The sequence below is a fragment of the Mumia flava genome (genome assembly GCF_002797495.1).
GTDB classification, from domain to species: Bacteria; Actinomycetota; Actinomycetes; order Propionibacteriales; family Nocardioidaceae; genus Mumia; species Mumia flava.
In genome coordinates, this window is the sequence record NZ_PGEZ01000002.1 from 453,339 (window position 1) to 565,790 (window position 112,452).

110 protein-coding genes, 5 tRNA genes and 1 other RNA gene (1 of these 116 cut by a window edge) are annotated in these 112,452 nt (G+C 72.0%); 47 read left to right on the forward strand and 69 right to left on the reverse strand.

Annotation, left to right across the window (positions count from 1 at the left end; genetic code table 11):
- Positions 1 to 193: 193 nt before the first annotated feature.
- The 3 genes from CLV56_RS16210 to CLV56_RS16220 form a co-directional block, all read right to left on the reverse strand.
- Entirely contained in the window at positions 194 to 3,160 is a 2,967-nt protein-coding gene (locus tag CLV56_RS16210; RefSeq protein ID WP_039342273.1) for a vitamin B12-dependent ribonucleotide reductase, read from the reverse strand.
- A 93-nt stretch (positions 3,161 to 3,253) separates the two neighbouring features.
- The gene (nrdR, locus tag CLV56_RS16215; protein ID WP_039342276.1) at positions 3,254 to 3,745 is read right to left on the reverse strand and encodes a transcriptional regulator NrdR; all 492 of its coding nucleotides are present in this window, start codon (positions 3,743 to 3,745) and stop codon (positions 3,254 to 3,256) included.
- A 375-nt stretch (positions 3,746 to 4,120) separates the two neighbouring features.
- On the reverse strand, positions 4,121 to 4,399 hold the full coding sequence (locus tag CLV56_RS16220) for a DUF6343 family protein (RefSeq protein ID WP_039342278.1): 279 nt from the start codon (positions 4,397 to 4,399) through the stop codon (positions 4,121 to 4,123).
- A gap of 117 nt (positions 4,400 to 4,516) precedes the next feature.
- On the opposite strand from CLV56_RS16220, the gene CLV56_RS16225 reads away from it, so the two are divergent.
- Positions 4,517 to 5,068 (forward strand): DUF6318 family protein, encoded by a 552-nt coding sequence (locus CLV56_RS16225; protein WP_039342281.1) that lies wholly within the window; start codon positions 4,517 to 4,519, stop codon positions 5,066 to 5,068.
- An 8-nt stretch (positions 5,069 to 5,076) separates the two neighbouring features.
- Entirely contained in the window at positions 5,077 to 5,886 is an 810-nt protein-coding gene (locus tag CLV56_RS16230) for a hypothetical protein (protein ID WP_100415288.1), read from the forward strand.
- A 50-nt stretch (positions 5,887 to 5,936) separates the two neighbouring features.
- Here CLV56_RS16230 and zwf read toward each other — a convergent pair whose 3' ends face one another.
- The 4 genes from zwf to CLV56_RS16250 all read right to left on the reverse strand — a co-directional run bounded on the left by zwf (position 5,937) and on the right by CLV56_RS16250 (position 9,251).
- Positions 5,937 to 7,367, reverse strand: a complete 1,431-nt coding sequence (zwf, locus tag CLV56_RS16235) for a glucose-6-phosphate dehydrogenase (protein ID WP_100415289.1) — start codon at positions 7,365 to 7,367, stop codon at positions 5,937 to 5,939.
- Positions 7,368 to 7,583: 216 nt separating this feature from the next.
- Positions 7,584 to 7,961: a VOC family protein gene (locus tag CLV56_RS16240; RefSeq protein WP_039342284.1), complete on the reverse strand. Its 378-nt coding sequence runs from the start codon at positions 7,959 to 7,961 to the stop codon at positions 7,584 to 7,586.
- 247 nt (positions 7,962 to 8,208) lie between these two features.
- The gene (locus tag CLV56_RS16245) at positions 8,209 to 9,045 is read right to left on the reverse strand and encodes an oligopeptide/dipeptide ABC transporter ATP-binding protein (protein WP_100415290.1); all 837 of its coding nucleotides are present in this window, start codon (positions 9,043 to 9,045) and stop codon (positions 8,209 to 8,211) included.
- The gene (locus CLV56_RS16250) at positions 8,973 to 9,251 is read right to left on the reverse strand and encodes a hypothetical protein (RefSeq protein WP_157805199.1); all 279 of its coding nucleotides are present in this window, start codon (positions 9,249 to 9,251) and stop codon (positions 8,973 to 8,975) included. Before CLV56_RS16250 ends, CLV56_RS16245 begins: the two co-directional genes overlap by 73 nt.
- Positions 9,252 to 9,368: 117 nt before the next feature.
- Between CLV56_RS16250 and CLV56_RS16255 the strand changes: the two genes are divergently transcribed.
- The 4 genes from CLV56_RS16255 to CLV56_RS16270 all read left to right on the forward strand — a co-directional run bounded on the left by CLV56_RS16255 (position 9,369) and on the right by CLV56_RS16270 (position 13,389).
- A complete protein-coding gene (locus tag CLV56_RS16255; RefSeq protein WP_039342292.1) occupies positions 9,369 to 10,043 on the forward strand; it encodes a DUF2470 domain-containing protein in 675 nt (224 codons plus the stop codon).
- 69 nt (positions 10,044 to 10,112) lie between these two features.
- Entirely contained in the window at positions 10,113 to 11,315 is a 1,203-nt protein-coding gene (locus CLV56_RS16260; RefSeq protein WP_039342294.1) for an acyl-CoA dehydrogenase family protein, read from the forward strand.
- A gap of 54 nt (positions 11,316 to 11,369) precedes the next feature.
- The gene (locus tag CLV56_RS16265) at positions 11,370 to 12,269 is read left to right on the forward strand and encodes a YhjD/YihY/BrkB family envelope integrity protein (protein ID WP_039342297.1); all 900 of its coding nucleotides are present in this window, start codon (positions 11,370 to 11,372) and stop codon (positions 12,267 to 12,269) included.
- Positions 12,270 to 12,279: 10 nt separating this feature from the next.
- Positions 12,280 to 13,389: an AI-2E family transporter gene (locus CLV56_RS16270; protein ID WP_039342355.1), complete on the forward strand. Its 1,110-nt coding sequence runs from the start codon at positions 12,280 to 12,282 to the stop codon at positions 13,387 to 13,389.
- A gap of 196 nt (positions 13,390 to 13,585) precedes the next feature.
- Here the strand turns inward: CLV56_RS16270 and CLV56_RS16275 are convergent, their stop codons facing one another.
- A complete protein-coding gene (locus CLV56_RS16275) occupies positions 13,586 to 14,260 on the reverse strand; it encodes a potassium channel family protein (protein WP_157805200.1) in 675 nt (224 codons plus the stop codon).
- 183 nt (positions 14,261 to 14,443) lie between these two features.
- Positions 14,444 to 16,234 carry a chloride channel protein gene (locus tag CLV56_RS16280; protein WP_100415292.1) on the reverse strand — a complete coding sequence of 597 codons (1,791 nt, stop codon included), beginning with the start codon at positions 16,232 to 16,234 and terminating at the stop codon, positions 14,444 to 14,446.
- A 151-nt stretch (positions 16,235 to 16,385) separates the two neighbouring features.
- On the opposite strand from CLV56_RS16280, the gene CLV56_RS16285 reads away from it, so the two are divergent.
- The 5 genes from CLV56_RS16285 to CLV56_RS16305 all read left to right on the forward strand — a co-directional run bounded on the left by CLV56_RS16285 (position 16,386) and on the right by CLV56_RS16305 (position 19,623).
- Positions 16,386 to 16,712 (forward strand): ArsR/SmtB family transcription factor, encoded by a 327-nt coding sequence (locus CLV56_RS16285; RefSeq protein WP_039359332.1) that lies wholly within the window; start codon positions 16,386 to 16,388, stop codon positions 16,710 to 16,712.
- Positions 16,713 to 16,752: 40 nt separating this feature from the next.
- On the forward strand, positions 16,753 to 17,229 hold the full coding sequence (locus tag CLV56_RS16290; RefSeq protein WP_039359335.1) for an SRPBCC domain-containing protein: 477 nt from the start codon (positions 16,753 to 16,755) through the stop codon (positions 17,227 to 17,229).
- Positions 17,230 to 17,336: 107 nt separating this feature from the next.
- Positions 17,337 to 18,461, forward strand: coding sequence for a threonine aldolase family protein (locus CLV56_RS16295; protein ID WP_211288173.1), 1,125 nt, complete (start codon positions 17,337 to 17,339; stop codon positions 18,459 to 18,461).
- On the forward strand, positions 18,458 to 18,793 hold the full coding sequence (locus CLV56_RS16300) for an Rdx family protein (protein WP_039359340.1): 336 nt from the start codon (positions 18,458 to 18,460) through the stop codon (positions 18,791 to 18,793). Before CLV56_RS16295 ends, CLV56_RS16300 begins: the two co-directional genes overlap by 4 nt.
- Positions 18,790 to 19,623 carry a serine hydrolase gene (locus CLV56_RS16305; RefSeq protein WP_100415294.1) on the forward strand — a complete coding sequence of 278 codons (834 nt, stop codon included), beginning with the start codon at positions 18,790 to 18,792 and terminating at the stop codon, positions 19,621 to 19,623. Before CLV56_RS16300 ends, CLV56_RS16305 begins: the two co-directional genes overlap by 4 nt.
- A gap of 14 nt (positions 19,624 to 19,637) precedes the next feature.
- Here CLV56_RS16305 and CLV56_RS16310 read toward each other — a convergent pair whose 3' ends face one another.
- The 6 genes from CLV56_RS16310 to CLV56_RS16335 form a co-directional block, all read right to left on the reverse strand.
- Positions 19,638 to 20,312 (reverse strand): LysM peptidoglycan-binding domain-containing protein, encoded by a 675-nt coding sequence (locus CLV56_RS16310; protein WP_100415295.1) that lies wholly within the window; start codon positions 20,310 to 20,312, stop codon positions 19,638 to 19,640.
- Between the two features lie 146 nt (positions 20,313 to 20,458).
- Entirely contained in the window at positions 20,459 to 21,220 is a 762-nt protein-coding gene (locus CLV56_RS16315; protein WP_100415296.1) for a nucleoside/nucleotide kinase family protein, read from the reverse strand.
- A complete protein-coding gene (locus tag CLV56_RS16320; RefSeq protein WP_039359343.1) occupies positions 21,217 to 22,080 on the reverse strand; it encodes a sugar phosphate isomerase/epimerase family protein in 864 nt (287 codons plus the stop codon). Before CLV56_RS16320 ends, CLV56_RS16315 begins: the two co-directional genes overlap by 4 nt.
- A 50-nt stretch (positions 22,081 to 22,130) precedes the next feature.
- Entirely contained in the window at positions 22,131 to 22,892 is a 762-nt protein-coding gene (locus CLV56_RS16325) for an ATP-binding cassette domain-containing protein (RefSeq protein ID WP_039359346.1), read from the reverse strand.
- Positions 22,889 to 23,908 carry an ABC transporter permease gene (locus tag CLV56_RS16330; protein ID WP_039359348.1) on the reverse strand — a complete coding sequence of 340 codons (1,020 nt, stop codon included), beginning with the start codon at positions 23,906 to 23,908 and terminating at the stop codon, positions 22,889 to 22,891. Before CLV56_RS16330 ends, CLV56_RS16325 begins: the two co-directional genes overlap by 4 nt.
- Positions 23,909 to 23,937: 29 nt before the next feature.
- A complete protein-coding gene (locus CLV56_RS16335; RefSeq protein ID WP_039359351.1) occupies positions 23,938 to 24,969 on the reverse strand; it encodes a sugar ABC transporter substrate-binding protein in 1,032 nt (343 codons plus the stop codon).
- 143 nt (positions 24,970 to 25,112) lie between these two features.
- On the opposite strand from CLV56_RS16335, the gene CLV56_RS16340 reads away from it, so the two are divergent.
- On the forward strand, positions 25,113 to 26,288 hold the full coding sequence (locus CLV56_RS16340; RefSeq protein ID WP_039359354.1) for an ROK family transcriptional regulator: 1,176 nt from the start codon (positions 25,113 to 25,115) through the stop codon (positions 26,286 to 26,288).
- A gap of 115 nt (positions 26,289 to 26,403) precedes the next feature.
- Positions 26,404 to 27,117 carry a transcriptional repressor LexA gene (lexA, locus tag CLV56_RS16345; protein WP_039359357.1) on the forward strand — a complete coding sequence of 238 codons (714 nt, stop codon included), beginning with the start codon at positions 26,404 to 26,406 and terminating at the stop codon, positions 27,115 to 27,117.
- A 156-nt stretch (positions 27,118 to 27,273) separates the two neighbouring features.
- On the opposite strand, the gene CLV56_RS16350 is transcribed toward lexA, so the two are convergent.
- From CLV56_RS16350 to CLV56_RS16360, 3 genes are all read right to left on the reverse strand, one after another.
- Entirely contained in the window at positions 27,274 to 27,819 is a 546-nt protein-coding gene (locus CLV56_RS16350) for an SRPBCC domain-containing protein (protein WP_100415298.1), read from the reverse strand.
- Positions 27,816 to 28,199: an ArsR/SmtB family transcription factor gene (locus tag CLV56_RS16355; RefSeq protein WP_100415299.1), complete on the reverse strand. Its 384-nt coding sequence runs from the start codon at positions 28,197 to 28,199 to the stop codon at positions 27,816 to 27,818. Before CLV56_RS16355 ends, CLV56_RS16350 begins: the two co-directional genes overlap by 4 nt.
- Positions 28,200 to 28,450: 251 nt before the next feature.
- Positions 28,451 to 30,511, reverse strand: a complete 2,061-nt coding sequence (locus CLV56_RS16360; RefSeq protein WP_100415300.1) for an ATP-dependent DNA helicase — start codon at positions 30,509 to 30,511, stop codon at positions 28,451 to 28,453.
- A gap of 318 nt (positions 30,512 to 30,829) precedes the next feature.
- Between CLV56_RS16360 and CLV56_RS16365 the strand changes: the two genes are divergently transcribed.
- The 5 genes from CLV56_RS16365 to CLV56_RS16385 all read left to right on the forward strand — a co-directional run bounded on the left by CLV56_RS16365 (position 30,830) and on the right by CLV56_RS16385 (position 35,876).
- The gene (locus CLV56_RS16365; RefSeq protein WP_100415301.1) at positions 30,830 to 31,690 is read left to right on the forward strand and encodes an ABC transporter ATP-binding protein; all 861 of its coding nucleotides are present in this window, start codon (positions 30,830 to 30,832) and stop codon (positions 31,688 to 31,690) included.
- A gap of 1 nt (position 31,691) precedes the next feature.
- On the forward strand, positions 31,692 to 32,414 hold the full coding sequence (locus CLV56_RS16370) for an ABC transporter ATP-binding protein (RefSeq protein ID WP_039359359.1): 723 nt from the start codon (positions 31,692 to 31,694) through the stop codon (positions 32,412 to 32,414).
- Positions 32,415 to 32,429: 15 nt separating this feature from the next.
- Positions 32,430 to 33,308, forward strand: coding sequence for a branched-chain amino acid ABC transporter permease (locus CLV56_RS16375; RefSeq protein WP_039359362.1), 879 nt, complete (start codon positions 32,430 to 32,432; stop codon positions 33,306 to 33,308).
- Positions 33,308 to 34,420 (forward strand): branched-chain amino acid ABC transporter permease, encoded by a 1,113-nt coding sequence (locus CLV56_RS16380; protein ID WP_100415302.1) that lies wholly within the window; start codon positions 33,308 to 33,310, stop codon positions 34,418 to 34,420. The genes CLV56_RS16375 and CLV56_RS16380 overlap by 1 nt, the downstream gene beginning before the upstream one ends.
- A 130-nt stretch (positions 34,421 to 34,550) precedes the next feature.
- Positions 34,551 to 35,876, forward strand: a complete 1,326-nt coding sequence (locus CLV56_RS16385) for an ABC transporter substrate-binding protein (RefSeq protein ID WP_039359691.1) — start codon at positions 34,551 to 34,553, stop codon at positions 35,874 to 35,876.
- 305 nt (positions 35,877 to 36,181) lie between these two features.
- Here CLV56_RS16385 and hflX read toward each other — a convergent pair whose 3' ends face one another.
- Positions 36,182 to 37,690: a GTPase HflX gene (gene hflX / locus CLV56_RS16390; protein WP_100415303.1), complete on the reverse strand. Its 1,509-nt coding sequence runs from the start codon at positions 37,688 to 37,690 to the stop codon at positions 36,182 to 36,184.
- Between the two features lie 31 nt (positions 37,691 to 37,721).
- Positions 37,722 to 38,591: a diaminopimelate epimerase gene (dapF, locus tag CLV56_RS16395; RefSeq protein WP_039359365.1), complete on the reverse strand. Its 870-nt coding sequence runs from the start codon at positions 38,589 to 38,591 to the stop codon at positions 37,722 to 37,724.
- 394 nt (positions 38,592 to 38,985) lie between these two features.
- On the opposite strand from dapF, the gene CLV56_RS16400 reads away from it, so the two are divergent.
- Positions 38,986 to 39,603 carry a TetR/AcrR family transcriptional regulator gene (locus tag CLV56_RS16400; RefSeq protein WP_100415509.1) on the forward strand — a complete coding sequence of 206 codons (618 nt, stop codon included), beginning with the start codon at positions 38,986 to 38,988 and terminating at the stop codon, positions 39,601 to 39,603.
- 47 nt (positions 39,604 to 39,650) lie between these two features.
- Here the strand turns inward: CLV56_RS16400 and CLV56_RS16405 are convergent, their stop codons facing one another.
- Both CLV56_RS16405 and CLV56_RS16410 read right to left on the reverse strand, forming a co-directional pair.
- The gene (locus CLV56_RS16405; RefSeq protein ID WP_039359370.1) at positions 39,651 to 40,568 is read right to left on the reverse strand and encodes a thioesterase family protein; all 918 of its coding nucleotides are present in this window, start codon (positions 40,566 to 40,568) and stop codon (positions 39,651 to 39,653) included.
- 78 nt (positions 40,569 to 40,646) lie between these two features.
- Entirely contained in the window at positions 40,647 to 40,865 is a 219-nt protein-coding gene (locus CLV56_RS16410; protein WP_211288232.1) for a hypothetical protein, read from the reverse strand.
- Positions 40,866 to 40,888: 23 nt separating this feature from the next.
- Between CLV56_RS16410 and map the strand changes: the two genes are divergently transcribed.
- The gene (map, locus tag CLV56_RS16415; protein ID WP_039359376.1) at positions 40,889 to 41,755 is read left to right on the forward strand and encodes a type I methionyl aminopeptidase; all 867 of its coding nucleotides are present in this window, start codon (positions 40,889 to 40,891) and stop codon (positions 41,753 to 41,755) included.
- Positions 41,756 to 41,817: 62 nt separating this feature from the next.
- The gene (locus CLV56_RS16420) at positions 41,818 to 42,213 is read left to right on the forward strand and encodes a DUF3817 domain-containing protein (RefSeq protein ID WP_100415510.1); all 396 of its coding nucleotides are present in this window, start codon (positions 41,818 to 41,820) and stop codon (positions 42,211 to 42,213) included.
- Here CLV56_RS16420 and CLV56_RS16425 read toward each other — a convergent pair.
- Positions 42,174 to 43,100: an NAD-dependent epimerase/dehydratase family protein gene (locus CLV56_RS16425; RefSeq protein WP_039359379.1), complete on the reverse strand. Its 927-nt coding sequence runs from the start codon at positions 43,098 to 43,100 to the stop codon at positions 42,174 to 42,176. The two genes, CLV56_RS16420 and CLV56_RS16425, sit on opposite strands and share 40 nt — an antisense overlap.
- A 198-nt stretch (positions 43,101 to 43,298) precedes the next feature.
- On the opposite strand from CLV56_RS16425, the gene CLV56_RS16430 reads away from it, so the two are divergent.
- Both CLV56_RS16430 and CLV56_RS16435 read left to right on the forward strand, forming a co-directional pair.
- Positions 43,299 to 44,357 (forward strand): helix-turn-helix domain-containing protein, encoded by a 1,059-nt coding sequence (locus CLV56_RS16430; protein WP_100415304.1) that lies wholly within the window; start codon positions 43,299 to 43,301, stop codon positions 44,355 to 44,357.
- A 55-nt stretch (positions 44,358 to 44,412) separates the two neighbouring features.
- A complete protein-coding gene (locus CLV56_RS16435) occupies positions 44,413 to 45,108 on the forward strand; it encodes an SDR family oxidoreductase (RefSeq protein WP_100415305.1) in 696 nt (231 codons plus the stop codon).
- Here CLV56_RS16435 and rnpB read toward each other — a convergent pair.
- Positions 45,102 to 45,495, reverse strand: an RNA gene (gene rnpB, locus CLV56_RS16440) — RNase P RNA component class A. The genes CLV56_RS16435 and rnpB overlap by 7 nt on opposite strands.
- 244 nt (positions 45,496 to 45,739) lie before the next feature.
- Between rnpB and CLV56_RS16445 the strand changes: the two genes are divergently transcribed.
- Together CLV56_RS16445 and yaaA are read left to right on the forward strand one after the other, a co-directional pair.
- Positions 45,740 to 46,321: a TMEM165/GDT1 family protein gene (locus CLV56_RS16445; RefSeq protein ID WP_039359381.1), complete on the forward strand. Its 582-nt coding sequence runs from the start codon at positions 45,740 to 45,742 to the stop codon at positions 46,319 to 46,321.
- A gap of 82 nt (positions 46,322 to 46,403) precedes the next feature.
- Entirely contained in the window at positions 46,404 to 47,168 is a 765-nt protein-coding gene (gene yaaA / locus CLV56_RS16450) for a peroxide stress protein YaaA (protein ID WP_039359382.1), read from the forward strand.
- A 27-nt stretch (positions 47,169 to 47,195) separates the two neighbouring features.
- On the opposite strand, the gene CLV56_RS16455 is transcribed toward yaaA, so the two are convergent.
- The 8 genes from CLV56_RS16455 to CLV56_RS16490 form a co-directional block, all read right to left on the reverse strand.
- The gene (locus CLV56_RS16455) at positions 47,196 to 47,876 is read right to left on the reverse strand and encodes a histidine phosphatase family protein (RefSeq protein WP_211288175.1); all 681 of its coding nucleotides are present in this window, start codon (positions 47,874 to 47,876) and stop codon (positions 47,196 to 47,198) included.
- Positions 47,873 to 48,577, reverse strand: a complete 705-nt coding sequence (locus CLV56_RS16460; RefSeq protein ID WP_100415306.1) for a zinc ribbon domain-containing protein — start codon at positions 48,575 to 48,577, stop codon at positions 47,873 to 47,875. The genes CLV56_RS16455 and CLV56_RS16460 overlap by 4 nt, the downstream gene beginning before the upstream one ends.
- Before the next feature lie 172 nt (positions 48,578 to 48,749).
- Positions 48,750 to 49,898, reverse strand: coding sequence for a Nif3-like dinuclear metal center hexameric protein (locus CLV56_RS16465; RefSeq protein ID WP_039359386.1), 1,149 nt, complete (start codon positions 49,896 to 49,898; stop codon positions 48,750 to 48,752).
- 31 nt (positions 49,899 to 49,929) lie between these two features.
- Positions 49,930 to 50,940: an alcohol dehydrogenase AdhP gene (adhP, locus tag CLV56_RS16470; RefSeq protein WP_039359705.1), complete on the reverse strand. Its 1,011-nt coding sequence runs from the start codon at positions 50,938 to 50,940 to the stop codon at positions 49,930 to 49,932.
- A 97-nt stretch (positions 50,941 to 51,037) separates the two neighbouring features.
- Positions 51,038 to 51,109, reverse strand: a tRNA-Val gene (locus CLV56_RS16475).
- A gap of 175 nt (positions 51,110 to 51,284) precedes the next feature.
- The gene (locus CLV56_RS16480) at positions 51,285 to 51,749 is read right to left on the reverse strand and encodes a peroxiredoxin (RefSeq protein WP_039359390.1); all 465 of its coding nucleotides are present in this window, start codon (positions 51,747 to 51,749) and stop codon (positions 51,285 to 51,287) included.
- Entirely contained in the window at positions 51,746 to 53,386 is a 1,641-nt protein-coding gene (locus CLV56_RS16485) for an AMP-binding protein (RefSeq protein ID WP_039359392.1), read from the reverse strand. The genes CLV56_RS16480 and CLV56_RS16485 overlap by 4 nt, the downstream gene beginning before the upstream one ends.
- Positions 53,387 to 53,483: 97 nt before the next feature.
- Entirely contained in the window at positions 53,484 to 53,903 is a 420-nt protein-coding gene (locus tag CLV56_RS16490; protein WP_039359394.1) for a DUF3052 domain-containing protein, read from the reverse strand.
- A gap of 269 nt (positions 53,904 to 54,172) precedes the next feature.
- Between CLV56_RS16490 and aceE the strand changes: the two genes are divergently transcribed.
- Positions 54,173 to 56,935 (forward strand): pyruvate dehydrogenase (acetyl-transferring), homodimeric type, encoded by a 2,763-nt coding sequence (aceE, locus tag CLV56_RS16495; RefSeq protein ID WP_039359397.1) that lies wholly within the window; start codon positions 54,173 to 54,175, stop codon positions 56,933 to 56,935.
- A 72-nt stretch (positions 56,936 to 57,007) separates the two neighbouring features.
- Positions 57,008 to 58,192, forward strand: a complete 1,185-nt coding sequence (locus CLV56_RS16500; RefSeq protein ID WP_100415307.1) for a phosphatase PAP2 family protein — start codon at positions 57,008 to 57,010, stop codon at positions 58,190 to 58,192.
- 45 nt (positions 58,193 to 58,237) lie between these two features.
- Here the strand turns inward: CLV56_RS16500 and CLV56_RS16505 are convergent, their stop codons facing one another.
- Entirely contained in the window at positions 58,238 to 59,203 is a 966-nt protein-coding gene (locus CLV56_RS16505; RefSeq protein WP_100415308.1) for an alpha/beta fold hydrolase, read from the reverse strand.
- A gap of 82 nt (positions 59,204 to 59,285) precedes the next feature.
- On the opposite strand from CLV56_RS16505, the gene CLV56_RS16510 reads away from it, so the two are divergent.
- From CLV56_RS16510 to CLV56_RS16520, 3 genes are all read left to right on the forward strand, one after another.
- Entirely contained in the window at positions 59,286 to 60,509 is a 1,224-nt protein-coding gene (locus CLV56_RS16510) for a PucR family transcriptional regulator (RefSeq protein ID WP_245857967.1), read from the forward strand.
- Positions 60,510 to 60,821: 312 nt separating this feature from the next.
- Complete coding sequence (locus CLV56_RS16515) at positions 60,822 to 61,097, forward strand: acyl carrier protein (protein WP_039359400.1); 276 nt, start codon at positions 60,822 to 60,824, stop codon at positions 61,095 to 61,097.
- Between the two features lie 75 nt (positions 61,098 to 61,172).
- Positions 61,173 to 61,733, forward strand: a complete 561-nt coding sequence (locus CLV56_RS16520; RefSeq protein ID WP_100415309.1) for a hypothetical protein — start codon at positions 61,173 to 61,175, stop codon at positions 61,731 to 61,733.
- A gap of 35 nt (positions 61,734 to 61,768) precedes the next feature.
- Here the strand turns inward: CLV56_RS16520 and CLV56_RS16525 are convergent, their stop codons facing one another.
- Positions 61,769 to 62,269, reverse strand: coding sequence for a DUF3145 domain-containing protein (locus tag CLV56_RS16525; RefSeq protein ID WP_039359403.1), 501 nt, complete (start codon positions 62,267 to 62,269; stop codon positions 61,769 to 61,771).
- Between the two features lie 120 nt (positions 62,270 to 62,389).
- Here CLV56_RS16525 and CLV56_RS16530 point away from each other — a divergent pair, with 120 nt between their 5' ends.
- Together CLV56_RS16530 and CLV56_RS16535 are read left to right on the forward strand one after the other, a co-directional pair.
- Positions 62,390 to 62,668: a GNAT family N-acetyltransferase gene (locus tag CLV56_RS16530; RefSeq protein ID WP_100415310.1), complete on the forward strand. Its 279-nt coding sequence runs from the start codon at positions 62,390 to 62,392 to the stop codon at positions 62,666 to 62,668.
- Positions 62,665 to 63,312, forward strand: coding sequence for an SDR family oxidoreductase (locus CLV56_RS16535; protein ID WP_039359406.1), 648 nt, complete (start codon positions 62,665 to 62,667; stop codon positions 63,310 to 63,312). Before CLV56_RS16530 ends, CLV56_RS16535 begins: the two co-directional genes overlap by 4 nt.
- A gap of 34 nt (positions 63,313 to 63,346) precedes the next feature.
- Here CLV56_RS16535 and CLV56_RS16540 read toward each other — a convergent pair whose 3' ends face one another.
- Positions 63,347 to 63,652 (reverse strand): hypothetical protein, encoded by a 306-nt coding sequence (locus CLV56_RS16540; protein ID WP_039359409.1) that lies wholly within the window; start codon positions 63,650 to 63,652, stop codon positions 63,347 to 63,349.
- Between the two features lie 144 nt (positions 63,653 to 63,796).
- Between CLV56_RS16540 and CLV56_RS16545 the strand changes: the two genes are divergently transcribed.
- The 4 genes from CLV56_RS16545 to CLV56_RS16560 are packed head-to-tail and all read left to right on the forward strand — an operon-like array spanning position 63,797 to position 67,783.
- Positions 63,797 to 64,849, forward strand: coding sequence for an iron-siderophore ABC transporter substrate-binding protein (locus CLV56_RS16545; protein WP_039359412.1), 1,053 nt, complete (start codon positions 63,797 to 63,799; stop codon positions 64,847 to 64,849).
- The gene (locus CLV56_RS16550; protein ID WP_245857968.1) at positions 64,846 to 65,901 is read left to right on the forward strand and encodes a FecCD family ABC transporter permease; all 1,056 of its coding nucleotides are present in this window, start codon (positions 64,846 to 64,848) and stop codon (positions 65,899 to 65,901) included. Before CLV56_RS16545 ends, CLV56_RS16550 begins: the two co-directional genes overlap by 4 nt.
- Positions 65,898 to 66,953: a FecCD family ABC transporter permease gene (locus CLV56_RS16555; protein ID WP_039359417.1), complete on the forward strand. Its 1,056-nt coding sequence runs from the start codon at positions 65,898 to 65,900 to the stop codon at positions 66,951 to 66,953. Before CLV56_RS16550 ends, CLV56_RS16555 begins: the two co-directional genes overlap by 4 nt.
- The gene (locus CLV56_RS16560; RefSeq protein WP_039359420.1) at positions 66,950 to 67,783 is read left to right on the forward strand and encodes an ABC transporter ATP-binding protein; all 834 of its coding nucleotides are present in this window, start codon (positions 66,950 to 66,952) and stop codon (positions 67,781 to 67,783) included. Before CLV56_RS16555 ends, CLV56_RS16560 begins: the two co-directional genes overlap by 4 nt.
- Before the next feature lie 85 nt (positions 67,784 to 67,868).
- Here the strand turns inward: CLV56_RS16560 and CLV56_RS16565 are convergent.
- Positions 67,869 to 67,946, reverse strand: a tRNA-Ile gene (locus CLV56_RS16565).
- Between the two features lie 75 nt (positions 67,947 to 68,021).
- Between CLV56_RS16565 and CLV56_RS16570 the strand changes: the two genes are divergently transcribed.
- Entirely contained in the window at positions 68,022 to 68,768 is a 747-nt protein-coding gene (locus tag CLV56_RS16570; RefSeq protein ID WP_039359422.1) for a PIG-L deacetylase family protein, read from the forward strand.
- A gap of 82 nt (positions 68,769 to 68,850) precedes the next feature.
- On the opposite strand, the gene CLV56_RS16575 is transcribed toward CLV56_RS16570, so the two are convergent.
- From CLV56_RS16575 to CLV56_RS16595, 5 genes are all read right to left on the reverse strand, one after another.
- Positions 68,851 to 68,926, reverse strand: a tRNA-Asn gene (locus CLV56_RS16575).
- Between the two features lie 71 nt (positions 68,927 to 68,997).
- Positions 68,998 to 69,507 carry a hypothetical protein gene (locus tag CLV56_RS16580; protein WP_039359425.1) on the reverse strand — a complete coding sequence of 170 codons (510 nt, stop codon included), beginning with the start codon at positions 69,505 to 69,507 and terminating at the stop codon, positions 68,998 to 69,000.
- A 7-nt stretch (positions 69,508 to 69,514) separates the two neighbouring features.
- Positions 69,515 to 70,375: a sigma-70 family RNA polymerase sigma factor gene (locus CLV56_RS16585; protein ID WP_039359428.1), complete on the reverse strand. Its 861-nt coding sequence runs from the start codon at positions 70,373 to 70,375 to the stop codon at positions 69,515 to 69,517.
- A 186-nt stretch (positions 70,376 to 70,561) separates the two neighbouring features.
- Positions 70,562 to 72,505 (reverse strand): DNA primase, encoded by a 1,944-nt coding sequence (gene dnaG / locus CLV56_RS16590; RefSeq protein ID WP_039359431.1) that lies wholly within the window; start codon positions 72,503 to 72,505, stop codon positions 70,562 to 70,564.
- Positions 72,506 to 72,533: 28 nt separating this feature from the next.
- On the reverse strand, positions 72,534 to 73,814 hold the full coding sequence (locus CLV56_RS16595; protein WP_039359434.1) for a deoxyguanosinetriphosphate triphosphohydrolase: 1,281 nt from the start codon (positions 73,812 to 73,814) through the stop codon (positions 72,534 to 72,536).
- A 118-nt stretch (positions 73,815 to 73,932) separates the two neighbouring features.
- On the opposite strand from CLV56_RS16595, the gene CLV56_RS16600 reads away from it, so the two are divergent.
- Both CLV56_RS16600 and CLV56_RS16605 read left to right on the forward strand, forming a co-directional pair.
- On the forward strand, positions 73,933 to 74,913 hold the full coding sequence (locus tag CLV56_RS16600; RefSeq protein WP_157805201.1) for an alpha/beta hydrolase family protein: 981 nt from the start codon (positions 73,933 to 73,935) through the stop codon (positions 74,911 to 74,913).
- Positions 74,914 to 75,047: 134 nt separating this feature from the next.
- On the forward strand, positions 75,048 to 76,571 hold the full coding sequence (locus CLV56_RS16605; RefSeq protein ID WP_100415312.1) for an HNH endonuclease signature motif containing protein: 1,524 nt from the start codon (positions 75,048 to 75,050) through the stop codon (positions 76,569 to 76,571).
- Between the two features lie 133 nt (positions 76,572 to 76,704).
- On the opposite strand, the gene mutM is transcribed toward CLV56_RS16605, so the two are convergent.
- The 8 genes from mutM to CLV56_RS16645 form a co-directional block, all read right to left on the reverse strand.
- Positions 76,705 to 77,556: a bifunctional DNA-formamidopyrimidine glycosylase/DNA-(apurinic or apyrimidinic site) lyase gene (gene mutM, locus CLV56_RS16610; protein WP_039359438.1), complete on the reverse strand. Its 852-nt coding sequence runs from the start codon at positions 77,554 to 77,556 to the stop codon at positions 76,705 to 76,707.
- Positions 77,557 to 77,598: 42 nt separating this feature from the next.
- Entirely contained in the window at positions 77,599 to 78,405 is an 807-nt protein-coding gene (gene rnc, locus CLV56_RS16615) for a ribonuclease III (protein WP_245857969.1), read from the reverse strand.
- Between the two features lie 11 nt (positions 78,406 to 78,416).
- Positions 78,417 to 78,602: a 50S ribosomal protein L32 gene (rpmF, locus tag CLV56_RS16620; RefSeq protein ID WP_039359441.1), complete on the reverse strand. Its 186-nt coding sequence runs from the start codon at positions 78,600 to 78,602 to the stop codon at positions 78,417 to 78,419.
- Positions 78,603 to 78,605: 3 nt separating this feature from the next.
- Complete coding sequence (locus CLV56_RS16625) at positions 78,606 to 79,202, reverse strand: YceD family protein (protein WP_100415314.1); 597 nt, start codon at positions 79,200 to 79,202, stop codon at positions 78,606 to 78,608.
- Positions 79,203 to 79,368: 166 nt separating this feature from the next.
- Positions 79,369 to 79,851: a pantetheine-phosphate adenylyltransferase gene (gene coaD, locus CLV56_RS16630; RefSeq protein WP_039359444.1), complete on the reverse strand. Its 483-nt coding sequence runs from the start codon at positions 79,849 to 79,851 to the stop codon at positions 79,369 to 79,371.
- Positions 79,844 to 80,404: a 16S rRNA (guanine(966)-N(2))-methyltransferase RsmD gene (gene rsmD, locus CLV56_RS16635; protein WP_039359447.1), complete on the reverse strand. Its 561-nt coding sequence runs from the start codon at positions 80,402 to 80,404 to the stop codon at positions 79,844 to 79,846. Before rsmD ends, coaD begins: the two co-directional genes overlap by 8 nt.
- A 33-nt stretch (positions 80,405 to 80,437) precedes the next feature.
- Positions 80,438 to 82,681 (reverse strand): ATP-dependent DNA helicase RecG, encoded by a 2,244-nt coding sequence (recG, locus tag CLV56_RS16640; RefSeq protein ID WP_245857970.1) that lies wholly within the window; start codon positions 82,679 to 82,681, stop codon positions 80,438 to 80,440.
- 54 nt (positions 82,682 to 82,735) lie between these two features.
- On the reverse strand, positions 82,736 to 84,334 hold the full coding sequence (locus CLV56_RS16645; protein ID WP_039359449.1) for a DAK2 domain-containing protein: 1,599 nt from the start codon (positions 84,332 to 84,334) through the stop codon (positions 82,736 to 82,738).
- 128 nt (positions 84,335 to 84,462) lie between these two features.
- On the opposite strand from CLV56_RS16645, the gene rpmB reads away from it, so the two are divergent.
- The gene (rpmB, locus tag CLV56_RS16650) at positions 84,463 to 84,648 is read left to right on the forward strand and encodes a 50S ribosomal protein L28 (RefSeq protein WP_039359451.1); all 186 of its coding nucleotides are present in this window, start codon (positions 84,463 to 84,465) and stop codon (positions 84,646 to 84,648) included.
- A 190-nt stretch (positions 84,649 to 84,838) separates the two neighbouring features.
- Here the strand turns inward: rpmB and CLV56_RS16655 are convergent, their stop codons facing one another.
- A complete protein-coding gene (locus CLV56_RS16655; RefSeq protein ID WP_425437717.1) occupies positions 84,839 to 85,792 on the reverse strand; it encodes a thiamine-phosphate kinase in 954 nt (317 codons plus the stop codon).
- Positions 85,793 to 85,870: 78 nt separating this feature from the next.
- Here CLV56_RS16655 and CLV56_RS16660 point away from each other — a divergent pair, with 78 nt between their 5' ends.
- Entirely contained in the window at positions 85,871 to 86,107 is a 237-nt protein-coding gene (locus CLV56_RS16660; protein WP_039359456.1) for an Lrp/AsnC family transcriptional regulator, read from the forward strand.
- Positions 86,104 to 86,610, forward strand: a complete 507-nt coding sequence (locus tag CLV56_RS16665; protein ID WP_157805202.1) for a DUF3515 domain-containing protein — start codon at positions 86,104 to 86,106, stop codon at positions 86,608 to 86,610. Before CLV56_RS16660 ends, CLV56_RS16665 begins: the two co-directional genes overlap by 4 nt.
- A gap of 58 nt (positions 86,611 to 86,668) precedes the next feature.
- On the opposite strand, the gene CLV56_RS16670 is transcribed toward CLV56_RS16665, so the two are convergent.
- Positions 86,669 to 87,826, reverse strand: coding sequence for a D-alanine--D-alanine ligase family protein (locus CLV56_RS16670; RefSeq protein ID WP_100415316.1), 1,158 nt, complete (start codon positions 87,824 to 87,826; stop codon positions 86,669 to 86,671).
- A 37-nt stretch (positions 87,827 to 87,863) separates the two neighbouring features.
- On the opposite strand from CLV56_RS16670, the gene CLV56_RS16675 reads away from it, so the two are divergent.
- Complete coding sequence (locus tag CLV56_RS16675) at positions 87,864 to 88,976, forward strand: trans-sulfuration enzyme family protein (protein ID WP_039359732.1); 1,113 nt, start codon at positions 87,864 to 87,866, stop codon at positions 88,974 to 88,976.
- Positions 88,977 to 89,001: 25 nt separating this feature from the next.
- Here CLV56_RS16675 and CLV56_RS16680 read toward each other — a convergent pair whose 3' ends face one another.
- The gene (locus CLV56_RS16680; RefSeq protein WP_039359460.1) at positions 89,002 to 90,003 is read right to left on the reverse strand and encodes an NAD(P)H-dependent glycerol-3-phosphate dehydrogenase; all 1,002 of its coding nucleotides are present in this window, start codon (positions 90,001 to 90,003) and stop codon (positions 89,002 to 89,004) included.
- A 4-nt stretch (positions 90,004 to 90,007) separates the two neighbouring features.
- Positions 90,008 to 90,775 (reverse strand): lysophospholipid acyltransferase family protein, encoded by a 768-nt coding sequence (locus CLV56_RS16685; protein ID WP_039359464.1) that lies wholly within the window; start codon positions 90,773 to 90,775, stop codon positions 90,008 to 90,010.
- Between the two features lie 72 nt (positions 90,776 to 90,847).
- Between CLV56_RS16685 and cofC the strand changes: the two genes are divergently transcribed.
- Both cofC and CLV56_RS16695 read left to right on the forward strand, forming a co-directional pair.
- Positions 90,848 to 91,456, forward strand: coding sequence for a 2-phospho-L-lactate guanylyltransferase (gene cofC, locus CLV56_RS16690; protein WP_039359467.1), 609 nt, complete (start codon positions 90,848 to 90,850; stop codon positions 91,454 to 91,456).
- A 4-nt stretch (positions 91,457 to 91,460) separates the two neighbouring features.
- Positions 91,461 to 91,652, forward strand: a complete 192-nt coding sequence (locus CLV56_RS16695) for a hypothetical protein (RefSeq protein WP_039359469.1) — start codon at positions 91,461 to 91,463, stop codon at positions 91,650 to 91,652.
- A 4-nt stretch (positions 91,653 to 91,656) separates the two neighbouring features.
- Here CLV56_RS16695 and CLV56_RS16700 read toward each other — a convergent pair whose 3' ends face one another.
- The 3 genes from CLV56_RS16700 to leuC form a co-directional block, all read right to left on the reverse strand.
- Positions 91,657 to 92,502 carry an HU family DNA-binding protein gene (locus tag CLV56_RS16700; RefSeq protein WP_100415317.1) on the reverse strand — a complete coding sequence of 282 codons (846 nt, stop codon included), beginning with the start codon at positions 92,500 to 92,502 and terminating at the stop codon, positions 91,657 to 91,659.
- A 266-nt stretch (positions 92,503 to 92,768) separates the two neighbouring features.
- Positions 92,769 to 93,368 (reverse strand): 3-isopropylmalate dehydratase small subunit, encoded by a 600-nt coding sequence (gene leuD / locus CLV56_RS16705; protein WP_039359472.1) that lies wholly within the window; start codon positions 93,366 to 93,368, stop codon positions 92,769 to 92,771.
- Positions 93,369 to 93,394: 26 nt separating this feature from the next.
- Positions 93,395 to 94,801 (reverse strand): 3-isopropylmalate dehydratase large subunit, encoded by a 1,407-nt coding sequence (gene leuC / locus CLV56_RS16710; RefSeq protein WP_039359475.1) that lies wholly within the window; start codon positions 94,799 to 94,801, stop codon positions 93,395 to 93,397.
- 131 nt (positions 94,802 to 94,932) lie between these two features.
- On the opposite strand from leuC, the gene CLV56_RS16715 reads away from it, so the two are divergent.
- The gene (locus CLV56_RS16715) at positions 94,933 to 95,652 is read left to right on the forward strand and encodes an IclR family transcriptional regulator (RefSeq protein WP_039359480.1); all 720 of its coding nucleotides are present in this window, start codon (positions 94,933 to 94,935) and stop codon (positions 95,650 to 95,652) included.
- Between the two features lie 40 nt (positions 95,653 to 95,692).
- Here CLV56_RS16715 and CLV56_RS16720 read toward each other — a convergent pair whose 3' ends face one another.
- The 10 genes from CLV56_RS16720 to CLV56_RS16765 form a co-directional block, all read right to left on the reverse strand.
- A complete protein-coding gene (locus CLV56_RS16720; RefSeq protein ID WP_245857971.1) occupies positions 95,693 to 96,217 on the reverse strand; it encodes a methylated-DNA--[protein]-cysteine S-methyltransferase in 525 nt (174 codons plus the stop codon).
- Positions 96,214 to 97,689 (reverse strand): DNA-3-methyladenine glycosylase 2 family protein, encoded by a 1,476-nt coding sequence (locus CLV56_RS16725; protein WP_039359481.1) that lies wholly within the window; start codon positions 97,687 to 97,689, stop codon positions 96,214 to 96,216. Before CLV56_RS16725 ends, CLV56_RS16720 begins: the two co-directional genes overlap by 4 nt.
- A gap of 61 nt (positions 97,690 to 97,750) precedes the next feature.
- The gene (locus CLV56_RS16730) at positions 97,751 to 98,686 is read right to left on the reverse strand and encodes an SDR family NAD(P)-dependent oxidoreductase (RefSeq protein WP_211288176.1); all 936 of its coding nucleotides are present in this window, start codon (positions 98,684 to 98,686) and stop codon (positions 97,751 to 97,753) included.
- A gap of 136 nt (positions 98,687 to 98,822) precedes the next feature.
- Positions 98,823 to 98,895: transfer RNA gene (locus tag CLV56_RS16735), tRNA-Glu, on the reverse strand.
- Between the two features lie 45 nt (positions 98,896 to 98,940).
- Positions 98,941 to 99,012, reverse strand: a tRNA-Gln gene (locus CLV56_RS16740).
- A 106-nt stretch (positions 99,013 to 99,118) separates the two neighbouring features.
- Positions 99,119 to 100,612 carry a glutamate--tRNA ligase gene (gene gltX, locus CLV56_RS16745; RefSeq protein WP_039359487.1) on the reverse strand — a complete coding sequence of 498 codons (1,494 nt, stop codon included), beginning with the start codon at positions 100,610 to 100,612 and terminating at the stop codon, positions 99,119 to 99,121.
- Positions 100,605 to 101,384, reverse strand: a complete 780-nt coding sequence (locus CLV56_RS16750; protein WP_039359490.1) for a fumarylacetoacetate hydrolase family protein — start codon at positions 101,382 to 101,384, stop codon at positions 100,605 to 100,607. Before CLV56_RS16750 ends, gltX begins: the two co-directional genes overlap by 8 nt.
- 18 nt (positions 101,385 to 101,402) lie before the next feature.
- Entirely contained in the window at positions 101,403 to 101,813 is a 411-nt protein-coding gene (locus CLV56_RS16755) for a YchJ family protein (RefSeq protein ID WP_039359493.1), read from the reverse strand.
- Positions 101,810 to 102,580: an isoprenyl transferase gene (locus CLV56_RS16760; RefSeq protein WP_039359496.1), complete on the reverse strand. Its 771-nt coding sequence runs from the start codon at positions 102,578 to 102,580 to the stop codon at positions 101,810 to 101,812. Before CLV56_RS16760 ends, CLV56_RS16755 begins: the two co-directional genes overlap by 4 nt.
- Before the next feature lie 25 nt (positions 102,581 to 102,605).
- A complete protein-coding gene (locus CLV56_RS16765) occupies positions 102,606 to 103,511 on the reverse strand; it encodes a LysR substrate-binding domain-containing protein (RefSeq protein ID WP_039359498.1) in 906 nt (301 codons plus the stop codon).
- Positions 103,512 to 103,648: 137 nt separating this feature from the next.
- On the opposite strand from CLV56_RS16765, the gene CLV56_RS16770 reads away from it, so the two are divergent.
- Positions 103,649 to 107,122 (forward strand): bifunctional proline dehydrogenase/L-glutamate gamma-semialdehyde dehydrogenase, encoded by a 3,474-nt coding sequence (locus CLV56_RS16770; RefSeq protein WP_100415514.1) that lies wholly within the window; start codon positions 103,649 to 103,651, stop codon positions 107,120 to 107,122.
- Positions 107,123 to 107,134: 12 nt separating this feature from the next.
- On the opposite strand, the gene recO is transcribed toward CLV56_RS16770, so the two are convergent.
- From recO to CLV56_RS16785, 3 genes are all read right to left on the reverse strand, one after another.
- A complete protein-coding gene (recO, locus tag CLV56_RS16775; protein ID WP_039359504.1) occupies positions 107,135 to 107,863 on the reverse strand; it encodes a DNA repair protein RecO in 729 nt (242 codons plus the stop codon).
- A gap of 109 nt (positions 107,864 to 107,972) precedes the next feature.
- A complete protein-coding gene (locus CLV56_RS16780; protein ID WP_100415318.1) occupies positions 107,973 to 111,149 on the reverse strand; it encodes an Ig-like domain repeat protein in 3,177 nt (1,058 codons plus the stop codon).
- Between the two features lie 133 nt (positions 111,150 to 111,282).
- Positions 111,283 to 112,452, reverse strand: the 3' end of a protein-coding gene (locus tag CLV56_RS16785; protein WP_157805203.1) for an Ig-like domain repeat protein. It continues 1,923 nt past the right edge of the window; only the last 1,170 of its 3,093 coding nucleotides appear in the window; its start codon lies beyond the right edge, outside the window — the gene reads right to left on this strand; its stop codon occupies positions 111,283 to 111,285.

Here is a 112,452-nt window from a genome sequence, read left to right on the forward strand (position 1 = left end):
CCTCCAGTTCGACGAGAATCAGGCTCGCCAACTGCTGTCCGTTATCCACCGAACGTTTCCGGGGCTAGAGAGTGATCCCCACGCTCTCTAGCGTTGCGCGTTTACTCGTCACATCCTGACGAAGGTTCTATGCCTGCCAAAGCGACAGCGAGTGGGGCGCCCCCTCGGGAGCGCCCCACTCGTTGTCAGTCCATCAGCTGCAGCCGCTCGTCGCGCCGCAGCCCTCGCACACGTGGCAGCTACCCGCCGGCCGCATCTTCGTCCCGCAGGTGAAGCAGAGCGGGGCGTCGACCTCAGTGCCGGAGATCACCTGCAGCAGCTCGGCTGAGGTGTGCGCCGAGCGCGGTGCGGGCTTGGCGGACTCCGCCATGATCTCCGCGTCGTCGGCGTCGATCTGGGCTTCGCGCTCGAGTTCGGCGACGGAAGCGTCTCGATCACTCGCTTCGCTCGCGCCTCGACGGTCGGTGTCCGGTGCCGGTGAGGACTTGAGCGACTCCGACTCCGGGATCTCCTCGTCCTCCGCGGGGAGGTACGAGCCGGTGTCGAGCTGCCGCTGGCGCTCCTCGGCCGAGTAGATGCCGATCTGCGACCGCACGTCGAACGGCAGGTAGTCCAGCGCGAGCCTGCGGAAGATGTAGTCCATGATCGACTGGCTCATCCGCACGTCCGGGTCGTCGGTCAGACCGGCCGGCTCGAACTTGAGGTTCGTGAACTTCTGCACGTACGTCTCGAGCGGCACCCCGTACTGGAGGCCGATCGACACCGCGATCGAGAACGCGTCCATCACGCCGGCCAGGGTCGAACCCTGCTTACCGAGCTTGAGGAACACCTCGCCGAGACCGTCGTCCGGGTACGAGCCGGAGGTCATGTAGCCCTCGGCACCGCCCACGGTGAACGACTGCGTGATCGACGGCCGCTTCTTCGGGAGCCGCTTGCGGGTCGGCTTCTCGATGACGACGGTCTTGACCTCGGGCTCGGCCGGGTCTCGATCACTCGCTTCGCTCGCGCCTCGACCATCGGCATCAGCGGACTTCTTCTTCTCGACCGACAGCGGCTGGCCGACCTTGCAGTTGTCGCGGTACACCGCGAGTGCCTTCAGGCCGAGCTTCCAGCCCTGGAAGTAGATGTCCTGGATCTCCTCGACGGTCGCCGTCTCCGGCATGTTGACCGTCTTCGAGATCGCGCCCGACAGGAACGGCTGCGTCGCCGCCATCATCCGGACGTGGCCCATCGGCTTGATGGCCCGCTCCCCCATTGCGCAGTCGAACACCTCGTAGTGCTCCGGCTTGAGCCCCGGCGCGTCGATGACGTGTCCGTGCTCGGCGATGTACTCGACGATCGCCTCGATCGTCTCGGTCGTGTAGCCGAGCTTCTTCAGCGCGGCCGGGACCGTCTGGTTGACGATCTGCATCGACCCACCGCCGACGAGCTTCTTGAACTTGACCAGCGAGAAGTCCGGCTCGATGCCGGTCGTGTCGCAGTCCATCATGAAGCCGATCGTGCCGGTGGGCGCGAGCACCGACGCCTGGGCGTTGCGCCACCCATTCTTGGTGCCGATCTCGATGCCCTTGGCCCACTGCTTCGTGGCCTCGCGGTGCACGGCGATGTCCATCGCGTGCATCGTGCGGACCGCGTCGTTGGCCGCCTGGTGCTTGCGCATCACCCGAGCGTGCGGCTCCGCGTTCTGCTTGAAGCCGTCGTACGGGCCGACGACGCCGGCGAGCTCCGCCGAGCGGCGGTACGACGTGCCGGTCATCAGCGACGTGATCGACGCGGCGAGCGCGCGGCCGCCGTCGGAGTCGTACGCGAGGCCGGACGCCATCAGCAGCGCGCCGAGGTTCGCGTACCCGATGCCGAGCTGGCGGAACTTCCGCGTGGTCTCGCCGATCGCCTCGGTCGGGAAGTCCGCGAAGCAGATCGAGATGTCCATCGCGGTGATGATCAGCTCGACGGCCTTCACGAACGTCGCACTGTCGAACGACCCGTCGTCCTGCAGGAACTTCAGCAGGTTGAGGCTCGCGAGGTTGCACGACGAGTTGTCGAGGTGCATGTACTCAGAGCACGGGTTGGACGCGGTGATCCGACCGGTCTCCGGCGTGGTGTGCCAGTCGTTGATCGTCGTGTCGTACTGCAGACCCGGGTCGGCGCACTCCCACGCCGCCTGCGCGATGTCGGCGAACAGCTTCTTCGCGTCGACGGTGTCGATGACCTCGCCGGTCGTCCGGGCGCGCAGCCCGAAGTCGGTGCCGTCCTCGACCGCGCGCATGAACTCGTCGGTGACGCGGACGGAGTTGTTGGCGTTCTGGTACTGGACCGAGGTGATGTCGTCCCCGCCGAGGTCCATGTCGAACCCGGCGTCACGCAGCACGCGGATCTTGTCCTCCTCGCGCGCCTTCGTCTGGACGAACTCCTCGACGTCGGGGTGGTCGACGTCGAGCACGACCATCTTCGCCGCACGTCGCGTCGCGCCGCCGGACTTGATCGTCCCCGCCGACGCATCCGCGCCGCGCATGAAGGAGACGGGACCGGACGCCGTACCGCCCGAGGAGCGCAGCAGCTCCTTGCTCGAGCGGATCCGCGAGAGGTTCAGGCCGGCGCCGGAGCCGCCCTTGAAGATCAGGCCCTCCTCCTTGTACCAGTTCAGGATCGAGTCCATCGAGTCGTCGACGGCGAGGATGAAGCACGCGGACACCTGCTGCGGGCTGGAGGTGCCGACGTTGAACCACACCGGGCTGTTGAAGCTGAAGACCTGGTGGAGAAGCATGTACGTGAGCTCGTGCTCGAAGACCTCGGCGTCGGACTCCGTGGCGAAGTAGCCGTGGTCCTTGCCGGCCTTCACGTAGGTGAGCACGACGCGGTCGAGCAGCTGCTTGAGCGACTGCTCGCGGTCCTCGGAGCCGACGGCCCCGCGGAAGTACTTCGTCGTCACGATCGTCGACGCGTTCGCGCTCCAGAAGTCGGGGAACTCAACACCCCGCTGCTCGAAGACGGTCTCGCCGGTCTTCCAGTTCTGCTGCACGACGTCGCGACGCTCCCACGTCACGTCGTCGTACGGGTGCACACCCTCGGTGGTGTAGACCCGGTCGATCGTCAGGCCCTTGCTCCGCCCCCGTGCCCGGCCGCCCTTGCGACCGGTCGGACCGCTGACCGTCTCCGTCATCCTGTGCCTCTTCCCCTCTACGTGCTTCCCCGTGATGTGCTGCTGAGGTCCCGCCGGCTCGACCCGCCCCTTGCCGGTCGAGCCGGCGAACCCCTAGCTGTGCTTCGTCGACTCGGACTCCTTGACCAGGTCGCAGTCGGCGTCGGCCGCCATGAGCTCTGCGATCTCGTCAGCGAAGTCCGCCACGTCGGCGAAGTTCTTGTAGACGCTGGCGAACCGCAGGTATGCGACCTTGTCCAGCGCCTTGAGCGGCTCGAGCACAGCGAGCCCCACCTCGTGGGAGCTCACCTCTGCTCCCCCGCTTGCCCGCAGCGCGTGCTCGACGGCTTGGCCGAGCCGCGCCAGATCGTCCTCGGAGACCGGCCGGCCCTTGCACGCCTTGCGTACGCCGGCGACCGCCTTGTCCCGCGAGAACGGCTCGCTCGCTCCCGAGCGCTTGCACACCGTCAGCTGGATCTGCTCGACGGTGGTGAACCGCTTGTTGCACTCCGTGCACGTGCGGCGACGCTTGATCGCGCCCCCGTCGTCCGCGACACGGCTGTCGAGGACCCGGGTGTCGGTGTGTCGGCAGTACGGACAGTGCATCCCGAGCCCCTCTCGTGCGTCGAGTCCTGTGGATGGAGTGTGGAGAACCCGGTCGATCCTGTGGGTTCGTCCACGGCCCCGTGTGGACTAGATGTGGATAACTACATCCGTGTAAGTACTAGATGTAGTGGCAACCGTACGCCCGGTCCCCAGGGCTTGCAAACCCACTCTCGCGTGTTGGTCCGACATTTTTCTGAGGTGTCCGTCTGCGCAGGTCAGAGGCGGTTCGGGCCGCCCTGGCTCGGCGTGTCGCGGCGCGCAACCTGGTCCTTTCCGCTGGTCGAGGCGGAGCGAAGCGGCTCCTTCCGCTGGTCGAGGCGGAGCGAGGCGGCTCCTTCCGCTGATCGAGGCGGAGCGAAGCGACGATCGAGACCCTCACCCCCGGTGCCGTGGCCGCCCTTCCCGGTGCATGCGGCGCGCGACCACGACGGCGTCGATGATCGCGAGCACCGCCAGGAGTGCGGCGACGACACCGAGCTCCCGCACACCGGTCGCAGGGTCCGACATGAGGAATGCGCCGGCAGCCGCGACAGCGAACAGGATCGCGCCACCGATCGCGAGGACGAGACGGAGCCGGTACGGGCTGCGCGCCTTGGTGGGTTCGGTCCCCGTGTGCTGCAGATGAGGTCCGAAATGACTGGAAGAAGCACTCATGGCACACCCCTTTCGTGCCTACTTCGGTAGAACGCTCGAGCGCATCCGAACCTTCCCTCCACAACCCTGTGACAGAGGGTTACGTCTGACCCCCGGAACTCGCTACGGTCCTTCGTCATGACCCGCGCCGCCGTGCTGCTCGCAGCCCTCGGTCTTCTGGTCGTCGCGTGCAGCGGACCCGACCCCGCCGACGGCGAACCCACCCCCGACCCGACGCCCTCCCCGACTACGACGACGCCACCCGAGCCGGTCATGCCCGCGGCCGCGCAAGAGCAGACTGCCGAGGGAGCCGCGGCGTTCGTGAAGTACTGGTATCGGCTCCAGGCTCACGCGGCGACGACCGGCGACACGAGCGGACTAACTCGAGCCAGCCTGAAGAACTGCGACCCGTGCTCGTTGCTCGTCGACAGGCTGAACGAGATTTACGCGGCCGGCGGGTACTACGAGTCGTTCCCATGGCGACCGCAGATCGTAGGTGCCAAGCCCGAGCGGAAGTACTTCGTTGTCCTTACCGAGGTCAGTACCGACTCCTACAAGTTCCGCGAGTCCTCATCGGAGCCAGTCATAACCGTGAAGCCAAAGACAAGGCACCATCTGTTTCGGCTCAGATTCGGGACCAACGGGTGGCGGATGCTATTGATCGCAAACCAGACTCGACCGAGCGCATGAGCCTTGCAATGGCGTTGATCGCCGTAGTCTCGTCGGCCCTCATGGCGGACCCGATCGTTGGAGGTGACGACGCTCTCGACGAGGTCTACGCGTCTGGTGACGAGACGGTGAATGAGGATTCGTCGCCAGGCGGCATTGACGCACCGACAGCGCCAGGCGCGACCGGGCCGCAGCCGAAGTATCGGTACGAGCTCACATGCACCGAAAGCTCCGCCCAGTGCGCAACGACGTATCTGTGTCCTGAAGAGGGCCAGGTCCGGTACGACATCTACGTTCAGTACCCTGGCGAGCCGTGGCAGTACTCGGGTTCCGAATGCCGTGGTGGTGACGATCCGCCGCCGGCGGAGGCAGAGCTCCCGGAAGTCACCCCGGGCGATGTCCTCCGCGAGGTCCGACGCCTCCCGCTCCCCCGCGCCGACATCAACGTCCAGCCGTCCGGCACCACGCTCGTCAACCTCGACACGGTGTTCTCTACAAAGGCCCCGTCGTTCGAACGCACGGTCACGATCTTCTCCCAGCAGGTCGCCGTCACTGCGACACCGACCGCGTACACCTGGCACTTCGGCGACGGCACCACCCGTACGACCGACCACCCCGGCCGGCCGTACCCCGCACTCGACATCACGCACGCCTACGCCCGGGCCGACCGGACGTTCAGACCGCGGGTCGCGGTGACGTTCACGATCAGCTACTCGGTCGACGGCGGACCGACCCTGACCCTCGACCAGACCATCACGACCGACGGACCCGCGGTCGCGCTGGAGACCCGAGAGGCGGTGCCGGTCCTCGTCGACGACCCTGCAGGGGCGGGAGGCTGAGGGGTCTCGATCGCTCGCTTCGCTCGCGCCTCGACCAACGGAGCCCGGTCTCACTCCCCCAGCCACGGCTCCCGCCAGCCACCGTGGTCCGCGATCAGCGCATCGGCAGCGGCCGGCCCCCACGAGCCGGGCGCGTAGGGATGCACCGGCGGTGGCGAATCGAGCAGCGGCTGCATGATCCGCCACGTCTCCTCGACGCCGTCCTGCCGTGCGAACCGTGTGCTCTGCCCCACCATCGCCGCGTGTAGCAGCACCTCGTACGGGGTCGGGCCTTCGCCACCCTCCTCGGCGAACTCCATCTCCAGATCGACCGGCCCGATCCCCTGCAGATCCGCACGCCGCGCCTCGACCTGGAGCCACATCCCGGCGGACGGGTCGAGCCGGACGACGAGCTCGTTCGGGTTGGCGACGTAGCCCTCGGGCCCGAACCCCAACCGCGGCGGCCGCTTGAACACGAGCCGCACCTCCGTCGCCGTCACCGCCAGCTTCTTGCCGGTCCGGATGAAGAAGGGCACGCCGGACCAGCGCCAGTTCTCGATCTCGAGCCGCAGCGCGGCGTACGTCTCCGTGGTCGAATCGGACGCCACACCGTCGACGTCGCGATAGCCGTCGAACTGGCCCCGCACGTACTGCCCGGGGTCGGCCGCCTTCACCGCGCGGAACAGTGCGACCTTCGCGTCCATCAGGGTCGACGGGTCGCCACGCGACGGCGGTTCCATCGCGCACGCGGCCACGACTTGCATCAGGTGGTTCACGACGACGTCCCGCAGCGCGCCGACCGGGTCGTAGAAGTGACCGCGGTCGTCGATCCCGAACTCTTCGGCCATCGTGATCTGCACCGAGTCGACGTAGGTGCGGTTCCAGAGCGGTTCCATGATCGCGTTCGCGAACCGCAGGTGCAGGATCTCCTCCAGCCCCATCTTCCCGAGGTAGTGGTCGATCCGGTACAGCCGCGACTCGTCCACGTACCGGTGCAGCTCGTCCGCCAGCGCCCTCGCCGACGCCAGATCGTGCCCGAACGGCTTCTCGACCACGATCCGCGCCGCCTTCGTCAACCCCGCATCGGACAGCCGGTGCACCACCTCCGCGAACAGCGACGGCGGGATCTCCAGGTAGAACACCGGACTCCGCTTGCCCTCGATCGCCTTCCCCACCCGCTCGTACGTCGCGGCGTCCGTGAAGTCACCACTGACGTACGAGAACCTGCGCGCGAGCCGGTCGAACACCTGCGGATCGAGGTCCTCCCCGGTCGCGACGATGGACGTACGGGCGCGTTCGACCAGCTGGTCCATCGACCAGTCGTCGACCGCGACGCCGACGATCGGACAGTCGAGCATCCCGCGCCGTTCGAGCCGGTACAACGACCGGAACGTCATCACCCGCGCCAGATCCCCGGTGATGCCGAAGATCACGAGCACGTCGGCGGGTTGGGGATCGGCGCTCGTCGTAGCAGCGTCGTTGGTCGTAGCAGCGTCGTTCATGGACATGCCTTCCTCGACGGGATTCCATCGTGGCGCATCAGAGGCGTCGGGTCTCGATCACTCGCTTCGCTCGCGCCTCGACCAGCGGGGGCGGGGTGCTGGTCTCGATCACTCGCTGCGCTCGCGCCTCGACCAGCGAAGGGGGGTGCCCGTGTTTCGACCAGCGGGGGCGGGGTTGCCCACGCCTCGACCAGCGGGGCGGGGGCCGGCGCTCGACTAGCAGGACGAAGCGTCGATCGGTGGGGCCCAGCCCGGACGCGGGATCAGGCAGAACGAATGCCCGGCCGGATCGGCGTACGTGTGGTCGCGCAGCCGCCGCGCCCCGAGCGAGAGCACGGCTTCCGCAGCCGAGTCGAGGTCGTCGACCATGACGTCGAGGTGCATCTGCTGCGGCACGGCGGGATCCGGCCAGGTGGACGCGTGCAGATCCGGCGCCCGCTGGAACGCCATCCCCGACGTCGTCGCATCCCGCGACACCACCACGAAGTCACCATCGTCGTACGTGATCGGCTCACCCAGCACAGCCGACCAGAACGCCCCCACAGCCTGTGGGTCCGGCGCGTCGACGATGAGGTGATGGCGTCGCCCGATCACGTCGGCAGCGTACGCCTGGGGGGGTCTCGATCACTCGCTGCGCTCGCGCCTCGACCCACGGGGGCGGGCTGCGGTCTCGATCACTCGCTTCGCTCGCGCCTCGACCAGCGGGGGCGGGGTGCGGTCTCGATCACTCGCTGCGCTCGCGCCTCGACCAGCGAAGGGGGGTGCCCGTGTTTCGACCAGCGGGGAACGACGGGGTGATGGGGAGTGCTGGTACGCCGTGCTAGCACAGTGTGCGACGAATTTAACGTGACCCCTCTTCCTCCGGTGCGACGCGAAAACACCGGGCCTCGCCGCCGCCGTACCGCACCGGCTCCGGCATCTCGTCCACGCAGCGCTCGATCGCGATCGGGCAGCGCGCGACGTACGGGCATCCCAGCCCGGCTGCCTCCGCCGCGCTCGGCGCTGGTTCGCCGACGACGGCCTCCGGTTCGATCCGCCGGTCGTGCGGAGGCGGGACGCCGAGGAGAGCACGGGTGTACGGGTGGCGGGCCGCGCGGCGCAGCGTCTCCGCGTTCCCGGCCTCGACCGACCGACCTCCACACATCACGACGACGCGATCGCACACGGCGAGTGCGGGCTCGAGATCGGCGAACACGCGCAACACCCCGACCCCACCGCCGGACTGCGCCCCACCGGACCGCGCCCGCGCCCCACAGGACTGCGCCCCACCGGGCCGTGCGCTGTCGAGCCGCACCTGATCCAGCAGCGCCGCCACCGCCGCACGCGGGCCGGACTCCACCTCCGCCGACGGCACGTCGACGAGCAGCAGGTCGGGTTCGCGGAGCAGCGCCTCGACCACCGTCGCGACCCACAGCTCGGACTCGAACACCTGGAACGGGTGCTGCCGCATCAGCCTCTTCGGGTCCGCCACTCCCCCTTCACCGAGCCACTGGACCGCTCGAGCCCGCGCCGTACGGACATCACCGCCGGCGGCGCGGACACCTTCCAACAGGTACTCCGCGACGCGCTGCACCGGGTTCATCGCGCGCCGCGGCTCGGACGGGATCAGACCGACCTGGTCGCGGCGGTACGCCCGCAGGTCGTCGTCCGCCAGCGCCCGCACGTCCGTGCCGTCCACGCGCACCGACCACGCACCCGGACGTCGTCCGCCTCGGCCCGGGCGACGCAGGTGAGGACGTCGGACGCGCCGCCGCCGGGTTCGGCGACGAGCCCGACCAGCTCGCCGGCGTGCACCTCGACGTCGACGCCGCGGAGCACGTCGACGGGACCGCCCGCACCCTCACCCGGGACGCGCAGCGACAGCCCCGCCACCTCCAGCAGCATGCGCACCACCCCACCACCAGAGGCGAGCCCCTGCACGCCATGCGCCGCGTGCTGACCCTCCCGATCGCGAGCAAGATAGGTTAGGCTCCCCTAAATCGAGTGCGAAGGGGCGCGGCCATGTGCGACACACGGACGGACGAGACCAGGCTCGCCGAGCGCGCGCGTACCGCCCTCGCCGACGCCACCGTCGCCACCCTGTACGGCGGGGGCTGCCGCGTCGGTCGCGTGACCGACATCGTCGACATCGAGGACCGCGCCGAGGGCCCGGTCATCACGGTGTCCGCGGCGTCGCCGGCCGTCCAGGCGATGGTTCCCTGCCCGATCATCACGCTCGTGCTCCCCGGGCCAGGCAGCTTTCGGACCCTGCGTCTCGTCGGGACCACCAGCCCGCTGCCGGCCGAGAGCGACGGCGCCCACCGCTCGTACCAGCTCGGTCTGCTCTCCGTCCGCCTGGTCGGCACGACCTGCACCTCCGTGCCGGTCGCCGCCTTCCTCACGGCTGCGCCCGACCCGCTCCGCCAGTGGGCAACCAGCGCCGTACGGCACCTCGAGACCGCCCACAGCGCGGAGCTGCTGGCCTGCGTCCGCGCCCACGGACACGCGGCGGACGCCGTGCTCCCTCGGTCGATCGACCGGTACGGCCTCGAGCTCGCGGTCCTCAGCGCCGATGCTGTGTGCAGCGTGCGGCTCGAGTTCCCCGGCGGTCCGGTCAGCGGGATCGACGAGGTCGACGCCGGCCTGCGGATGCCCCTCACGTGTCGCTGCAGCGCCGGCGACCACTGCCAACCCTGACCGCGCAGACCTGACCGCGCAGACCTGACCGCGCCGTGCGCGATCCGCACACCAGTACGCTGAGCGGTCATGGACTTCACCCTCGACGAAACCCAGCAGAGCATCCGCGACCTGGCCCGCGACTTCGTCGACGCCGAGATCGTCCCGTACATCCGCGAGTGGGACCGTGCCGAGTCCGTCGACACGCGGATCGTCGCGAAGCTCGGCGAGATGGGATTCCTGGGCCTGACGATCGACGAGGAGTACGGCGGCACGCCGGTCGACATGCTCGGCTACACGCTGGTCTGCGAGGAGCTCGGGCGCGGGGACTCCTCCGTACGCGGGATCGTGTCCGTGTCGCTCGGACTGGTCGCGAAGACCATCGCGTCCTACGGGACCGAGGAGCAGAAGGCGCAGTGGTTGCCGGAGCTGACCTCCGGACGCGCGCTCGGGTGCTTCGGGCTGACCGAGCCCGGCTCGGGGTCGGACGCGGGGTCGCTGCGGACGCGGGCACGGCGGGTCTCGACAAGCTCGACCGGCGAGGGGGGCGGCTCGACCGGCGAAGGTGACTGGGTGCTCGACGGGGAGAAGACCTTCATCACCAACGGAACGTGGGCCCGCGTCGCGCTCGTGTTCGCGCGGACCGGCACCGTGGAGGACGGGGCTCGCGGGATCACGGCGTTCCTGGTCCCGACGGACTCCCCCGGTTTCACCGCCACCACGATCCACGGGAAGCTCGGGCTGCGCGGACAGGCCACCGCGTCCCTGTCCTTCGATGGCGTACGCCTCCCCGACTCCGCGCGGCTCGGCGAGGTCGGGAAGGGGTTCGGGATCGCGATGTCCGCGCTCGGCAAGGGCCGGATCTCCGTCGCGGCCGGCTCGGTCGGCGTCGCCCAGGCTGCGCTCGACGCCGCGACGAGGTACGCCACGGAACGCACGCAGTTCGGTGGGCCGATCGCGCAGAAGCAGCTCGTCCAGGAGCTGCTCGCCGACTCCGCCGTCGACATCGAGTCCGCACGCCTTCTGACGTGGCGCGCCGCGAGCCTGGTCGATCAGGGCGTCTCCGGCAAGGCGCTGACGTACCCGAGCTCGGTCGCGAAGCTCGCCGCCTCCGAGGCCGCCGTCCGGGTGACGAACCAGTGCCTCCAGGTCTTCGGCGGGTACGGGTTCGTCGACGAGTACCCGATGGGCAAGTACGTCCGCGACGCCCGCGTCCTCACGCTGTACGAGGGCACGAGCCAGGTGCAGAAGCTGATCATCGGACGGCACCTCACCGGCGTCGACGCGATGTAGCCGGGACACCCTGATGCGTCCCCGACACGCTCGAGCCCGGGGTAGATTGCGGCCGTGACCTCACGCCTGCGCGCCGCCTACGAGCGGGGCCGCACCACGTACGAGCAGGGCCGCGAGTTCGGGATGCGCGTGCGCGAGGGTGTGGAGGCCACGTTCATCGGCGCGTGCATGCGCAGGATGTACGGCATCGACGGGCGCAACCGCGCCGTGACGCTCGCGGGTCAGGCGTTCGTCGGGTTCATCCCACTGATGATCGTGGTCGCGTCGTTCTGGCCGCTGCGCGGCGACGACGAGGACGTCGGCGACAACATCATCGACGGCCTCGACCTCACCGGCTCCACCGCCGACGCGGTCGAGATGCTGTTCGGCAGCCCACCGTCGGCCAGCGGCGGGATCACCCTCATCGGCTACATCATCCTGATCATGTCGCTCAGCTCGTTCAGCCGGTCGATGCAGCGGCTGTTCGAGGCGATCTGGGAGCTCGGCCCGCGCGGGCTGCGCGGCACCTTCGAGTCCCTCGGCGCGACGCTCCTGCTGCTCGCGTGCTTCGTGCTCGTCGGGTACGCCGGCGTGCTCGTCGGCAAGCTCCCGCTGTCGCGCCTGCTCACCCTGCCGGTGACGGTTCTCGTGCTGACACCCGTCTGGGTGCTCCTGATCAGGATGATGACGTCCCGCCGGATCGAGGCGCGCCACCTGCTGCTGTCCGGTGTGCTGTTCGCGGTCGCGCAGGTGCTCGTCGGGTGGGCGACGCAGATCTACTTCCCGCACCTGATCGCCGTCGACGCACAGCGGTACGGCGTGATCGGCGTCGCGTTCGCCTTCGTGTCGTGGCTTGTCGTGATCGCCTACCTGTTCGTCGGGTGCGCCGTGCTCGGGCGCGAGGCGACGGACTGGGTGACGCGCCGGTGGCCCGATCTGCCGTGGGAGCGGACTCGCACCCATGTGATCCGGTAGCGTGCCGCGCGTGAGCACGCCTCCGCCCGAACCCCTGGACCCTTCCGCCTCCGGCATCACGTCCGGCATCCCCCGTGGTCTCCTGATCCTCGTCGGCACCGCCGCCGGGTTCATCACGCTCCTCGGGATCCGCGCGATGAACGACGTCATCGCCTCCACGTTCCTCGCACTGATCCTGGTGATCGCGGTCCAGCCCGTACGGGACTGGGCGATCGCGCGGGGGCTCCCCGGCTGGATCGGCAGCGTCGGTGCCGCGATCGCCGTGTACGCGATCCTGCTCGGCCTGGCGTTCGCGCTGCTGCTGTCCGGGGCGAAGTTCGCGACGCTGCTCGCGGACTACCAGCCGCAGTTCAACGACGTCATCCACGAGGTGAACTCCTGGCTCCTGAGCCTCGGCGTCGGCGAGGACCAGATCAAGGCGATCACGTCGTCGTTCGATCCGGGCCAGCTCGTAGACATCGTGGTCAGTCTCCTCGGCGGCCTCGCCGGGGTGCTCAGCAGCATGTTCTTCCTGATCGTGCTGATCTTCTTCATGATCATCGACGCCGCGAACTTCCCGGCCAAGCTCGCCCAGATCCCCGGCCAGCGCTCGACGGTCATGCAGGCCGCGCACTCCTTCGCGCAGGGCACCCGCAGCTACCTCGTCGTCTCGACCGTGTTCGGCGCGATCGTCGCCGTCTTCGACATCGGCCTGCTCTACGTGCTCGGCATCCCCGACCCGCTGCTGTGGGGTCTGCTCGCGTTCATCACGAACTACATTCCGAACGTCGGCTTCATCATCGGCCTCGTGCCGCCGGCCGTGATCGGGCTGCTCGACGGCGGCGTCGGGACCGCGCTCGCCGTGATCATCGGCTACTCGGTCCTGAACGCCATCATCCAGTCGGTGATCCAGCCACGCGTCGTCGGCCAGAGCGTCGGCCTGTCGGGCACGGTCACGTTCCTGTCGCTGATCGTGTGGGCCGGCGTGCTCGGCGGACTCGGCGCCCTGCTCGCCGTGCCGCTCACCCTGCTCGTGAAGGCGCTGCTGATCGACGTGGACGAGCAGTCCCGCTGGCTCGCGCCGCTGCTGTCCGGCGAGCCGGCACAGCCGAAGCAGGACCCACCCCCGACGGCGGTGTAGGCGAGTCGGGGCCCCCGTCGGTCGAGCGCACACCGCGACGACGGATGCCTCGCCTCTTTCCTCGCACACCGTGCTAGCACAGCGTGCGGGGAAACGTGATCGACGCCTTCGGTCTCACGCTGCTCCCCGCGGTCCAGCTCCGCCCGGCCGAGACGATCACGGCCGAGACGATCACGGCCGGGCGGGCGAGGCGCTGTCAGCGTCCGCGGCCGCGGCGGGGGTGACGCGGGCGCGGAGCTCGGACCCGGCCCAGGTTGCCGACGAGCAGCGCGACGATCGTGACCAGGTACAGCTGCCCGATCACCGCCTCGCTGACCGCGAGCATCCGCCCGGAGTCGTCGGCCGCGGTCAGGTCGCCGTACCCGGTGGTCGAGATCGTGGTGAGACTGAAGTAGAGGTACGTGATCAGGTTCTCGCCCTCGAGCCCCGTCGTCTCGGCGAAGAACCCGTCGTTGAGCGCGGCGAGGAACACGTAGCCGAACGTGTACGCCAGCGCGACGAGCAGGTAGATGCACAGACCGCCGGCGACGGTCTGCGCGCTCACCCGCGGCTGCTCGAGGATCCGCAGCACGATCATCACGATCGTCGCGATGCACAGCAGGACGTTCACCCCGGCGTAGGCCATCGCCGCCGGCTGGGCGTCGGCGAGCTGCGCGGACGAGCCGATCACCACCGCGAACACCACGAACGAAGCCGAGACCAGCAGCTCGCGACGCCGCGCGCCCGAGATCCACTGCGCGAACACGAGCAGCACGCCCAGCGATGCGCTCACCAGCGGCCGCAGCGCCGCCACGTCGATCGGGGACAGGATCATCACCCCGAGCAGCAGCAGGAGCAACAGTCCGAAGCGGTCCCTCTTCTCGTCGTTCACGGGCGACATGGTCTCGCGGAGAGCGCCGCGCATCCCGCAGGCGCGCCCGCTACCCCCGGTCGAGCCCGCCAAGACCCGAGTCTCGATCGCCCAACGGTGCTGGGCGTCCCGCCACCCGGTGGTCGAGGCGTGGGCGAGGAACGAGTCCTCGATCGAGACCTCGGGACCCGTCCGACGGCACGGTCAGGTGTGCGCGTGGAGGGCGGCGAGCACGCGCTGGTGCGTGAGCCAGCCGACCAGGTCCGTACGGTGTGCGTCGAGCACGGGTACGCCGCCGGGTGAGTCCGCGAGGGCCCCGAGCGCGTCGCCGATCGAGTCGTCCACACCGACGGCGCCTGGCGTCTCGACCACCGAGCCGAGCCTGCGTTCGTCGTGCTCGCCGTCCGCCAGCGCGTCGGCGAGCGCGGACGCGGTCGCCACGCCGACGTACCCGCCGTCGGCGTCGACGACCGGCATCAGCGCGTGCGGCGCCGCGGCGACCGCGTCGGCGGCGTCGCTCAGGGTGGCGCCGAGGGCCAGGGTCGGCCCGACCGGCTCCAGCACGTCACCGACCCGTACGGCACTCATCGCCGGCGAGCGCGGCGGCGCGTCCAGGTCGACGCCGCGCCGCCGGAGCTTCAGCGTGTAGATCGTGTCGTGCGACAACAGGTGGCTGACACCGGTGGCGAGGGCGATGGCGAGCATCATCGGGAGGATGATCGAGTACTCGCCGGTGAGCTCGAACAGGATGATCACCGCGGTGATCGGAGCGCGCGCGGACCCGGCGAACACCGCCCCCATCCCCACCAGCCCGTACACCCCGGCGGCTCCGGCGATCGCCGGAGCGACGTCGTTCAGGCCCTGCCCGAACGCGGAGCCGAGCATCGCGCCGATGAACAGGCTCGGCGCGAACACGCCGCCCGAGCCGCCGATCCCGATCGTCAGGCTCGTCGCGACCATCTTGCCGACCAGCAGCACGACCAGGAACCCGATCGCGTACGCCCCGTCGATGCTGCCCGCGAGCACCGGGTAGCCCACTCCGTACATCTCGGGGAGGAGCAGCAGGAGCCCTCCGAGCAGCAGCCCGCCGACGGCCGGGCGCAGCCACTCCGGCCCTCGCCACGCCCAGTCGCAGAGGTCCTCGATCACGTACAGGATCCGGGCGAAGCCGATCCCGACCGCGCCCGCCAGCAGGCCGAGCACGGCGAAGGAGAGGTAATGGACCGAGCTGTCGACACCGAAGGTCGGCAGGTCGAGGAATGCCTCGTTGCCGAGCGCGGCCCGCGCGATCACGCTGGCAGTGACGGAGGAGATGACGACCATGCTGAACGCGCGGGCGGCGAAGTCGCGCAGGATCAGCTCCATCGCGAAGAACACCCCGGCGAGCGGTGCGTTGAACGTCGCCGCGATCCCGCCGGCGGCACCGCAGGCGACCAGGACGCGCAGGCGCGCCTCGGGCATCCGTACGACCTGGCCGACGCTGGATCCGAGGGCGGCGCCGATCTGCACGATCGGGCCCTCGCGTCCGACCGAGCCACCGCCGCCGATGCACAGCGCGGACGCCAGTGCCTTCACGCCGGCGACCTGTGGCGGGATCCGACCGCCGCGACGCGCCACGGCGTCCATCACCTCCGGTACGCCGTGCCCGCGGGCCTCGCGCGCGAAGAACGACACCAACGGCCCGTAGAGCAGGCCGGCGACGACCGGCGTGAGGAGGACGAAGGACGCTCCGAGCGCCGGGAAGCTCGGGTTGCCGACGTGACCGAGCCCGGCGTAGTCGTCGTACCCGGTGAACGCGCGGGTGAAGGTCTCGATGAGCCAGCGGAACATGATCGCGCCGAGTCCTGCGCCCGCACCGACCACGACGGCGAGTGCGGTCAGGCCGGCGTTTCCGGAGCGGAGAGAGGTCGCGACACGGGCGCGTCCGTGCTGGAGCGGGACCGCGATCGGTCCGCCGGGTCCCGGAACCGGTGATGCCTCGTTCCCGAACGCCATGAGTTTCAGTATGCAACTACATCGTGACCGCCTCCGCCCCGGGTCGCGGCCGCACAGTCGCCGCCCACACCGATGGGGGTTGACACGGTGCTCGACGGCGCACACTCTAGAACCATCAAGTTATAGAACTTATTGGTGATGGAGACGGGCTGTGACGGACGACGAGCTGGATGCTGTGTTCGGGGCGCTCGCCGACCCGACGCGCCGGGCGATCCTGGCGCGGCTCGCACGCGGCGATGCGTCGGTGAACGACCTCACCGAGCTCTTCCCGATGTCGCAGCCGGCGATCTCCAAGCACCTCAAGGTGCTCGAGCGGGCGGGACTCGTCTCCCGCACGCAGAAGGGCACGATGCGGATCAGCCATCTGGAGGCCGACCCGCTGCGCGAGGCGACCGACTGGCTCGCCGACTACCGCGCGTACTGGGAGGCCAGCTACGCCCGGCTCGACGCGCTCCTCGCCGACCTCGACGACACCTGAGCAGAACGACACCGACCGAACGAACCCACCAGGAGCAACCATGTCCGACCTGACCGTCACCGCAGCACCCGGCACGTCCACGATCGAGATCACCCGGACGTTCGCCGGCACACCCGCGCAGCTCTTCCACGCCCACGTCGACGACGAGTGGCAGAAGAAGTGGCTCGGGCCCGAGAAGTACGAGACCGAGATCGGCGTCAACGAGGTCCGCGACGGCGGCCGCTGGCGCTGGACGCAGCGCGACACCGACGGCAACGTGTACGGCTTCCGCGGCGTCTACCACGGCGAGCCGTCGGTGGAGAACGGCATCACCCGCACCTTCGAGTTCGACGGCGTGCCCGGGCACGTGTCGCTCGAGACGATCCGGTTCGTCGACCTCGGCGACGACCGGACCCGCATCGAGGTCGTCAGCGCGTTCGCCAGCGTCGAGGACCGCGACGGGATGGCCCAGTCCGGGATGGAGGCCGGGATGGAGGAAGGGTACGTCCGTCTGGACGCCCTGCTAGCAGACAGCTGAGCCTCGCGGACGGCTGTGCCTCGCGGACGGCTGTGCCTAGCGGACAGCTGACTCTGGGCGCGCGTCGGTCGGACAGCCCCGTGGGCAGGGCCCCTAGGGTGGTCCGCGTGACCACCGCGTTCGCCTCGGACAACTATGCTCCCGCCCACCCGGCCGTCCTCGACGCCGTCGCGGCCGCCAACGCCGGCCACGCGGTCGCGTACGGGGACGACGAGTGGACCGCGCGGCTGCGGGAGATCGTCCGGCACCACTTCGGCGCCCAGGCGCTGGCGTTCCCGGTGCTGAACGGCACCGGCGCGAACGTCATCTCGCTGGCGTCTCTCCTCCCCCGCTGGGGTTCGGTCGTCGTCTCCGACGTCGCGCACGTGAACGTCGACGAGAACGCCGCGCCCGAGCGGATGAGCGGCACGAAGCTGCTCACCGTGGAGACAGGGGACGGTCGGCTCGGCCTGGACGCGCTCGAACGGTACGCGGAGAACGCCGGTGACCCGCACCGCGCGCAGCCGCTCGCGGTGTCGCTGACGCAGTCGACCGAGCTCGGCACGGTCTACGGTGTCCATGAGCTGAAAGAGCTCTCCGCAGCAGCGCACCGACGTGGGATGGTCGTCCACATGGACGGCTCCCGGATCGCCAACGCGGCGGTCTCGCTCGGGGTGCCGCTGCGCGCGCTGACGACCGACGCCGGGATCGACGTGCTGTCCTTCGGGGGCACGAAGAACGGCATCATGCTCGGTGAGGCCGTCGTCGTCCTCGCTCCGGAGGCGCTCGCGACGACGAGCAGCGGGTACGGGTCGGACCCCGACGCGGTCGTGGAGTTCGTCCGGAAGATGTCGATGCAGCTGGCGTCGAAGATGCGGTACGTATCCGCGCAGCTCGTCGCTCTGCTCGATCCGGAGCGGGACCTGTGGCACGAGAACGCCTCCCGCTCGAACGCCGCGGCAGCCCGCCTGCGGGCCGGTCTCGACGACGTCGGCGCCGCGACCGCCGGCGCGGAGGGGCCGCGGATCCGCGCGACGCAGCCGACGGAGGCCAACGCGGTCTTCGCGCTGCTGCCGCGCGACGTCGCCGACCGGGTACGGGAGCGGTTCCGGTTCTACGACTGGCGTCCTGGCCCGAGCGACGATCTCGTGGAGGTCCGGTTGATGTGCTCCTGGGACACGACGGACGACGACGTGGACGCGTTCCTCGCGGAGCTCGACGCCGCCGCCCGGTCCGAGAGTCCGCTGCGATGAGTCACGGGCCGCGCGTCACCATCACGTACTGCACGCAGTGCCGGTGGCTGCTGCGCGCGGCCTGGATGGCGCAGGAGCTGCTCAGCACGTTCGAGGAGGAGATCGCCGAGGTGGCGCTCGTGCCGACGCACGGCGGGGTCTTCCGGATCGACGTCGACGGGACGGCGGTGTGGAACCGCAAGCGTGACGGCGGCTTCCCCGACGCCGCCGAGCTGAAGCAGCGCGTCCGGGACGTGATCGCCCCGGACCGCGACCTCGGCCACGCCGACCGGACCACGACCGACCGGACCACGACCGACGACGCACCTGCGGGAAGCGAGCCGGGCCGATGACCGCCGAGACGTCCGTTCCGCAGATCGCCCTGCCCGCCCTCTCCGACGGTGTCGCGTGGTCGGTGGAGATCCGGGACGTGGCGAGCGGCGCCACGCTCGCCTGGCACGCCGCCGAGCGCGTCCTGCCGACGGCGAGCGTCGGCAAGATGTTCCTGCTGGCGGCGACGGCGGTCGCGATCGAGTCCGGCACCCTCGACCCGCACGAGCCTCTCACCCGCGCACGCGACGACGACGTCGCCGACTCGGGGATCTGGCAGCACCTCTCGACGCCGACCCTTCCGGTGACCGACGTGTGCACCCTCATCGGGTCGGTCAGCGACAACCTCGCGACGAACGTCCTCCTCCCCCGGATCGGCCTCGACGCCAGTCACGTCGCCGCCGACCTGCTCGACGCGCGCGACAGTCGCCTGCTCGACAAGGTCCGCGACCACCGGGGCTCGGAGGATCCGCAGACGCTCTCCGTGGGATCTGCGCGTGATCTCGCGGGAGCCGCGGTCGCGATCGAGGTCGGCACGTCGCTCGGGGCGTCGGCATCCCGCCGGGTCCGCAGCTGGCTCGGCACGAGCGTGGACCTCTCGATGGTCGCCAGCGCCTTCGGACTCGACCCGCTCGCCCACAGCGCGCCGGACGCGGAGATCCGGCTGTGGAACAAGACCGGCACAGACGCCGGGATCCTCGCCGACGTCGGCGTCGTCAGCACGGCCGGCGACGCCCTCGCGTACGCCGTGGTCGCAGGCTGGGACCACCAGACCCAGCCGGACCTGCGCGACGACGTGCTGGCCGACATGCACGCCGTCGGAGTCCGGATCCGGGAGCGCCTCGCGGCCTGATCAGCACAGCCCGATCAGTACAGCGGGACGGCGATCCGCTGACCCGCGCTGATCTCACCCGAGCTCGACAGCGCGTTGAGCTCGGCGATCTCGTGCACCGTGGAGCGTACGTCGCCGTCCGGGTTGGCAGCGCGGGCGAGATCCCACAGCGTGTCGCCGGGCGCGACCGTCACCATCCGGCTCGGCACCGGCCGCCCCGGCTCGTCGGTCGCGATCACCTGCGCGCCGAACCCGATGGTCAGCCCGCACAGGGCGACGAGCGCGACCACGAACAGCACGACCCGGCCGCGCCGGGTCAGACGCGTGGTGGACCTGGTCGGCCGCGTCGAGCGGTCCGGCGTCGCCGTCCCGGTCGGCCGCGCCGGCCGGGTCACCTCCGCCTCGGGCGCGTGCGCGGGTGCGGTCCCCGGCCGCACCGGCGCGGTCGGCCGCGCCGCCCGTGTGGCATGAGCCGCGGCCGGACGCTCGGCCCCGCGCGACGCGGGCCGGCGACGCCCGGCGGGGTGGCGCATCAGCGGGGTGTCGAGGGTCGTCACGGTGGCGCTCATCGTGTCCTCCGGTGTCTGGGTGTCGGCGTCCTGCCCGATCTCCGCGACGCTCCTCACGGCCTCGTGGAGGCGGATCCGCGGGGTCTCGATCAGGCAGATCCTCGGGGCCCTGGAGAGGCGAACACGCGTTCGATCGAACATGCGTACGACGATAGACCCAGCCACTGACAGAAGTGAAGCACCTCGTCGAACAAATTATCGAACGGCCGCCCGAACCGCAGCAGCATCCCTGGAATTCCAGGCTTCCGGAGGAGCCGCAAGATCCGACGCGCGTCGCCGGGAGCGACTCAGCCGACCGCCACGACCAGGTCCGCGCTCCCCCGCGTGCGCGCCACCACGCGCGCGTTCGCCTCGTCGGAGCGCTCGACCCAGGCCCGGGCGGCGTCCGGCGACTTCCCGAACTCCACGTGCCGCGCGACCAGGCGCTCACGGCGGACGTCCTCGTCCCCGGAGCAGAACCACACCTCGTCGAGGAGCGCCCGGACGTCGCGCCACCCCGGTGCGTCCAGGAGCAGGTAGTTGCCCTCGGTCACCACGAGCCGCGTCGCTGCTCCGATCGGGATCGCGCCCGCGACCGGCTGCTCGATCACGCGGTCGAACGCCGGCGCGTACACGACGGCGCTGCCGTGCCCGGCACCTGCCGACCCGTCCGCGTGCAGCCGCTCGAGCAGCGCCACGTACCCCGCGACGTCGAAGGTCTCCGGTGCCCCCTTGCGGCCGCGCAGCCCGAGCCGATCGAGCTCGACGTCGGCGAGATGGAACCCGTCCATCGGCACCTGGCGCACCCAGGTCGCGTCGCTGCCCTCCGGTGGTTCGGCGGCCAGCGCCGCGACCAGCCCCGCGGCCAGGGTCGACTTCCCCGAGCCCGGCGCCCCCGCGATCCCGAGCACCGCACGCCGGTCGTCCGCCCGTGCCCTTACGGCCAGCGACCGCGCCCGCTCCACCAGCTCCGCCGGCACCATCAACTCTCCGGGCATCGTCAGCTCCCCCCGCACCGTCAGCTCCCCCGGCGCCGCCGGCTCCGGAGGCACCGCCGGCCCGCCGCTCATCGCCGCGCCGCCTCCAGACCCAGCGCCATGGTCGTACGTGCGTGCTCGGCGAGGTCGCGCCCGTCGTCCCACAGGTCGCGCCAGACCGCGAGGTCGTTGGACAGCCCGCGGGCGACCACTGCCGAGGAGAACGACTCGAACGTCACCGGACCTTCGTACCCGATGTCGGCCAGTGCGTGGAAGAACCCCGCCAGGTCCAGGTGCCCGGAGCCGAGGTAGCCGCGGTGGTTCTCCCCGACGTGCACGTACCCCAGGCGCTCCCCCGCGAGCCGCACGGGGCGTACGAGGTCGGGCTCCTCGATGTTCATGTGGTAGGTGTCGAGGTGGATCACGACGTTGTCGCGCCCGATGTCGTCGGCGAGCCGCAGCGCGTCCGCGCACGTGTTGACGACGTTCGTCTCGTACCGGTTGCAGATCTCCAGACCGAGCGTCATCGCCCGCTGCGACGCCTCGTCGGCGAGGCCCTGGAGCACGGTCACGACGTTCGCGCGGCCGCGCTCGCTCAGCGGCGCCCCGTACTTCCCGAGCGCGGAGTAGAGCGCTCCGGTCAGCAGCGTGCCGCCGAGCCCCTGGGTGATCCGCAGCGACTCGTGCAGCAGCTCCTCGCCGCGCGCGACGACCGCAGGGTCGTCGCTGGAGACGTCGGCGTCGAACGCGAGCCCGCGCGAGCAGGCCACCGACAGCCCGGCCGCCTTCAGCTGCGCCGCCGCGAGGTCGACGTCGAGGTTGAGCGAGTCGTGCAGCGACAGCTCCAACAGGTCGAACCCGGCCTCGCGGGTCTGCTCCACGGCGTACGCCACCGAGGCGGGCGACGTGTCGCCGGCCCAGACCAGGGCGTGGATCCCGAGCGGGTTGGTCATGACAGCTCCTTGGGTAGAGGCGGCAGCACAGCGGTGCGGCAGCGCAGCGCTCAGGCGGCCTGCGCGCCGGTGATCAGGGCGACGATCTCCTCGCCGGTGGTCTCGGACGTACGGCGTCCCGCGACGCAGCGACCGGCGCGCATCACCCAGACCTGGTCCGACAAGCGCATCACCTGGTCGAAGTTGTGGCTGATCAGCAGGACCGCGGTGCCGTCCTCGCGGAGCTTGCGGATCAGCGCCTCGACCCGCGCGGTCTCCTGCACGCCGAGCGCGGCCGTCGGCTCGTCCATGATCACCAGGCGCGCGTCGAAGCTCGCCGCCCGGCAGATCGCCACGGCCTGACGCTGTCCGCCGGACAGCCTCCGTACGCGTGACTTCACCGCCGGCACGTTCACCGCGAGGGAGGAGACCATCTCGTCGGCGCGACGCCGCATCGTGCGCCGGTCGAGGATCGCGACCGGGCCCCACCCGCGGACGACCTCGCGGTTGAGGAAGAGGTTCTGCCAGACCGTCAGGTCCTCGACGAGCGCGAGGTTCTGGTGCACGGTCTCGATCCCGAGCTCGCGCGCCTCCTCCGGGTTCTTCGGGGCGAGCTCGTCGCCGTCGAGCGACATCGTGCCGGAGTCCGGCTTGTGCACGCCGCAGATGCAGCGCACGAGCGTGGACTTGCCGGCGCCGTTGTCGCCGACGATCGCGGTGATCTCGCCGGGCCGCAGGGCGATGTCGACGTCGCGCAGCGCACGCACGTTGCCGAACGACAGCGAGACGCCGTCGACCTTCAGCAGGGGCTGGGTCAGGGTGCTGGTGCTCATTTCTGGAACCTCGAGATCAGGGCCGCCAGGACGACGACCGAACCGACGGCGACGGGCTGGTAGTACTGCGAGACGCCGAGCAGCGTCAGGCCGTTGGTGAGCGCGGTCAGCAGCAGGGCGCCGAAGACCGGGCCGATGATCGTGGCCCGCCCGCCCATCAGGCTGACGCCACCCAGCACGACCGCGGCGACGGCGTTGAGCAGGAACTGCGTGTTCGCGGCGGGCTCCGCGGCGCCGACCCGGGCGATCAGCAGGATCGCGGCGAGACCGGCGAGCGTGCCGGACAGCGAGTAGACCGCGATCTTGATCCGGCTGACGATGATGCCGGTCGCCGAGGCCGCCTCGGCCGAGCCGCCGGCGGCCAGCACGTGCGTACCGAACCGGGTGTGGAACAGCAGCCCGTGCGCCAGCAGCGCCACGACGAGGGCGACGACGACCGACCAGCCCACGACGCCGACGCCCTGCGTCGACAGCCGCAGCAGGAACTGGTCGATCACCGTCACCGGCTTGCCGTCGGAGATCACCAGCGCCAGGCCCGAGGCGACCGAGAGCCCACCCAGGGTGACGATGAAGTCGGTGATCCGCCCGACGCCGATGATGAAGCCCTGCACGAGCCCGAAGGCGAACCCGCTGGCCAGCGAGGTCAGGATGCAGACCCACAGCGGGGCACCGCCGGCGAACACGACGCCGAACATCACCGCCCCGAAGGTCATCGTCGAGGCGATCGCCAGGTCGATCCCGCCGGTGGCGATCACGAACGTCTGCCCGACCGACAGCACGACGAGGATCGCCGCGGCCGACAGCATCGCGCGGACGTTGCCCTCGGTGAGGAAGGTCGAGTTCAGCAGCTGGAACACGATCACCAGCGCCACGAACCCGACGGGTGCGGCCAGCTCGGCCCAGCTCCCGCCGGCGAGGAACCGGCGGACCGCCGACTCGCGCGGGGCGTCGTCGTCACCCTCCGCACCAGCCCTTACGGGCGGTGCTGCCGGGTGCACGGATCCTGGAGACGTCATCTGGTCCTCCTGGTATCAGGGTCGCGGCGTCAGTCGGTCAACGCGTCGAGCGGGTTGTCGAACGACTCGAACGGCTCGGGGAACTTCTCGAGCGCACCCGCAGCCTTGTCCTCGGTCACCAGCGCGACCGGCGAGGTCACGGTGTCCGGGAGGTCCTCGCCGGCCATCGCGGCCTGGCACGCCTGGACGCCGAGCTGACCCACGGCGTACGGGTACTGCGCGACGGTCGCCTCGAGGTCGCCGGCCTGGACGGCCTTGATCGCGTCCTCGTTGCCGTCGACGCTGATCACGGCGACCTGCCCGGTCTTGCCGGCGTTGGCGACGGCGCGGGCGATCCCGAGGCCCATGTCGTCGTTGGCCGCGAAGAAGCCCTTGATGTCGGGGTTGGCGGTCATCAGGTCCGTCGCGGTCGTCAGAGCCTTCTGCCGGTCCCAGTCGGCCGCCACGACGGGGAGCGTGTCGAGCGTCCCCTCCACGGCGTCGGTGAACCCGGTGACGCGGTCGTTGCTCGTGACGTCGCCGGCGAGTCCGCCGATGATCCCGACGGTGCCGCTGCCGACGACCTCGGCCATGTGCTCGCCGGCCAGGCCGCCCGCCTGCACGTTGTCCGTCCCGACGTAGGTCGCGGGGTCGACGCCGGCGGCCTCGGCCGCGTCGGCATCGATCGGCTGGTCGATGTTGACGATCGGGACGTCCTTGGCGCCGACCTGGGCCAGGCCCTGGACGAGGTTGTTGCCGGTGATCGGATTGACGATGTAGCAGCCGAAGTCCTGCTGCGACAGCGCGCTGAGCCGCTCCGCCTGGCCGGTGGTGTCGGTGATCGACTGCGCGGCCTGGACGGTCACGTCGACGCCCGCCTCGTCGGCCTGCGCGTCGATCCCGTCCTCCATCGTCTGGAAGAACGGGTTGTCCAGTCCCTTGATCACCGCGGCGACCGACTGCGAGCCCGAGTCCGAGCCCGACGCCGAGTCGTCGTCGCTGCCGCAGCCGGCGGCGACGAGCGGGAGCGCAGCGACGGCGACGACCGCGATGCGCAGCTTGGTGGTGTTCCTCAGGCTCATGGCCCCTCCTTTATGTGATGTACGAGACGTTAAGACGGTATTAATGGCTATGTCAAGACATAAATCAAGGTTGTTCTGTCTCGGCTAGTACGGATATGGTGTTCCGGACCAGCAGAAGGAGTGGCCTGCAGAAGGAGCGGACCGTGCCAGGACTCGATCTCAGCGACGGAGCCGGCGAGCTCGTACGCCTCGTCCGGATCCACCCGCCGATGACCCGCGCCGAGGTCGGCGCCGTGACCGGGTGGGCCCGCGCGACCGTCAACGGCCGGATCGACGAGCTGCTCGAGCACGGCCTGCTCACGACCGCCGGGCCGATCGAGGGTGCGCGGGGCCGGCCCGCGACGCGGTTCCGGCTGCAGGCCGGGCGCGGCACGCTGCTCGTCGCCGACGTCGGCGCGTCCGCCGCGCGGGTCGCGGTCTGCGACCTCGACGGGCACGCGATCCGGACCGACCGGGTCCCGATCGACATCTCCGCCGGACCGGACGCCGTCCTGGCGACGGTCACGGGCGCACTCGACGCGCTGCGCTCCGACGACGACCCGCCGTTGTGGGGCCTCGGGATCAGCCTGCCCGGGCCGATCGAGCACGCGAGCGGACGCGTCGTGTCGCCGCCGATCATGACCGGCTGGGACGGCCTCGTGGTCCCCGACCTGCTCGAGCCGCGCTACGGCGTGCCGGTGCTCGTCGAGAACGACGCCGATGCGATGGCCTGGGGCGAGCACGTGATCCGTACGCCCCGGGTCGACGACCTGCTCCACCTCAAGGTCGGTACGGGCGTGGGCGCCGGGCTCGTCGTGAACGGGCGGATCGTGCGTGGCGCGAACGGCGCCGCCGGCGACCTCGGACACACCCGCGTCGCTCCTGTGCCGGGACGCGCCGAGGCGCCGCTGTGCCGGTGCGGCAAGCTCGGCTGCGTCGAGGCGTACGCCGGGGGCTGGGCGATCGCACGCGACCTCGCCGCCGACGGCGAGCAGGTCGACACGCTCGGCGACGTCCTCGCCCTGATCGCCCGCGGCAACCCGAACGCCATCCGCCGCGTCCGCGACGCCGGCCGGATCCTCGGCGCCGCGCTCGCGCACGCGGTCAGCCTGCTCAACCCCTCCGACATCGTCGTCGGCGGCCAGCTCGCCGTCGCCGGAGAGCACCTGCTCAGCGGGATCCGCGAGCGGATCGCCGCCGACTCGCTCCCCCTCGCCACCTCCGAGCTGCGGATCCGGATCGGCGAGGCGCCGGACACCGCCGGGCTGATCGGCCTCGCGGACGCGCTCGCGGGGTGGGTGTTCAGCCGCGAGCGGCTCGCGGACGTGCTCGCGCGCTGATTCGGCCGCGGCGGGGCGCGCGGCGGGCGCGCGCGTACGGCCGGCCGTTCGACACGCCGACACGCGGTCGAACATATGTTTGATCGTGTCGGTGGTCAGGTCTAGTGTCAGCCGCATGACCAAAGCCGAGGTTTCGGAGCTTCCGGACGGGCCCCCGGACGCGAGCGGGCTCACCCCACGTCAACGACGCGTGCTGGAGATCATCCGTGAGTCGATCGAGCAGCGGGGCTACCCGCCGAGCATGCGCGAGATCGGCGCCGCCGTGGGTCTCGCCAGCGTCTCCTCGGTGGCGCACCAGCTGAAGGTGCTGGAGCGCAACGGGTTCGTGAAGCGCGACCCCAATCGTCCTCGCGCCCTCGAGGTCTTCCTTCCCGACGTCCTCGCGGCGCGCAAGTCGATCGGCGACGCCCTGGACTTCGGGTTCGACGAGACCGACGCCGGCGACGAGAAGCCCGCCCCGACGTACGTCCCGATGGTCGGGCGGATCGCTGCGGGCGGTCCGATCCTCGCGGAGGAGCGGGTCGAGGAGGTCATGCCGCTCCCCCGGACGCTCGTCGGCGACGGCACGCTGTTCATGCTCGAGGTGCGCGGCGACTCGATGGTCGACGCGGCGATCTGCGACGGCGACTACGTCGTGGTCCGCCAGCAACCCACGGCCGAGAACGGCGAGATCGTCGCCGCGATGCTCGACGGCGAGGCGACCGTCAAGACGCTCCAGCGCAAGGCCGGCCAGGTGTGGCTGATCCCCCACAACGAGGCGTACGACCCGATCGACGGCACCGACGCCACCATCCTCGGCAAGGTCACCACGGTCCTGCGGCGCGTCTGACCCCACGCGTCGCAGTTTCGGCAGGCGTGAGGCCATCCCCGGCCTCACGCCTGCCGTTCTGCGTGCGGGACGAGACCCCGCCGGTCGAGCCCCATTCGTGCTGCGGCCGCACCGACGGGGCTACGCCCTGCATCCCGGAGCGGGGTCAGGCCTCCCTCAGACCAGCCGGCCGTACGCTGCCTCGAGCTCCTCGATCCGTGTGGCGTCGAAGATGTCCGCGTCGTCGCCGTCGAGGCTGGCGACGAGCGCATCGAGACACACGTGGTAACCGGTGGCGGTGCTCGCGAAGCCTCGCGGGCCGGGCTCGGTCGCCCGGACGGTCACGGCGAGCCGCGTCCCCGCGTCGGTCGGTGCCAGCTCGAAGGTGAGGTGCTCGGAGTCCCAGGTGAACGCGAACACCCGCGGCGGATCCCACGTCAGCAGCGTCCCCGGCAGGACCGCGTCGTCGAGGTCGAGACCCGAGGCTTCGATCTCGTCGCCCGCCTGCTCGATGGCCTCGGGCCAGAACGCGATCCGCAAGCTCGCGCCCTCGACCCGCTGGCCGATGATGTCGGCGGGGAACCACGCCTTCAGGTGCTCGGACTCCGTGATCGCCCGCCACACCTTCTCGGGCGGGTGCGCAAGGTCGCGGGTGTAGCGCAGCACGACGGAGTCGCCCTCACGGCTGATCGTGCCGAGCCGCGCGGTCGTCGATTCGGTCATGACGTCTCCTCGGTCAGGTCGTTGGTCTCGTACGGCCGATCGTCGGGCCCGTCGTACGGCCCGCTGTCGGGCATCGCGTCGAGGTGCTCGGTCAGCGCATCCAGGCGGTCGGCCCAGATCTCGCGGAACGGGGCGAGCCATGCGTCCAGCTCACGCAGCCGATCCGGCACCAGCGCGTAGTGACGGCTCGGCCCGTCGACCCGGAACCGGACGAGCCCCGCACCGCCGAGCGCCTTGAGGTGCTTGGACACGTTCGGCTGGGCCGTCCCGAGCACGTCGACGAGCTCGCCGACGCTGCGCTCGTGGTGCGTGAGCAGGGCGAGGATGTCGCGCCTCGTCGGGTTCGCGAGCACGGTGAAGACATCCGGTGAGCCGGCCATGCGACGAGCATGCACTCCACGGCATATGCCTGCCAAGGAATACAGACTCAGCTGTAGCGCTCTGCATCCCGCTCCCCCGCACCGCCAGCCGCCTCCCGCGCACATGCACGTTTGCGTTGCCGGCAACGGATCCTGGTTCCGGGCAACGCAGACACGCGCGATTCCTCGGTGCCCGGATCGTGTTTGCGTTGCCGGCAACGCAAACACGCAGGCGGCGGGAGTGAGGACGGCTCGACGGGCGAGTGGTCCGCTCAGCCGGCGGGTGCCGCCGCGTCCAGACGGCGGAGGGCGCCGAGCACGACGCCGCGGTCCGTGGTCCGCCACATCGGAGGCATCGACGAGGCGAGGAACGAGCCGTACCGCGCGGTGGCGAGACGCGAGTCGAGGACCGCGACCACGCCCCGGTCGTCGCTGCGCCGGATCAAGCGTCCCGCGCCCTGCGCGAGCAGCAGCGCAGCGTGGGTCGCAGCGACCGTCATGAACCCGTTGCCGCCGCGCCGCTCCACCAGCCGCTGCCGCGCACTCATCAACGGGTCGTCGGGTCGCGGGAACGGGATCCGGTCGATCAGCACGAGCTGGCAGGTCGAACCGGGCAGGTCGATCCCCTGCCAGAGGCTCAGCGTCCCGAACAGGCAGGTCCGCGGCTCCTCCACGAACCGCCGCGCGAGCTCCGACAGCTGCGCGTCACCCTGGCACAGCACCTCGACCGCGTCGCCGAGCCGTTCACGGACGGCCTCCGTCGCCGCCTCCGCGGCGCGTCGCGACGAGAACAGCCCGAGCGTACGGCCGCCCGCCGCCTCGACCAGCGCGGCGATCTCGTCCAGGCTGGCGCTCGACGCGCCGTCGCGACCGGGCGGCGGCAGGTGGCGCGCGACGTACAGCATGGCCTGTTTCCCGTAGTCGAACGGCGAGCCGACGTCGATCGCGTCCCAGTCGGACTCACCGGGAGTCAGTCCGAGCGTCCGCGCGATCGGCTCGAAGCCTCCGCCGAGCTTCAGCGTGGCGCTGGTCAGCACCACGGTGTTCTCGGCGAAGAGCTTGTCGCGCAGCGTCGCGGCGACGTCGATCGGCGCGATCCGCAGCTCTGCACCGCCCCGTGCGGCATCGCGATCGACCACCCACAGCACGTCGAGCTCGGAGGCGGACGCCATCCTCTCGGCGACCTTCCGGACGTCGTCGAGGGTGCTGCGGGTCTGCTGGCGCGCCGCGTCGCCCTCGCCGGGTGCCTCCTTGGACTCCTTCGGGAGCGCCGACATGCAGGCACGTGCGCTGTCGCGCACCAACGACAGGGCGTCGGCGAGTGCGTCCGGGGGCACGGTGACGCGACCCGGCTCGAGACCGCTCAGGGCACCGCGGAGGGCGTCCGCCGCGTCTTCGAGGTCGTCGGCCTCGCGGCCCCGTACGAGCGCCCGCGCGCGGCGCCCCGCACGCTCGACCATCGTCGGCGACAGCTCGGCGGTGGACGCCTGCGTGACGCGGGCGACCAGCTCGTGTGCCTCGTCGACCACCACCGTGTCGTACTCCGGGAGCATCGGCACCCCGTCGATCGCGTCGATCGCGAGCAGCGCGTGGTTCGTCACGACGACGTCCGCGTCCGCTGCGTCGTCGCGCGCGATCTCCGCGAAGCACTCCCGGGCGTACGGGCAGCGCGCGGCGCCGAGGCACTCACGGGCCTGCACGCTGACCTGGCGCCACGCCCGGTCCGTGTGGGCCGGGGCGGCGTCACGGTCGCCGACCCCGGCACGCTCCGCCTCGGCCTCGGCCCACGACCGCAGCATCACGACCTCCTCGCCGAGCGAGCCGGTGGGCGCCTCGACGAGCACGCCCTGCTCGTCCGGCGCGCCCTCGCGGACGCGGTGCAGGCACGCGTAGTTGCCCCGGCCCTTCACCACCGCAGGCTTCGGCGTCCGACCGAGGACCGTACGGGCGCCGTCGAGCAGAGCCGGGATGTCGCGCTCCACGAGCTGGTGCTGGAGCTGGAGGGTAGCGGTCGCGACCACGACACGCTCGTCGTGCAGCAGGCTCGGAACGAGGTAGCCGAGCGACTTCCCGGTGCCGGTGCCGGCCTGGACGAGCAGGTGCTCGCCGGACTCGATCGCCTGAGCCACGGCCTCGGCCATCTGCACCTGACCAGGCCGTTCGGTGCCGCCGACGGCCTGGACGGCGGCATGCAGGACCGCCCGCAGCCGACCGTGGTCCGGCTCGCTGTCCGGGTCCGCGACGCGTCCACCATCCGGTCCGTCGGAGACCTGAGACGCCGTCTCATCATCGCCGTCGCGGGTGCTGTCCGGGTCGGGTACGGCGGCGGTCATCGCAGCAGCGTAGCGGGCTGTTCGGGGATTCCGGGCGCCACCCGCGCCGGTTGGGGAAAGCCAGCCCTCCGACGGTCGTGTGATTCGCGTCACTGAACGGTAACGATTCTCGTGGCTAGGTTGCTAAGCGCTTGCTTACCGCCTTCGAGGCGGTAGCGTACGTGCCCACGACGGCTGTGAGTGGTCTCACAGGTGACCCTCCTCACTCCCCCGGAAGGACTCGCGTTGAACCCTCCCCACGAGCCCACGACGACGGCGGATCCCGCACCTCCGCCCGAGCCGGCCCCTCCCGCCAGCGGCGGATTCGGAGCCAAGGGCGTGACGGTGCGGTTCGGTGGCCTGGTCGCACTCGACGACGTCTCGGTCGACGTCGCACCCGGCCAGGTCCACGGTGTGATCGGACCGAACGGCGCCGGCAAGACGACGTTCTTCAACGTCTGCTGCGGCTTCCTCAAGCCCGACTCCGGGACGCTGTCCTGGGAGGGCGAGCCGCTGCGCCGCCTGCGGCCCCACGACCTCGCCGGTCTCGGGATCGCCCGGACGCTCCAGGGCGTCGGTCTGTTCCCGGGCATGTCCGCTCTCGAGAACGTCATGACGGGCGCCGCAGTGCGCTCGCGCAGCGGCTTCGTGTCGGCGGCGCTCGGCCTCCCGCGCGGCCAGCGGGACGAGCGGGAGCTGCGCGACCGCGCGATGGCGGCGCTCGTCGATCTCGATGCCGGCCACCTTGCGCCCCGCTACCCGGGGATGCTCCCCTACCCCGACCAGAAGAAGGTCGCGCTGGCCCGGGCGCTGGTCGCCGAGCCGCGGATGCTGCTGCTCGACGAGCCCGCGGCCGGCCTGTCCGAGTCGGAGATGGACGAGCTCGGCGACCTGGTCCAGAAGCTCACCGGTCGCATGTCGGTGATGCTCGTCGAGCACCACATGGACCTCGTGATGCGGATCTGCGACCGGATCACCGTCCTCGACTTCGGCCAGGTGATCGCCCACGGCACGCCGGCCCAGGTCAAGGACGACCCGAAGGTGATCGCGGCCTACCTCGGCGCCGAGGTCGAGGGCGGCGATCCCGCCGCCACGCAGGCCGAGCCGACCGACGCGGCGGAGCCGACCGACTCGACGGACCCGACCGACTCGTCGGCCGACCCGACGGACCCGGCCGACCCGACGACGAAGGAGGCCTGAGGTGCTCGAGATCCGCAACCTCACCACCACGTACGGGCCGGTGAAGGCGCTCGACTCGGTCGACATCACCGTCGAGCGCGGCGCCATCACGGCCGTCCTCGGTGCGAACGGCGCCGGCAAGACCTCGCTCCTGCGTACGGTCTCCGGCCTGGTCCGGCCCGCTGCCGGCACCGTCACCCTCGACGGCGAGGACATCACGTCGGCGCCGGTCGAGTCGATGGTCCGGCGCGGGATGGCCCACGTCCCCGAGGGGCGCGGCGTGATCGCCGAGCTCACCGTGGAGGAGAACCTCCGCCTCGGGATGATGGGCGCACCCACCAACGGCGACGCCTCCCGCGAGGCGCCGGTCCGGACCCTCAAGGACGCCTACGGGCTGTTCCCCGCACTCGGCGACCGCAGCAACCAGCAGGCGCACACGCTCTCGGGCGGCGAGCGCCAGATGCTGGTGATCGCCCGTGCCCTGCTCGCGCAGCCGACACTGCTGCTCCTGGACGAGCCGTCGCTGGGACTGGCACCCCGGATCGTGGCGCAGATCTTCGACCTGGTCCGCGGGCTGGTGGCCGACTCCGGCCTCACGGTGCTGCTGGTCGAGCAGAACGCCACGAGCGCGCTGTCGATCGCGCACACCGGGATCGTGCTCAACCTGGGCCGTGTCGTCGTCACCGAGTCCGCCGAGGCGCTGCGGCGCGACGAGACGCTCCGGCACTCGTACCTCGGGTTCTGAGGAGGGAGAGCAATCGTGCAGCAGTTCATCAACGTCGTGCTCAACGGCATCATCGAAGGTGCCGTGATCGCCGCGTTCGCCCTGGCTCTCGTGCTGATCTTCCGCTCCACGCGGATCATCAACTTCGCGCAGGGCTCGCAAGCCATGTTCACCACCCTGATCGCGCTGACGCTGATCAGCAACGACGTCCCCTACTGGATCGCGTTCGTCGTCGCGATCGCCGCCGGGTTCCTGCTCGGCGCGATCCTCGAGCGTGGTGTGATCCGTCCGCTCGAGGGCGGCCTCGAGCTCAACATCGTGATCGCCACGCTCGGTCTGTACGTGGCGATCCAGGCGCTGGCCGCGATCCTGTTCGGGTCGGAGTTCCGCTCGTTCCCCTCGCCCGCCGGGCTCAGCGGGTTCCAGATCGGCGACCTGAACCTCATCCTCACGCCGACCAGCCTGTACATCTTCGGCACCGTCGCGGTCGTGGTGATCGCCCTGACGCTGCTGTTCCGCAAGACGAACCTCGGCCTCACCATGCGGGCCGCGGCGTTCGACGGCGAGGTGTCGCGGCTCCTCGGCGTGAAGGTGTCGCACCTGCTCACCTTCGGGTGGGCGCTGGCCGGGGCGGTCGGCTCCGTCGCCGGCATCCTCGCCGCGAACGGCGGCCTGGTCTACCCGGCCTACATGGAGGTCTTCATCGTCTTCGGCTTCATCGCCGCGGTCATCGGCGGCCTCGACAGCCCCGTGGGCGCGGTGGTCGGCGGCCTCCTGCTCGGCCTGGTGAACTCGGCGGTCTCCAACTACGGGGCGCCGGGTCTGGTCAACATCGCCGCATTCGTCCTGCTCATCGCCGTGCTGCTCCTCAAGCCCGGCGGCCTGTTCTCCAGCATGAAAGAACGGAGGGTCTGATGGCGACCGCCGCCCCCACTCCGCCGGCCCCGAAGACCGAGACGAAGCCGTCGGTGCTCAACCGGGCCTGGGACCTCAACCTGGTCCGCAACCTGCTGATCTGCCTGGCCGTCCTCGTCGTCGGCGTCATCGCGCTGGAGAGCACCGATGCCTTCCAGAACACCCAGCTGACGTCGTTGGCGTACTACGCGATCGCCGCCTTCGGCCTGACCGCGCTGACCGGCCTGAACGGCCAGATCTCCCTCGGGCACGGCGCCCTGATGGCCGTCGGCGCCTACACGACCGCCCTGTTCCTCGGCGCCGAGGAGCCGCTGCCGTTCCCGGTGATCGCGCTCGCAGCGGTGGTCGTGACGTCCCTGGTCGGCGTGGTCGTCGGCGCAGCGGCGGCGCGGCTGCACGGCCCGTACCTCGCGGGTGCGACCCTGGCCCTGGCTGTCGCGTTGCCGAGCCTGGCGCTCTACTTCAAGGAGACGCTCGGGGGCGACGCCGGCCTCAAGGTCAGCTCGCCGCAGGCACCCGACTGGTTCGTGTCGATGATCGAGACGCTGTCGGGCAACCTCGCGTCGTCGACGAAGTACGTCGCCTACATCGCCTGCGTCGCGCTCGTGGTCTCGCTCTTCTTCGTGCTGAACCTCAAGCGCTCGAAGGTCGGCCGCCACTGGCGCGCCGTCCGCGACAACGACGTCGCCGCCGAGATCGCCGGGATCCATCTGGGGCGCACCCGCGTCCAGGCGTTCGTGATCAGCGCGGCGTACGCGGGGCTGGCGGGGGCCGTGATGGCGATCGCCGTCCGGCTCGCGGCACCGAGCGCGTTCACCATCGTGCTGTCGCTGTCCGTCCTCACCGCCGTGGTGATCGGCGGGCTCGGCAGCATCACGGGAGCCGTCATCGGCGCAGCCGTGCTGGTGTTCCTCCCCCCGTGGGTCACCGGCTTCGCGACGGACTCCGGCCTGTCCGACACCCAGGCCGCCGAGATGGCACCGCTCGTGTACGGCATCGTCCTGGTGCTCGTCATGCTGCTCGCCCCGGGCGGCCTGATGGGGACGGTCTCGAACGCCTGGCGCCGCACCCGCCAGCGCAGGCTCGCCAAGCAGGCGAGCAGCGCGTCGTGACCCCACCCCGCGCCGTCCGCCCGGCAACCCATCCACCACACGTCCATCCACCACACGTCCATCCACCACACGTCCATTCACCACGCGTCCATTCACCAAGAAGCAAGTCCGTCCAGGAGGGATGACCATCATGAAGATTGGCCACAAGCCGGCGCGACGCAGTCGCCGGCTCGCGCTGGGGGCCGCAGTCGCGGCGTCGGCGCTCCTCGTCGCAGCGTGCGGCGGCGGCAGCGGCGACGACGGCGGGTCGAACGACCCGGGTCTCACCGAGGACTCGATCAAGATCGGCGGCCACTTCCCGCTGACGGGTGTCGCGGCACCCGGCTACAGCGAGATCCCGGTCGGCCACAAGGCGTACTACGACTACGTCAACGCCAACGGCGGCATCGACGGCCGCGAGATCGAGTTCATCGCGAAGGACGACGGCTACAACCCGGCCAAGACCTCGGAGGTCGTGAACGAGCTCGTCCTCCAGGACGAGGTGTTCGCGGTCGTCAGCGGGCTCGGCACCCCCACCCACCAGGCCGTGACCGACTTCCTCAATTCCGAGGGCGTCCCGGACCTGTTCGTGAGCTCCGGCTCCACGCTGTGGGACCAGCCGGAGGATCTGCCCGAGACCTTCGGGTGGCAGCCGGACTACGAGTCCGAGGGCAAGATCATCGGCAAGTACATCGCCGAGAACATGCCCGACGCCAAGGTCGGCATCTTCGGCCAGGACGACGAGCTGGGTGAGGACGGCGCCCGCGGTCTGCGTCAGTTCATCGACGGCCAGGTCGTCGCCGAGGAGAAGTACGTCTCCGGCAACACCGACATCGGGACGCAGATCGGCAAGCTCCAGGCGGCCGGCGCCGACGTCGTGGTCGGGTTCAACGTCCCGTCGTACACCGCGCTCTCGCAGCTGACCGCGATGGCGCTGAACTACAAGCCGACCTGGTTCTACTCCAACGTCGGCTCGGACGCGACGCTCGTGGGCTCGCTGCTCGAGGAGTTCTCCGAGGGCGCGGTCAAGGGCACCAGCCCGCTGACCGGTGTCTACACCACGTCGTACATCCCGACGAACACCGACACCGAGGATCCGTGGATCCAGATGTTCCAGAAGGTGTGGGACGAGACGGGTGACGGGTCGCCGCTGACGAACTACAAGATCTACGGCATGTCCGAGGCGTACACCTTCGTCCAGGCGGCGATGGCTGCAGGCGACGACCTGTCGCGCGAGTCGATCGTGTCGGTGATCGAGGAGGAGGGTGCTGACTTCGAGGGCCCGAACCTCGTGCCGTACCGCTACTCGGAGGACCGTCACGCGGGCATCGGCGGCATGAAGGTCGTCCAGCTCACCGACGACGGTTCGGTCGAGGACAAGACCCCGCTGTACCAGACCGACGTGGGCGACGCCCCCGTCGAGGAGTACACCGGCGAGCCGAGCACTCCGCCGGAGTCGGGGATCCCGGGAGAGTGATCTCCCACCCCTGAGCGCCGTCGGGCGCGCAGGGGCCCGAAGACAGGGTGCGCGCCGAACCACGTGCGGGTGGTTCGGCGCGCATCCGCCTGTTGGGGGGTCTCGATCGCTCGCTTCGCTCGCGCCTCGACCAGCGGGACCCGGTCGCGCCTCGACCAGCGGGACCCGGCCGCACCTCGACCAGCGGGACCCGGACGCACCTCGACCAGCGCGACCCGGCCGCACCTCGACCGGTGGACCGGTCGTCGAGGCGCGACGAGGAACGAGGCGCGATCGAGACGCGGCCCCGGACCTGCGTCGAAACCTCAGGCGTACGGGGCGAGTGCGCCGGCGAGGTCGTCGTGGACCCGCGCGACCACGTGCGTGCCGTCAGCGGTGTGCTCGAGCGCGTCGATCTCACCGTGCAGGTGCACCTGGTTGAGCAGGTCGCCGCGCTCGTACGGGATCACCACGTCGATCGTGGCCTCGGGCTGCGGCAGGTCCGCCTCGATGGCGGCGAGCAGCTCGTCGATCCCCTCCCCCGTGCGGGCGGAGACGACGACGGCGTGCGGCTCGCGGTTCAGCACGCGCCCGAGGACGAGGGGGTCGGCCGCGTCGGCCTTGTTCACGACGATGATCTCGGGCACGTCCAGGGCGCCGATCTCGCCGAACACCTCGCGGACCGCGTTGATCTGGCCTTCCGGGTCGGGGTGCGACCCGTCGACCACGTGCAGCACCAGGTCGGCGTCGGCGACCTCCTCCAGCGTCGAGCGGAACGCCTCGACGAGCTGGTGCGGGAGGTGCCGGACGAATCCGACGGTGTCGGACAGCGTGTACTCGCGCCCGTCCGAGGTCTCCGTACGCCGGGTCGTCGGGTCCAGGGTCGCGAACAGCGCGTCCTCGACCAGCACGCCCGCACGGGTCAGGCGATTCAGGAGGCTGGACTTGCCGGCGTTCGTGTAGCCGGCGATGACGACTCCCGGGACCTGATGACGCCTGCGCTGCGCCCGCTTGGTGTCGCGGGTGCGACGCATCCCCGACAGCTCGCGGCGCAGCTTGGCGATCTTGTCGTTGATCCGCCGACGGTCGGTCTCGATCTTCGTCTCGCCTGGACCACGACCGCCGATGCCGCCGTCGCCGCCGACCCGACCGCCGGCCTGGCGCGACAGGTTGCCGCCCCAGCCGCGCAGGCGCTGCTTCATGTACTGCAGCTGCGCCAGCTCGACCTGCGCCCGGCCTTCGCGGGACTTCGCGTGCTGGGCGAAGATGTCGAGGATCAAGGCAGTCCGGTCGACGACCTTGACCTTGGTCCGGTCCTCCAGGTTGCGCAGCTGGCTGGGTGCGAGCTCACCGTCGCAGATCACCGTGTCGGCGCCGGTCGCACGGACGATCTCGGTCAGCTCCTCGACCTTGCCCCGCCCGATGTACGTGGCCGGGTCGGCCTTCTGCCGGCGCTGGATCAGCCCGTCGAGAACCTCCGAGCCCGCGGTCTCCGCGAGCAGCTTCAGCTCGGTGAGCGAGTTGTCGGCGTCCTGCGCGGACCCCTCGGTCCACACGCCGACCAGGACGACCCGCTCCAGTCGAAGCTGGCGGTACTCGACCTCGGAGATGTCCTCCAGCTCGGTCGACAGCCCTGCGACGCGGCGCAGCGAGTTGCGATCAGCGAGGTCGAGCTGGTCCCCGTCGGGGGTGGTCTCGACGGGCTCGACCGGCTCAGAGACGGGCTCGCCCGGCGCAGAGACGGGCTCGCGGTGTGCAGAGGTCTCGACGGGCTCGACCGACGGGCCGACCGGCTCGGCTGACGAGGTGCTGGGGATCGGGTTCGGTGCAGTCATCTGTTCCTTGCAACGTCGACGGTGCCGCCGATCATCCCAGCCACGTCATCTCACCGCGAGCGGTTATCTCGGCCGGCCCGGCCAGGACCGCGTGCCCGTCCGGCCGGATCGTGATGTGCAAGGTCCCTCCGGGGACGTCGACGCGGTAGGTCCCGCCGGCGCAGCGATTGGCGGCCTCGGCGGGCCGTACGTCGTCGAGTGCCGCCGTGGCCACCGCGACCGCGACCGCACCGGTGCCGCAGGAACGTGTCTCGCCCGAACCCCGCTCGTGCACCCGCATGCCGACGTGCAGCGGTCCCCGCCGTACGACGAACTCCACGTTCACACCTTCCGGATAGACCGACGCGTCGAACCCGGGTTCGTCCAGCAGCGTCCCGGCGTCCGCGAGGTCGTCGACGAACGCGACCGCGTGAGGGTTGCCGACGTCCACGTGCCGCGCGGGCCACGTCCGGTCGCCCACGGACACCTTGGTCTCGGGCAGCAGCGTCGGAGCGCCCATGTCGACGGCGATGCGGTCCCCGTCGTACGTCACGACCTTGACGCCGTCTCGCGTCCCGATCGGGACCGGGCCGGTGGGATCGACGAGGTCGGCCTCTGCGAGGTAGCGCGCGAACACCCGGATCCCGTTGCCGCACATCTCCGAGACGGACCCATCGGCGTTGCGGTAGTCCATGAACCACTCGGCGGCCTGTCCCGCGATCGCGGGATCGCCGGACTTCGCCGCGAGTGCCGCCGTACGGATCACCCGCATCACCCCGTCGGCGCCCAACCCGCGTCGCCGGTGGCAGAGACCCGCGACGAAGGCAGCATCGAGCGTGCCGTGCACGTCCCCCTCCGGGTCCGGCAGCAGCACGAAGTCGTTCTCGGTGCCGTGGCCCTTCAGCCACGCGAAGCTCGTCACGCGCCCAGTCTAGGTCGCGCAGCCTCGGTCGACGGACCCTCCGGCCGACGCCTGCGGACGAACGACCGTCGGCGCGAGGGTGATCGTGACGGTGATGTCGTGTCACGCCGTGCGGCAAGCACGGTCCCTTCTCTTTTTTCGTCGCACACCGTGCGCGCACGGTGTGCGACGAAAAAAGAAGGGACGATCATTCCGCTGCGCGCCGCGAAGGCGGGAGTCGCACGGTCGGCCCAGGCCACGGTGGTCGCTCGGCCCGACGGCCTGCCTGCGCCTGGTTGCCTGTGGCTGGCTGCCTGCGCCTGGTTGCCTGCGCCTGCTTGCCTGCGCCTGGCTGCCTGTGGAGAACCCCCTCACGTGCCACGAGCGCCGCTAGCGTCAGCCCGGGGTGATCACGATGGCCAACACCGGCCGCTATCCGGAGATCCGCGACATCGCGTGCGCCATCGTTCGCGAGGAGGGGTGGAGCGCCTTGAGCGTCAGGACGCTGGCTGCCCGGGCCGGGGTCGCGATGGGGACCGTCCGGCACTACTTCCCGACCCAGGCCGAGCTGTACGAGGACGTGGCAAGGGTGACCGTGCCGTGGGATCTCGAGCCGCCGACGGGTGCATGGCTCCGACAACCCGCGCGCGAACGCCTCCGCAGCACGGCGGCGCACCTCGTGGCCGCCTGCACCGAGCCCGCGCCGAGCTGGCTGACCGCACTGGCCACGATGCCGCGGGTCCGTGGGGACGTGTGGTGGCGACACCCGACGGCCACGGTCTGGTTCCGTCGCGCCGTCGAGAGCGTCCGGGACAGCCTGTACGGGCCGGCGCCCAGGTCCGCACCGTTCACGTCCCGGCTCGGCGACGTCGATGACGCGGCCACGCTGGTGGCGGCCTGCGTCCTCGGCGTCGGACTGCTGCAGGCCTCGGGCGCTCTGCTCGACGACGAGCTCCCCACGCGCTTGCCCGACCTGATCACGGAGCTCCTGCTGGACGACCGCTCCGGCGCACCCGCGTCGGTCGCCAGCTGATCCGTCCGGACGCTCAGCCCAGCCGGACGCTCAGCCCAGCCGGACGCTCAGCCCAGCCGGATGCCGGCGAGCTGGGTGGCCTGGGCGACGAGCCGGCCGCGGCTGTCGAAGACGGTGGTGACCTCGTCGACGCGCTGATCCTCGATCAGCTGAGCGCGATGCAGCACCGTGACCGGGCCCGGCGCCGGCAGTGCCCGGACGTACGTCGTCATCTCGAGGGTCGGCACCCATCCGGTCGGGGCGACCTCGAAGGTCGCCGGCGGCAGCGCGTCGACCGCGTAGAGCAGCGCGACCGGGTCGAACGGCTCGTCCTCGGGCAGCCGCAGCCATCCCCGCAGCTCGCCCGCGCCGCTCGGGCGTCCCCGCGCGAAACCTGTCACGCCCGGGTCCAGCCGCAGGTCGACCTGGTCGAAGATCGGTGCCGAGACGCCCGTGGGGCTGGTCCCGGGAACGCGGAACCAGCCGCCCGGCTCCCCGCCCGGCTCCCCGCCGAGCTCCCCGCCGAGCTCACCGTGCGTGACCTTCGGAGCAGCCGGGGTGGTCGGAGCCGCCGGGGCCGCCACGGCCGCCGGGGGGGTCGGAGCAGCGGGAGCGCCGGCGTCCCAGTACGGCGTGGCGTCGGTCCGCAGCGTCCCGACCATGAACGTCGACTCGACGCACGGTGTGCCGCCCTGGCTCATCTGCACCCGCACGTGGTCGGCGGTCCGGCCTTTCCTCAGGACCGACGTCGTCAGCTCGACCGTCCCAGGGTCGGGCGAGTGCAGGTAGTGCGTCGACGCACTCAGCACGTGCTCGTGGCCCGCCGTCGCGACCGCGGCGCGCGCGAGGGCGGCGAGCAGGTAGCCGCCGTTCGGCTTGCCGCCGATCGTCCAGTCCGGATCGACCTCAGCCGTGAACGCCCCTCCGGCCGGGGCCTCGGCGGTGATCGCGGTGACGTCGTCGAAGCGGCGCGGCGCGTGCGGCATCGGGAATCCTCTCGTCCGGCCCCATGATCACCGACGGCGTCGCCGGAACGTCCGGTGGGGTGCGTACCAGGCCGACGGTCAGTCGTCGTCCTCGGAGTCCCAGGCTTCGTTGCGCTCCTGGGCGATCTCCAGGGCGCGCTCCGCCTCCTCGCGCGTGTCGTACGGCCCGAGCCGGTCGATCGCCTTGCACCCGTCGGCCCCTTCGACCTGATGATGCTTGACGCAGTAGTAGTACGTCTCCGCCATGAGCGCCTCCTGTCCGAGCCCCATCATGGCGCTCGGTCGGACCGGATGCACGCGCGCCTCCTAGACTCGGCGACGTGACCGTGCTGACTCCCCACACCCAGTCCCCGCGGCGCGAGGTCCCCGCGTCGATCCCGCGACCCGAGTACGTCGGGAGGCCCGCGCCGAGCCCGTACGACGGGCCGCTGGTCCGCAGCGCGGAGATGATCGAGGCGATCCGCGTGGCGAGCCGGATCGCAGCGCAGGCGCTCGACGTGGTCGAGGCCGCGATCGCCCCCGGCGTGACCACCGACGAGCTCGACGCGGTCGGGCACGCCTTCCTCCTCGAGAACGACGCCTACCCCTCGACGCTCGGCTACCGCCAGTACCCGAAGTCGCTGTGCACGAGCGTCAACGAGGTGATCTGCCACGGGATCCCCGACGCCCGTCCCCTCGTCGACGGCGACATCGTGAACGTCGACATCACGGCGTTCGTCGGCGGCGCGCACGGCGACACCAACAAGACGTACCTCGTCGGCGAGGTGGACGATGAGTCGCGGCTCCTGGTGGAGCGGACCCACGAGTCGTTGATGCGCGCGATCCGCGCCGTGAAGCCGGGTCGCCAGATCAACGTGATCGGGCGGGTGATCGAGTCGTACGCGAAGCGGTTCGGGTACGGCGTCGTGCGCGACTTCACCGGCCACGGGGTCGGGCCCGCGTTCCACGACGGGCTGATCGTGCCGCACTACGACGACCCGTACGCCGACACGGTGATCGAGCCCGGGATGACGTTCACGATCGAGCCGATGCTGACGCTCGGCACGATCGCGTGGGACATGTGGGACGACGGCTGGACCGTCACGACGAAGGACAAGCAGCGGACCGCTCAGTTCGAGCACACCCTGCTCGTGACCGACAGCGGCGCGGAGGTTCTCACGGTCTCCGGCCCCGAGGTCGCACCGTGATCTACGACGCAGCGTAGGAGCCGGTGTCCGGCGACCGGGGACGCCCCGATACCGTGGACGCCGTGACGAACTCCCCCGCCGCCCCCGCGCCCGCCAGCCACGCCCGTACGCGCACGGTCTTCCGTGTCGTCGCCTTCGCCGAGGCCCTGTCGTGGGCGGGCCTGCTGATCGGGATGTACTTCAAGTGGATCGCGGAGACCACCGAGGTCGGCGTGAAGATCTTCGGTCCGATCCATGGCGGCATCTTCATCGCGTTCGTGCTGTCGTGCTTCGTCGCGTGGCGGGTGTTCCGCTGGTCGCTGACCACCCTCGCGCTCGCGCTGCTCTCGAGCATCCCACCGTTCTTCACCGTGGTGTTCGAGGTGCTCGCAGACCGGCGCGGCCTGCTCGGCACCCCGGGGACCGGGGACGCAGACGTTCAGAGCGCCTCGGCGAAGCCGTCGCGCCAGGACGCGTAGCGAGGCACGAACCCGACGTCGCGCGCGGTCACGTTGGATCCGCCGCGCGCCGCGGTCATAACGTGGGCGGCGAACGGCCCGACGGTCAGCCGCACGACCCAGCGTGGCACGCGACGCGGCGCGGGTGCGTCGACCAGACGCGCGAGCTCGGGCAGCCACTCCCGCACCGGGACGGGATCGTCGTCCACGATCTCGTACGTCCCGCCCGGCCGCTCGGTGACCGCGAGAGCGACGGCTCGTCCCGCGTCCTCGACGTGGCAGAACGACCACATGCCGCCCGCGGAGCCGACGAGGGGAACCCGCCGGGCCGCGACGTCCTCGAGCACGCTCCCACCCTTGCCGAGACTGGTTCCCGGCCCGTACAGCGCGCCGAAGCGCAGCACCGTGCCGTGCGACCCGAGCACGGCGACCGCTTCCTCGAGGTGACGCAGCGCCGCGACCGTCTCGCGCGCGTCGTGCGGCGGACCGGACAGCAGGGGCGCCGGTCCCCGGCCGGTCCGGCCCTCGCTGAACCACCCGGCGACCGAAGCCGCGACGACGTGCGCTCCGGAGGTGGCAGCGGAGCGGACCAGCGCCGCCGTCACGCGCTCCCGCAGCGCGTTCGTGCTCGCCAGCGAGCGGTCGAGCCTGCCGAACCCGGTCAGGCGCTTGAGATCGGTGACCGCGGTGACGACGACGTCCGGCTGCGCGGCGCGCACGAGGTCGACGAGGTCGTCGACGGGCTGCGACCGCGAGCTCCACGGCACCGCCTGCGCGCCGAGACTCGTGATCACCGCGCAGCCGTCGACACCCGACGCCGTCCCGACGACCTCGTGGCCGCCGGACAGCAGCAGCGGGAGGGCGCTGCGTCCGATCACCCCGCTGGCCCCTGCGAAGAACACCTTCATGATGCGACCCCCCGTCCCGGCGACGACTGCTCGTGCGGTTCATGGGAGTCCGCGGTTCCTGCGCGGACAAGGAACGAGCCCCTGCGCGGCGTTCCCTCATCGCTCGCCGTCCACCGGCACCGCCGATGGCCTGAAACAATCGGTGACCGTCCCACACGCCACTCGCCCGGCGCGCGCACCCGGACGTACCGTGACCAGATGACAGCGCATCGCGTCGCCGTGGTGGTCCCCGAGGACATCACGTTGTTCGAGCTCGGAGTCGCGGCCGAGGTGTTCGGCCTGCGACGACCCGAGATGGGTCTGGACTGGTACGACGTCCGGATCTGCACGGCCGCGCCCGGCCAGGTGTCGGCGATGGGTCTGCTCGATGCCGTCGTCCAGCACGGTCCGGAGGCGATCGACTGGGCTCAGACCGTCGTGGTCCCGCAGTGCGACACCCTCGAGCGGCCGGCTGCGCCCGAGGTCCTGGAGGCGATCCGGCGGGCCTACCGTCGCGGCGCGCGCCTCGTGTCGTACTGCTCGGGCGCCTTCGTCCTCGCCGCCGCCGGTGTGCTCGACGGCCGCCGAGCGACGACGCACTGGAAGTTCACGCGTCGGCTGGTCCGGGACTACCCGCGGGTGCAGGTCGATCCCGACGTCCTCTACGTCGACGACGGACAGGTGCTGACGTCGGCCGGGACGGCGGCCGGGATCGACCTCAGCCTGCACATCGTCCGCCAGGACTACGGCGCGAAGGCCGCCCGGCACATCTCCCGCACGATGGTCGTCGCGCCGCACCGGGAAGGGGGCCAGGCACAGTTCGTGATGACCCCGGTGCCGCCGTCGTCCGAGGAGCCCGACGGCATCACCCAGACGATGGAGTACGCGCTCACGCACCTCGAGGAGGATCTCGACCTCGAGTCGATGGCGCGACGGGCGTACATGTCGACGCGCCACTTCTCCCGCCGGTTCCGTGAGGTCTCCGGGACGACACCGATGCGCTGGCTGCTGCACCAGCGGCTGTCGCGGGCTCGCGAGCTGCTCGAGGACACCAACCTGTCGATCGACACGATCGCGGCGCAGACGGGCTTCGGGAGCACCGTCACCCTCCGTCAGCGCTTCGCCAAGCACCTGTACACGTCGCCGTCGGCCTACCGCAAGGCCTTCCGTGCCCGGGTCTCCCCTCGTCTGCGTCAGGCTGCGCCGTCCGGTCCGCCTGCCGCCGCGACCCCGGGGCGGGGTCGCGCGCGGGCGTCGGACCTGCGCAGCGCGGGATAGCTCGCGTCGGCTCGCCCGCGGCGAGGCAACAGCACCACACACGGAGGTCCCCACGATGCCATCGCTGATCGTCGTCGGCGCCGGACCCGGGATCGGCGCCTCGGTCGCCGCCGCGCTGAGCGACGCGGGCGACCGGGTCGGCCTCGTCGCCCGCAGCCGTGCGGGCCTCGAGGTGGTCGCACAGCACCTGCCGCGCCGCCGGGTCCGGACCGCGAGGGCGGACGTCGCGGACGCACGCGCTCTCGACGAGGCGCTCGACACCCTGCTGGACGCGATCGGTCTCCCCGAGGTCGTCGTCTACAACGCCGGTCTGATCAGGGCCGACCGGCCCGGGGAGCTCAGCGACGCCGACCATCACCGGGCGTGGTCGGTCAACGTGCTGGGTGCCGCCCGGACGGCCGCGCGGATCGGCCCGGCGATGGCTGCTCGGGGACGGGGCACGCTGCTGTTCACGGCCGGCATGCCCGTCCCGGCCGCCTCGCACACGAGTCTGTCGCTCGGCAAGGCGGGGCTGCGCGCCCTGGTCGACCTGCTGGCCGACGACCTCGAACCGTCGGGTGTGCACGTGGCGGAGGTCACGGTCGGCGGTGCGGTCGAAGCGGGCGGCCGCTACGACCCCGACGCGATCGCCACGGCCTACCGCGCGCTCCTCGACGAGCCGTACGGACGATGGCGCCGGCACGTCGCCTACGACGGCCCGGCCGCGTCCACGCCCGCCGTACGGCCGCCGGTGCGCACGGGTGGCGGATGAGCCGGCCTGTAGGCCGGATTCTGTGAGGCGCACGCCCCGGCGGTCATCTCTCTCGGCGACGCGTTGCCGCGTCGCTCCAGCGACCTACCCGCAGGCTCGGCGAGCAGCGTCGTCGCCTGCGCGGACCCGGAGGTCCTTCTTGGTCTTGCTCCCGGTGGGGTTTACCGAGCCGCCCCGGTCACCCGGGGCGCTGGTGGGCTCTTACCCCACCGTTTCACCCTTACCCGCACCCCGCGCGAACGCGAGGCCGCTGGCGGTCTGCTTTCTGTGGCACTGTCCCGCACGTCACCGTGGGTGGGCGTTACCCACCACCGTCGCTCTGCGGAGTCCGGACCTTCCTCGGCGACCCGCATCGCTGCGGGCCGACGCGACCGCCCGGCCGACTCATCCGCGCGTCAGCCTACCGGACCCCCACGTGGCTCCCCGCCGGACGTCACGTAGGCTGGAGGTGAAAGGGAGTAGTCCCCAACTGTCCGTGTCGACACACTGACCTCCGGGTCCGGTGCGGACGGCGTCACCTCCGCGGTGGCGCGGACGAGACTTTCGACCAGTACGCGACCCGATCGACGTGCCTGGTCGAAGGGTCGTCCTCAGGTCAGGCTCCTCGCCCAGGTGGCGAGGAGCCTTCTTCATGCTGTACGCACTGCTGCTGAGCACCGCGGTCATCTTCGTGGCCGAGCTCGGCGACAAGAGCCAGCTGCTCGCGCTGGCGTTCGCGACGCGCTACCGCGCCCGCGACGTGCTGATCGGCATCACGGTGGCGACCGCGGTGGTGCATCTCGCCTCGGTCGGGATCGGCTACCTCGTCGGTGAGGCGTTCGCCGAGGCGCAGCACTGGATCACGCTCGCGGCCGGGGTGGCGTTCCTCGGGTTCGCCGCGTGGACGCTGCGCGGCGACGAGCTGTCGGCTGCGGAGGAGTCGAAGGTGCGCAGCAGCCGGGGCGCCGCGATCTGGGCGGTCGGCGGTGCGTTCTTCCTCGCCGAGCTGGGTGACAAGACGATGCTCGCCACGATCACGCTCGCGACCCAGGAGGACTGGCTCGGCACGTGGATCGGCAGCACGGTGGGCATGGTGCTCGCCGACGCGCTCGCGATCGGGGTCGGGGTGCTGCTCGGCCGGCACCTGCCGGAGCGCGTCGTGCGGTACGGCGCGGCGGCGGCGTTCGCAGTCTTCGGTGTGCTGCTTGTCATCGAAGGCCTGGTGGCGGCCTGACCGGAGGGCGTCCGGGGCACCGCCGACTGCCCCGGCGGCCACCCCCGCGGACCGAGGGCGCCGCACCGTAGGATGGCGCACCGTGCTCGTGCTGCTGCCGCCCTCGGAGGGCAAGACCGTCCCGACGCGCGGGAAGCGTCTCGATCTGGACGCGCTGTCGTTCGCCGCACTCACCGGCGTCCGCCGCCGGATCGCTGACGCCCTCGTCGAGCTCGCCTCGAGCGACCCCGCGAAGGCCGCCGACGTCCTCGGCCTCGGGCCGACGCAGTCCGAGGCGATCGAGCGCGACGCCGCGCTGTGGACCCAGCCCACCGCACGCGCCGACACGATCTACACCGGTGTGCTGTACGGCGCGCTCGACCTGCCGAGCCTGGACCCGGCGGCGCGGCGACGCGCCACCCGCACGCTGGTGTTCGCGAGCGGGCTGTTCGGCCTGCTGCGGCCCGGCGACCGGATCCCCGCCTACCGCCTGTCCGGCGACACCACCCTGCCGGGACTCGGCACGCTCGCCTCGCAGTGGCGCGACGTCCTCGGCGGGGTCGTCGCCGAGCAGGTCGGGTCCGGTCTGCTCGTGGACCTGCGCTCCGGCGCGTACACCGCGCTGTGGAAGCCGGCCGCCCCGCTGCGCGACCGGACCGCGACCGTCCGCGTGCTGCACGAGGTCTCCGGTCGACGCAGCGTCGTCAGCCACTTCAACAAGGCGACGAAGGGCCGGATCGTCCGCGCGCTGCTCGCCGAGGGAGCGGCTCCGCGCACGGTCGCCGGGCTGGCCGAGGTGCTGCGTGATCTCGGATGGCACGTGGAGGTCGACGGGCGTCGGCTCGACGTGGTCGTCACCGAGGTCTGAGTCGCCGGACCGGGTCGACGGCCGTCGTCAGGGCACCAGGTCGAGCTCGCGCACGGTCGCGATCCCGTCCGGCCACACACGCACCGTGGAGATCGACGCGGGCTGGAGCTCCAGTCGGTGGATCGCCGACATCGGCGCACCGAGCGCGAGCCGCACGAACAGCTTGATCGGGGTGACGTGGCTGACCACGACCACCGTCCGCCCCGCGTACGCGGCGACGAGGCGGTCGAACGCCTCCCGCACCCGCGCGTCGACCGCGTCGTACGACTCGCCGCCCGGGGGCGCGATCGCCGTCGAGCCGAGCCAGGCGTCGAGCCCGTCGGGGTCGCGCTCCTGGACCTGCGCGAACGTCAGACCGTCCCAGGCCCCGAAGGCCGTCTCGGCGACGAGCTCCTCGGTGACGACCGTCCGGCCGACGACCTCCGCGACGGTCGCCGCGGTCTCACGGGTCCGACGCAGCGGCGAGGCGACGACCGCGTCGGCACCTCCGCGCGCGGAGATCAGGGCTGCGGCCCGGGCCGCCTGCGCACGACCTTCCTCGCTCAGCCCCGGGTCGCTCCCGCCCGAGCCGCAGAACCGCTTCGCCAGCGTGTTCTCGGTGACGCCGTGGCGCAGCAGGACGAGCGTCGTCGGCGGCTCCGCCTCGGCGTCCCGCCAGCCGGCCATCGGGTTGCGCGCGGCGCCGCCGTCCGCAGCGCCTGCCGTCACAGGTCGGAGTCCTCGGTGCGGATCAGGATCCGGTTGCACTCCGGGCAGCGCAGCACCTCGTCGTCGGGGGTCGCGGCGATCTCGCGCAGGTCGGCGCCGTTGATCTCGAGCCGGCACCCCTCGCAGCGCTTGTGCCGCAGCGCCGCGGCGCCGACCCCGCCGTGCTGCGCACGCACCTTGTCGTACAGCGTGATCAGCGGGTCGCTGACCCGCTGCGCGGTCGCGTCGCGCTCGGTCCGCCGCTCGGCGAGGTCGGCGTCGATCGCGGACGCGGCCTTGTCCAGCTCGGTGGTCTCCTCGGTGATCCGCGCGTCGAGCTCGGCGACGTCACCGGTGGCGGCGTCCAGCTCCGCCTGCGCGGTCTCGAGCTCCTCCATCACCTCGAGCTCGGCGTCCTCGAGGGAGCCGATCCGGCGGTCGAGCGCGACCAGCTCGTGCTGGAGGCTCTGGAGGTCCTTCGGGTTCGTCACCTGGCCGGAGTCGAGGCGCTGCTGGTCGCGGTCGCGGCGGGCGCGGACGTTCGCGACCTCCTTGTCGGCCTGCTCCTGGTCGGCGGTGAGGTCGGAGACCCGTGTCTGCGCCTGCACCCGGCGGGCGTCGACCTCGGCGCGCTCGGTCCTCAGCTGGTCGAGGCGGGCGATCTGCGGGAGGTTCGCGCGGCGGTGCGACAGCTGGGCCAGGGCGACGTCGATCCCCTGCATGTCGAGCAGGGCGAGCTGGTCGGTGGGGTCGGCTTTCAGCGGAGACTCCTCGTACGGGCGGCTGCGCGTCGGCGCGCAGCCGCAGGTGGTCGTGCCAGGAGGCCCAGCCTAGGACCTCCGCCGCACGGCCGACAGGGCCCGGTCCGCGAGGGCGTCCCGCGGTCGCGGCCGCTCAGCCTCGCGACGACGGCAGGTGGAACGTCCACGGGTCGGTGACCTGCTCCGACACGCGGACCTCGACGTCGGTGAACGCGGCCCGCAGGCGGTCGGCGATCACGGGCAGCCAGGTCCACTCGGCGGCCCAGTGCGGCACGTCGAGCACCGCGGGCGCGCCCGCGTGCTCGCGCAGCTCGGAGACCGGGTGGTGGCGCAGGTCGGAGGTGACGTAGGCGTCGACGCCGCGTGCACGCGCGGTCTCGAGCAGGAAGTCCCCCGCTCCCCCGCACAGGGCGAGCGTCCTGACCACGGCGTCCGGGTCACCTGCGACGCGCACCGCCGACCCGTGGCCCGGGAGCGCATCGACGCAGCGCTGCGCGAGACCGGCGACGGTGGTCGGCTCCGCGAGCGTGCCGATCCGCCCGCTGCCGCGCTCGAGGTCGTCCAGCGCTGCGGTGGCGACGACCGAGTAGGCCGGCTCCTCGTACGGGTGGGCGCCGACCAGCGCCGTTCGTACGGCCTCGCGGACCCGCGCGGCGGCGATCATCTCGACCCGCGTCTCCGGAACCGTCTCCTGGACGCCGACCTCGCCGATCGTCGGGTCCGCGCCGGGGTTGGGACGGAACGTGCCCTCTCCGGTGCTCGTGAACCGCGCACGGTCGTAGTCGCCGAGCGCGCCCGCCCCGGCGTCGTGCATCGCGAGCGCCACCCGTTCGGCCTCGGCGTGCGGGACGTAGACGGTCCACACCTCGAGCGGGTCCAGCGACGCGGGTTCGAGCGGGGTCACGTCGGTCAGCCCGAGCGCGTGCGCCATCGCCTCCGACACCCCGCCGCGGGGCGCGTCGGCGTTCGTGTGACAGGTGTGCAGCGCGATCCCGTGGCGGATCAGGTCGTGCACGACCCGGCCCTTCGGGGTCGTCGTCGCGACCGAGTGGACACCCTTGAGCAGCAGCGGGTGGTGGGTGACCACGAGGTCGGCGTCCCACGCGACCGCCTCGTCGACCACCGCCCGGAGCGGGTCGACGGCCAGCAGCACCCGTCGTACCGGGTCGGCAGGGTCTCCGACGCTCGTGCCGACGGCGTCCCAGCCGTCGGCGGTCGCGGGCGGGTACCAGGTGTCCAGGGCGGCGACGACGTCGCCGACGCTCACGTCGGGCTCGCTCACCCGGCCACCCTAGCGGCGGGGTGGCGCCCGCTCAGTACGCGATCACGACCCGCCCGTCGATCGCGCCGCGCTCCATCTCGTCGAACACGTCGTTGATCTCGCCGAGCTCGCGGGTCGAGACGGTCGGGTGGATCAGCCCGCGAGCGTAGAAGTCGAGCGCCTCGACCATGTCCTGGCGGGTCCCGACGATCGAGCCCCGCAGGGTCAGGCCCTTGAGCACCGTCTCGAAGATCGGGGCGGGGAACGTGCCGGGCGGCAGCCCGACGAAGGAGATCGTGCCACCGCGCTTCGCGAAGCCGATCGCCTGCTCGAAGGCCTGCGGGCTCACGGCCGTGACCACGACGCCCGCGGTCCCGCCGAGCTCGTCCGTGATCACCGCGACGGGGTCCCGCTCGCGCGCGTTGACGACGAGGCTCGCCCCGTGCCGCGTGGCGAGCTCGAGCTTGTCGTCGGCGATGTCGACGGCGGCGACCTGCAGGCCCATCGCGACCGCGTACTGGACGGCGACGTGGCCGAGCCCGCCGATGCCCGAGACGGTCACCCAGTCCCCCGGCCTGGCCTCGGTGGACCGGAGCGACTTGTAGACCGTCACGCCGGCGCACAGCACCGGCGCCACCTCGACCAGGTCGGCGCCCGGCGGGATCCGCGGAGCGTAGGTCGCGTCGACGAGCATCAGCTCACCCAGCGACCCGTTCACCGAGTAGCCGCCGTTCTGCTGGCTCTCGCACAGCGTCTCCCAGCCGGTGCGGCAGTACTCGCACCGTCCGCACGCCGACCACAGCCAGGCGTTGCCCACGAGGTCGCCCACGGCGAGGTGCTCGACCCCGTCCCCGAGGGCGACGACCTCGCCGACGCCCTCGTGACCGGGCACGAACGGTGGGCTCGGTCGCACCGGCCAGTCGCCGTGCGCCGCGTGCAGGTCGGTGTGACACACCCCGCTGGTCCGCAGGCGTACGAGCGCCTCGCCCGGCCCGGGCTCCGGAACCGGCCACTCGTCGATCTCCAGCGGTGCGCGGAACTCCCGGACCGTGGCAGCCCTCATCGTCGCGTCCATCGTGGCCCCCGTGGCTTCGACTGCTCAACGAGCCGACGGTAACCCCGGCGGGCGGAGCGCGCCGCCCCGATCGATCGCCACCGGGTGGGCGCAGAGGGGATCGAACCCCCGACCGCCTCGTTGTAAGCGAGGAGCTCTACCGCTGAGCTATGCGCCCGGACACCCGCGGAACGGGTGCGGCGCCACACACTACCCGACCGGCCCCGGGGGACCGAACGACAGTCGTGCGACGTCGACGTTCGGACTCGGACAGAGGCGTGGCCGCTGGCGTCTCGGGTCACCAGCGGCCACGCGTTCTCAGTGTTGCACACCCGGCGGGCGTGCGGGGGTTGTCACCCAGAGATTTCCTTGACGGCGTTCAGGTAGTCGCCGAGATCGCGTGCGTCGGGCAGTCCGTTCTCGACCTTCCAGCGCACCACGCCGTCGGTGTCGACCAGGAAGCTGCCGCGCAGCGCACAGCCCCGCTCGGGATCGAAGACACCGAAGGCGCTCGCGACCTCGCCGTGCGGCCAGAAGTCGCTGAGCAGCGAGAACTCGAGGCCGTCGGCGTCGGCGAACGCGCGCAGCGCGAACATCGGGTCGCACGAGATCGCCACGACCTGGGCACCGAGATCGTTGAACGCCGCGAGGTTGTCGCGGATCTCGCACAGCTCGCCGGTGCAGATCCCGCTGAAGGCGAACGGGTAGAACACCAGCAGCACCGGCTGCTCGGCACGCAGCTTGTCGAGCGAGACGGACTCGCCGTGCTGGTTCTTGAGGGTGAAGTCGGGGGCGGGGGTGCCGATCTCGATGGTCATTCGCTCTCGCTCTCGTCGTGTCGCAGGTGGCGCTTGAGGACCTTGCCGGTCGCGTTGCGCGGCAGCTCTTCGACGAAGACTACGGCGCGCGGCACCTTGTACCGCGCGAGGTGGGTGCGGACGTGCTCCTGGAGCTGTTCCTCGGAGACCGACGCGTCCGGACGCGTCGCCACCCAGGCGACCAGGCGCTGACCGAACTGCTCGTCGTCCACGCCGACGGCGGCGACCTCCAGCACGGCGGGGTGGCGCGCCAGGCAGTCCTCGACCTCCTGCGGGTACACGTTCTCCCCGCCGGACACGATCATCTCGTCGTCACGCCCCTCGACGAAGAGCAGCCCGTCGCGGATCGTGCCGACGTCGCCGGTCGCCATCAGTCCGGACCGCTGCTCCTTCGTCTCGCCGTTCGTGTAGCCCTCGAACTGCGCGGCGTTGCTGACGAAGACCCGCCCCGTGGAGCCGACGGACGGCCGGCCGTCGTCGTCGAGCAGCGCGACCGTCGTGCCGATCGGCGGCGCGCCCGCGGTGCCCGGGTGCGCCCGCATGTCGGCCGGCTGCGCGATCGTGGCCCACGCGCACTCGGTCGAGCCGTAGGTGTTGTAGAGGTTGTCGCCGAACCGGTCCATCCAGGCGATCGCCAGGTCGCCCGGGAGCGCGGACCCGCTGGCGCCGACGACGCGCAGGGCGCTGAGGTCGTAGCGGGCCAGCTCCTCGTCGGGCAGCTCCATCGCGCGCTGGATCATCACCGGGACCACGATCGCGGCGTCGCACCGCTGCTCGGCGAGCGTCCTCAGGAAGTCGCGCGGGTCGAAGCGTCGCCGCAGCACCAGCGTGGAACCGAGCAGCATCGACAGGTTGAGGTGGGCCCAGCCCCAGGTGTGGAACATCGGCGCGGCGATGTGCGTGCGCATCCCGAACCGGAGCGGGAGGCGCGACAGCAGCGCGGCCCCGGCGCCGATGGAGCCGGACCCGCGGTTCGCGCCCTTCGGCGTGCCCGTCGTGCCGGACGTGAGGATCACGGAGCGCCCTTCGCGTGCCGGCTTGCCCGGCTCCGTGTCGTCCCCGGACGCGACCAGCTCGGCGACGGTCGCGTCGGCGCCGTCGACGTCGGCGGTCTCCTCCCAGGCCACGATCCGCGCGACGTCGGCCGGGACCGCGTCGACCACGGCGCCGAACTCCTCGTCGTAGATCACCGCCCGGGGCTTCTCCCGCTCGAGCAGCTCGACGGTCTGCGGTCCGGAGAACGCGGTGTTCAGGTAGAGCACGTCGGCGCCGAGGCGCCCGATCGCGACCGCCGCGACGACGAACCAGCGGTGGTTGCGCGCCATCAGCGCGACGGCGTCGCCCGCGCCGACGCCGCGGGCTGCGAGCCCGTGCGCCAGAGCGTTCGCCTGGCGATGGACCTCGCCGAAGGTCATCGACCCCCGCTCGTCGTGCAGGGCGATCCCGTGGTCGTTGCGGGCGGCGAGCGAGGCGTACCCGCCGGCGGGCCCGGTGCCCCAGGTCACGAGCGCCTTGCCGATCCGCGCCAGCGTCACCGGGCCGTACGGGCGGACGAGCCCGGTCGCGAGCAGGGAGGCGGCGCTGCGTCCGGCGACGCCGACGGCGTGGGTGCCGGGCCCGTGCAGTTCGTTGGTCATGTCAGCCCTCGAAGTCGGGTGCGGTCGATGCCCAGCATCGTAACCACGAGTGACACCATGAGGGACAGCACGACCCGAGAATCCGTCGCCCGACGCGTCAGCGCCGGTGCGTGGACAGCTTCGTCGCGCTCCAGTCGTCGCCGGCCGTCGCGGTCGTCGTCGTCGACAGCCCGGCGATCGGTGCCGCCTCGGCGATGTCGGCGTTGTCGACGTAGCCGGGCCGGCCGACCTTGGGGGTCAGCAGCCAGACGTTGCCCCCGTCGGCGAGGTCCTGGAGGGAGTCGACGAGGGCGTCGACCAGGTCGCCGTCACCGTCTCGCCACCACAGCACGACGCCGTCGACCACCTCGCCGGACTCGCCGTCGACCATCTCGCTGCCGATCCGGTCCTCGATCGCCTCGCGAAGGGTGTCGTCGGCGTCCTCGTCCCAGCCCAGCTCCTGGACGACCATGTCGGGCCCGAACCCGAGCCGCTCGCCCAGTCCTGGGCGGTCCGCGTCCTTCGCGGTCGCGCTCACCGATGCCTCCCTGATTCTTCCGTGCGTGTGTCGGTGCTCCCAGGCTCGCCTACGTGCTGCCTAGGCGCCACACACTAGCGCCAATGCACCCGTCGGGGCAGTCCGGCGCCCGTGATCGTTACCTGACCCGACCACGTCGCGAGACGACCGATCGCCTACTCGCGGGTAGGAAGGGTGGGTGCCAAGATGGAACGTGATCGGCCCACCACGCCGGTCCTGTTCGTACGTGCGCACCCCTGCACGCGATCCCGACGAAAGAAGGCTTCATCGTGGCCCAGTCATCGGAGCGGCCCCCCGTCATCCACGAGGGTCTCCCCTCGCAGCTGCCCGACATCGATCCCGACGAGACGACCGAGTGGCTCGAGTCGTTCGACGAGATGGTCGGCAGCCGGGGCCGAGGCCGCGCCCGGTACGTGATGCTGCGACTGCTCGAGCGGGCCCGCGAGCGCCAGGTCGGCGTCCCCGCGCTGACGAGCACCGACTACATCAACTCCATCCCGCCCGAGCGCGAGCCGTGGTTCCCCGGGGACGAGGACGTCGAGCGTCGCATCCGCGCCTACATCCGCTGGAACGCCGCCGTGATGGTCTCGCGCGCGAACCGCCCCGGTCTCGGGGTCGGCGGGCACATCGCGACGTACCAGTCGGCCGCCAGCCTGTACGAGGTCGGCTTCAACCACTTCTTCCGGGGCAAGGACGCCGACGACGGCGGCGACCAGATCTACATCCAGGGGCACGCGTCGCCGGGCATCTACGCTCGCGCGTTCCTCGAGGGCCGCCTGGAGGAGGACCAGCTCGACCGGTTCCGCCAGGAGGTCTCGCACGGCCCCGGGCAGGGCCTGTCGTCCTACCCGCACCCGCGCCTGATGCCGGACTTCTGGGAGTTCCCCACGGTCTCGATGGGCATCGGGGCCCTGAACTCCATCTACCAGGCCCGGTTCAACCGCTACCTGCACAACCGCGGCATCAAGGACACGAGCAACCAGCACGTCTGGGCCTTCCTCGGCGACGGCGAGATGGGCGAGCCCGAGTCGCTCGGCGCGATCGGCCTCGCCGCCCGCGAGGAGCTCGACAACCTCACGTTCGTGATCAACTGCAACCTCCAGCAGCTCGACGGGCCGGTCCGCGGCAACGGCAAGGTCATCCAGGAGCTGGAGTCGTACTTCCGCGGCGCCGGCTGGAACGTCATCAAGGTGATCTGGGGCCGCGAGTGGGACGACCTGCTCGCCCGCGACGTCGACGGCGTCCTGGTCAACCAGATGAACCGCACGCCGGACGGCCAGTTCCAGACGTACTCGATCGAGGAGGGCTCCTACACCCGGCAGCACTTCTTCGGTGCGGACCCGCGGCTGCTCAAGATGGTCGACCACCTCAGCGACGACCAGATCGCGCGCCTGCCGCGCGGCGGCCACGACTACCGCAAGGTGTACGGCGCGTTCAAGGCCGCGACCGAGCACACCGGGCAGCCGACGGTGATCCTCGCCCAGACCATCAAGGGCTGGACGATCGACGCGCTGGAGGGCCGCAACGCGACCCACCAGATGAAGAAGCTGACGAAGAACGACCTCAAGGTCTTCCGCGACCGGCTGCACCTGCCGATCAGCGACGCCGCGATCGACGACAACGACCTGCCGCCGTTCTACCACCCGGGCGCGGACTCCGACGAGATCCAGTACATGAAGGAGCGGCGCCGCCAGCTCGGCGGGTCGATCCCCCGCCGGCGGGTCGCGCCGACCTCGGTCGAGCTGCCCGGTGACAAGGCGTACGAGGAGCTGCGCGGCGGCTCGGGCAACCAGCCGATCGCGACGACGATGGCGTTCGTCCGCCTGCTGCGCAACCTGATGCGCGACAAGTCGATCGGCAAGCGGGTCGTGCCGATCGCGCCGGACGAGTTCCGCACGTTCGGGATGGACTCGATGTTCCCGACGGCGAAGGTCTACAACCCGCACGGCCAGTCCTACGAGTCGGTGGACCGCAAGATCCTGCTGGCCTACAAGGAGTCGGACTCCGGCCAGCTCCTGCACGAAGGCATCAGCGAGGCCGGGGCGGTCGCGTCGATGACCGCCGCCGGCACCGCGTACGCCACGCACGGCGAGCCGATGATCCCGGTCTACATCTTCTACTCGATGTTCGGCTTCCAGCGCACCGGCGACTGGCTGTGGGCGCTCGGCGACCAGCTCGGGCGCGGGTTCCTCGTCGGTGCCACCGCCGGGCGCACGACCCTGACCGGCGAGGGGCTGCAGCACGCCGACGGCCACTCGCCGCTGCTCGCACGGACGAACCCGGCGGCGGTGCACTACGACCCCGCGTACGGCTTCGAGATCAGCCACATCGTCGCCGACGGCATGCGGCGGATGTACGGCTCGACCGAGGAGCACCCGCACGGCGAGGACGTCTTCTACTACCTGACGGTCTACAACGAGCCGATCGTGCAGCCGGCCGAGCCCGAGGGTCTCGACGTGGACGGTCTCCTGAAGGGGATGTACCGCTACCGCGCGGCCGGCGAGGCGGCCGCCGACGCGCCCCGCGCTCAGGTGCTCGCCTCCGGTGTCGCGATGCCGTGGGCGGTCGAGGCGCAGCAGATCCTCGCCGACGAGTACGGCGTGGCGGTCGACGTGTGGTCCGTCACGTCGTGGAACGAGCTGGCGCGCGAGGCCGACGAGGTCGCGCGCGAGAACCTCAACGCGCCGGGGAGCGAGCCGAGGGTGCCGTACGTCACCCGGACCCTGTCGGACCAGCCGGGCCCGGTCGTCGCGGTCAGCGACTACATGCGTGCGGTGCCGGACCAGATCGCCCGCTGGGTGCCGGGGCACTGGATGTCGCTGGGCGCCGACGGCTACGGCTTCGCGGACACGCGCGCAGCCGCACGGCGGTTCTTCCAGATCGACACCGCGTCGATCGTGGTCGGGGTCCTCGAGTCGCTGGCCGCGACCGGCGAGGTGAAGCCCGAGACCGCCGCGGAGGCGTACCAGCGCTTCGAGCTCGACGACCCCCAGGCGGTGGCGGACGTGCCGCAGGAGGGCGCGGACGCCTGAGCGTCGGCGCATGATCACGGGGGACGCGGCGGCACGTCGGGGCGCGCCCCCGCGTCCTCTAGAATCGCCCGCATGGGTTCTGGCGACGACACGACGTCCGCCCCGAGCGTCGGCACGTCCGTGGCCACGCCGGAGGCTGACGCGAGCAAGGAGGCAGCGGCGATGACGCCGACGTGGGTCCGTGTGGTGCGCTGGCCGTACACGTTCCTCGTGGCCTTCTCCGTGCTCGTCGGGATCTTCACGATCTCGACCTCGGCGTCGCTGGACCTCCCGCTGCGGGACCCGGAGGGCTTCCTCGGTCCGGCGTACGTCCGGCTGCCGATGCTCGGCGTGCTCTTCATCGCCGGCGGCGTCCTCGTCCAGGCTCTGGTCCAGAACCGCAGCGTCCGCGGGCTGTTCTCGCGGGCCGTGACGATCGTGCGGACCGAGTGGACCTGGGGGCGTCTGGCGCACGCCGCGACCGGGCTGATCTGCTTCTACGTCTGCTACGTCTGCTACCGCAACCTCAAGAGCTTCCTCCCGGTGATCCGCGAGGACGTCCTCTACGACGCGGACCTGCTCAAGCTCGACCACTGGCTGTTCTTCGGGCACTACCCGGGCCTGCTGCTGCACGACCTCCTCGGCACCGGCGCCTCGGGCTTCGTGCTCTCGACGGTCTACACGTCGTACCTCATGCTCGTCCCGGTCTCGCTCGCCGCGGTCCTGGTCCTGAACCGCAACCTCTCCCTCGGGGCTTGGTACGCGACGGCGCTGAGCCTGAACTGGATCCTCGGCGTCGCCAGCTACTACCTCCTGCCGACCCTCGGGCCGGTCTTCGCCAACCCCTCGCTGTTCTACGACCTGCCGGCCGACTCCGGCGTCGCGAGCCTCCAGGAGTACCTCGCGGACAACGGGTACGAGGTCAGGCACGACCCGTGGTCCAGCGACGCGATCTACGGGATCGCCGGCTTCGCGTCGCTGCACGTGTCGGTCGTGCTCACGGCGTGCCTGTTCTTCCGCCGGATCGGCCTCAACCGCTGGCTGATGAACGTGCTGTGGGTCTACTTCGCCTGCACGGTGCTCGCGACGATCTACTTCGGCTGGCACTACGTCGTCGACGATCTCGGCGGTGCGGCGATCGCCTGGGCGTCGGTCGCGATCGGCGCGCTGGTCACGGGCAACCGCGGCTACCGTCGCCGCCGCGGACAGCTCGGGCGCGGCGACGCCGAGGTCGGCGCGACCACCGACGACGCGACCACCGACGACGCGACGACCTGACGTACGGGCCCGGACCCCTGCGTCAGCGGTCCGGCCGGCCCGTGCTCAGCCCGCCTGGGGCGCGGCGTCCTCGGCCTCGTCCTCGTCCTCGACGACGGCACCGTGGGCCTGCAGCGCCGAGCGCCACATCTTCTTGCGGTAGCGCACGGCCGGCTGCTGGTCGACGAACGAGCTGAGCACCTCCACGAACAGCTCGGGCTCGTCCTTGTGCGGGAAGTGGCCGGAGCGCGGGAAGATCTCGACCCGCGTGGGCCCGGCCTCGCGTCGGGCGAGCGTGGCGTGCCGCGCCGGGATCACGTCGTCGCACGCGCCCCACACGAGGCACAGCGGGACCGACTCCGCGAGGTAGGCGCGGTCGTGCATGGTGACCCGCTGTCCCCGCCAGTCGATCACGTGGCTCGTCACGGCACGGATCGCCGCCCGCGCCGCCGGGTCGCACAGCTGCGCGTAGACGTCGGCGACCTCGTCGAGGTCGCGGGTGTGCGGGATCCCGGTGCGCGACAGTCCGCGCAGCAGCCGCCGCAGCGGCGCCCGTACGGGCGGGACCGACAGCAGCCCGAGGCCCACGCCGGCGCCCGGCAGGGTGAGGGCCCGGATCAGCGGCGACACCTCCGGTCCGAGGCCGCCGGGTGCGACCAGGCACAACCGTTCGGTCTGCTTGGGGAACTGGTAGGCGAACTGCATCGCCACCCCTCCGCCCAGGCTGTGCCCGACGACGGTCGCGCGGTCGAGGTCGAGGCACGCGAGCAGATCACGCATCCCGTTCGCGTACCCACCGAGCGAGTAGTCCGCGCGGGGCTTGTCGGACGCGCCGTGACCGAGGAAGTCCGGCGCGAGCACGGTGTAGCGCTCGGCGAGCCGGCCCATCACCGGGAGCCAGGTCGAGGAGTCGCACCCGAGGCCGTGCAGCAGCAGGAGCACCGGACCGTCGCCCGCGAGACGGTACGCGCGCCGGTGGCCGTGGACGGTGACCCAGCGCGTCTCGAGGGCAGGGTCGGTCGCGCGCTCCATGGCGGCCCTCCTCATCCCCCCGGACGAGTCCTCAGGCGTCACGATACCGGTCGGCGAGCCTCGCGCACCCTAGTCTGGGCACGTGACCCAGACCGCACGAGCACGCTACGCGGCCGTCCTGGACCGCTCTCTGGGCGACCTCACGACCGCGGCGATCGCGCGGATGGACTCCGAGCTCGACTGGTTCTCCGAGCTCGACGCCGAGCAGCGCTCGTGGATCTCGATGATCGCGCACGCGGGCATCGCCCAGTGCTCGCAGTGGCTGCGCTCCCCCGGGCGCCCGCTGGACGTCTCCGAGCAGGTCTTCGGGGCCGCGCCGCGCACGCTGACCCGCGACGTCAGCCTGCAGCGGACCGTGGCGATGGTGCGGACGACGATCGAGGTGATCGAGAGCCGGATCGTCGACCTGTTCGGTCCGGAGGAGGCGGACGAGGCGGCTCGCGCGATGTCGGAGTACGCGCGGGAGGTCGCGTTCGCCACGGCCGAGGTCTACGCACGCGCGGCGGAGGCGCGCGGAGCGTGGGACGCCAGGCTGGAGGCGCTCGCCGTGGACGCGGTCGTCCGCGGTGAGACCGAGGACCTGGTCCGCTCCCGGGTCGCGGTGCTCGGGTGGGACGCGGGCGGTCCGGTGGTCGTGGTGGTGGGCGCGGCCCCGCAGGCTCCCGGGGTCGACGACGAGACGGTCGTCGAGCAGGTGCGGTCGTGCGCCGGGCGCTCCGGGCTGACCGCACTCACCTCCGTCCAGCTCGACCGCCTCGTCGTGCTGCTGGCCGGCGCCGACGAGCCGCGTGCCGCAGCGCTCGCGGTGGCGTCGGCCTTCGGCGACGGTCCGGTCGTGGTGGGTCCGCCGGTCGGCTCGGTCGCGCAGGCGCACCGGTCGTCGCGCGCCGCGGTGGCGGGGTACCGCGCGGCGGGCGGCTGGCCGGACGCTCCCCGGCCGGTGCTCGCCGACGAGCTGCTCGTCGAGCGGGCCCTGGCCGGCGACGGGCATGCCCGTCGCGAGCTCGTCGGTCAGGTGTACGAGCGGCTCCGTGCCGACGACCCCGTCGTGCTCGGCACCCTCGCTGCCTATCTGGAGGCCGGCTCGTCGGTCGAGGCCGCGGCCCGGCGCCAGTTCGTGCACCCCAACACGGTGCGCTACCGTCTGCGGAAGGTCCGCGAGACCACCCACTGGGATCCTCTGTCGGCTCGCGGCGCCTACACGCTGCGCGTCGCTCTGACGCTGGGGGGCCTCCTCGCGGCGGGCAACGGGACGGGAAACCCTCCGAACTTGGAGGATTCCTCCAAACGAACGCCGCGAAGTTGAGTGGCGCCGCCTTCGTCTGCCGCGATCACCCCAGGCACTCTTGAGACGTGCTCGTCGATGGTGACGACACCACCGGAGATTCCGTCCTACGCGGTTCGGGGGACTCGGCGGTTGCGGCACCACCGGAGCGTGGCGGCCGCAAGCGCGGTCGAACGGGGGTGGTCATCGCCGAGAGGCGGTGGCGAGTCACGCTGAGCACACGGTCCCGCCCGGGCGTTCGGGGGTCGCCCGTGGCGGGACCGGCGGCCGTGGTCCGGGGTTGATCCGGACCACGGCCGCATCCTTCCCTCTCGTGCTCCAGGAGAAGCCGCCGTGTCGCGTCAGGATGCGCTGCGCAGTGCCCTCGTCGATCTCGTCGCCCCGCTGGTCGCCATGCCGGACGGCGCTCTCGAGTCGGACCCGTCGATCTCCGACCCGTCGTTCGCCGACCCGTCGTTCGCCGACCTGGGCCTCGACGAGGTAGCGCTGGACCAGCTCGTCCTCGGGATCGAGGACCGTTTCGGGATCACGGTCTCAGCCGGTGACATCGGTCTGCTCAGCACGCTCGGCGACACCGCCGCGTACCTCGAGGGCCGCCTCCACGGCTGAGGTCCTCGTCACTCGACGTGAACCGTCACCGTGCGTTTGTCATGATGGATCGCGTCCGCAGACCGAGGAGGACGGATGGACCTGAGCCGCGACACGGTGACCGGTGAGCGCAACCGGTTCGCCCTCAAGGTCGTGCTCGGTCTGGTGATCGCCGGCGCGACGATCGGCCTGGCGACGGGCTTCCTCGGGGCGTCGGCGATCCGCGCCCTCGGCTTCTCCGCCGACGACGACCCCGCACCGGTCCAGCCCGCCGCGACCGACGACGCCGACGAGCCCTCCGACGAGCCCTCGCCGACGGACGAGCCCACCGCCGAGCCGACCACCGAGCCGACCACCGAGCCGGAGCCGGACGGCCAGAAGCCCAGGACCAGGTTCCAGGTCGAGCAGGACGCGGTCAGCGCGGGCGAGCGGATCGACCTGAGCGGCCGCGCCCCGAAGCTCGGTGCGGGCGAGACGCTCCAGATCCAGCGGCGCGAGGCGGCCTCCGGCTCGTGGTCGGACTTCCCGGTCACGGTGGAGACGCGCAAGGGCGGCCGGTTCTCGACGTGGATCGTGACGGGCCGCACCGGCACGTGGGAGTTCCGGGCCGCATCCGGGGACTTCAGCACGCCGACCGCGACGGTCACGATCAACTGACCCACCGACCGGCGACCGCCGTACGCCGGCAGGGCTCAGCCGACCTGGTTCAGCCAGCGGACCGGCGCGCCCTCGCCCGCGTGCCGGAACACCTCGAGCTCGTCGTCCCACCGTCGTCCCAGGAGCGCGTCGATCTCCTCGGCGAGCGAGCCCTCCCCGGCCGCTGCTCGTGCCGTCGCCGCTCGGAGCCGGTCCTCGTGCACGACGACGTCACCGTGCTGGCCGACGGCCGCGTGGAAGATCCCGAGCGAGGGAGTGTAGGAGTAGCGCGCGCCCTCGGTGGTCGCGGTGGGCTCCTCGGTGATCTCGAACCGGACCCGCTCCCACCCGCGCATCCGCGAGGCGCACGCGGCGGCCGAGCCGACCTCGTGACGCCACGTGACCTCGGCGCGGTAGGTACCGGGCTCGGCGGGCTGGGGACGCCAGGGCAGCGGAGTGGGCACGCCGAGGGCGTCGACGACCGCCCACTCGACGTGCGGGCAGAGCGCCGACGGCGCGGAGTGGACGTACAGGACGCCACGCGCAGCGTTGCTCATCAGTGCCTCCTCGTTCGAGATGCGCCTTCCCCAACGACCTCGTACGACGGGCACTGCCACGGCCATTGTGCCGCATCCCGGCGCTTCGCACCATGACCGGGCGCGTGACACGATGGAGGCGTGAACGAATCGGTGCAGCAGGATCCGCGGACCGGCAGCTTCGAGATCCTGGTCGACGGCGAGACCGCCGGCCGGATGGAGGTGGTCACGGACGACGGGCGGGCGACGATCCCGCACGTGTGGGTCGAGCCTCGGTTCGAGGGCCGCGGGATCGGGACGCGCCTGGTCGTCGCGGGAGCCGAGCGCCTCCACGCCGACGGTCTCGCGATCCGTCCGGTCTGCTCGTTCGCGGCGCGGGTGCTGCGTGCACGTCCCGACCTGACGGAGGTGAGTCGATGAAGATCGCGATCGCCGGCGGCCACGGCCAGATCGCCCTGCTGCTGACCCGTGCCCTGGCTGAGTCCGGGCACCAGGTGCGCAGCCTGATCCGCAATCCCGAGCACGCCGACGAGGTTCGTACGGCCGGGGCCGAGCCTGTCGTGACGGACCTCGAGGACACCACGGCGACCCGGCTCAGCGAGGTGCTCGCGGGGTGCGACGCGGTGGTGTTCGCGGCAGGCGCCGGACCGGGTTCCGGGATCGAGCGGAAGTGGACGGTCGACCGTGACGGCGCGGTCCTGCTCGCGGCCGGAGCCCAGCTCGCCGGCGCGTTCCGCTACGTCCTGGTCTCGTCGATGGGAGCCGGCTCCCCCACGCCGGAGATGGACGAGATCTTCCAGGTCTACCTGCAGGCGAAGGGCGAGGCCGAGGACGCCGTGCGCGACAGCGCGCTCGACTGGACGATCGTGCGTCCCGGCATGCTCACCGACGATCCGCCGACCGGCGGCGTGCGGGTCGGCGAGAGCGTCGGTCGCGGCCCGATCCCCCGCGCGGACGTGGCTGCCGTGCTCGCGGCGACCCTGGAGCACGACGGTACGGTCGGCCGCACCTTCGAGCTGATCAGTGGGGAGACGCCGATCCCGGAGGCGCTGGACGCGCTGTGAGTCGCCGGCCTGCGGCGCGTGAGTCGCCGGCCGGTCAGGGCCCGACGAGCGTCGCCATCGCGGACACGACGTAGCGCCGGGGTCGCGCCTTCCCTGTGAACGCGGCACGGACACCTGAGTCGGCGTCCCCTTCCTCGACCACGGTGACCTCGTGGCTGATCGCGGCGATCCCGGCGGCGCCCTCGGCAGCCGCGACCTCCTGGAGCCGCTCGGCTGCCTGCGCCAGAGCCCGGGTGATCTGCTCGCTCGGGTCGGACGCGGCGAAGACCACCACGCCGTCCGGGCTCGGCTGCTCGCCGCTGGCGCTCCTGTCGGAGCCCGCCGACCGGTCGTCGACCATCGTTCCTCCTCCTCGCCGGTGCCCCGAGGGTAGTCGAGCCCGCACGGGGGGCCGCCGGTCCACCACAGCCCGGACGGCTAAGGTAATCCTGACCTAAGTCATGCGGGGCGTCGCCCCGCCCGATCCGACGAACGAAGGACTCCGATGACTCCCCGGTTCGCCCGACGTACCCGACTCGCCGCCCTCACGCTCGCGGCGACGCTCCCGCTCGCTGCGTGCGGCGGCTCCGACGACTCCGCCGACGACGCCGAGTCCGGCGACGGCGGCAGCAGCTTTCCGGTCACGATCACCAGCTCGCTCGGCGAGACCACGATCGAGGCCGAGCCGCAGAGCCCGGCCGCGGTGGGTTGGGGCAGCCAGGACGTCGCGCTCGCGCTCGGGGTGGTCCCGGTCGGCATGCCGTCGTTCGCCTACGGCGACGACGACGGCGACGGGATCCTCCCCTGGACCTACGACGCCCTCGAGGACGCCGGTGCCACGGGCGACGACACCCCCGCGCTGTACGACGAGACGGACGGTGTGGACTTCGAGGCCGTCGCGGACGCGGCGCCCGACGTGGTCCTCGCGACGTACTCCGGCATCTCCGCGGAGGACTTCACGACCCTCTCGGAGATCGCTCCGACGGTCGGCTACCCCGATGCGCCGTGGGGCACCAAGTGGCGCGATCTCGTGACGATCAACGGCGAGGCGCTCGGCCTGGCCGACGAGGCCGAGGAGCTCGTCGCCGACCTGGAGGACGAGATGTCCTCCGGCTTCGACGAGTACCCCCAGCTCGACGGCAAGACGTTCGCGTTCACCTACGTCAACCCCGCCGACACCAGCACGGTCCCCGTCTACACCCCGCTCGACGCCCGCGTCTCGTACGTCTCCGACCTCGGTCTGGAGGTTCCGCAGAGCGTCAGCGACCTCGACAACGGCGAGGACTTCTACGCCGAGGTCAGCGCGGAGAACGCCGACACGATCGACGCCGACATCATGATCACGTACGGCGACGACTCGACGCTCCAGATGCTCCAGGACGATCCGCTGCTGTCGAAGATCCCGGCTGTCGCCTCGGGCGCGGTCGTCGTGCTCGAGGACGGCTCGCCGCTCGCCGGCGCGGTCTCGCCGCCGACGCCGCTGTCCATCGAGTGGGCGCTCGACGACTACCTGGAGCTGCTCGGCGACGCCGCCGACGCCGCCGACGCCGCGTCGTGACCCTCCCGTCCGCGCCGACCGCTCCCGCGCAGGCCCGCAAGGCCCGTGCGGGAGCGGTGACGGCCCGGCGCCGGGTGGTCGGCCTGGTGGTCTGCCTGGTCGTCCTCCTGGTCGCCGTGGTCGCGTCGGTCGCGGTCGGGTCACGGGCGGTCTCGCTGCCCGACATCGTGGCGGGCGTCTTCTCGCCCGACCCGGACGACATCGCCCAGGTGGCGGTGCACCAGCGACTCCCTCGAACGCTCCTCGGGCTCCTGGTCGGCGCTGCGCTCGGGCTCGCGGGCGGCGTGATGCAGGGTCTGACCCGCAACCCCCTCGCCGACCCCGGTCTCCTCGGGGTGAACGCCGGCGCTTCCTTCTTCGTCGTGCTCGCGCTGTCGTTCCTGGGTGTGGGCAGCCTGTCGTCGGCCGTGTGGTTCGCCTTCGTCGGCGCGGCCGTGACGTCGGCCGGGGTGTGGGCCGTGGGCTCGCTGGGGCGGGCCGGCGCCACGCCCCTCAAGCTCGCCCTCGCGGGGGCGGCGACTGCTGCCGCCTTCACGTCGCTCACCACGCTGGTGCTCCTCAGCCAGCGCGAGGTGCTCGAGGTGTTCCGGTTCTGGCAGGTCGGCAGCGTGGGCGGCGCGTCGTTCTCGGAGATCCTCACGGTCCTGCCGTTCCTCGCCGTCGGCGCGTTCCTCGCGGTCGCTCTGGCCGGCGGCTTGACGAACCTCGCGCTCGGCGACGACGTCGCGACGGCACTCGGTCAGCGCACCGGACTCACCCGGGTGGCCGGAGGGGTGGCGGTGGTGCTGCTGTGCGGGACGGCCGTCGCCGTGGCCGGGCCGATCGGGTTCGTCGGGTTGACGATGCCCCATCTGGCCCGGCTCTTCACCGGTCCCGACTACCGCTGGATCCTTCCGTACGCCGCGGCGCTGGGAGCCGCGCTCCTCGTGCTCGCCGACGTCCTCGGCCGCGTGGTCGCCGACGGAGAGATCGAGGTCGGCGTGATGACGGCGCTGCTCGGCGCCCCGTTCTTCGTCGCCGTGGTCCGCCGCACCAGGCTGCGTGAGCTGTGACCGCGACGGCCTCGACGCTCCGTACGGACCTCGCCTCGCGGATCTCCGCCGGCCGGCGAGGGCGGCGACGGCGCTGGTTCGCGGTGTGTGGCGTGCTCGCCGTGGTCGTGCTCGCGCTGGCGCTCCTCGGGCTGGTCTACGGGCGGACCGTGTATCCGCTGTCGGACGTGTTCGCGGTGCTCACCGGCCAGGAGGTCCCGGGTGCCTCGTTCACGGTCGGTCGGCTTCGGCTCCCCCGGGTGCTGACCGGTCTGCTGGTCGGCTTCGGCTTCGGGACGGCGGGCGTGATCTTCCAGACGATGCTCCGCAACGTCCTCGCCAGCCCCGACATCCTCGGGATCAGCACGGGCGCGAGCGCGGCCGCGGTCGTCGCCATCACGTTCTTCGGTCTGCGCGGAGGCGCGGTCTCGCTGATCGCGCTGCTCGGCGCCCTCGGCGTCGCGCTCGCGATCTACGGGCTGTCGTGGCGCGGTGGGGTCGCCGGTGCCCGGCTGGTGCTCGTGGGGATCGGGATCGGCGCGATGATGCAGAGCATCGTCGCGTACAGCCTGACCCAGGCGCAGATCACCGAGGCCGCCGAGGCGCTGCGGTGGCTGACCGGCAGCCTCAACGGCGCGTTCGCCGACGGCCTGCCGGTGCTCGCCGCCGCGATGGCGGTCCTGGTCCCGGCGGCGTACCTGCTCGACCGTCGGCTCACCATCCTTCAGCTCGGCGACGACACCGCCAACGCGCTGGGCGTCGACGCCGACCGGACCCGTCTGTGGCTGCTGCTCGTCGCGGTCACCCTGGTCGCGGTCGGCACCGCGGCCGCCGGCCCGATCGCGTTCGTGGCGTTCCTCTCCGGCCCGATCGCGGCCCGTCTGATGCGAGGCTCGGGCTCGTTGCTGCTCCCGGCCGGCCTGGTCGGGGCCGTCGTGGTGCTGGCCAGCGACTTCGCCGGCCAGTACCTGTTCGACCTGCGCTTCCCGGTCGGCGTCGTCACCGGCGCGGTCGGCGCCCCGTACCTGCTCTGGCTGCTCGCCAGGTCCAACCGCACCGGAGGCACCCTGTGACCGCGGACCACCACACGCTGCGGGTCGAGGACGTCACGCTCGGCTACGACGAGCGGATCGTCGTCGACGGGCTGACCCTCGACGTCCCGTCGGGCGCGGTCACGATCGTCGTCGGCGCGAACGCCTGCGGCAAGTCGACGCTGCTGCGCGCCATGGCCCGTCTGCTCAAGCCGCGCTCCGGCTCGGTCCTGCTCGACGGCCGCGACATCGCCGAGCGTCACACCCGCGAGGTGGCGCGGATGCTCGGTCTGCTCCCGCAGACGCCCATCGCGCCCGAGGGGATCATCGTCGCCGACCTCGTCGGTCGCGGACGCCACCCGCACCAGAGCCTGCTGCGCCGGTGGAGCCGCACCGACGACGAGGCCGTCGCCGAGGCGCTCGAGGCGACCGCGACCACGGACCTGGCGGAGCGGCCCGTGGACGAGCTGTCCGGCGGTCAGCGCCAGCGGGTGTGGATCGCGATGGCGCTCGCGCAGCAGACCGACCTGCTCCTGCTGGACGAGCCGACCACGTTCCTCGACGTCACCCACCAGGTCGAGGTGCTCGACCTGCTCACCGACCTCAACCACGACCGCGGGACCACGATCGTGATCGTGCTGCACGACCTCAATCTCGCGGCCCGCTACGCCGATCACCTGGTCGCGCTCAAGGCCGGGCGCATCCACGCCCAGGGCGCTCCGGGCGACGTCGTCGACGAGGTGATGGTGCGCGAGGTGTTCGGGATGGAGTCGCGCGTGGTCAGCGACGAGGTCTCGGGGACTCCCCTCGTCCTCCCGGTCGGACGCCACCACACCCGTACGTCGGCCACCGAGCTGCCCGACGCGGGCTGAGCCCGACCCGGGGGGTCCCGACGCTCGACCGTGGTGGGGCCGTCGAGCGTGGTGGGGCCGTCGGGCGTGGTGGGGCGGGCGAGCGTGGTGGGGCGGGCGGGGCTCGAACCCGCGACCAGACGGATTATGAGTCCGCTGCTCTAACCAGCTGAGCTACCGCCCCGGAGCGTGCACAGCCTACCGATCCCCGGCCGGCCAACGGCACGCGCCGCCCGCGGGCGAGCCCTAGGCTGGGTCCATGACCGATGCACCCGGACCCGCGGCGCTCGCCCCGCTGCGTGAGGACTGGCAGACCGCGCTCGCCGTCGTCGCGCACCCCGACGACCTGGAGTTCGGCGCCGCGGCTGCCGTCGCGCGCTGGACCGGTCAGGGCAAGCGCGTCGTGTACTGCATGGTGACGAGCGGCGAGGCCGGCATCGACGGCATGGAACCCCTCCAGGCCCGCGAGGTGCGCGAGGCGGAGCAGATCGAGTCCGCACGCGTCGTGGGCGTCGACGAGGTCGACTTCCTCCGGCTCCCCGACGGCATCCTGGAGTACGGGGTGCCGCTGCGCCGCGCGATCGCGCGCGTCGTCCGCGAGCACCGTCCCGAGATCGTGATCACCGGCAACTTCCGCGAGACGTTCGGCAACGGCGTGCTCAACCAGGCCGACCACATCGCGGTGGGACGTGCCACGCTCGACGCGGTGCGCGACGCGGGGAACCGGTGGGTCTTCGGTGAAGACGGTGTCGAGCCGTGGGGCGGTGTCCGTCAGGTCTGGGCCTCCGGCTCGCCCGACGCACGGCACGCCGTCGACACGACCGACACGTTCGACCTCGGAGTCGCCTCGCTGCGCGCCCACGCCGCGTACATCGACGGCCTCGGGTGGGCCGACTTCGACGCAGCGATGTTCCTCGCCGGGATGTCCGAGCCGACCGGGGCTCGACTGGGCGTCGACCACGCTTCGCCGTTCGAGGTGTTCGCCCTCGGATGGGGCGACGACTGACCCGGCGCGACGACGCCGTCCGGCTGCGGCTCCGACGGACGCGCAAGAGCGGCACGAACCGAAGGTCCGTGCCGCTCCCGACTGGCTCCCCCGACTGGACTCGAACCAGTAACCTATCGGTTAACAGCCGATTGCTCTGCCAATTGAGCTACAGGGGATCACTGCACTGAGGCGACCGCCAGCCTAGCAAGGCGCCCCAGCCCGACCCAAACCGGGTCCGGCCTCGCGATCACGCCGATCCGAGCTCCTCACGGACCGCGTCCAGGGCCTGCGCCAAGGCGTCCTGCACCTCGGGGTCGTCGCTCGTCAGGCCCGGGTCGAGCACGTACTGGAACACGGTCGGCCCTCCCCCTGCGGGCGACCGTCGCGCCAGCACGCTGACGGCCCCCGTACGGCGCCCGGACACGGTGCGCCGCGACCGGGCCAGGATGCTCGCCTCCACGCGCTCGCGCCCGAGCTCGACGATCCGTCCGGCGTCCGCCATCGCCACGGCACGGTGGACCGGCTCCCCGTCGATCTCGGCCTCGATGCTCAGCGTCTTCTCCTGGGCGTCCCAGACCAGTCGGTGCACGGACTCCCACGGGATCCTCCGCCGGCCGCCGTCCTCGGCGAGCCAGAGGGCGCCCGGCGTCCCGGCGTGCCAGGTCCCGTCGTTGTCCTGCTGGACCGCGAGGACCCGCTCGCCCGACTCGCGTGCGATCTGGCGACGGGCCCTGCGTGCTTCGACCACCGAGAGCATGCTTCCATCATCGCGCAGCCGAGAACGCCCTCAGCGCCGGGTGCCGCCGCAGGGCGACCAGACCGCGGCGCTCGTCACGACGCACGGCGCCGTGGTCGCGTCCGGTCTGGTCCGCGATCTCGCTCAGGCTCCAGGATCCGAGACCGTCGAGACCGAACCGGCGTTCGAGCACGTCGCGCTGGACGGACGGCAGCCCGGCCATCGCGTCCTCCAGGACCGTGACGAGCAGGATCGCGTCGTCGTCGCCCGGCCCTGGCACCGCCGGATGGTCGACGAGCTGCTCGTCCAGGGACAGCGTCGGTCCCGCGACCGCCAGCAGCCACGCGATCCGTTCCGGAGGTGTCCCGACCCGCGCAGCCAGAGCGCCGACGTCGGGCTCGCCCGACCTCGCCAGGCCGGCGCGGGCCAGCTCGGCGGCCACGGCACGAACCTCGACCAGCTCCCGCTCCGCCCGGGGAGGCAGCCGCACCATCCGACGACGACTCACCGCCCGCGCGATCCGGCTGCGGACCCAGGGGCGCGCGTACGCCGTGAAGCGGGTTCCTCGCTCCGGGTCGAACCGGTCGACCGCCTCGAGCAGCCCGATCACGCCCTCCTGCACGAGATCCTCGTGCGGCACGCCGAGGCCGTCGTACGGCCGGGCGAGCGCTGCGACGTAACGCAGGTGGTCGAGCACGAGCTGCTCGCGCGTGGGGATCCCGACGTCCGGGCGCGTCGTATGCCTGCCGGCATGCTCAGCCGGAACGGCGGCGTGGTGGGAGACGGCGTGGTCGCACGCGGCGTGGTCGCACGCGGCGTGATCGGACGCGGCGTGATCGGACGCGGCGTGATCGGACGCGGGAGCAGCGGGGGCGGTGACGGGCGGCATGCCGATCAGTCTCGGGACACATCGTCGCGCTGGACAGACGCCCGCGGGCGACTTGTGGACGACGAGGCGGTCGCCACCGACCTGTGGCGGCGAGCCGGACGCACCACCGGAGACTCGGTCACGGAGCACAGCCGCAGCCGGAGCCGTCAGCGCAGCGAGCCGCCGTCGGATCAGGCGGAGCCGCCGTCAGAGCAGCGAGCCGCCGACTGCACGCTCGCGCAGGCTGCGCCGCTGCTGCTCGAGGGCGAGCAGCTCGGAGAACGTGCGCTGGTAGTCGTCGGACGACTCGACGGGATCGGTGCGCTGGAGGCGGGACTTCATCGCATCGATGCGGCGCGCGAGCGCCAGCTCACGGACCCGTGCGACCAGCGCCTCGAGGAACGTGTCGTCGGGGACGCCGTGGACACGCAGCGGATCGAGCGCGAACCGCGCCAGCGCGCTGCGCCCCTGCTCGCTGTCGACCCGCTCACGCACCCGACCGGCCCACTGCTGGTCCTCGCTCGCCGGCAGGCCCTCGGCGCTGACGGCGTCGAACACCTCGGCGGCGACCGGGTGGGTGAAGTCGTCGCGGGCCAGGTCGCCGGCGAGGGGCGCGACGAGATGGGGGTACTGGACGACCGCCTTGAGCAGCTCGCGCTCGTCGCCGAACCGGGGTTCGCCCAGGCTCGGCACGGGCGCCCCGGCCGCACCCCCGCCGTCAGCGTCGCCGGCCGGCGGCGTACCGACCGCCTCGTCCCCCCGCTGCTGCTGGCCACCCGACCGGCTGCCCGGTGGGCCGGCCGGCGTGCTCCCCTTCGGACCTGCCTTCGCTGCTGCCTTGGCGGCGGCGCGTACCTCCTCCAGGTCGAGCCCGACCATGTCGGCGATCTCGCGGGCGAAGGCGTCGAGCTTCGTGCGGTCACGCACCGACGACAGGAGGCCGACCGCCTCGCGCATCGCGTTGATCCGTTGGTCGGCGCGGTCGAGGTCGTAGCGCTCGAGCACGTTGCGGAGGACGAACCGGTACAGCGGGATGCGCGACCCGACCAGGTCGCGGACCGCCTCGTCGCCGTCGCGCAGCCGCAGGTCGCACGGGTCGAGACCGTCCGGCTGCACCGCGACGTACGTCTGCGAGACGAACTGCTCGTCGCCCTCGAACGCCCGCAGCGCAGCCCGCTGACCCGCCTCGTCACCGTCGAAGGTGAAGATCACCTCGCCGTGCAGCGCGTCGTGATCGGCGAGCAGCCGGCGCAGGACGCGACCGTGGTCCTGACCGAAGGCGGTGCCGCACGTGGCGACAGCCGTGGTGATGCCCGCCTGGTGGCACGCCATGACGTCCGTGTAACCCTCGACGATCACAGCCTGGCTGGCCTTCGAGATCTCCTTGCGGGCGAGGTCGATCCCGTAGAGGACCTGGCTCTTCTTGTAGAGCGGGGTCTCGGGGGTGTTGAGGTACTTCGCGGCGATCCGGTCGTCGTCGTACAACCGCCGAGCGCCGAATCCGACCACGTCGCCGGCGGGGTCACGGATCGGCCAGATCAGCCTCCCGCGGAACCGGTCGTACGACCCGCGGGAGTTCTGGGCGACCAGGCCGCCGGCCAGCAGGTCGTCCTCGGCGAAGCCGCGGCCCCGCAGGTGACGCAGCAGCGCCTCACCGCCGCGCGGCGCGAACCCGACACCGAAGTGCTCCGCCGCCGCCCGGTCGAACCCACGCTCGTCGAGGAACCGACGGCCGATCAGCGCATCGGGCCCGGCGAGCTGCTCGGAGAAGAACTCCGCGGCCGCCTTGTTCGCGGCGACGAGGCGGCCGCGCTGCGCGAAGTCCCGGCCCGGGCCGCTCGGCCCGTCGACGTAGCGCAGCGTGATGCCGTACCGCGCCGCGAGTCGCTCGACGGCCTCGCTGAACCCGATCTGGTCCATCTTCTGGAGGAACGTGAAGACGTCGCCGCCCTCGCCGCAGCCGAAGCAGTAGTACATCCCCCGCGAGGGGGTGACGTTGAACGACGGCGACTTCTCGTCGTGGAAGGGACACAGCCCTTTGCGCGAACCCCCACCCGCGTTGCGCAGCGTCACGTACTGCTCGACGACCTCGTCGATCCGCGCGCGCTCGCGGACGGCAGCGATGTCCTCCTCGCGGATCCGGCCGGTCACGCTGGGCAGTCTACGGGGCGTCGCGGGCTCACAGCAGCGCTCGTCCCCAGGCTCGCGCCGACTCGTCGGTCAGGGATGCAACCTGGTCCACGACCACGCGCAGCCGTGCGGCGTCGTCGGCGGCAGCGTCGTGGTCGGCGACGAAGGCGGGCTCGAGTGCGTCGACACCGCGGCTCGCGAGCACCACGACGAGGTCGGCCAGCAGCGCACGCTGCTGCTCGAGCAGGGCGACCCGCTCGAACGCGCTCATCACGTAGTGGGCGGCGATCGACTTGAGCACCGCGATCTCGGCCCGGGTCTCGTCGGTCACCTGGAGATCCGCGTCGTAGCGGTGCAGCGGGACCGCGCCCGCCTCACGACGGGTCGCAGTCAGCGTCTCCCCGACGAACCGCCCCACAAGCGCGCTGGTCGCGGACTTCAGCCCGGCCGATGCACGCCGAGATCCGTCGAACCGACCGGTCGGCCACTCGGGCATCCGACGGAGGCGGTCGAGCGCGGCGTCGAGGGTCGCGTCGTCGGCGTCGCGCACGTACCACTCCCGCGCGGTCGCCCACAGCGCGTCACGATCGCCGTCGAGCCGCTCCAGGTCGATCCGACCGCCGACCACACCGTCCTCGACGTCGTGCACGCAGTAGGCGACATCGTCGGCCAGGTCCATCACCTGGGCCTCCAGGCACGGCACGCTGCTCTCGCGGCCGGCCCGCACCCACGCGAACACCTCGGCGTCGTCCGCGTACACGCCGAACTTGCGCACCGTCCGCGGGGACCCGTCCCCGTGCGCGCCGTAGGGGGCCGGAGCGTCCTCGAGCCGCCACGGGTACTTCGTGCACGCGTCGAGCGTCGCGCGGGTCAGGTTGAGCCCGGCGCTGCGGCCGTCCGGATCGAACGCCTTGGCCTCGAGCCGGGTCAGGATGCGCAGCGTCTGCGCGTTGCCCTCGAACCCGCCGCAGGCCTGCGCGACCTCGTCGAGCGCACGCTCCCCGTTGTGGCCGAACGGCGGGTGGCCGAGGTCGTGGGCCAGCGCCGCCGAGTCGACGACATCGGGATCGCAGCCGAGCGCCTTGCCGAGCTCGCGGGCCACCTGGGCGACCTCGAGCGAGTGCGTCAGCCGGTTGCGTACGAAGTCGTCCGTCGCCGGCCCGACGACCTGTGTCTTGGCCGCGAGCCGACGCAGCGCGGCCGAGTGCAGGATCCGCGCTCGGTCACGCTCGAAAGCCGTGCGGCTGCGCTGCTTGGCCGGCTCGTGCACGCGACGAGCCCGCGCGAAGGCGTCGTACTCGGCCCGCTCACCGGGGTTGGGGTCCGTCACCCGACCAGCCTATCGATCGGCTCCGACGTCTTGCGCTGACACCATCACTGTCACTACGTTTGGAACGCTGTTTCACATGGTCGTTCTCGGGCGCCGCACACCCCTACCGAGGAGCTCCATGCTCACGAGACGCCCGACTCCCACCCACGCCCTCCTCCGCTGCGTGCTGATGATCGCCACGCTCGTCGGCGGACTGCTCGCGACCGCCGCACCCGCGAGCGCCGCGTCCGCCTGCAACGGCTACACGTCCTCCAGCAGCGCCTGCGTCAGCTCCCCCGTGACGCTCGGCTCCAGCACGTACGACGCCGACTGGTACGTGCCCAGCACGACTCCCCAGGCGCTGGTTCTCGTCGAGCACGGTTTCGCACGCAGCTGTGCGAACCTGCGCGGGACCAGCCGTGCGATCGCCGAGCGCGGCCTGCTGGTGGTCTGCCTCGACGAGGACATGACCGCCGGCAACCCCGAGCTCGCCGTGACGTTCGCCGACGCGCTGGCCGACCGCACCGTCACGCCGCCGGACGGGCTCGCCCTCCCCCAGCGCTACGTCGTCGGCGGGCACTCGGCCGGCGGTCATTTCGCGGCGCTGGTCGGCGAGCGCCTGGCCGAGCGCGGCTACGCCGGCCTGGCGGGCGCCGTGCTGTTCGACCCGGTCGCAGCCGAGGGGTTCAGCGACGCGCTCAAGGCGGTCTCCGACGGTGGCACCCGCCCGGTGCTCGCGGTGGCCGCCCGCCCGGGCGTCACGAACCTCGCGAACAACTCGTTCGGCGCCCTGCGCGACCTCGGCGCCGACTTCGTCGGGATCCAGCTCGTGTGGTCGAGGTTCGTCCTCGGCTGGCCCACCGGTGGCAGCTGCCACACCGACGTCGAGGGCGAGGACACGGACCTGATCGGCACCGCCGGCGCCCTCTGCGCGCCGACCAGCACGCAGACGACGAGACTGCGCGACTTCGGCGCGACCTGGGCGTACGACCTCGCCACCGGGACGCGGACTGCGTCCCACTGGTGTGGCGACGCCGACGTGCTCGCCAGCTGCGGCAGCGCCGTTTCCGGACTCGTGGACCGGACGCTACCCGTGGCGGCGTTGATCCCGAACGGCTGACGCCCCGGTCCGCGGCCGACTCCCGAGGTGCACGGAGCCGGCCGCGGAGGCGGCTGCATCGTCGCGGCGGCATGGTCGGCGTCAGGTGTCAGCGATCGGTGCTTCTGTCGGCGGCACCCGATATCTTCGAACGCATGATCGAATCGCGTTCCGGCACCGGCCCCGCGGGATCGGCCGATGATGCGGCCGAGGTGGCGTCGACGGCCCTGAGCATGCTCGTCGAGCTGGAGCGACGTCTGACGACCGAGCTCGCCCGTGCCCGCGACGCCGTCACCGCGGCCTCCGAGCCCCACCTCGGCCAGGGTGCCGGCGAGGTCGAGGTCATCTCCGTGTGCGAGACGCTGGTTCGGATCGCCCAGGGACATCAGCACGACGCCGTGTCTTCGCTCCAGGCCCGACGCGAGGCCGCGGACCCCGCACCCTCTCCTGCTCGTCGAGCAGCCCGCGAACGATCGCTGCGCTCCGAGGTCGGGATGGCGCGCGGCGTGGGCAACGGCGCCGGCCAGCACCACCTCGACGTCGCCGCGGCACTGCGTGACCATCCGTGCGCGCACGCACTCCTGCGCGACGGACTGATCAGCGCCGCCGTGGCCGCGGCGCTCGTCGCCGAGACCGTCACGCTCGATCGCGTCCGTCGGGCTCGAGTGGACGAGCTCGTGGCCACGTCCCTACCGGGGGCCACACCACGCGAGGCCTCCGCGATCGCCCGACGCCACGTGCTCGCGCTCGACCCTGGGGGTGCGGAGGCTCGAGCGCGCGCGGCGCGGGCGACGCGGCACGTCCGCCTCCGCCGTCGTCCCGATGCGATGGCCGAGCTGGTCGTCCGGGGCTCAGCGGAGCAGGTCGTGGCGGCCTGGCGAAGGCTCGGCCGCGACGCGACCCTCACTCGGTCCCGGGGCGACTGCCCCGTCTCCGGCGGCGCCGCCACTGCCGACGTCGCCTCTGCCGGCGTCCCCACGGCCGACAGAGCCGAGCCGGCGACGGCCCAGCAGCTCATGTCCGACCTCGCGCTCGAGGCGCTCTCCGGCATCCCCGTCGCCGCGGACGGCAACGCTCCGACCGCACCGGTCGAGGTCGGGCTGCTGATGCGCCCGGAGGTGCTGTTCGGCACGGAGGACTCACCGGCCGTTCTCGAGGGGTACGGTCCCATCCCGGCTGCGCTCGCGCGCCGCCTCGCCGGCAACGACACCAGCTGGCTCCGGCGACTCTTCACCGACGACCGCGGAGATCCGGTGGACTGCGACCCGCGCCGACGACGGTTCCCCGAGCGGATCGCACGCCTCGTCCGGGCGACGGACGGCCACTGCTTGCGACCGTACTGCGACTGCGACGTGACCGACATCGACCACACCCGTGCGCACGCCCGCGGCGGCACGACGACGCAGGACAACGGCGCCGGGACGTGCCGCCACGACAACATCCTCAAGGAGGGCCGGGGTTGGCGGGTCCGCACGTCAGCACCCCAGGTGGGCGAGGGATCGGTCCCGCAGCGCATCGCCTGGAGCACACCGACCGGCCACACGTACGTCGCCGACCGTCGTCACTCGGACAGCCGCGGTCCCACCCTGATCGCCATCCGAAGACCACGCGCCGAGCTGACCCCGCTCGAAGAACACCTGCACGACCAGATCACCCGACACCGGCCACGCCGACAGTGACACGCCGACCGTGACCCGCTGACGGCAACCGCGCGACCAGCGACCCCACGACCAGCGACCCCACGACCAGCGACCCCACGAGCACCGACGCCACGACCACCGACCCGCCGCCGGCGATCACAGGCACCGCGGCTCACCAACGCCCGCGACGCGGGCGCGGCTGACATCGCGGACAGGTGTACGACGAACGGTTCATGAAGGCGTCGCGGCGGATCGCTGTTCCGCAGCGTGAGCACGGCTCACCCTCCCGTCCGTACACCTCGAGCGAACGAGAGAAGTAGCCGCTCTCCCCGTTCACGCTCACGTACAGCGCGTCGAACGAGGTGCCGCCCTGCTCCAGGGCCGCCGCCATCACCTCGCGCACGGCGTCGAGAAGGACGGCGATCGTCGGACGGTTCAGGGTCTCGGTCGGTCGTGCGAAGTGCAGGCGTGCGCGCCAGAGCGCCTCGTCGGCATAGATGTTGCCGACGCCCGAGACGAGGCGCTGATCGAGCAGCGCACGCTTGATCCCCGTACGTCGCGCGCGGACGCGTGCCGTGAAATCCGCGACGTCGAACGCGTGCTCCAACGGGTCCGGGGCCACGTGGGCGTACTCGCGCGGCAGCTCGGCACCGCCGTCGCTGATGGCGAGGCCTCCGAACATCCGCTGGTCCACGAACCGCAGCTCGTGGCCGTCGTCCAGGTCCAGCACGACCCGCAGGTGACGCTCGTACGCGGCCTCCGGTGGCTGGACGAGGAACTGGCCGCTCATCCCGAGGTGCGCCAGGATCGCGTCGCCGTCGTCCAGCGGCAGCCAGAGGTACTTGCCGCGTCGGCGCGCGCCGATGATCCGCTGCCCCCTCAGACGCGCCGAGAAGTCCTCCGGACCGGGAAGGTGACGACGGACCGGGCGGGGGTGCAGCACCCGCACCGCCTCGATCGTCCGTCCCACGGCGTGCTCGTGGAGGCCGCGCCGGACGACCTCGACCTCGGGAAGCTCAGGCATCCGTGCGCCCCGGCATCCCCCCGAGCTCAGGCAACGGAGTGCTCAGAGGTCCGCAGCCGGAGTGGACTCCGCCTCGTCGACCGCCGAGACGGCGTCGACCGCGTCGACGCCGGCAGCGCCGGCAGCCTCGGTGGCGTCGACCGCCGCGCGGATCGCGCGCCATGCGGTCTCCGCGACCTGCTGCTCAGCCTCCTTCTTGGAGTGGCCGACGCCTTCCCCGTAGACCTGCCCTCCGACCCGGACGCGGGCCGTGAACGTCTTGTCGTGGTCGGGGCCTTCCTCGGAGAGGCGGTACTCGGGGACGCCGAGACCGTGGTCGGAGGCGATCTCCTGGAGGCTCGTCTTCCAGTCGAGCCCGGCGCCGAGCTCGGCGGCACGCTCGATCACCGGGTCGAACATGCCGTGCACGACGTCGCCGGCGACAGCGAACCCCTCCTGGAGGTACACCGCGCCGATCAGCGCCTCGACGGTGTCGGACAGGATCGAGGACTTGTCGCGTCCTCCGGTCGCCTCCTCACCCCGCCCGAGCCGCAGGTGCTCGCCCAGACCGAGCGTGCGCGCCACACCCGCGAGAGCGCGCGCGTTCACGACCGCCGCGCGCAGCTTCGCGAGGCGGCCTTCGGGAAGGTCCGGATGGGCGTTGTAGAGCGTGTCCGTGACGACCAGACCGAGCACGGCGTCACCGAGGAACTCGAGGCGCTCGTTGTTCGGGATGCCGCCGTGCTCGTACGCGAACGACCGGTGGGTCAGCGCTTGGGTCAGCAGACCCGGCTCGAGACCGGGGACGCCGAGCCGGTCGGCCAGGCCCAGGGTCGGCTCCGCGTCCACGACGCTGTCGCCGTCGGGCACGTGCCGACCGCTCAGAGGACCTGACGCTGGTCGCCGCGCGGGCCGTACTGGCCGCACTCGCTGCACGCGCGGTGCGGCAGGTGCTTGGCGCGGCAAGCCGGGTTGGCGCACGTGACGAGCTGGGGCGCGGTGGCCTTCCACTGCGAACGGCGGTGGCGGGTGTTGCTGCGCGACATCTTGCGCTTCGGGACAGCCACTTCTTACTCCTCGTCCGGGCCGGATTCTCCGGCCGTCTCCGGACCGCCGGAGCGGTCCTCGTTGTTGTCGATCAGCTGGCTGAGCGCCGACCACCGGGGATCGACGGGCTCGCCGTGTGTGTGCTCTGGATCGTCCGCGAGCCGCGCCCCGCACTCGGGGCACAGTCCCGGGCAGTCCGGAACACACAACGGGTTCTGCGGCAGTGCGAGCACCACCGCGTCCCGCAGCACAGGCTCGAAGTCGAGCAGGTCGCCCTCGAGCCTGCGGACGTCGCCTTCCTCGTCCGAGGCGACCGGCTCGTCGTCGTGCACGAACAGCTCCTGCACGTCCACCGACAGGTCGTCGGAGACAGACTGCAGGCACCGCACGCACTCGCCGACGATGTGCACCTCGACGGTGCCTGTCGCCAGGACACCTTCCATGACCGACTCGAGCCGCAGCTCGAGATCGACGTCACTTCCCTCGGGCACACCGATCATGTCGACACCCAGTCCCGCCGGCGCTGACTCGCGACGTGTCACCTCACGCTGGGTCCCCGGCCGCCGAGCGATCTCATGGGTGTCGAGAACGTACGGCGCCCGAGCGTCAAGCGTGGTCACACTTGCTCCTTCAGGCACGACGAAACAGCCCGGGTACGGGCCACGGACCAGGATACCCAACCGTCCCAGCCGGAGGCGAATCGGCGCCTCGTGCCGGTGAGTCGCGGCGGACCGGGCCGTACGGGAGGTCGCCGGTGGACGGCGACCACCCGCGCGGGGCGTCGGGTCAGCCGCCCTCGCCGATCCGCGCCTCCAGCGCGCTCAGCACCGTCGACGGGACGAGACCGGACACGTCGCCGCCGTGCCGGGCGACCTCCTTGACGAGGCTGGAGGCGAGGAACGAGTACTCGGGGCTCGTCGGCATGAACAGCGTGTCGACCTGCGACAGCGTCGAGTTCATCTGGGCCATCTGCAGCTCGTAGTCGAAGTCGGAGACCGCCCTCAGACCCTTCACGATCGCGGAGACGTCGTTGGCGACGCAGAAGTCGACGAGCAGGCCCGAGAACGTCTCGACCCGCACGTTGCCGAGGTCGGCGAGGACCTCCTCGAGCAGCGCGACCCGCTCGGCCGTGTTGAACATCACACGCTTGGAGTCGTTGATCCCGACGGCGACCACGACCTCGTCGAACAGCGACGCGGAGCGGCGGATGATGTCCAGGTGACCGTTCGTCACGGGATCGAACGAACCGGGACAGGCGGCCCTAGTCATGGCTGCGACCGTACCAAAGCGCCGTCTCGCCGTAGCGGCGGTCACGCACCGGCTCGACCGAGCCCGGCCAGTCGAAGGGTGCGTCCCGCGCGGACCGCTCCACGACGATCACACCGCCGGAGCTCCACCACGCCTCGGTGGTCACGGCCGCGACGACCGCGACCACCGCGGCCGCCTCCAGCGGGTACGGCGGGTCGAGCAGGACGAGGTCGTACGGGCGGGTCGGGGGTCGCTGCAGATACGTCTCGACCTTGGCGTCGACGACGTCCGCCGACAGGCCGAGGCTCCGCACGTTCCGCTGCGCGACCTGGGCCGTCCTGCGGTGGGACTCGACGAGGGTCGCGTGCTCCGCACCCCGTGACAGGGCCTCGAGCCCGAGCGCACCCGACCCGGCGTACAGATCGAGCACCCGGACGCCGTGCAGTCCGCCGAGCATCGACTCCAACGACGAGAACATCGCCTCGCGGACGCGCTCGGACGTCGGGCGCGTCCCCGAACCCGGCGGTGTCTCGAGCCGGCGCCCGCCGGCGGTGCCCGCGATGATCCGCGTCACGACCTCTCCACCCCACTCACACCGACCTCCCGCTCAGGACTTCTCCAGGAACTCGGCCTGGGCGGACTCCTCGAGCCGGTCGATCGCTCGTGCGAGCGCGGGCGACTCGACCAGCCCCGGATCGGCGGCCAGGACAGCTCCGGCATCCTCGCGCGCCTGGGCGATCACCTCGCCGTCGCGGACGACGGACAGCAGCTTGAGGCTCGAGCGGAGGCCGGACTGGCGGGCGCCGAGCACGTCACCCTCCCGTCGCAGCTCCACGTCGAGGCGCGCCAGGTCGAAGCCGTCCGCGGTCGCGGCGACCGCGTCCAGGCGCTCCCGGGACGGCGAACCCGCCTCGGCACCGGTGACCAGGAGGCACAGACCCTCGTGACTCCCCCGGCCCACGCGGCCGCGGAGCTGGTGCAGCTGGGAGACGCCGAAGCGGTCCGCGTCCATCACGACCATCGCGGTCGCGTTCGGGACGTCGACGCCGACCTCGATCACCGTGGTCGCCACCAGCACGTCGATGTCGCCGGCCGCGAACGCCGACATCGCCGCGTCCTTCTCGTCGGGCGGCATACGACCGTGCAGTCGACCGACCCGGACGTGCGCCAACCGTCCGGACTCCAGCACGTCCGCGAGTGCGAGCACACCGACGAGCTCGCGCTCGTCGTCGGCCTCGCTCCCGTCGTCCGGCGGAGGCGGTGCGCCGGTGTCGTCCTCGGCGGAGGGTCCCTCGAGTGCGGGGTCACCGATGCGCGGGCAGACGACGTACGCCTGCCTGCCGTTCGCGACCTCCTCGGCGAGTCGCTGCCACGCCCGGTCGAGCCAGGTCGGGTGCTCGGCCACCCCGACCACGGTCGACTGCACCGGCTGCCGACCTCGCGGCAGCTCACGCAGCGTCGAGGTGTCGAGATCACCGAACACGGTCATCGCGACGGTCCGTGGGATCGGGGTCGCCGTCATCACGAGCAGGTGCGGGGTCGTCCGCCCCTTCGCGACCAGCGCGGCACGCTGCTCGACCCCGAACCGGTGCTGCTCGTCGACGACCACGAGTCCGAGCTCGGCGAGCTGGACGTTCTCCTCCAGCACGGCGTGCGTGCCGACGAGGATCCCGGCCTCCCCCGAGGCGGCGTCGAGCAGCGCCGCCCGGCGCGCCTTCTGACCCAGCGAGCCGGTCAGCAGTCGAACCCGGGTCGCGGCCTCCTCGCCGCCGAGCATCCCGGCCTCCGCCATGGGCCCGAGCATCGCCCGCATCGAACGCTCGTGCTGCTGCGCCAGCACCTCGGTCGGGGCGAGCAGCACGGCCTGGCCGCCGGTGTCGATCACCTGGAGCATCGCCAGGAGCGCGACGACGGTCTTGCCGGACCCGACCTCGCCCTGCAGCAGACGCTGCATCGGGTGCTCGCGCTCGAGGTCGTGGGCGATCTCGCCGAGCACCTCCTGCTGGCCGAGCGTGAGCGCGAACGGCAGGCGCTGCTCGAACCGGTCCCGCAGCCCGTCGCGGACGTGCGGTCGCGCCGTGGCGGGCTCGGCCGTCGCGACCGCCCGTCGACGCGCCAGGGTGGCCTGGAGGACGAACGCCTCCTCGTACCTGAGTCGTTCCCGGGCCCGGACGTGGTCGTCGGTGCTGCGCGGCCGGTGAACCCCCTCCCACGCACGCGCCAGGCCGACCAGCCCGAGGCGGTCGCGGACCTCGGGCGGGACGGGGTCTGCGACGTCTCCCAGCACGTTCGGACCCAACGCGTCCAGCACGAGTCCGACCGACGACTGGATCGCCCACGACGAGACCTTCTGGCTCGCCGGGTAGATCGGGATGATCGTCTCCGCGAACTCCCGGGCACGAGCGTCGTCGTCCTCGCCGTCCAGGGGGGCGATCTCGGGGTGCAGCAGTTGCTTGCGCCCGCGGAAGGAGTTCACCTTGCCGGCGAACAGCCCCACCGTCCCGTATGTCAGGCGCTGCGCGATCCACGGTTGGCGGAAGAAGGTCAGAACCAGGCTCCCCGTCCCGTCCGTGACCGTCACCTCGGTCCTGACGTTGGTGCCGCCAGCGCGTCCACCGCCCTTCGGTCGGAACGGGTAGGTCTTGACGTCGGCGACGCGCGCCAGCACCGTCACGTGCTCGTCGACCTGCAGCGCGGACAGGTCGGTCAGAGTGCCGCGCTCGGCGTAGCGACGCGGGTAGTGGCGCAGCAGGTCGTCGACCGTGCGCAGGTCGAGGGTCTTCTCCAGCGCGTTCGCGGTCCGGGCGCCCAGCACGGTGGTCAGCCGTGTCTCCAGCTCCACCGCGCTCACCGCAACCCCCTGCGTCCGTTCTCGTCCACTCCTGCCGCGCCCGTCTCCACGGTGCTACTCCACCGCCACCAGCAGCGGATAGCGTGCCTGCCGGCCGTCGTAGACGACGACGTCGACGTCGGGGCGGCGCTCGCGCAGCCAACTTTCGATCCGCTCGGGAAGGTCGGGCTGGAGACCCTCGCCGGTCACGAGCGTGACCAGCTCGGCGCTCCCCGAGACCAGGCGTTCGAGCACGGCCTCGACGACCTCGGCCTGCTCCGCGCCGACCGCCGCGAACTCGGCGTCGACCACGCCCAGCACGTCGCCGACCCGGCACGGCCCGGCCATCGTGATGCCGTCCTCCGTGGCGATCGTGATGGCGCCGTGCTGGGTGTGCGCCGCCGCACTGGTCATCGCGACCACGTCGTCGTCGAACGGACGGGCCGGGTCGTGCACCGCGAGGGCGGCCAAGCCCTGCACCTGGGTGTGGCTCGGCAGCACGGTCGCGTGCACCCCCGCCTCGCGTGCCTGCGCCGCGACGGCGTCGCAGATCCTCAGGTGGTCGCGGCTGTTCGGCAGGACCACGACGTCGTCGGCACCGCAGTCCAGGACCGTGTCCAGTACGCGGTCGAGGGCCAGAGCGGCTCCGACCGCGCACTCGACGACCACCGCACCCGCTTCGCTGAACAGGGCCGCCAGCCCGTCCCCTGCCGCGACCGCCACCACGGCGCGGGTCCGCTCGGCCGTGGAGGTCGCGGGCGTCTGCTCGGCGAAGTGCGTCACCTCGATCCGGTACGGACGACCGGCGGCGATGCCCGCCTCGATGGCCGCGCCGGGGTCGTCGACGTGCACGTGGACGTTCCACAGCCCGTCCCCGCCGACGACCACGAGGCTGTCACCCAGCGAGTCCAGCCGCGTCCTCAGCCGCTCGATCCGGTCGTCGACCGCCTCGAGCAGGTACATCACCTCGTACGCCGGGCCGCCCGCGTGCAGGTCCGCGCTCGGCTGCGGAGGCGGGGGGAAGGCCACCGGCTCCGCAGCCGGAGCGAACCGCCCCGTCAGGAACCGCTCGGTGGTGTCGTACAGCACGACCAGGGCGCGCCCTCCGGCATCGACCACACCGGCCGCCGCCAGCAGCTCGAGCTGGTGCGGGGTCCGCGCCAGGGCCCGCCGCGCCTCCGCAGCAGCAGCACTGACCATCGCGTCGAGGGGCTGTCCGGCGTCGGCGGCCTCGCGTGCCGCGTCGGCGGCAGCCGCCGCCACCGACAGGATGGTGCCCTCGACGGGACGACCCACCGCGCGGTACGCCGCGTCGGCGGCCGTCTGCATCGCGTCCGCGACGACCCGCGCCTCCGCGGGCTGCGGCCCGGCGGCGATCGCGGGGATCGCCGCGCGGAGCAGCTGCGCGAGGATCACCCCCGAGTTGCCGCGGGCGCCGAGCAGCAACGCGTCGAGGTACTCCTTGACCATCGCGTCCAGCGGACGACCGGCGTCGGCGGCGGCCTCGGCTGCCTGCGCTGCCGCCTCGAGCGTCACGTAGACGTTCGTCCCGGTGTCGCTGTCGGCCACCGGGAACACGTTGAGAGCGTCGATCTCGGCCCGCGCGGCCCCCAGCGCGTCCGCGCACGCACGGGCCCACGACCGGAAGGTCGCAGACGTGACGGGCCGGTCCATGACGTGGAAGACTAGCCGCGCCACGGGGTGTGCGGCAGCAGGCGAGGCCGATTGGCTCGCGCCTTGGTCGATCCGATACGCTTGACCGTTGGTATCTCCCCTTCGATTTTCCTTCAGGAGTGTTCGCTGTGGCTGCTGTCTGCGACGTGTGCGGCAAGAAGCCGGGTTTCGGCAACAACAAGCCGTGGTCGCGCAAGCGCACCCGGCGTCGGTTCGACCCCAACATCCAGCGGGTCCGCGCCAAGGTCGGCGCGACCCCGAAGCGGATGAACGTCTGCACCTCCTGCCTCAAGGCGGGCAAGGTCAGCCGCTGACCTGACGCGGTTCGACGAGGCGGGTCCCCCGAGGTGGGGCCCGCCTTTTCGTGCTGTTTGGAGGCACAGCGTGCTGTTTGGAGGCACAGCGTGCTGTCCGGAGGCACAGCGTGCTGTCCGGAGGCACAGCGTGCTGTCCGGAGGCACAGCGTGCTGTCCGGAGGCACAGCGTGCTGTCGGCAGCCACGGTTCAGCGGTAGTGCTGGTGGCCTCCCGAGCCCTCCCACGGAGCCCCGTCGACGGTGACGCTCACGGTCTCCGCGCTCCGCCGTTCACCCACCCGTCCGACGACCGTCCACCCGTCCGGCACGTCGTCGGCAGCGAACGTGGCCGCGAGCGGATGATCGTCTCCCCCGGCCAGCACGAACTGGAGAGGATCGGTGTTCGTGGCGGCGGCCACGTCCCGCAGCGGGTCGGCGATCTCGAACGCCGCCGAGTCGAGGTCGATCGTGACACCGCTGGCCCCAGCGACGTGACCCAGGTCGGCGAGCAGCCCGTCGCTGACGTCGATCATCGCGGTGGCACCGGCGCGAGCGGCCTGCGGCCCCGCGTCGTACGGCGGTTCGGGTCGCCGGTAGGCGTCCACGACGACACGGGGCGAGCGGAAGCCGCGCCCGAGAACGGCCAGCCCGGCTGCCGCCCACCCGATCCGGCCGCGCAGGGCCACGACCTCACCGGGCCGTGCACCGTCGCGCCGTACGGCCCGCTCGCAGGTCCCGACCACGGTGACCGAGACGACGACCTGCTCGGCCGCGGTCACGTCGCCGCCCACCACCTCGGCACCGACGAGGGCCGCCTCGTCGGCGATCCCGCGCGCGAGGTCGACGGCCCAGCGCTCCGGCAGGTCCCCAGGCGCCGCGAACCCGACGGTGAGCGCCGTCGTCGTCCCGCCCATGGCGGCGATGTCGGCGAGGTTCGCTGCGGCCGCACGGCGGCCCACGTCGTACGCCTCGACCCAGTCGCGCCGGAAGTGCCGGTTCTCCACCAGCACGTCGGTCGCAACCAGCACCGGCGCGTCACCGACCCGGACCAGGGCGCTGTCGTCGCCCGGCCCGATCAGCACCCGCTCCGACAGCTCGGCCGGCACCACCTCGGCGATCAGACCGAACTCGCCCACGTCCGCGACCGTCGTCTCTGCGTCCACGCCCATGGCACCATGATCCGGCATCGGGCCGCGCGGTGTAGCGTGGCACGCGGTCACGTTCGAGACGGAGGAACGCACATGGTCGTGCAGGCGTACATCCTGGTCCAGACCGAGGTGGGCAAGGCGGCCGAGGTCGCTGCCGAGATCGCGGACGTCAAGGGGGTCACGCTCGCGGAGGACGTGACCGGGCCGTACGACGTGATCGTGCGCGCCGAGGCGACCCACGTCGACGAGCTCGGCGAGCTGGTCGTCGCGAAGATCCAGCGGATCGACGGCATCACCCGGACCCTGACCTGTCCCGTCGTCCACCTGTGACCCGGCGCGGCCCGTTCGCGGCCGCCGCCCGTCTGCTCGCCGGGGGTGGCCGTGGGGTGCACGTCGGCCTCGTGCTCGGCGGCAGCGGCCTCGCCCTGGCCGGGTGCGCCAGCACGGTGCCCGTGGACGAGACGTCACCGCACGGCGACGCGGTCGCGATCTGCGAGGCGGTGCTCGACGACGCGCCCGCAACGGTGGCCGGCGAGGAGCAGGTCCGCGTCGCCCCTCCCGACGCCGGCCGCGCCTGGGGCAGCCCGGCCATCGTGATGCGGTGCGGCGTCGACCGACCCGACGATCTCGAGGCGACCTCGCGCTGCGACGTCGTCGAGGACATCGGCTGGTTCAGCCAGGAGTCGACCGAGCGCTACGTGTTCACCACGATCGGACGGACCGCGTACGTCGAGGTCAGCGTGCCGAAGCGCTACGAACCCGCCTCCGACGCCCTGGCCGACCTGGCGGACGTGATCAGCGCGCACGACCCGGTGGTGCGCGCATGCCAGTGACGGGGGCACCCGCTCGGTCCCGCGCGTCGTTGCGCGGGTCGGCGACGTGGCCGGGACCTCAGCGCATCCCGGCAGGTCGGGCCAGGGCCTGCTCGAGCAGCGCCGCCACCAGCGTCGGGTAGTCGACACCGCTCGCTCCCCAGATCGCGGGATACATCGAGAACGGCGTGAAGCCCGGCATGGTGTTCACCTCGTTGAGGTAGAACCGGCCCTCGACGAGGAAGAAGTCGACCCGCGCCAGGCCCTCGCAGCCGAGCGCACGGAACGCGCGCAGCGCCATCCGACGCACCTGCTCCCTCTGCTCGTCGTCGAGCGCTGCCGGGATGAGGTTCGCGGACGTGCCGTCGACGTACTTCGCGTCGAAGTCGTAGAACGCGTGCCCGGCGCCGTGGTCGACCGCGATCTCGCCGACCGCTCCGGCGCGGAGCGTGCCGTCGACCTGCTGGAGCACGCCGCACTCGATCTCGCGTGCCTCGACCGCCGACTCGACGACGACCTTCGGGTCGAACTCCTGGGCGGTGGCGATCGCCTCGGACAGCCCGTCGTCGCTCGGCACCAACGTGCCGCCGAAGCTCGACCCGGCGCGCGACGGCTTGACGAAGACCGGGTAGTGCAACGAGGCAACCGTCTCCCGGACGGCTGCCGGGTCGTCCTTCCACTGCTCGGCCGTCACCACGGCGTACGGCAGCTGGGGCAGACCCGCCGCCGCGAACGCGACCTTCGCCACCGCCTTGTCCATCGCGAGCGCGCTGCCGAGCACCCCCGACCCGACGTAGCGCAGCCCGGCCATCTCGAACAGCCCCTGGATCGTGCCGTCCTCGCCCCACGGGCCGTGCAGCAGGGGAAGGGCGACGTCCAGCCGGGCGTACGGCCGCCAGGCGCCGTCGTCGTCGAGGCGCAGCAGCGTCGTCCCCGCGAGCGCGACCTGCGGACCGGACGGCCGGACGGTCGGGAGCGCACCCGGCTCGGCCGCACCGACACCGTCCGGCTGGAGCACCCAGGTCCCGTCGCGGGTGATCCCGACCGGGACCACCTCGTAGCGCGCCGGATCCAGGGCAGCCATCACCTCGCGGGCCGTCATGCAGGACACCTCGTGCTCGCTCGAGCGCCCGCCGAAGACGAGGAGCACGCGGCGACGCGAGCCGTCCGGGGAGTCGGAGCCGACTGGAGCGGAGCTGCCTGACGCCGGAAGGGACGAGGCCTGCGGATCTGTCATCGGGCCGACCCTATCGCGGGTGGGGACAATGGTCGGCATGCCGCACCCCGAACCCCGTCACCACGCCGCGACCACCACCGTCGCCGCCGGTCGCCCCACCTCCGTGCCCGACGCGCCCATGAACACCCCGCTGGTACCGGCGAGCACGTTCGTCGCCGGCGGAGAGCGCGAGTACGGCCGCTACGGCAACCCGACCTGGGCAGCGTTCGAGGAGGTCGTCGGCGAGCTCGAGGGCGGGAGCGCCGTGATGTTCTCCTCCGGCATCGCCGCCGTCGCTGCCGCCCTGGGGACGATCGCGCCCGGGGGCCGCGTCGTCGTCGCCCACCAGTCCTACGCCGGGACGCACGCGCTGCTCGACGACCTCGCCGCGCACGGCGCCCTCGGCGTGACGCGGATCGACGTCACCGAGGCGGACGCCTTCACCCGTGCGCTCGACGACGAGGGCGACGGAACGGGCGGGGCGACGACCGGCGAGCCGGGCGCCGTCTGCCTGTGGCTCGAGTCGCCGGCCAACCCGACGATGGAGGTGGTCGACATCCAGACGATCACACGCGCCGCCCATGCCGCCGGGGCCCGCGTCGTCGTCGACAACACGTTCGCAACCCCGCTGCGGCAACGGCCCCTGGACCTCGGCGCCGACCTCGTCGTGCACTCCGCGACCAAGCTGCTCGCCGGCCACAGCGACGCTCTGGCCGGGGTCGCCGTCGCCCGTGACGAGCAGCTCCACCAGCGGGTCCTCTCCCATCGCAGCACCCATGGCGCCGTCCCGGGCATCCTCGAGGCCTACCTGGCGACCCGCGGCCTACGGACCCTCGCCGTGCGGCTCGACCGAGCCGAGTCGAACGCCCGGATGCTGGCCGAGCGCCTGTCGATGCATCCCGCCGTCGACCGCGTCCGCTACCCGGGGTTCGGGACGCTGTGCTCGTTCGAGCCGTCCGGCGGTGCCGACGCCGCCCACCGGGTCGTCATGGCGAGCGCGCTCGTCCGGGTCTCGACCAGCCTGGGCGGCGTCGAGTCGTCCTGGGAGCGGCGCCGTCGCTGGCCGGCCGAACCCGCCACCGTCCCCGAGGGCCTCATCCGCCTCTCGGTCGGGATCGAGCACGTCGACGACCTGTGGTCGGACATCGAGCGAGCGCTCGGCGCCGCGTGAGCCGCCCCGTACCTCCGGACCGTGGTCAGTGGATCTCGGGCTTCGGAGCACGAGCGACGAGCGAGGCGACCATCTCCTTCGGGGACGACTCCCCACGGATCAGCGCAGCGACGTGCTCGACGATCGGCATGTCCACGCCGTGCGCGTGGGCGAGCTCCGAGATCGAGTCGCTCGACTTCACGCCCTCGGCGACCTGCCGGGTGGAGGCGACGATCTCGTCCACCGTCATCCCTCGGCCGAGCTTCTCACCGAAGGTCCGGTTGCGTGACAGCGGCGAGCTGCAGGTCGCGACCAGGTCGCCCATCCCCGCCAGGCCGGCGAGCGTCATCGGATCGGCACCCATCGCCATCCCCAGCCTCGCCGTCTCCGCGAGACCCCGAGTGATCACCGACGCCTTCGCGTTGTCCCCGTAGCCGAGGCCGTCGGCGACACCCACGGCGAGCGCGATCACGTTCTTCGTCGTGCCGCCGAGCTCGCAGCCGACCACGTCGGTGTTCGTGTAGGGCCGGAACATCGGCGTGTGGCACCAGCGCTGGAGGTCCTGCGCGACGTGCTCGTCGGCGCAGGCGACCACCGAGGCAGCCGGCTCCCGCAGCGCGATCTCGCGCGCGAGGTTCGGTCCGGTGACGACCGCGATGCGCTCGGGCCCGGCTCCGGCCAGCTCGGCGATCACCTCCGACATCCGCAGGTGCGTCCCGAGCTCCACCCCCTTCATCAGGCTGACCAGCACGGCGTCGTCGCGCAGGTGGTGCGCCCAGGCCTCGAGGTTCGGGCGCAGCTGCTGGGACGGGACGGCCAGGACGACCCGCTCCGCGTCGGCCAGGACCAGCGCGGGGTCGTCGCTCGCCTTGACCGCCGCAGGAAGCTCGATCCCCGGCAGGTACTCCGGGTTCTCCTGCGTCTCGTTGATCGCCTCGCACACCTCGGCCCGGCGGCCCCACAGGTGTACGTCGTTCCCGGCGTCGGCGAGCACGAGCGAGAACGCGGTCCCCCACGATCCGGCTCCGAGCACGGCGGTCTTGGCCATGGAGTCAGCCTTCCTTCGTCAGTCGTGCCGGTCGGGGGCGCTGCTTGACCCGCGGGTCGTGCAGGGACAGCCGCTCGGCGGGTGGGACCTCGCCGCGGATCCCCGCCAGCAGCTCGGTGATCGCGGCCATGATGCGGTCCATGGCCTCCGCCAGGACCTCGTGGGTGATCTCGCGGCCACGCAGGTCGTCGAGGTCGACCGGCGGCCCGGCCGTGACCTCCATCGTCTTGCGCGGAAGGAACCTCGGGCGCGCCGTGTACGGGGCGAGGAAGAGGTTCGGTCCCCACTGCGCGATCGGGATGACCGGGCACCCGGTGGTCAGGGCGACCCGAGCGGCTCCGCTCTTGCCACCCATCGGCCACTCTCCGGGGTCCCGGGTGATCGTGCCCTCCGGGTAGAAGATCACGCCCTCCCCCGACTCCACCGCGGCGCAGGCCGCGGAGTACGCGTCGGCGGCGTTGCTGGTCCCTCGGTAGACCGGGATCTGCCCGGTCGACCGCAGGATGCGACCGAGCACCGGTACATCGAGGATCGCGGCCTTCGCGAGGTACCGCGGCGGCGCACCGTTGTCGTACAGGAAGTGCGCCAGCATGATCGGGTCGATGTGCGAGACGTGGTTCGCGGCGATCACGAACCCCTCGTGCGGCGGGATGTTCTCGCCGCCGTTCCACCGACGTCCGACCATCGCCGTCACGGGAGCCCGGAGCAGCGCCACGATCAGTCGCAGGATCCAGCCGGGATCGCGCCGCGAGGAGGGGGTCTGGGTGCTCATCGGGACGAGCGTAGTTCATCCGGGAGGTGGGCCCGCCGTGGTTCCGCCCGTCCGGGGCGGGATGATCGACGGGTGGAGGGATGGGTCGTCGTCGTGCCGGTCAAGGACCCCAGGCGCGGCAAGTCACGGATGACTGCGGGCTTCGGGGTGCACCGCGCGACGCTGGCGCGCGCGATGGCGCTGGACACCGTCGCGGCCATCCGTGCCGCGAGCCTCGTCGGCGACGTCGTCCTGGTGACCGACGAGCCGGACCTCGCCGACGAGGCGGGCGTCGCCTGGCACGCTGACCCCGGTGCCGGGCTCAACGCCGCCGTGCGAGCGGGGCTGCGCTCCGTCGACGTCGACCGACCGCGCGCCGTCGTGACCGCCGACCTCCCGGCAGCCACGCCGGCCGAGCTCGACGCCACCCTGGAGCTGGCGCAGTCGGTCGAGCTGGGGGTGGTGCCCGACGCCGACGACGTCGGCACGACCATGCTCACCATGCGCGCCGGCCGGACGATCGACCCGGCCTTCGGTGGGCGCTCGCTCGCGGCTCACGTCGCCGCGGGCGCGCAGCGCCTGGACGTCCCTTCGGCGTGGGGTCTGCGTCGCGACGCCGACCGGCCGGAGCACCTGGAGCTCCTCGCGTCCGCGTGCGGGCCACGGACGGCCGCCCTGCTCGCGTCGATCACGGTACGGTGAGCGCATGCAGGCGACCGTCGCGAGCTTCGACCCCACGACCGGCGGCACGCTGGTGCTCGACGACGGGGTGACCGTCGACTACGACGCGGACGCGCTCGACGCCTCGCCCGTCCGTCACCTGCGGCCCGGGCAGCGCGTGATCGTCACCACGACCGATGACGAGCCGCCACGGGTGCAGGCCCTGCGGATCACCTAGCTCGCTAGCGAGCCGCAGACGTCTTCTTTGCCGGCGTGCGCTTCGCGGTGCTCCGCTTGGCCGTGCTCCGCTTCGCTGTGCTCCGCTTGGCCGGCGCCTTCTTCGCGGTGCTCTTCTTGGCGGCCGTCTTCTTCGCGGTGCTCTTCTTCGCCGGCGCCTTCTTGGCGGCCGTCTTCTTCGCGGTGCTCTTCTTCGCCGCGGTCTTCTTCGCCGGTGCCTTCTTGGCGGCCGTCTTCTTGGCGGCGGTCTTCTTGGCTGGGCTCTTCTTCGCCGCGGTCTTCTTCGCGGTGCTCTTCTTGGCGGTGCTCTTCTTGGCTGTCGCCTTCTTGGCCGCGGTCGCCTTCTTGGCGGCCGACTTCTTGGCGGTGGTCGCCTTCTTGGCTGCCGTCTTCTTCGCGGCGGTCGCCTTCTTGGCCGTGCTCTTCTTGGCTGCCGACGCCTTCTTCGCGGTCGTCTTCTTCGCCGTGGTCTTCTTCGCCGGCGACTTCTTGGCAGCGGCCTTCTTGGCCGTGCTCTTCTTCGCCGCAGACTTCTTCGCGGTCGCCTTCTTCGCCGCAGGCTTCTCGGCCTGCTTCACACCTGCCACCACGTTCCTCAGCTCCCCTCCGGGTTTGAACTTCGGGACTACTCGGGTACGGGTCCGGTGCACCGCACCGGTCCTCGGGTTGGTGATCAGTCGGCCGGAGCGGATCGCGTGCTGGAACGCACCGAACCCCGAGATCATGACCCGCTCCCCCTTGGACAGCTCCAGGGTGAGTGTCGAGATCACGGCGTCGAGTGCGTGACGGGCCTCCGTGCGGTTCCCTCCGAACGAGGCCGCCAGCACATCGACGAACTGGCTCTTGTTCACCGGTCTCCTCCGTGAACGGGCCGCTGGTCCCGCTCGCCGATCGGGTGATCGGCTTTGTCCGACTTCCAACACCGTAGAGCCATTTGTGCACTTGTGTGCGGTTGTCCTTCGCGGGCGCGTCGGCGCGTCGTACGGCCGGCGTCGCTCGCGCACGGCACCACCGGGAACGACACGAGCCCGAGAACCACGGTGGCTACGTGGTTCTCGGGCTCGGCGCGATCGCGTCGACGGCAGCGTCGCGCGACCTGCTCGATGTCAGCGAGGTGCTACATCGTGGCGGGCTTGTGCGCGGGTCGCGTGCCTTCGTGCGCGCTGATGAGCTCGTCGTGACGCATCGTGAGGCTGATGTCGTCGAGTCCTTCGAGCAGCCGCCAGCGCGTGTAGTCGTCGATGTCGAACGAGTCCTCGACACGGTCCGGGCCGTCGCCCGCGCGCACGGTCCGCTCGACGAGGTCGACGCTGATCTCACCCCCGGGGTTGTCCTCGAGGTACGACCACAACGCCTGCACGGTCTTCTCGTCGACCTGCGCCGCGAGCAGTCCGGCCTTGCCGGCGTTGCCGCGGAAGATGTCACCGAAGCGCGGCGAGAGCACGACACGGAAGCCGTAGTTCTGCAGGGCCCACACCGCGTGCTCGCGCGACGAGCCGGTCCCGAAGTCCGGGCCGGCGACGAGCACGGTCGCCGACGCGTACGCGGGCTGGTTGAGGACGAACGCCTCGTCGCCGCGCCAGGCGGCGAACAGCCCGTCCTCGAACCCGGTCCGGGTCACCCGCTTGAGGTAGACGGCCGGGATGATCTGGTCGGTGTCGACGTTGCTGCGGCGCAGCGGCGCCCCGACTCCGGTGTGCGTGCTGAACTTGTCCATCTCGATCCTTCGTCGTGAGCGGCTCGTCAGACCGACGCCAGGTCGGCCGGGGAGGCGAGGTGTCCGAGGACGGCCGTGGCAGCGGCCACCTCGGGCGAGACCAGGTGGGTCCGCCCGCCCTTGCCCTGACGACCCTCGAAGTTGCGGTTCGACGTCGACGCGCTGCGCTCGCCCGGCGTGAGCTGGTCCGGGTTCATCCCCAGGCACATCGAGCAGCCGGCGCCGCGCCACTCCGCCCCGGCCTCCTTGAAGAGCACGTCCAGGCCCTCGTCCTCGGCCTGGAGCCGCACCCGGACCGAGCCGGGCACGACGAGCAGGCGGGTCGAGTCGGCGACCCGGCGGCCCGAGATCACCTCCGCGGCCGCGCGCAGGTCCTCGATCCGGCCGTTCGTGCACGACCCGACGAACACGGTGTCGACGGCGACGTCGCGCATCGGCGTACCGGCGACGAGCCCCATGTACTCCAGCGCGCGCTCGGCGGCGACCTGGTCGCTCGGGTTGTCGAAGTCGTCGGGCGACGGGACGTTCGCCGACAGGGGCACGCCCTGGCCGGGGTTGGTGCCCCACGTGACGAACGGGGTGACCTTCGACGCGTCCAGCGTCACGACCTTGTCGAACTCGGCGTCGTCGTCGGTGACGAGGCTCGACCAGTGCGCGACGGCGGCATCCCAGTCCGCGCCCTCCGGCGCGTGGGCCCGCCCCTTCACGTACGCGAAGGTGGTCTCGTCCGGCGCGATCATGCCGGCCTTCGCGCCCCACTCGATCGACATGTTGCAGACCGTCATCCGCGCCTCCATCGACAGCGCGCGGATCGCCTCGCCGCGGTACTCGACGATGTAGCCCTGTCCGCCACCGGTGGTCTCCTGCGCGATCAGCGCGAGGATCAGGTCCTTCGCACTCGAGCCCTCGGGCAGCTCGCCGACGACCTCCACGGCCATGGTCTTCGGCTTCGCCTGCGGCAGCGTCTGCGTCGCGAGCACGTGCTCGACCTCGCTGGTGCCGATGCCGAACGCGATCGAGCCGAACGCGCCGTGGGTCGCGGTGTGCGAGTCGCCGCACACGATCGTCATGCCGGGCTGCGTCAGGCCGAGCTGCGGACCGACGACGTGCACGATGCCCTGCTCGACGTCGCCCATCGGGTGGAGCCGGACGCCGAACTCCTCGCAGTTGCGCCGCAGCGTGTCGACCTGGGTCTTGGAGACGGGGTCGGCGATGGGCTTGTCGAGGTCGGTCGTCGGGATGTTGTGGTCCTCGGTCGCCAGGGTCAGGTCGACCCGGCGCACACCGCGGCCGGCGAGGCGCAGGCCGTCGAAGGCCTGCGGGCTGGTCACCTCGTGCAGGAGGTGGAGGTCGATGAAGAGCAGGTCCGGCTCTCCGTCAGCACTTCGGACGACGTGCTCGTCCCACACCTTCTCCGCGAGGGTCCTGCCCACTGGTCTCTCCTTGTCCTCCGTGCCGCCACGGTGGATCCGTGACGGCGCCTGCGACACCGTGCCTCCGTCACCGGGGCGGGCGTGTCATCCCGAATCTTGCATTTCACAATGCGAGACGTCAATATCAAGACATGGACAACTCTAGCGGAGTCGGCGTGCTCGACAAAGCAGCTCTCGTCTTGTCGGCGCTCGAGGCAGGCCCGGCGACGCTGGCCGGCCTGGTCGCGAGCACCGGGCTGGCCCGGCCGACCGCCCACAGGCTGGCTGTCGCCCTCGAGCACCACCGGCTGGTCGCACGCGACATGCAGGGCCGCTTCGTGCTCGGTCCGCGGCTCTCCGAGCTCGCCGCGGCGGCCGGCGAGGACCGGCTGCTCGCCGCGGCCGGCCCCGTGCTCGCGCGGTTGCGTGACATCACCGGCGAGTCCGCACAGCTGTTCCGTCGCCAGGGCGAGTACCGCGTCTGCGTCGCCGCCGCCGAGCGACCGACCGGGCTGCGCGACACCGTCCCCGTCGGCAGCCAGCTGACGATGAAGGCCGGGTCGGCGGCCCAGATCCTGCTCGCCTGGGAGGACCCGGAGCGGATGAACCGCGGCCTCCAGACGGCGTCCTTCTCCGCTGCCGCCCTCGCGCAGGTCCGGCGTCGCGGGTGGGCGCAGAGCGTCGGCGAGCGCGAGAGCGGCGTCGCGTCGGTCTCGGCCAGCGTCCGCTCCCCCTCCGGCAAGGTGATCGCCGCCGTGTCGGTCTCCGGTCCGGTCGAGCGGCTCACCCGCCAGCCGGGACGGATGCACGCCCCGGCCGTGGTCGCCGCCGCGGAACGACTGTCGCAGTCGCTGCGCCGCACGGGCGAGTAGCGCCGCCCACCGCCACCGGCTCACCCACGACAGGCCCGGATCAGAACAGCGCCGCGTGCTCGATCGACAGCAGCGTCTGCTTGCGATCCAGCCCTCCGGCGTACCCCGTGAGCGTGCCGTCCGCCCCGATCACCCGGTGGCAGGGGACGACGACGGGGATCGGGTTCGAGCCGTTCGCGGCGCCGACGGCGCGCGCACCGTGGGGGCCGAGCTCGAGCTCGCGGGCGATCGCGCCGTACGTGCTGGTCGTGCCGTACGGGATCGCGCGCAGCCGTGCCCAGACCGCCTGCTGGAACGCCGAACCCCGCGGCGCGAGCGGGAGATCGAACTCCTCGAGGTCGCCGTCGAAGTACGCGCGCAGCTGACGGGTCGCCTCGACCAGCACCGCATCCTGGCCGTCGTCGTCCGACGGGGTCGCGCCGAAGTCGATCGCCACGACGTGCTCCCCGTCGGAGTGCACGCGCAGCCCGCCGATCGGCGAGTCGAGGTACGCCGTCGCACGGCTGGTCGTCGGGACACCGATCGCGCTCGATCCGGTGCCGGTGTGGGGCGTGGGCATGGTCATGCTGTCCTCCGCTCGGTCGAGCTCCACAGGTGGACCGCGGCGTACGAGCGCCACGGGCTCCAGGTCGTCGTCGAGGCGGGATCGATCCCGCGCTCGGTCAGCCGGCGCCGTACGACGAGGTCGTCGGCGAGCAGCACGTCGGGGTCGCGGGTCGCGCGCATCAGCACGTAGTCGGCCGTCCACACCCCGATCCCGCGGATCTCGAGCAGCGCCTCGCGCAGAGCGGCACGGTCGGCGCTCGTCCCGAGGTCGAGCTTGCCGACCGCGACCGCGTCGGCGATCGCCGCCACGGTCGCGGCACGGGTCCGCGGCATCCCGAGCGTGCTCGGATCGGTCGTCGCGAGCCGGTCCGGCTCGGGGAAGAGCCGGGTCAGGCCGTACGCGTGCGCGAGCGGGGTCGGCGCCTCCAGGGGCGAGCCGTGGTCGGCGACGATCCGTCCGAGGGTGGTCCGCGCGCCCGCCACCGAGACCTGCTGCCCGACGACGGCGCGGACCGCGAGCTCGTAGCCGTCGACGTGCCCGGGCACGCGCAGGCCGGGCCGGGCCGCCACGTCCGGGCCGAGCGCCGGATCGGAGCCGAGGACCTCGTCGATCGCGACCGGGTCGGCGTCGAGGTCGAGCAGACTCCGGCACCGCGCGACCGCGGCCATGGTGTCGCGCAGGTCCGCGAGCTCGAGCGCGCAGCGCACATGATCGGCCGCCAGGGTGAGCGCGACGACACCCGAGCCGTGAGGCAGCCGCAGCGTCCGGGCGTACGTGCCGTCGCGGACGGCTTCGAGGCCGTCGACCGCACGCCGGGCCAGGAAGGCGAGCAGGCTCTCGTGGTCGAAGGGCGTCCGCACGGCGAGACGCAGCGTGATCCGGCCCGACGACGGCGCGGACCCGGTCGCTCCTCCCCCGCGCGCCCGACGCCGGGCCACCTCGCGCAGACTCGTCGGAGACGCGTCGTAGACCGTGCGCAAGGTCTCGTTGAACTGACGGACGGATGCGAACCCGGCCGCGAACGCGATGTCGGTGATCGGCACGTCGGTGGTCTCGATCAGGATCCGGGCGTGGTGGGCGCGGTTCGACCGTGCCAGGGCGAGCGGACCCGCGCCGACCTCGTCGACGAGCATCCGGTTCACGTGGCGCGTGCTGTACCCCAGCCGCGCGGCGAGCCCGGTCACGCCGTCGCGCTCCACGACCCCGTCGCGGATCAGGCGCATCGCGCGCCCGACCGTGTCGCTGCGCACGTCCCACTCGGGCGACCCGGGTGCGGCGTCCGGACGGCACCGTCGGCAGGCGCGGAATCCCGCGTCGTGCGCCGCGGCGGCGCTGGCGTAGAACCGCACGTTGCTGCGCTTCGGCGTCCGCGCCGGGCACGACGGCCGGCAGTAGATCCCCGTGCTCGTCACAGCCGTGTAGAAGACCCCGTCGAAACGGGCGTCCCGCGCGCTCACCGCCCGGTAGCAGCGGTCCTGGTCCTCGATCACCACTCCAGCATGACGCGTCCCACCGACATCCACTCGCGGAAATCGGACACTGCCGTCCCGGTCAGTCCGCGAGACCCACGAGCCCGGCGCTGTCACGCCACAGAGCATCGGCCACGTCGTCGTCGCGCGCCAGCACCGACGGCTCGGGCCAGGTGACCCGGCCCCGTCGTAGCGCCGCGTACGACGCTGCCCCCGGCGGACGCGCATGTCCGGTCGCCAGGTCGGTGAGCGCCCCCGCCGCCGCCGCGGCCGTGTTGAACGTCGGCCGCACGGCCCGCAGCGGGCGCGAGACCCAAGGCGTCCCGAGGACCTGCCAGGCGGCGCGCATCGGCAGCGGGAGGTCGGCGGCGAGACCCGTCCCGAAGACCTGACCAGGACACAGCGCGACCACGGTGATGCCGCGCCGTCGCACGTCCCCGTCCGCCGCGAAGCGCCGAGCCGTGAGCACCGCGCACAGCTTCGACGCGGTGTACGCGTGCTGCCCGGACCGTCGCGGTCGCGCGTCCCGGCCCGGGTCGCGCTCGGGATGGGCGAGCAGGTCGGCGTCGGCGTGCCGAGGAGGCGCCAGGCCCGCACGCGTCGCGGGATCGTGGGTGCCGCTCGTGGTGATCACGACGACGGCGCCGTCGGCGAGTCGCGGCGCCAGCCGGCGCAGCAGCAGGAAGTGCGCGAGGTGGTTCGAGGCGAACGTCACCTCGAACCCGTCGGGGGTGCGGGCGTCGGTGTCGCGACGGATCACACCGGCGTTGAGCAGCAGCGCGCCGATCCGGTCATCGCCGAGCACCGTCGCGACCGTGCCCGCGAACCGCTCGGTGGCGTCGAGCCGCGTCAGGTCGAGCGACAGCGGCTCGCCGTACGGGACGGCGCGGCGCGACCCCAGGATCACGCGTGTGCGCGGCCGCCGCACCAGATCCTGCGCGGCGAGCGCACCGAAGCCGGAGGTGCCGCCGGTCATGACGACCGTCAGCGGACGGGGCTGCGGTGGCGCGGGGCTCACGTCTGACCACGCTAGAGGAATCAGGCGCTCGGCGGAACGCCGAGCGACCGCCGACGCCGACCACGTGCCGGAGATGCCGGAGAGATGCCGGAGAGACACCAAGGCGCCCGAGTCCGGTGGACTCGGGCGCCTGTTGTAGCCCCGACGGGATTCGAACCCGCGCTACCGCCTTGAGAGGGCGGCGTGCTAGGCCGCTACACAACGGGGCCGTGGTGATGAAAGAACCTTACCGGACGGGCCGGAGGGCTCCTTCGCTGGGGTACTAGGACTCGAACCTAGACTAACGGTGCCAGAAACCGACGGGCTGCCAATTACCCCATACCCCATGGCTGTGGTCCGGCTCCTTGCGGCCCCGAACCGAGAAGAACATTACCGGATGGCTCCCGAGGACCCAAACCCGGGGTGGCCCTCCGGCATGCCTTCGCCGTGCTGCTAGGCGTCGCCGCCGCCGAGCGCTGCGGCGAGCCGTGTCAGGGTCCGCTCCTTGCCCAGCAGCTCGATCGACTCGAACAGCGGCGGGGAGATCCGGCGGCCGCTGACGGCGACCCGGACGGGCCCGAACGCGTGCCGCGGCTTGAGCCCCAGCCCCTCGACGAGCGCGTCGCGCAGCGCCTGCTCGATCGAGGGTGTGTCGAACGTCTCCAGCCCCGCCAGCGCATCGTGGGCCGCCCGCACGACCCCGAGCCCGTCCTCGGTCAGCAGCTTCGCCGCGTCGTCGGGATCGACCCGGAACGTCGCGTCACCGACGAACAGGAACGCGAGCATGTCGACGGCCTCGGACAGCACCGTGATCCGCTCGTTGACCAGCGGCGTCGCCTGCGCGAGCAGCTCCAGCTCCGCGGACGTCGGCTCCGGCCCGAGCAGCCCGGCGTCGGTGAGGTACGGCACCAACCGCCCGGCGAGCTCGGAGACGTCCAGCTCGCGGATGTGCTGGGCGTTGATCGCCTCGCACTTCTTCAGGTCGAACTGCGCCGGGTTCGGGTTCACCCGCTCGATCTCGAACGCCTCGGCCATCTCGGCCAGGCTGAACAGCTCGCGATCGCCGCCGATCGACCAGCCCAGCAGCGCCAGGTAGTTGAGCAGGCCCTCCGGGAGGAAGCCGCGCTCGCGGTAGGTGTCGAGGCCACCGCCGGGATCGCGCTTGGACAGCTTGCGGTTGCCCGGGCCCATCACGAACGGCAGGTGGCCGTACTGCGGCACGACGCCCTCGCCGATCCCGAGCGCGACCAGCGCACGGTGCAGCGGGATCTGGCGCGGCGTCGAGCTCAGCAGGTCCTCGCCGCGCAGCACATGGGTGATCCCCATCGCGGCGTCGTCGACCGGGTTGGTCAGGGTGTACAGAGGCTGGCCGTTCGCGCGCATGATCACGTAGTCCGACACGTGCTCGGGGTCGAACGTGACCTCACCACGGACCAGGTCGTCGAAGGTGATCGGCTCGTCGGGCATCCGGAACCGCACGACCGGCTTGCGCCCCGTCGCCTCGAACTCCGCGCGCTGCTCCGCGGTGAGGTCGCGGTGCAGCCCGTCGTACCCGCTCGAGCGCCCCTCGGCCCGCGCCTGCTCCCGGCGCTCCTCGAGCTCCTCGGGCGTGTCGTAGGCGTAGTAGGCGTAGCCGGCGGCGATCAGCTTCTCGACCACCTCGGCGTACGTGTCCATCCGCTGCGACTGGCGGTACGGGCCGAGGTCGCCACCGACCTCCGGACCCTCGTCCCAGTCCAGCCCGAGCCAGCGCAGCGACGCGATCAGCCCCTGGTAGGACTCCTCGGAGTCGCGGGCCGCGTCGGTGTCCTCGACGCGGAAGACGAACGTCCCGCCGTGATGGCGGGCGAACGCCCAGTTGAACAGAGCCGTCCGGACGTTGCCGACATGCAGATTGCCGGTCGGGGACGGGCAGAACCGGACGCGGACCGCGTTCGACTCAGTCACGTGGGACCACCTTGTTGGTCAGAGTTCCGATGCCTTCAACGGTGACGCTCACCTCGTCGCCGACGTTCATCGGGCCCACCCCCTCGGGGGTGCCGGTGAGGATGACGTCGCCCGGGAGCAGCGTCATGAAGCCCGAGACGTACGCGATCAGCTCCGCGACGCCGAAGATCATCGACGAGGTCCGGCCGTCCTGGCACACCTCGTCGTTGCGGGTCGTCGTCAGCCGCAGGTCCGACGGATCGAGGTCGGTCTCGATCCACGGGCCCAGCGGGCAGAAGCCGTCCGCGCCCTTCGCGCGCGCCCACTGCCCGTCGCTGGCCTGCCGGTCCCGCGCGGTGACGTCGTTGGCGACGGTGTAGCCGTAGATCACCTTCGCCGCGTCCTCGACCGGGACGTCGGAGCAGATCCGGCCGATCACGACGGCCAGCTCGCCCTCGTAGTGCAGGTCCTCGGTGAACGACGGGTACTGGATCGGGTCGCCCGGTCCGGTCACGCTGGTGTTCGGCTTGAGGAAGACGAGCGGCTCGGACGGCACCTCGTTGCCGAGCTCGGCGGCATGGGCGGCGTAGTTGCGGCCGATCCCGACGACCTTGCTCCGCGGCAGCACCGGGGCGAGCAGCCGGACCTCGTCGAGCCGCAGCTTCTCCCCCGTCAGCTGGATCCCCGCGTACAGCGGGTCGCCCGTGATCACGGCGATCACCGGGACGCCGTTGTCGTCGCCGACGAGCCCGAACCGCGGGTCCTCGTCGGTCGTGAATCTCGCGATGCGCACGAGGGACAGCCTACGGCGTCAGCCTCCGGCCCCCGGATCCAGCAGGTCGCCGCCGACATAGACCCACCGACCCGCCCGACGCTCGAAGCGGCTGCGCTCGTGCATCACGCCGACCGCGCCGCCCGCGCGGTGGTGCGCCCGGAACTCCACGACGCCCACCTCCGCGCCCGGGTCCGTCTCCGCCTCGACGATCTCGAGGCGCTCCCAGGTCAGGCCCGGCGCCGGCGTCACGTCATCCGGTCGGGTCCGTGGGTGCCACGTCCGGAACACGTAGTCGGTCAGGTCGAGGGCGTAGGCGGCGTAGCGCGACCGCATCAGCTCCTCGGGCGTGCGCGCCTGACGCTCGCCGCGGTGCAGCGGCCCGCAGCACGCGTCGTAGGCCGCGCCCGACCCGCACGGGCACGGCACCGGCGCAGCCGGCCAGCTCATGCGGAGCCGTAGCGCCGGTTGCGCTGCGCGTAGGTCTCGATCGCCTCCCACAGCGCACGCCGGTCGACGTCGGGCCAGGCGATGTCGGAGAAGACCATCTCGGCGTACGCCGACTGCCACAGCAGGAAGTTGCTCGTGCGCTGCTCACCCGAGGTCCGCCAGAACAGGTCGACGTCCGGCATGTCGGGCTCGTCCAGATAGCGGGCGAGGACACGCTCGTCGATCTTGTCGGCGCGGACCTTCCCGGCGGCCACGTCGCGGGACAGTGCGGCAGCAGCGTCGGCGAGCTCGGCGCGGCCGCCGTAGTTCACGCACATCGTGAGGGTCAGGACGTCGTTGTCGCGGGTGAGGTCCTCGGCGGCCTCGAGCTCCTTGATCACGCTCCGCCACAGCCGCGGCCGCCGGCCCGCCCAGCGCACCCGCACCCCCAGCTCGTGCATCTCGTCGCGCCGGCGCCGGATGACGTCACGGTTGAACCCCATCAGGAAGCGCACCTCGTCGGGCGAACGCTTCCAGTTCTCGGTCGAGAACGCGTACGCCGAGATCCAGCGGACCCCGACCTCGATCGCGCCCTCGACCACGTCGAACAGCGACGACTCCCCCGCCTCGTGACCCGCCGTACGGGGCAGCCCACGCTGCTTGGCCCACCGACCGTTGCCGTCCATCACGACCGCGACGTGCTTCGGCACCAGGTCGGACGGGAGCACCGGCGCGGTCGCGCCGGACGGGTGCGGGCTCGGTGGACGGACCTGACGACGACTGCTCACCCGGCCATTCTGCCGTCCGGCCCGATCACGACGTCGACTCGAGTCGCGCGACCACGCCCGCCAGGCTCTCCCGGACCGCACGAACGCCCGGCTGACGTGCCGACGCACGGCGGGCCGAGGTGAAGATGGTGCGCCGCGGCCGCGCCGCGAGACGGCGGAGCCCGACCGACGGGCTCCGCCCGAGCCACAGCAGGTCCGGCAGCAGCGCGACCGCGTTGCCGGACTCGATCAGCCGGATCTGCGCCTGCAGGTCGGCGGTCTCGTACCGCACGTCCGGCTCGAAGCCCGACCGCCGGCAGGCCTGCTCGGCGAAGTGGCGCGACGCGACCCCGCCCGGCTCCATCACCCAGGCCGCACCGGCGGCGTCGTCGATCGTGCGGACCCGGCTCCACGGGCCGTCCGGCGGGACCGCGAGCCGGATCTCGTCGGTCGTCAGGTCGACCCGGTCCAGCTCCGGGAGCCACGGCGCGGCGTGCTCCGGGTACTGCTCGGCGACCACGAGGTCGAACTCGCGCGCCCACGTCTCGCGCAGGGCGGACTCGGGCTCGCTCTGGGTCATCGTCACCCGCAGACGCGGATGGGACTCGGCGAGCGCCGTCAGGGTCTGCGGCATCAGCGCGAGCGCAGCGGACTGGAAGACCGCGAGCCGCACCGAGCCGGTCGCCTCCTCCAACGACGCCGCCATCTCCGCCTCGGCCAGCTCGAGCCGATCGAGCACGGCCGCGGCGTGCTCGGCGAGGATCTCGGCCTGCGGCGTCAGGCGTACGCCCCGCCCCGCCTTGCGCAGCAGCGGGACACCGACCTCCTTCTCCAGGAGGGCGAGCTGCTGGGACACCGACGACGGACTGAGGTGCAGGGCCTCGGCGACGCCCGCCAGCGTGCCGCGGATCTCCAGCTCGCGCAGCAGCCGCAGGCGACGGACCTCGAGCATGCCGGTCTCCTTCCAGCACGGAGCTTAATGATCATGGGAACCGATGGATACTCATCGGAAAACGTCGCTTTACCTTAACGGATCATCGTTCGCATACTGAAGGTGTGACCTGGACCTCGACCCTGCCGGAGGCCACCGTGAACCACCCCGCTCCCTCCGCCGTCCCGCACCCGGGCGACGACCCGCGCGACCTCGCCGACGACGCCGTCGCGCTGGTCCGGCGCTGGCTCGACGCGTCGGCCCGGATCCCGACGGACAAGGCCGCCGCCCGGCTCGCCGACGTGCTGGAGGACCCCGACGGCCTCGCGTTCACGACCGGCTTCGTCGACGGCGTGATCCGGCCTGAGGACCCGTCCGTCGCCGCACGGACGTTCCGCGACCTGTCCCGCCGCTCGCCGCGGTTCCTGCCCTGGCACCTCCGTACGGGCGTCCGCGTCGGGGGCACCGTCGCCCCGGCACTCCCCCGGGCCGTCATCCCCGTCGTCCGCCGTGCGCTGCGCGAGATGGTCGGTCACCTGCTCGTCGACGCCTCGGACCGTCGCCTCGGCAAGGCGATCGCACACCTGCGCAGCGACGACGTCCGGCTCAACATCAACCTCCTCGGCGAGGCGGTCCTCGGCGAGCGCGAAGCGGCGCGACGGCTGTCGGGGACGCGGAGGCTGCTCGCGCGCGCCGACGTCGACTACGTGTCGATCAAGGTCTCCTCGACCGTCGCGCCGCACTCTCCGTGGGCGTTCGACGAGGCCGTCGAGGACGTCGTCGACCACCTCGGGCCGCTTTTCCGGCAGGCCGCGCAGGCGCCGACGCGCAAGTTCATCAACCTCGACATGGAGGAGTACCGCGATCTCGACCTGACCATCGCGGTCTTCACCCGGCTGCTCGACCAGCCCGACCTGATGGACCTCGAGGCCGGGATCGTCCTCCAGGCCTACCTCCCGGACTCGCTCGCCGCGATGATCCGCCTCCAGGAGTGGGCGGCCGACCGACGCTCCCGTGGCGGCGCCGGCATCAAGGTGCGGGTCGTGAAGGGCGCGAACCTGCCGATGGAGCAGGTCGAGGCCGCCCTGCACGACTGGCCGCTGGCGACCTGGGAGAGCAAGCAGGCCACCGACACGCACTACAAGCGGGTGCTCGACTACGCGCTGCGGCCCGAGCACGTCGCGAACGTGAGGATCGGCGTCGCGGGGCACAACCTCTTCGACCTCGCCTGGACGTGGCTGCTCGCCGGGCGCCGCGGCGTACGCGAGCAGATGGACGTCGAGATGCTGCTCGGGATGGCGCAGAGCCAGGCCGAGGTGGTCCGCGCCGAGGTCGGGAGCCTCCTGCTCTACACCCCGGTCGTGCACCCGGGCGAGTTCGACGTGGCGATCGCCTACCTCGTGCGGCGGCTCGAGGAGGGCGCGAGCCAGGCGAACTTCATGTCCGCGGTCTTCGACCTGCACGACGACGCCGGATTGTTCGAGCGGGAGGAGCAGCGCTTCCGCCGCGCCCTCGACGCCCTCGACGACCACGTGCCCGCACCGAAACGCACCCAGGACCGTGCCGCCGAGGCCGCCGCAGGCATCCGTACGCCGTCGGGCACGCCGTTCCACAACACCCCGGACACCGACCCCGCGCTGCCGGCGAACCGCACGTGGGCGCGGGCGATCCTCGACCGCGTCGAGACCTCCGACCTCGGGCGCGACCTCGTCGACGCCCACACCGTCCGGACCGGCGAGGAGCTCGAGTCCGTCGTGAGCGGCGCCGTCGCCGCGGCCGACGGCTGGGCAGCGCTCGGCGGAGCCGGTCGCGCCGAGATCCTCGAGCGGGTCGCCGACGAGCTGGAGCAGCGCCGCGGCGAGCTGCTCGAGGTGATGGCGTCGGAGGCCGGCAAGACGATCGACCAGGGCGATCCCGAGGTGTCCGAGGCTGCGGACTTCGCGCGCTGGTACGCAGCGCTGGCGCGCGAGCTCGACGACGTCGACGGCGCCGAGCACGTCCCGGCCCGGCTGACGGTCGTCACCCCGCCGTGGAACTTCCCCATCGCCATCCCGACCGGCTCCACGCTCGCGGCGCTCGCGGCCGGCTCGTCGGTCGTCGTCAAGCCCGCACCGCAGTCCGCGCGCTGCGGCTCGGTCATGGTCGAGACCCTCTGGCGAGCGGGCGTCCCGAAGGACGTGCTGCGGCTCGCGCACGTCGACGAGGGCGACCTCGGCCGTACGCTCATCGCCGACCCGCGGGTCGACCGGGTGATCCTCACCGGCGCGTACGCCACCGCCGAGCTGTTCCGCTCGTTCCGTCAGGACCTGCCGCTGCTCGCCGAGACGAGCGGCAAGAACGCGATCGTGGTCACGCCCAGCGCCGACCTCGATCTCGCGGCGAAGGACGTCGCCGCGTCGGCGTTCGGGCACGCCGGCCAGAAGTGCTCGGCGGCGTCGCTGGTGATCCTGGTCGGGTCGGTCGCGCGTTCGCGGCGGTTCCGCGACCAGCTCGTCGACGCGGTCACCTCGCTGACCGTCGGACCGCCGTCGGACCCGACCTCCCAGGTCGGCCCGCTGATCGAGCCGGCGAGCGGCAAGCTGCTCGACGCACTCACGACGCTCGCGCCCGGCGAGTCGTGGCTGGTCGAGCCGCAGCGCCTCGACGACGAGGGCCGGCTGTGGACCCCCGGCGTACGGACCGGTGTGCGGCGCGGCTCGCGCGTGCACCTGACGGAGTTCTTCGGCCCGGTGCTCGGTGTGATGACCGCCGAGACCCTCGACGAGGCGATCGACATCCAGAACCAGGTGGACTTCGGCCTCACGGCCGGACTGCACTCGCTGGACTCCGACGAGATCGGCCTGTGGCTCGACCGCGTCGAAGCCGGCAACCTCTACGTCAACCGCGGGATCACCGGCGCGATCGTGCGGCGCCAGCCGTTCGGCGGCTGGAAGCGCTCCGCCGTCGGCGCCGGGACGAAGGCCGGCGGGCCGGACTACCTGATCGGGCTCGGCGACTGGCGTTCCCGCCCCGCTGCCGCCACCGCCCAGCCGGACGCCGCCGCCGCGACCCTGCTGCTCGCCGCCCGGGCCGCCGGCCTGGGTGAGGACGACCTGGCGCGTCTCGAGCGGTCCGCACGCAGCGACGCCGCCGCGTGGTCCGAGCGGTTCGCGACCGGGACGGATCCGAGCCAGGTCGGGGTCGAGCGCAACGTCCTGCGCCACCTCCCGACGCCGGTCGCGGTGCGGCTGGCCGACGGTGCCGCCGTCGGCGACCTCGTCCGGGTGGCCGCCGCGGCCGCGGTGGTCGGCTCGGCCCACGGCGGGAGCCAGGTGAGCGTGTCGGCTCCGCAGGCGCTCCCCGACGCGATCGCGGTCGCGCTCGGCGACCTCGGCATCGCCGTCCGGGTCGAGGGCGCGTCGGCCTGGCTCGATCGCGCGGCCGCGTTCCGAGGGACCCGGATCCGTCTGATCGGTGGCGACCCGGTCGCGCTCGCCGAGGCGCTCGACGGCCGCCCCGACGTCGCGATCTACGCCCACGCGGTGACCGAGTCGGGCCGGATCGAGCTCCTGCCGTTCCTACACGAGCAGGCGGTGAGCGTGACCGCGCACCGGTTCGGCATCCCGAGCCACCTCACCGACGCCCTGCTCTGAGCGGGGCGCGGATCAGCGGTCGACGTACGACAGGGAGCGCAGTCCACGCTCGAGGTGCCACTGCAGGTACGCCGCCACGAGGCCGCTGGCTTCGCGTCGCGCGCGCGGCAGCGACGCGTTCGCGGCGGGCCAGTCTCCGGTGAGGAGGGCCGAGAGCAGATCGACGGTGTCGACAGCCGGGTTCGCCGATCCGGGCAGCCGGCAGTCCGTGCAGAGCATGCCCCCCGACGCCGGGTTGAACGCACGGTGCGGTCCGGCGGCCCCGCAGCGAGCGCACGCGTCGAAGCTCGGGGCGTACCCGGCGACCGCGAGCGAGCGCAGCAAGAAGGAGTCGAGGATCAGACCGGAGTCGTGCCGCTGCTCCGCGAGCGCCCGCAGGCCTCCCACGAGGAGGAGGTACTGCTGCTGCGCGGGATGGCCGTCCTCGCCGACGAGCCGGTCGGCCGCCTCGAGCATCGACGTCCCCGCCGTGTAGGCGCCGTAGTCGGCTCCGATCGACCCGGCGAACGCGCCGATCGTCTCGACCTGCGTGATCACGTCCAGCGTGCGCCCCTCGGCGAGCTGGAGATCGATGTGCATGAACGGCGCCGTCCGCGACCCGAACCGCGACGTCGTCCGCCGCACACCTTTGGCCACCGCACGCACGCGGCCCCGCTGACGGGTCAGCAGGGTGACGATCCGGTCCGCCTCGCCCAGCTTCTGGTTGCGCAGGACGACGGCCTCGTCGCGGTACAGGGGCACGTGCTCATTGTGCCCCGAGGAACGACCGTCCGGACGTACGACTCGGCGTCATCACGCGGCGCTCGTGCGCGCGAGGGGTGCGAATCGTACGTCCGGACGGTCGCCCTGCTCACCGCCGACGGACCACCACCGTCCGCGAGGTCCCCGGCGCCACCGACGGCCGCGCCGAGCCGACGTAGGTCACCCGGACCACGTGCCGGCCCTTCGACAGCTCCCGCCCCGACACCCGGATCGTGAACGAGCCGTTCGCACGCACCCGGCCCTTCTTGATCCGGTCGCCGTCGACGGTCAGCCAGACGCGCCGCGCGGTCAGCCGCTTGCGCTGACGCTCCGCCACGACGACCGAGCCCTTCACCACGAGCCGGTCACGGCGACGGATCCGGTCATCGGCCACCGATGCCTTCACCTTCGCGTGGAAGCGACGCACGACCTGCCGCACCGCGGGCGAGGCGGAGCCCTTCGTCCCGTTGCCGAGCGCCGGGGCGAACTCCGCCGACAGGCGCACCGTCCCGGCCGGCAGGTCGGACGTCCGGAGCCGCGCGATGCCTGCGGAGTCGACTCGTCTGACCCCGAGGGAGCGCCCGTCGGCGAAGAACCGCACGGTCCCCCGCGGGTCGACCCCGCGGGCCCTGACCCGCGAGCGCAGCACGATCCGGTCACCTCGCGCGATCAGCGCCTTCGACGTCGACAGTGCGACCGACGACGGCACGTTCTCCACGACGACCGACCGGGCGAGGCTCTCGGACCCGGCGAAGGGCTCGTCGGCCACGTAGGTCGCTCGCAGCCTCATCCGCGACCCGGCGGTCAGACCGCGGATCGACGTGGTCGCCTCCCCGCCGTCGAGCATGACCGGCGCCCCGACCGGCTCATCGCCATCGGTGAACTGCACGGTGCCGGTCGGGACCGTGCCGGCCGGGACGGTGCCGCCCAGGCTCACCGTCGCCCTGAGGTCCAGCGCACCGCCGGGGGTCGGCGACCCGTCGACCGCGAGTCGGGTCGTCGTCGGCGCGACCCCGACCTCGACCGTGCGCTCCGCGCTCGCCGACGGGGCGTAGGTCGCATCACCCGCGTACGAGGCCGACAGGTCGTGCGACCCGACCGCCTCGAACCCCGGCAGGTCGACCTCGGCGGTCCCGTCGGACCCCAGCGTGACCGGGTCGCCCAGCGCGCGGCCCCCGTCGTACAGCTGGACCGTGCCGCTCGGGTCACCGCCGGCGCCGCTGACCGTGACCCGGGCCGCGGTCGGCGCGAGCGCCCGCACCTCGCTCGGCAGCTGCAGCGCGGTGGTCGTCGGAGCGCGGGTGATCGTCGTCCGGGCCAGGGAGCTGACGGCCGCGCCGACGGTGCTGTCGCCGAGGTACGTGGCGTCGAGGTCGTGGACACCCGGAGCGAGGCGGACCCAGGTCCGTGCCGTGCCGTCGGAGCCCAGCGTCACGGTGGTGAGCGGGACCCCGCCGTCCCGGATCGTCACCGTCCCCGTCGGTGTGGCCCCGTCGGCCGTGGCCACGACCAGGATCTCGGTGTCCTGCGTCGCGGTCGCGCCCGGGTTCGCGACGGACAGGGTCAGAGCCGAGGCCTTCGGGCCGGTGCTGTCCGGCGTCCGCCCGGCACGGACGGCATCGGTGGCGACGGAGACGTACTCGAGGCTGTCGAAGCGGCTGGAGCTCGCGACATCGGTGACCCCGATGTAGAGGTGGTACGGGCCGAACCGCTCGAGGATCTCGTCGTCGGTGACGTCGTCGCCGGTGACGGTGTAGGTCGGGCCGTACGCGCCGGGGATGGCCACCGGCTCCTCGTCGCCGCGCTGGCGGTACCACTGGTACTTCAGGTTGACGCCGGGAGCCGGGACGTACCCGCTGCCGTCGCCGTTCGGCACCACCCACCAGGCCTCGTCGGCCGACGCCTCCAGCACGTCGCCTGGGATCGGCGCGCCCGTCGGCGCCGTGGTGTTCGAGACCGACAGCTGCTCACCGGAGGCGAGCACCGCCGGTGCGTCCGCGGCGCACCCCTTCGGAGCCCAGCTGTTGAACACCCCCAGCACCGAGTCGGGGACCCCGGCCGCCGACTCCGTCGAGTAGGGGATGGAGAGCTCGACGGCGTCGCGCGTCTCCCACGGGTGGAAGGAGCTCTCACCCAGCCGCCACGACCCGGTGGCCCGCACCGCGGTCGTGGTCAGCGCGGCTGTGGCGTAGCGGCGCGGTGGGATCGTCCATGCGACGTCGCGCGAGACCGTGGAGCTCTCGGTCCAGGTCCGGCCGTACTCGGCCGACGCGGTGATCGTGAGCTGGGCCTCCAAGAAGGGCTTCTTGTAGGTGAACGCGAGCGCCGCGCTCAGCCCGAGGGTGAAGGAGTAGCTGTACTCGTTCGTCGCGCTCGCGCCGATCGTGGTCGACATCGGCTCCGTGCCGCCGTTGTAGATGGTCTTCGGTCCCGAGGCCGCCGCGCAGCCCGCGGCGCTGACGACCGGGGTCGGCCGCGCATCGATCGTCAGCGCGTCGATCCGGTCCCAGTCCGACAGCACGTCGCCGCTGGTGTCGTCGGTGAGTCGCGTCGCGCACGTGTTCTTGTCGATCGCACACCGTGCGAGCGCCTGGTCGAACGCGGACCCGAGGACGACCGAGGTGACCTCGGCCTTCTGCGCCTGCGTCTTCTGCGCCCGGTCGGGGTCGCCGTCGTAGGCGCCGAACCGGAACTGCTGGGCCACCTCCTCGGCATCGCATGCCACCGTGGCGACGTCGACGGCGTCGGCGCCGAGCTCGAGGCAGGCGTCGCCCGCGACCCCGACCCCCAGCAGGACCGGCCGGACATAGAAGAACTCGCTGCCGGCGCCCGAGGTCCAGGGGTTCCACGCGTCGGTGTCGATGACGTCGTGGCCGTCGACGTCCGGCTGGCCGGACGCCGGCTCGAAGGCCCAGCGCTGGGCGATCGAGTTGTCGCAGTCGGCCCAGGAGGTGACCGCGATCGCCGTCCGCAGACACTGCGGCGTGGCGCCCGAGCGGTCCTGGATCTGGACGCTGCCTTCCCAGGCCTGGGTGGCGCCCGTGCCGCTCGGCTCGGTATCGAGGATGACGATGTCGAGCGGCGTGCCGCCGACGAGATCGCTGCCGTCGGTGGCCGAGACCAGGTAGAGGCACTCGATCGCCCCCACGCAGTTCTCGGGCGGCGCGGCCGAGGCCGGTGGAGCCGCCGTCGCCAGCATCCCCGCGGAGACACCGACTCCCGCCAGCAGTGTGATCAGTCGTCGCTTGAGATGCCCGGCGCCCTCACGCCGTCCCCCGTACGTCATGGTCCGCCCTTCCGCAGCCGGTCAATGCCTGCGGAAACGTACCGTGGTTGCCGTTTCGCTGTGGATCTGTTGCATGAACTGCACCGCGCTGACGGGATGGACGAACGGAAGTCAGCGCGGTGCAACCCACACCTCAGCGCCGGCGGACGACCGTCACGCGCGAGGCTCCCGGCGCCACGGACGGCCTCGGCGACCCGACGTACGCCACGCGCACCAGGTGCCGGCCCTTCGACAGCTTCTTCGCCGCGAGCCGCAGGACGTACGTCCGGTCTCGCCCGAGGCGCCCGGACGCGACCCGTTCGCCGTCGACGAGCAGCCACACCCGCCGGGCTGTCAGGGCAGCCCCGGGGCGGCCCGCGATCGCGACCGACCCGGTCACCACCAGCCGCTCGCGGCGCTTGAGCCCGGTGTCGGCGACGACGGCCTTCACCGCGCTGCGGTACCGACGGACGTCCTGGACGACCGTCGGCGCCGTCGCGCTCGCCAGCCCGGATCCCGCCGACGGCGTGAACCGGGCGGACAGGCGCAGCTTGCCCGTCGGCAGCGTCGCGGTCCGCAGGACGGCGACGCCGTCCCCGTCGACGGTCCGGGCCCCCAGCGCGCGGCCGTCGGCGTAGAAGCGCACGGTCCCTGCGGGCTCGGACCCGCCCGTACGGGCCTTCGCACGCAGGGCGACCCGGTCACCACGGGCGATCACGACGTTCGAGCTCGACAGACGCAACGAGGTCGCCGACGACGCGACGCTGACGTCCCGCTCCCGGCTGATCGAGGCGCCGTACGGCGCGTCCGGCTCGTACGACGCGCGGAGCACGTGCCGGGCACCGGCAACGAGGTCGTCGATCCGCAGGGATGCCGAGCCGTTGCGGAGCGCGACCGGCTCGCCGAGCGGACGCCCACGGTCGGTGAACTGCACCGCACCCGTCGGTGTCGGCGCAGCCCCAGCGGCGACCCGAGCGGTCAGCCGCAGTGCACCGCCCGCCGACGCGGCCCCGTCGACCCCGAGCGTGGTCGAGGTCGGGACCTCGGTGACCTCGATCGTCCGCCCCTCGCTGGTCGAGGTCGCGTACAGGCTGCTGCCGGCGTAGCTCGCCGACAGGTCACGGGCGCCGACCTCGTCGAAGCCGCTGAGATCGATCCGCGCGGTCCCGTCGCCGTCGAGCGGAACGGCTGCCCCGAGCGGCGTCCCTCCGTCGTACAGCCGTACGTTCCCTGTCGGCGTGCCGCCCTCGCCCTCGACCGTCACCCGTGCCGTGGTCGGCGCCAACGCCCGCACGCGGCCCGGCAGCTGAAGCGTCGTCTCGGT

Coding starts and splice junctions, on each gene's coding strand:
- CLV56_RS16335 (WP_039359351.1), bottom strand. CDS start 24,969: ATGAGCCTGAGGAACACCACCAAGCTGCGCATCGCGGTCGTCGCCGTC.
- CLV56_RS16320 (WP_039359343.1), bottom strand. CDS start 22,080: ATGACCAACCCGCTCGGGATCCACGCCCTGGTCTGGGCCGGCGACACG.
- CLV56_RS16255 (WP_039342292.1), top strand. CDS start 9,369: ATGTGCGACACACGGACGGACGAGACCAGGCTCGCCGAGCGCGCGCGT.
- CLV56_RS16220 (WP_039342278.1), bottom strand. CDS start 4,399: ATGAGTGCTTCTTCCAGTCATTTCGGACCTCATCTGCAGCACACGGGG.
- CLV56_RS16755 (WP_039359493.1), bottom strand. CDS start 101,813: ATGAGCTGGCCGGCTGCGCCGGTGCCGTGCCCGTGCGGGTCGGGCGCG.
- CLV56_RS16325 (WP_039359346.1), bottom strand. CDS start 22,892: ATGAGCACCAGCACCCTGACCCAGCCCCTGCTGAAGGTCGACGGCGTC.
- CLV56_RS16305 (WP_100415294.1), top strand. CDS start 18,790: ATGACCGCCGAGACGTCCGTTCCGCAGATCGCCCTGCCCGCCCTCTCC.
- CLV56_RS16210 (WP_039342273.1), bottom strand. CDS start 3,160: ATGACGGAGACGGTCAGCGGTCCGACCGGTCGCAAGGGCGGCCGGGCA.
- CLV56_RS16675 (WP_039359732.1), top strand. CDS start 87,864: ATGCCGCACCCCGAACCCCGTCACCACGCCGCGACCACCACCGTCGCC.
- CLV56_RS16695 (WP_039359469.1), top strand. CDS start 91,461: ATGCAGGCGACCGTCGCGAGCTTCGACCCCACGACCGGCGGCACGCTG.
- CLV56_RS16430 (WP_100415304.1), top strand. CDS start 43,299: ATGACAGCGCATCGCGTCGCCGTGGTGGTCCCCGAGGACATCACGTTG.
- CLV56_RS16445 (WP_039359381.1), top strand. CDS start 45,740: ATGCTGTACGCACTGCTGCTGAGCACCGCGGTCATCTTCGTGGCCGAG.
- CLV56_RS16485 (WP_039359392.1), bottom strand. CDS start 53,386: ATGACCAACGAACTGCACGGGCCCGGCACCCACGCCGTCGGCGTCGCC.
- CLV56_RS16460 (WP_100415306.1), bottom strand. CDS start 48,577: ATGCAGGGGATCGACGTCGCCCTGGCCCAGCTGTCGCACCGCCGCGCG.
- CLV56_RS16525 (WP_039359403.1), bottom strand. CDS start 62,269: ATGAGCAACGCTGCGCGTGGCGTCCTGTACGTCCACTCCGCGCCGTCG.
- CLV56_RS16400 (WP_100415509.1), top strand. CDS start 38,986: ATGGCCAACACCGGCCGCTATCCGGAGATCCGCGACATCGCGTGCGCC.
- CLV56_RS16405 (WP_039359370.1), bottom strand. CDS start 40,568: ATGCCGCACGCGCCGCGCCGCTTCGACGACGTCACCGCGATCACCGCC.
- zwf (WP_100415289.1), bottom strand. CDS start 7,367: ATGAACGACGCTGCTACGACCAACGACGCTGCTACGACGAGCGCCGAT.
- mutM (WP_039359438.1), bottom strand. CDS start 77,556: ATGCCTGAGCTTCCCGAGGTCGAGGTCGTCCGGCGCGGCCTCCACGAG.
- nrdR (WP_039342276.1), bottom strand. CDS start 3,745: ATGCACTGTCCGTACTGCCGACACACCGACACCCGGGTCCTCGACAGC.
- CLV56_RS16600 (WP_157805201.1), top strand. CDS start 73,933: ATGCTCACGAGACGCCCGACTCCCACCCACGCCCTCCTCCGCTGCGTG.
- coaD (WP_039359444.1), bottom strand. CDS start 79,851: ATGACTAGGGCCGCCTGTCCCGGTTCGTTCGATCCCGTGACGAACGGT.
- adhP (WP_039359705.1), bottom strand. CDS start 50,940: ATGAGGGCTGCCACGGTCCGGGAGTTCCGCGCACCGCTGGAGATCGAC.
- CLV56_RS16300 (WP_039359340.1), top strand. CDS start 18,458: ATGAGTCACGGGCCGCGCGTCACCATCACGTACTGCACGCAGTGCCGG.
- CLV56_RS16385 (WP_039359691.1), top strand. CDS start 34,551: ATGAAGATTGGCCACAAGCCGGCGCGACGCAGTCGCCGGCTCGCGCTG.
- lexA (WP_039359357.1), top strand. CDS start 26,404: ATGACCAAAGCCGAGGTTTCGGAGCTTCCGGACGGGCCCCCGGACGCG.
- CLV56_RS16290 (WP_039359335.1), top strand. CDS start 16,753: ATGTCCGACCTGACCGTCACCGCAGCACCCGGCACGTCCACGATCGAG.
- CLV56_RS16360 (WP_100415300.1), bottom strand. CDS start 30,511: ATGACCGCCGCCGTACCCGACCCGGACAGCACCCGCGACGGCGATGAT.
- CLV56_RS16425 (WP_039359379.1), bottom strand. CDS start 43,100: ATGAAGGTGTTCTTCGCAGGGGCCAGCGGGGTGATCGGACGCAGCGCC.
- CLV56_RS16520 (WP_100415309.1), top strand. CDS start 61,173: ATGGACCTGAGCCGCGACACGGTGACCGGTGAGCGCAACCGGTTCGCC.
- CLV56_RS16585 (WP_039359428.1), bottom strand. CDS start 70,375: ATGCCGCCCGTCACCGCCCCCGCTGCTCCCGCGTCCGATCACGCCGCG.
- CLV56_RS16230 (WP_100415288.1), top strand. CDS start 5,077: ATGGCGTTGATCGCCGTAGTCTCGTCGGCCCTCATGGCGGACCCGATC.
- leuD (WP_039359472.1), bottom strand. CDS start 93,368: ATGGACAAGTTCAGCACGCACACCGGAGTCGGGGCGCCGCTGCGCCGC.
- CLV56_RS16355 (WP_100415299.1), bottom strand. CDS start 28,199: ATGGCCGGCTCACCGGATGTCTTCACCGTGCTCGCGAACCCGACGAGG.
- CLV56_RS16505 (WP_100415308.1), bottom strand. CDS start 59,203: ATGGAGCGCGCGACCGACCCTGCCCTCGAGACGCGCTGGGTCACCGTC.
- CLV56_RS16645 (WP_039359449.1), bottom strand. CDS start 84,334: ATGGACCGGCCCGTCACGTCTGCGACCTTCCGGTCGTGGGCCCGTGCG.
- CLV56_RS16225 (WP_039342281.1), top strand. CDS start 4,517: ATGACCCGCGCCGCCGTGCTGCTCGCAGCCCTCGGTCTTCTGGTCGTC.
- CLV56_RS16780 (WP_100415318.1), bottom strand. CDS start 111,149: ATGACGTACGGGGGACGGCGTGAGGGCGCCGGGCATCTCAAGCGACGA.
- CLV56_RS16315 (WP_100415296.1), bottom strand. CDS start 21,220: ATGAGCGGCGGGCCGGCGGTGCCTCCGGAGCCGGCGGCGCCGGGGGAG.
- CLV56_RS16670 (WP_100415316.1), bottom strand. CDS start 87,826: ATGACAGATCCGCAGGCCTCGTCCCTTCCGGCGTCAGGCAGCTCCGCT.
- hflX (WP_100415303.1), bottom strand. CDS start 37,690: ATGACTGCACCGAACCCGATCCCCAGCACCTCGTCAGCCGAGCCGGTC.
- CLV56_RS16435 (WP_100415305.1), top strand. CDS start 44,413: ATGCCATCGCTGATCGTCGTCGGCGCCGGACCCGGGATCGGCGCCTCG.
- CLV56_RS16545 (WP_039359412.1), top strand. CDS start 63,797: ATGACTCCCCGGTTCGCCCGACGTACCCGACTCGCCGCCCTCACGCTC.
- CLV56_RS16765 (WP_039359498.1), bottom strand. CDS start 103,511: ATGCTCGAGGTCCGTCGCCTGCGGCTGCTGCGCGAGCTGGAGATCCGC.
- CLV56_RS16250 (WP_157805199.1), bottom strand. CDS start 9,251: ATGCTGCTGGAGGTGGCGGGGCTGTCGCTGCGCGTCCCGGGTGAGGGT.
- CLV56_RS16535 (WP_039359406.1), top strand. CDS start 62,665: ATGAAGATCGCGATCGCCGGCGGCCACGGCCAGATCGCCCTGCTGCTG.
- CLV56_RS16480 (WP_039359390.1), bottom strand. CDS start 51,749: ATGACCATCGAGATCGGCACCCCCGCCCCCGACTTCACCCTCAAGAAC.
- CLV56_RS16500 (WP_100415307.1), top strand. CDS start 57,008: ATGGGTTCTGGCGACGACACGACGTCCGCCCCGAGCGTCGGCACGTCC.
- CLV56_RS16260 (WP_039342294.1), top strand. CDS start 10,113: ATGGACTTCACCCTCGACGAAACCCAGCAGAGCATCCGCGACCTGGCC.
- CLV56_RS16570 (WP_039359422.1), top strand. CDS start 68,022: ATGACCGATGCACCCGGACCCGCGGCGCTCGCCCCGCTGCGTGAGGAC.
- CLV56_RS16280 (WP_100415292.1), bottom strand. CDS start 16,234: ATGGCGTTCGGGAACGAGGCATCACCGGTTCCGGGACCCGGCGGACCG.
- CLV56_RS16720 (WP_245857971.1), bottom strand. CDS start 96,217: ATGACCATGCCCACGCCCCACACCGGCACCGGATCGAGCGCGATCGGT.
- CLV56_RS16715 (WP_039359480.1), top strand. CDS start 94,933: ATGGACAACTCTAGCGGAGTCGGCGTGCTCGACAAAGCAGCTCTCGTC.
- CLV56_RS16685 (WP_039359464.1), bottom strand. CDS start 90,775: ATGAGCACCCAGACCCCCTCCTCGCGGCGCGATCCCGGCTGGATCCTG.
- CLV56_RS16350 (WP_100415298.1), bottom strand. CDS start 27,819: ATGACCGAATCGACGACCGCGCGGCTCGGCACGATCAGCCGTGAGGGC.
- CLV56_RS16330 (WP_039359348.1), bottom strand. CDS start 23,908: ATGACGTCTCCAGGATCCGTGCACCCGGCAGCACCGCCCGTAAGGGCT.
- CLV56_RS16380 (WP_100415302.1), top strand. CDS start 33,308: ATGGCGACCGCCGCCCCCACTCCGCCGGCCCCGAAGACCGAGACGAAG.
- CLV56_RS16660 (WP_039359456.1), top strand. CDS start 85,871: ATGGTCGTGCAGGCGTACATCCTGGTCCAGACCGAGGTGGGCAAGGCG.
- CLV56_RS16680 (WP_039359460.1), bottom strand. CDS start 90,003: ATGGCCAAGACCGCCGTGCTCGGAGCCGGATCGTGGGGGACCGCGTTC.
- CLV56_RS16580 (WP_039359425.1), bottom strand. CDS start 69,507: ATGCTCTCGGTGGTCGAAGCACGCAGGGCCCGTCGCCAGATCGCACGC.
- CLV56_RS16540 (WP_039359409.1), bottom strand. CDS start 63,652: ATGGTCGACGACCGGTCGGCGGGCTCCGACAGGAGCGCCAGCGGCGAG.
- CLV56_RS16605 (WP_100415312.1), top strand. CDS start 75,048: ATGATCGAATCGCGTTCCGGCACCGGCCCCGCGGGATCGGCCGATGAT.
- CLV56_RS16310 (WP_100415295.1), bottom strand. CDS start 20,312: ATGTTCGATCGAACGCGTGTTCGCCTCTCCAGGGCCCCGAGGATCTGC.